110 protein-coding genes and 1 pseudogene (2 of these 111 cut by a window edge) are annotated in these 112403 nt (G+C 70.2%); 50 read left to right on the top strand and 61 right to left on the bottom strand.

Annotation, left to right across the window (positions count from 1 at the left end):
- Positions 1-373, top strand: the final stretch of a protein-coding gene (locus tag CLV71_RS17305; protein ID WP_133903765.1) for a class I SAM-dependent methyltransferase. 860 nt of this gene lie to the left of the window's left edge; only the last 373 of its 1233 coding nucleotides appear in the window; its start codon lies off the left edge, out of view; it ends in the stop codon at positions 371-373.
- Between the two features lie 53 nt (positions 374-426).
- Here CLV71_RS17305 and CLV71_RS17300 read toward each other — a convergent pair whose 3' ends face one another.
- Positions 427-1215: an SAM-dependent methyltransferase gene (locus CLV71_RS17300; protein WP_133903764.1), complete on the bottom strand. Its 789-nt coding sequence runs from the start codon at positions 1213-1215 to the stop codon at positions 427-429.
- Between the two features lie 49 nt (positions 1216-1264).
- Here CLV71_RS17300 and CLV71_RS17295 point away from each other — a divergent pair, with 49 nt between their 5' ends.
- Entirely contained in the window at positions 1265-2320 is a 1056-nt protein-coding gene (locus CLV71_RS17295) for an alpha/beta fold hydrolase (RefSeq protein WP_133903763.1), read from the top strand.
- Here CLV71_RS17295 and CLV71_RS17290 read toward each other — a convergent pair.
- From CLV71_RS17290 to CLV71_RS17260, 8 genes are read right to left on the bottom strand one after another with little or no spacing between them, the layout of a single operon-like run.
- Complete coding sequence (locus CLV71_RS17290) at positions 2300-2776, bottom strand: nuclear transport factor 2 family protein (RefSeq protein ID WP_133903762.1); 477 nt, start codon at positions 2774-2776, stop codon at positions 2300-2302. The genes CLV71_RS17295 and CLV71_RS17290 overlap by 21 nt on opposite strands.
- Complete coding sequence (locus tag CLV71_RS17285; RefSeq protein WP_133903761.1) at positions 2766-3398, bottom strand: TetR/AcrR family transcriptional regulator; 633 nt, start codon at positions 3396-3398, stop codon at positions 2766-2768. The genes CLV71_RS17290 and CLV71_RS17285 overlap by 11 nt, the downstream gene beginning before the upstream one ends.
- Positions 3399-3432: 34 nt before the next feature.
- The gene (locus CLV71_RS17280; protein ID WP_133903760.1) at positions 3433-4590 is read right to left on the bottom strand and encodes a lipid-transfer protein; all 1158 of its coding nucleotides are present in this window, start codon (positions 4588-4590) and stop codon (positions 3433-3435) included.
- On the bottom strand, positions 4590-4973 hold the full coding sequence (locus CLV71_RS47690) for a MaoC family dehydratase (protein WP_166664127.1): 384 nt from the start codon (positions 4971-4973) through the stop codon (positions 4590-4592). Before CLV71_RS47690 ends, CLV71_RS17280 begins: the two co-directional genes overlap by 1 nt.
- On the bottom strand, positions 4970-5845 hold the full coding sequence (locus CLV71_RS47685; RefSeq protein ID WP_166664126.1) for a bifunctional MaoC family dehydratase N-terminal/OB-fold nucleic acid binding domain-containing protein: 876 nt from the start codon (positions 5843-5845) through the stop codon (positions 4970-4972). The genes CLV71_RS47690 and CLV71_RS47685 overlap by 4 nt, the downstream gene beginning before the upstream one ends.
- Positions 5842-6990, bottom strand: a complete 1149-nt coding sequence (locus CLV71_RS17270; RefSeq protein WP_133903758.1) for an acyl-CoA dehydrogenase family protein — start codon at positions 6988-6990, stop codon at positions 5842-5844. Before CLV71_RS17270 ends, CLV71_RS47685 begins: the two co-directional genes overlap by 4 nt.
- Before the next feature lies 1 nt (position 6991).
- On the bottom strand, positions 6992-7918 hold the full coding sequence (locus tag CLV71_RS17265) for an acyl-CoA dehydrogenase family protein (RefSeq protein WP_133903757.1): 927 nt from the start codon (positions 7916-7918) through the stop codon (positions 6992-6994).
- Entirely contained in the window at positions 7918-9852 is a 1935-nt protein-coding gene (locus CLV71_RS17260; protein WP_133903917.1) for an acyl-CoA dehydrogenase family protein, read from the bottom strand. The genes CLV71_RS17265 and CLV71_RS17260 overlap by 1 nt, the downstream gene beginning before the upstream one ends.
- Before the next feature lie 187 nt (positions 9853-10039).
- Here CLV71_RS17260 and kstR point away from each other — a divergent pair, with 187 nt between their 5' ends.
- Both kstR and CLV71_RS17250 read left to right on the top strand, forming a co-directional pair.
- Complete coding sequence (kstR, locus tag CLV71_RS17255) at positions 10040-10666, top strand: cholesterol catabolism transcriptional regulator KstR (protein WP_133903756.1); 627 nt, start codon at positions 10040-10042, stop codon at positions 10664-10666.
- A 37-nt stretch (positions 10667-10703) separates the two neighbouring features.
- A complete protein-coding gene (locus tag CLV71_RS17250) occupies positions 10704-11309 on the top strand; it encodes a class I SAM-dependent methyltransferase (protein WP_133903755.1) in 606 nt (201 codons plus the stop codon).
- 4 nt (positions 11310-11313) lie between these two features.
- Here the strand turns inward: CLV71_RS17250 and shbA are convergent, their stop codons facing one another.
- Complete coding sequence (gene shbA / locus CLV71_RS17245; protein ID WP_133903916.1) at positions 11314-11913, bottom strand: RNA polymerase sigma factor ShbA; 600 nt, start codon at positions 11911-11913, stop codon at positions 11314-11316.
- 311 nt (positions 11914-12224) lie between these two features.
- Between shbA and CLV71_RS17240 the strand changes: the two genes are divergently transcribed.
- The 4 genes from CLV71_RS17240 to CLV71_RS17225 all read left to right on the top strand — a co-directional run bounded on the left by CLV71_RS17240 (position 12225) and on the right by CLV71_RS17225 (position 17129).
- Complete coding sequence (locus CLV71_RS17240) at positions 12225-12950, top strand: GAF and ANTAR domain-containing protein (RefSeq protein ID WP_133903754.1); 726 nt, start codon at positions 12225-12227, stop codon at positions 12948-12950.
- A gap of 205 nt (positions 12951-13155) precedes the next feature.
- Positions 13156-14529 carry an amidase gene (locus tag CLV71_RS17235; RefSeq protein ID WP_208297593.1) on the top strand — a complete coding sequence of 458 codons (1374 nt, stop codon included), beginning with the start codon at positions 13156-13158 and terminating at the stop codon, positions 14527-14529.
- 135 nt (positions 14530-14664) lie between these two features.
- Positions 14665-15942, top strand: a complete 1278-nt coding sequence (locus CLV71_RS17230) for an acyl-CoA dehydrogenase family protein (RefSeq protein WP_133903915.1) — start codon at positions 14665-14667, stop codon at positions 15940-15942.
- The gene (locus CLV71_RS17225) at positions 15939-17129 is read left to right on the top strand and encodes an acyl-CoA dehydrogenase family protein (RefSeq protein ID WP_133903752.1); all 1191 of its coding nucleotides are present in this window, start codon (positions 15939-15941) and stop codon (positions 17127-17129) included. The genes CLV71_RS17230 and CLV71_RS17225 overlap by 4 nt, the downstream gene beginning before the upstream one ends.
- Before the next feature lie 29 nt (positions 17130-17158).
- On the opposite strand, the gene CLV71_RS17220 is transcribed toward CLV71_RS17225, so the two are convergent.
- On the bottom strand, positions 17159-18601 hold the full coding sequence (locus CLV71_RS17220) for an ATP-binding protein (protein ID WP_133903751.1): 1443 nt from the start codon (positions 18599-18601) through the stop codon (positions 17159-17161).
- A 188-nt stretch (positions 18602-18789) separates the two neighbouring features.
- On the opposite strand from CLV71_RS17220, the gene CLV71_RS17215 reads away from it, so the two are divergent.
- Positions 18790-19998, top strand: a complete 1209-nt coding sequence (locus CLV71_RS17215; RefSeq protein WP_166664125.1) for a glycosyltransferase — start codon at positions 18790-18792, stop codon at positions 19996-19998.
- Here CLV71_RS17215 and CLV71_RS17210 read toward each other — a convergent pair.
- Genes CLV71_RS17210 through kstD form a run of 6 tightly spaced genes read right to left on the bottom strand, consistent with a single transcriptional unit; the run spans position 19993 to position 25433 of the window.
- Positions 19993-20478 carry a GNAT family N-acetyltransferase gene (locus tag CLV71_RS17210; protein ID WP_133903749.1) on the bottom strand — a complete coding sequence of 162 codons (486 nt, stop codon included), beginning with the start codon at positions 20476-20478 and terminating at the stop codon, positions 19993-19995. The genes CLV71_RS17215 and CLV71_RS17210 overlap by 6 nt on opposite strands.
- On the bottom strand, positions 20478-21338 hold the full coding sequence (locus CLV71_RS17205; protein ID WP_133903748.1) for a MaoC/PaaZ C-terminal domain-containing protein: 861 nt from the start codon (positions 21336-21338) through the stop codon (positions 20478-20480). The genes CLV71_RS17210 and CLV71_RS17205 overlap by 1 nt, the downstream gene beginning before the upstream one ends.
- Positions 21339-21345: 7 nt before the next feature.
- Positions 21346-22365: a ferredoxin--NADP reductase gene (locus tag CLV71_RS17200; RefSeq protein ID WP_133903747.1), complete on the bottom strand. Its 1020-nt coding sequence runs from the start codon at positions 22363-22365 to the stop codon at positions 21346-21348.
- Positions 22358-22666, bottom strand: coding sequence for a hypothetical protein (locus CLV71_RS17195; RefSeq protein WP_133903746.1), 309 nt, complete (start codon positions 22664-22666; stop codon positions 22358-22360). The genes CLV71_RS17200 and CLV71_RS17195 overlap by 8 nt, the downstream gene beginning before the upstream one ends.
- Positions 22663-23790 carry a 3-ketosteroid-9-alpha-monooxygenase, oxygenase component gene (locus tag CLV71_RS17190; protein ID WP_133903745.1) on the bottom strand — a complete coding sequence of 376 codons (1128 nt, stop codon included), beginning with the start codon at positions 23788-23790 and terminating at the stop codon, positions 22663-22665. Before CLV71_RS17190 ends, CLV71_RS17195 begins: the two co-directional genes overlap by 4 nt.
- Positions 23790-25433, bottom strand: coding sequence for a 3-oxosteroid 1-dehydrogenase (gene kstD / locus CLV71_RS17185; RefSeq protein ID WP_424923882.1), 1644 nt, complete (start codon positions 25431-25433; stop codon positions 23790-23792). The genes CLV71_RS17190 and kstD overlap by 1 nt, the downstream gene beginning before the upstream one ends.
- A gap of 25 nt (positions 25434-25458) precedes the next feature.
- Here kstD and CLV71_RS17180 point away from each other — a divergent pair, with 25 nt between their 5' ends.
- A complete protein-coding gene (locus CLV71_RS17180; protein ID WP_133903743.1) occupies positions 25459-27030 on the top strand; it encodes an FAD-binding protein in 1572 nt (523 codons plus the stop codon).
- A 186-nt stretch (positions 27031-27216) separates the two neighbouring features.
- On the opposite strand, the gene CLV71_RS17175 is transcribed toward CLV71_RS17180, so the two are convergent.
- Complete coding sequence (locus CLV71_RS17175) at positions 27217-27612, bottom strand: hypothetical protein (RefSeq protein ID WP_133903742.1); 396 nt, start codon at positions 27610-27612, stop codon at positions 27217-27219.
- 180 nt (positions 27613-27792) lie between these two features.
- Here CLV71_RS17175 and hsaA point away from each other — a divergent pair, with 180 nt between their 5' ends.
- The 5 genes from hsaA (at position 27793) to CLV71_RS17150 (ending at position 32202) form a co-directional block, all read left to right on the top strand.
- Positions 27793-28956 (top strand): 3-hydroxy-9,10-secoandrosta-1,3,5(10)-triene-9,17-dione monooxygenase oxygenase subunit, encoded by a 1164-nt coding sequence (gene hsaA, locus CLV71_RS17170; RefSeq protein ID WP_133903741.1) that lies wholly within the window; start codon positions 27793-27795, stop codon positions 28954-28956.
- A gap of 100 nt (positions 28957-29056) precedes the next feature.
- Positions 29057-29893 carry a 4,5:9,10-diseco-3-hydroxy-5,9,17-trioxoandrosta-1(10),2-diene-4-oate hydrolase gene (gene hsaD / locus CLV71_RS17165; RefSeq protein ID WP_133903740.1) on the top strand — a complete coding sequence of 279 codons (837 nt, stop codon included), beginning with the start codon at positions 29057-29059 and terminating at the stop codon, positions 29891-29893.
- A 3-nt stretch (positions 29894-29896) separates the two neighbouring features.
- Positions 29897-30802, top strand: a complete 906-nt coding sequence (hsaC, locus tag CLV71_RS17160; RefSeq protein ID WP_133903739.1) for an iron-dependent extradiol dioxygenase HsaC — start codon at positions 29897-29899, stop codon at positions 30800-30802.
- Positions 30799-31335, top strand: coding sequence for a 3-hydroxy-9,10-secoandrosta-1,3,5(10)-triene-9,17-dione monooxygenase reductase subunit (gene hsaB, locus CLV71_RS17155; RefSeq protein ID WP_243866525.1), 537 nt, complete (start codon positions 30799-30801; stop codon positions 31333-31335). Before hsaC ends, hsaB begins: the two co-directional genes overlap by 4 nt.
- 9 nt (positions 31336-31344) lie before the next feature.
- A complete protein-coding gene (locus CLV71_RS17150; RefSeq protein ID WP_133903738.1) occupies positions 31345-32202 on the top strand; it encodes an alpha/beta fold hydrolase in 858 nt (285 codons plus the stop codon).
- Here the strand turns inward: CLV71_RS17150 and CLV71_RS17145 are convergent.
- A complete protein-coding gene (locus CLV71_RS17145) occupies positions 32196-33437 on the bottom strand; it encodes a hypothetical protein (protein ID WP_133903737.1) in 1242 nt (413 codons plus the stop codon). The genes CLV71_RS17150 and CLV71_RS17145 overlap by 7 nt on opposite strands.
- The gene (locus CLV71_RS17140) at positions 33434-33958 is read right to left on the bottom strand and encodes a SigE family RNA polymerase sigma factor (RefSeq protein ID WP_133903736.1); all 525 of its coding nucleotides are present in this window, start codon (positions 33956-33958) and stop codon (positions 33434-33436) included. Before CLV71_RS17140 ends, CLV71_RS17145 begins: the two co-directional genes overlap by 4 nt.
- A gap of 55 nt (positions 33959-34013) precedes the next feature.
- Between CLV71_RS17140 and CLV71_RS17135 the strand changes: the two genes are divergently transcribed.
- Positions 34014-34352: an MmcQ/YjbR family DNA-binding protein gene (locus tag CLV71_RS17135; protein ID WP_133903735.1), complete on the top strand. Its 339-nt coding sequence runs from the start codon at positions 34014-34016 to the stop codon at positions 34350-34352.
- Here CLV71_RS17135 and CLV71_RS17130 read toward each other — a convergent pair.
- A complete protein-coding gene (locus tag CLV71_RS17130; protein WP_133903734.1) occupies positions 34332-35282 on the bottom strand; it encodes an acyl-CoA dehydrogenase family protein in 951 nt (316 codons plus the stop codon). The genes CLV71_RS17135 and CLV71_RS17130 overlap by 21 nt on opposite strands.
- A gap of 114 nt (positions 35283-35396) precedes the next feature.
- Here CLV71_RS17130 and CLV71_RS17125 point away from each other — a divergent pair, with 114 nt between their 5' ends.
- Positions 35397-36956: a serine/threonine-protein kinase gene (locus tag CLV71_RS17125; protein ID WP_243866524.1), complete on the top strand. Its 1560-nt coding sequence runs from the start codon at positions 35397-35399 to the stop codon at positions 36954-36956.
- Here the strand turns inward: CLV71_RS17125 and CLV71_RS17120 are convergent.
- Genes CLV71_RS17120 through CLV71_RS17110 form a run of 3 tightly spaced genes read right to left on the bottom strand, consistent with a single transcriptional unit; the run spans position 36934 to position 39771 of the window.
- Complete coding sequence (locus CLV71_RS17120) at positions 36934-37821, bottom strand: acyl-CoA dehydrogenase family protein (RefSeq protein ID WP_133903733.1); 888 nt, start codon at positions 37819-37821, stop codon at positions 36934-36936. The two genes, CLV71_RS17125 and CLV71_RS17120, sit on opposite strands and share 23 nt — an antisense overlap.
- On the bottom strand, positions 37818-38948 hold the full coding sequence (locus CLV71_RS17115) for an acyl-CoA dehydrogenase family protein (protein WP_133903732.1): 1131 nt from the start codon (positions 38946-38948) through the stop codon (positions 37818-37820). Before CLV71_RS17115 ends, CLV71_RS17120 begins: the two co-directional genes overlap by 4 nt.
- Positions 38938-39771 carry an enoyl-CoA hydratase gene (locus CLV71_RS17110; protein WP_133903731.1) on the bottom strand — a complete coding sequence of 278 codons (834 nt, stop codon included), beginning with the start codon at positions 39769-39771 and terminating at the stop codon, positions 38938-38940. The genes CLV71_RS17115 and CLV71_RS17110 overlap by 11 nt, the downstream gene beginning before the upstream one ends.
- Positions 39772-39813: 42 nt before the next feature.
- Between CLV71_RS17110 and CLV71_RS17105 the strand changes: the two genes are divergently transcribed.
- Genes CLV71_RS17105 through CLV71_RS17095 form a run of 3 tightly spaced genes read left to right on the top strand, consistent with a single transcriptional unit; the run spans position 39814 to position 43120 of the window.
- The gene (locus CLV71_RS17105) at positions 39814-40971 is read left to right on the top strand and encodes an acyl-CoA dehydrogenase family protein (RefSeq protein ID WP_133903730.1); all 1158 of its coding nucleotides are present in this window, start codon (positions 39814-39816) and stop codon (positions 40969-40971) included.
- A complete protein-coding gene (locus CLV71_RS17100) occupies positions 40968-41705 on the top strand; it encodes an SDR family oxidoreductase (protein WP_133903729.1) in 738 nt (245 codons plus the stop codon). The genes CLV71_RS17105 and CLV71_RS17100 overlap by 4 nt, the downstream gene beginning before the upstream one ends.
- Positions 41706-41746: 41 nt before the next feature.
- Positions 41747-43120: a WS/DGAT/MGAT family O-acyltransferase gene (locus CLV71_RS17095; RefSeq protein ID WP_133903728.1), complete on the top strand. Its 1374-nt coding sequence runs from the start codon at positions 41747-41749 to the stop codon at positions 43118-43120.
- Here the strand turns inward: CLV71_RS17095 and CLV71_RS17090 are convergent.
- The 7 genes from CLV71_RS17090 to CLV71_RS17060 form a co-directional block, all read right to left on the bottom strand.
- Positions 43115-45613 carry a poly(A) polymerase gene (locus CLV71_RS17090; protein WP_133903727.1) on the bottom strand — a complete coding sequence of 833 codons (2499 nt, stop codon included), beginning with the start codon at positions 45611-45613 and terminating at the stop codon, positions 43115-43117. The two genes, CLV71_RS17095 and CLV71_RS17090, sit on opposite strands and share 6 nt — an antisense overlap.
- Positions 45600-47243: an RNA ligase family protein gene (locus CLV71_RS17085; RefSeq protein WP_133903726.1), complete on the bottom strand. Its 1644-nt coding sequence runs from the start codon at positions 47241-47243 to the stop codon at positions 45600-45602. Before CLV71_RS17085 ends, CLV71_RS17090 begins: the two co-directional genes overlap by 14 nt.
- A 63-nt stretch (positions 47244-47306) precedes the next feature.
- Positions 47307-48350: an NAD(P)H-dependent flavin oxidoreductase gene (locus tag CLV71_RS17080; RefSeq protein ID WP_133903725.1), complete on the bottom strand. Its 1044-nt coding sequence runs from the start codon at positions 48348-48350 to the stop codon at positions 47307-47309.
- Positions 48350-49030 (bottom strand): CoA-transferase subunit beta, encoded by a 681-nt coding sequence (locus CLV71_RS17075; protein ID WP_133903912.1) that lies wholly within the window; start codon positions 49028-49030, stop codon positions 48350-48352. Before CLV71_RS17075 ends, CLV71_RS17080 begins: the two co-directional genes overlap by 1 nt.
- Positions 49031-49398: 368 nt before the next feature.
- Complete coding sequence (locus CLV71_RS17070; protein WP_208297592.1) at positions 49399-50211, bottom strand: CoA transferase subunit A; 813 nt, start codon at positions 50209-50211, stop codon at positions 49399-49401.
- A 146-nt stretch (positions 50212-50357) separates the two neighbouring features.
- On the bottom strand, positions 50358-51095 hold the full coding sequence (locus CLV71_RS17065) for an enoyl-CoA hydratase family protein (protein ID WP_133903723.1): 738 nt from the start codon (positions 51093-51095) through the stop codon (positions 50358-50360).
- A complete protein-coding gene (locus CLV71_RS17060) occupies positions 51095-52213 on the bottom strand; it encodes a steroid 3-ketoacyl-CoA thiolase (protein WP_133903722.1) in 1119 nt (372 codons plus the stop codon). Before CLV71_RS17060 ends, CLV71_RS17065 begins: the two co-directional genes overlap by 1 nt.
- 109 nt (positions 52214-52322) lie before the next feature.
- Here CLV71_RS17060 and CLV71_RS17055 point away from each other — a divergent pair, with 109 nt between their 5' ends.
- Positions 52323-53549, top strand: coding sequence for a cytochrome P450 (locus CLV71_RS17055; protein ID WP_133903721.1), 1227 nt, complete (start codon positions 52323-52325; stop codon positions 53547-53549).
- 814 nt (positions 53550-54363) lie between these two features.
- Here the strand turns inward: CLV71_RS17055 and CLV71_RS17050 are convergent.
- Complete coding sequence (locus CLV71_RS17050; RefSeq protein WP_133903720.1) at positions 54364-54837, bottom strand: MarR family transcriptional regulator; 474 nt, start codon at positions 54835-54837, stop codon at positions 54364-54366.
- A gap of 58 nt (positions 54838-54895) precedes the next feature.
- Here CLV71_RS17050 and CLV71_RS17045 point away from each other — a divergent pair, with 58 nt between their 5' ends.
- Positions 54896-55534 (top strand): NAD(P)-dependent oxidoreductase, encoded by a 639-nt coding sequence (locus CLV71_RS17045; RefSeq protein ID WP_133903719.1) that lies wholly within the window; start codon positions 54896-54898, stop codon positions 55532-55534.
- Between the two features lie 108 nt (positions 55535-55642).
- Positions 55643-56026, top strand: coding sequence for a hypothetical protein (locus tag CLV71_RS17040; protein ID WP_133903718.1), 384 nt, complete (start codon positions 55643-55645; stop codon positions 56024-56026).
- Here the strand turns inward: CLV71_RS17040 and CLV71_RS17035 are convergent.
- The 6 genes and pseudogenes from CLV71_RS17035 to CLV71_RS50660 all read right to left on the bottom strand — a co-directional run.
- Positions 56007-56444: a nuclear transport factor 2 family protein gene (locus CLV71_RS17035; RefSeq protein ID WP_133903717.1), complete on the bottom strand. Its 438-nt coding sequence runs from the start codon at positions 56442-56444 to the stop codon at positions 56007-56009. The genes CLV71_RS17040 and CLV71_RS17035 overlap by 20 nt on opposite strands.
- Complete coding sequence (locus CLV71_RS17030) at positions 56441-57307, bottom strand: TIGR03619 family F420-dependent LLM class oxidoreductase (RefSeq protein ID WP_133903716.1); 867 nt, start codon at positions 57305-57307, stop codon at positions 56441-56443. Before CLV71_RS17030 ends, CLV71_RS17035 begins: the two co-directional genes overlap by 4 nt.
- On the bottom strand, positions 57304-58458 hold the full coding sequence (locus CLV71_RS17025; protein WP_133903715.1) for a thiolase domain-containing protein: 1155 nt from the start codon (positions 58456-58458) through the stop codon (positions 57304-57306). Before CLV71_RS17025 ends, CLV71_RS17030 begins: the two co-directional genes overlap by 4 nt.
- Positions 58458-59501 (bottom strand): thiolase domain-containing protein, encoded by a 1044-nt coding sequence (locus tag CLV71_RS17020; protein WP_133903714.1) that lies wholly within the window; start codon positions 59499-59501, stop codon positions 58458-58460. Before CLV71_RS17020 ends, CLV71_RS17025 begins: the two co-directional genes overlap by 1 nt.
- Positions 59498-60439: a Zn-ribbon domain-containing OB-fold protein gene (locus CLV71_RS17015; protein WP_133903713.1), complete on the bottom strand. Its 942-nt coding sequence runs from the start codon at positions 60437-60439 to the stop codon at positions 59498-59500. The genes CLV71_RS17020 and CLV71_RS17015 overlap by 4 nt, the downstream gene beginning before the upstream one ends.
- Before the next feature lie 19 nt (positions 60440-60458).
- A pseudogene (locus CLV71_RS50660) lies at positions 60459-60740 on the bottom strand (hypothetical protein); the annotation flags it as partial.
- 43 nt (positions 60741-60783) lie between these two features.
- Between CLV71_RS50660 and CLV71_RS17010 the strand changes: the two are divergent.
- Positions 60784-61824 carry an LLM class F420-dependent oxidoreductase gene (locus CLV71_RS17010; RefSeq protein ID WP_133903712.1) on the top strand — a complete coding sequence of 347 codons (1041 nt, stop codon included), beginning with the start codon at positions 60784-60786 and terminating at the stop codon, positions 61822-61824.
- Positions 61825-61845: 21 nt separating this feature from the next.
- Positions 61846-63384, top strand: a complete 1539-nt coding sequence (locus CLV71_RS17005; RefSeq protein ID WP_133903711.1) for an acyl-CoA synthetase — start codon at positions 61846-61848, stop codon at positions 63382-63384.
- 47 nt (positions 63385-63431) lie between these two features.
- Here CLV71_RS17005 and CLV71_RS17000 read toward each other — a convergent pair whose 3' ends face one another.
- Entirely contained in the window at positions 63432-64202 is a 771-nt protein-coding gene (locus CLV71_RS17000) for a crotonase/enoyl-CoA hydratase family protein (protein ID WP_133903710.1), read from the bottom strand.
- A gap of 54 nt (positions 64203-64256) precedes the next feature.
- Here CLV71_RS17000 and CLV71_RS16995 point away from each other — a divergent pair, with 54 nt between their 5' ends.
- The 4 genes from CLV71_RS16995 to CLV71_RS48445 all read left to right on the top strand — a co-directional run bounded on the left by CLV71_RS16995 (position 64257) and on the right by CLV71_RS48445 (position 67760).
- Positions 64257-65879 (top strand): acyl-CoA synthetase, encoded by a 1623-nt coding sequence (locus tag CLV71_RS16995; protein ID WP_133903709.1) that lies wholly within the window; start codon positions 64257-64259, stop codon positions 65877-65879.
- A gap of 20 nt (positions 65880-65899) precedes the next feature.
- Positions 65900-67000: an NAD(P)H-dependent flavin oxidoreductase gene (locus tag CLV71_RS16990; RefSeq protein ID WP_133903708.1), complete on the top strand. Its 1101-nt coding sequence runs from the start codon at positions 65900-65902 to the stop codon at positions 66998-67000.
- A gap of 68 nt (positions 67001-67068) precedes the next feature.
- Entirely contained in the window at positions 67069-67557 is a 489-nt protein-coding gene (locus tag CLV71_RS16985; protein WP_133903911.1) for an NUDIX domain-containing protein, read from the top strand.
- Positions 67554-67760 (top strand): NUDIX hydrolase, encoded by a 207-nt coding sequence (locus CLV71_RS48445; protein WP_208297591.1) that lies wholly within the window; start codon positions 67554-67556, stop codon positions 67758-67760. Before CLV71_RS16985 ends, CLV71_RS48445 begins: the two co-directional genes overlap by 4 nt.
- A 97-nt stretch (positions 67761-67857) precedes the next feature.
- Here the strand turns inward: CLV71_RS48445 and CLV71_RS16975 are convergent, their stop codons facing one another.
- Genes CLV71_RS16975 through CLV71_RS16960 form a run of 4 tightly spaced genes read right to left on the bottom strand, consistent with a single transcriptional unit; the run spans position 67858 to position 71988 of the window.
- Positions 67858-68061: a DUF5302 domain-containing protein gene (locus CLV71_RS16975; RefSeq protein ID WP_133903707.1), complete on the bottom strand. Its 204-nt coding sequence runs from the start codon at positions 68059-68061 to the stop codon at positions 67858-67860.
- A gap of 4 nt (positions 68062-68065) precedes the next feature.
- Positions 68066-69664: a long-chain-fatty-acid--CoA ligase gene (locus tag CLV71_RS16970; RefSeq protein ID WP_133903706.1), complete on the bottom strand. Its 1599-nt coding sequence runs from the start codon at positions 69662-69664 to the stop codon at positions 68066-68068.
- Positions 69665-69678: 14 nt separating this feature from the next.
- The gene (locus CLV71_RS16965) at positions 69679-70806 is read right to left on the bottom strand and encodes an acyl-CoA dehydrogenase family protein (RefSeq protein ID WP_133903705.1); all 1128 of its coding nucleotides are present in this window, start codon (positions 70804-70806) and stop codon (positions 69679-69681) included.
- Positions 70807-70809: 3 nt separating this feature from the next.
- Positions 70810-71988, bottom strand: coding sequence for an acyl-CoA dehydrogenase family protein (locus CLV71_RS16960; protein ID WP_133903704.1), 1179 nt, complete (start codon positions 71986-71988; stop codon positions 70810-70812).
- A 125-nt stretch (positions 71989-72113) separates the two neighbouring features.
- Between CLV71_RS16960 and CLV71_RS16955 the strand changes: the two genes are divergently transcribed.
- The 12 genes from CLV71_RS16955 (at position 72114) to CLV71_RS16900 (ending at position 83921) form a co-directional block, all read left to right on the top strand.
- Complete coding sequence (locus CLV71_RS16955; RefSeq protein ID WP_133903703.1) at positions 72114-73196, top strand: Zn-dependent alcohol dehydrogenase; 1083 nt, start codon at positions 72114-72116, stop codon at positions 73194-73196.
- Positions 73197-73205: 9 nt separating this feature from the next.
- Positions 73206-74087, top strand: coding sequence for a 3-oxoacyl-ACP reductase (locus tag CLV71_RS16950; RefSeq protein ID WP_133903910.1), 882 nt, complete (start codon positions 73206-73208; stop codon positions 74085-74087).
- On the top strand, positions 74084-74377 hold the full coding sequence (locus tag CLV71_RS16945) for an aldehyde dehydrogenase family protein (RefSeq protein ID WP_424923881.1): 294 nt from the start codon (positions 74084-74086) through the stop codon (positions 74375-74377). The genes CLV71_RS16950 and CLV71_RS16945 overlap by 4 nt, the downstream gene beginning before the upstream one ends.
- A gap of 8 nt (positions 74378-74385) precedes the next feature.
- Complete coding sequence (locus tag CLV71_RS16940; protein WP_133903909.1) at positions 74386-75147, top strand: glucose 1-dehydrogenase; 762 nt, start codon at positions 74386-74388, stop codon at positions 75145-75147.
- A 34-nt stretch (positions 75148-75181) separates the two neighbouring features.
- On the top strand, positions 75182-75979 hold the full coding sequence (locus CLV71_RS16935; RefSeq protein ID WP_133903702.1) for an MlaE family ABC transporter permease: 798 nt from the start codon (positions 75182-75184) through the stop codon (positions 75977-75979).
- Between the two features lie 5 nt (positions 75980-75984).
- The gene (locus CLV71_RS16930; protein WP_133903701.1) at positions 75985-76842 is read left to right on the top strand and encodes an MlaE family ABC transporter permease; all 858 of its coding nucleotides are present in this window, start codon (positions 75985-75987) and stop codon (positions 76840-76842) included.
- Positions 76839-78155 (top strand): MCE family protein, encoded by a 1317-nt coding sequence (locus CLV71_RS16925; protein ID WP_133903700.1) that lies wholly within the window; start codon positions 76839-76841, stop codon positions 78153-78155. The genes CLV71_RS16930 and CLV71_RS16925 overlap by 4 nt, the downstream gene beginning before the upstream one ends.
- A complete protein-coding gene (locus tag CLV71_RS16920; RefSeq protein ID WP_133903699.1) occupies positions 78152-79189 on the top strand; it encodes an MCE family protein in 1038 nt (345 codons plus the stop codon). The genes CLV71_RS16925 and CLV71_RS16920 overlap by 4 nt, the downstream gene beginning before the upstream one ends.
- A gap of 118 nt (positions 79190-79307) precedes the next feature.
- Complete coding sequence (locus CLV71_RS16915) at positions 79308-80330, top strand: MCE family protein (protein WP_133903698.1); 1023 nt, start codon at positions 79308-79310, stop codon at positions 80328-80330.
- Between the two features lie 11 nt (positions 80331-80341).
- A complete protein-coding gene (locus CLV71_RS16910; RefSeq protein WP_133903908.1) occupies positions 80342-81538 on the top strand; it encodes an MCE family protein in 1197 nt (398 codons plus the stop codon).
- Positions 81535-82692, top strand: coding sequence for an MCE family protein (locus tag CLV71_RS16905; protein ID WP_133903697.1), 1158 nt, complete (start codon positions 81535-81537; stop codon positions 82690-82692). The genes CLV71_RS16910 and CLV71_RS16905 overlap by 4 nt, the downstream gene beginning before the upstream one ends.
- The gene (locus CLV71_RS16900) at positions 82692-83921 is read left to right on the top strand and encodes an MCE family protein (RefSeq protein ID WP_133903696.1); all 1230 of its coding nucleotides are present in this window, start codon (positions 82692-82694) and stop codon (positions 83919-83921) included. The genes CLV71_RS16905 and CLV71_RS16900 overlap by 1 nt, the downstream gene beginning before the upstream one ends.
- Here the strand turns inward: CLV71_RS16900 and CLV71_RS16895 are convergent.
- On the bottom strand, positions 83910-84938 hold the full coding sequence (locus tag CLV71_RS16895) for a dihydrofolate reductase family protein (RefSeq protein WP_133903695.1): 1029 nt from the start codon (positions 84936-84938) through the stop codon (positions 83910-83912). The genes CLV71_RS16900 and CLV71_RS16895 overlap by 12 nt on opposite strands.
- Positions 84939-84959: 21 nt before the next feature.
- Between CLV71_RS16895 and CLV71_RS16890 the strand changes: the two genes are divergently transcribed.
- The gene (locus tag CLV71_RS16890) at positions 84960-85424 is read left to right on the top strand and encodes a cupin domain-containing protein (protein WP_133903694.1); all 465 of its coding nucleotides are present in this window, start codon (positions 84960-84962) and stop codon (positions 85422-85424) included.
- A 9-nt stretch (positions 85425-85433) separates the two neighbouring features.
- Here CLV71_RS16890 and CLV71_RS16885 read toward each other — a convergent pair whose 3' ends face one another.
- From CLV71_RS16885 to CLV71_RS16875, 3 genes are all read right to left on the bottom strand, one after another.
- Positions 85434-86180 (bottom strand): sugar isomerase domain-containing protein, encoded by a 747-nt coding sequence (locus CLV71_RS16885; RefSeq protein ID WP_133903693.1) that lies wholly within the window; start codon positions 86178-86180, stop codon positions 85434-85436.
- The gene (locus CLV71_RS16880; RefSeq protein WP_133903692.1) at positions 86177-86815 is read right to left on the bottom strand and encodes a TetR/AcrR family transcriptional regulator; all 639 of its coding nucleotides are present in this window, start codon (positions 86813-86815) and stop codon (positions 86177-86179) included. Before CLV71_RS16880 ends, CLV71_RS16885 begins: the two co-directional genes overlap by 4 nt.
- 118 nt (positions 86816-86933) lie before the next feature.
- The gene (locus CLV71_RS16875; RefSeq protein WP_133903691.1) at positions 86934-87368 is read right to left on the bottom strand and encodes a MarR family winged helix-turn-helix transcriptional regulator; all 435 of its coding nucleotides are present in this window, start codon (positions 87366-87368) and stop codon (positions 86934-86936) included.
- A 145-nt stretch (positions 87369-87513) separates the two neighbouring features.
- Here CLV71_RS16875 and CLV71_RS16870 point away from each other — a divergent pair, with 145 nt between their 5' ends.
- Positions 87514-88836, top strand: coding sequence for an MFS transporter (locus tag CLV71_RS16870; RefSeq protein ID WP_243866523.1), 1323 nt, complete (start codon positions 87514-87516; stop codon positions 88834-88836).
- Here CLV71_RS16870 and CLV71_RS16865 read toward each other — a convergent pair.
- From CLV71_RS16865 to CLV71_RS16855, 3 genes are read right to left on the bottom strand one after another with little or no spacing between them, the layout of a single operon-like run.
- Positions 88818-89621: a GNAT family N-acetyltransferase gene (locus CLV71_RS16865; protein ID WP_133903690.1), complete on the bottom strand. Its 804-nt coding sequence runs from the start codon at positions 89619-89621 to the stop codon at positions 88818-88820. The genes CLV71_RS16870 and CLV71_RS16865 overlap by 19 nt on opposite strands.
- Entirely contained in the window at positions 89608-91194 is a 1587-nt protein-coding gene (locus CLV71_RS16860; protein ID WP_133903689.1) for an AMP-binding protein, read from the bottom strand. Before CLV71_RS16860 ends, CLV71_RS16865 begins: the two co-directional genes overlap by 14 nt.
- 15 nt (positions 91195-91209) lie before the next feature.
- Positions 91210-91644, bottom strand: coding sequence for a peptidase inhibitor family I36 protein (locus CLV71_RS16855; RefSeq protein WP_133903688.1), 435 nt, complete (start codon positions 91642-91644; stop codon positions 91210-91212).
- 119 nt (positions 91645-91763) lie between these two features.
- Here CLV71_RS16855 and CLV71_RS16850 point away from each other — a divergent pair, with 119 nt between their 5' ends.
- The gene (locus tag CLV71_RS16850; RefSeq protein ID WP_133903687.1) at positions 91764-94415 is read left to right on the top strand and encodes an ATP-binding protein; all 2652 of its coding nucleotides are present in this window, start codon (positions 91764-91766) and stop codon (positions 94413-94415) included.
- Between the two features lie 4 nt (positions 94416-94419).
- Here the strand turns inward: CLV71_RS16850 and CLV71_RS16845 are convergent, their stop codons facing one another.
- The 5 genes from CLV71_RS16845 to CLV71_RS16825 all read right to left on the bottom strand — a co-directional run bounded on the left by CLV71_RS16845 (position 94420) and on the right by CLV71_RS16825 (position 101513).
- Complete coding sequence (locus CLV71_RS16845) at positions 94420-96231, bottom strand: ArnT family glycosyltransferase (RefSeq protein WP_133903686.1); 1812 nt, start codon at positions 96229-96231, stop codon at positions 94420-94422.
- Positions 96228-97457, bottom strand: a complete 1230-nt coding sequence (locus CLV71_RS16840; RefSeq protein ID WP_133903685.1) for a bifunctional glycosyltransferase family 2/GtrA family protein — start codon at positions 97455-97457, stop codon at positions 96228-96230. The genes CLV71_RS16845 and CLV71_RS16840 overlap by 4 nt, the downstream gene beginning before the upstream one ends.
- A 65-nt stretch (positions 97458-97522) precedes the next feature.
- Positions 97523-99298: a glycosyltransferase family 39 protein gene (locus CLV71_RS16835; protein ID WP_133903684.1), complete on the bottom strand. Its 1776-nt coding sequence runs from the start codon at positions 99296-99298 to the stop codon at positions 97523-97525.
- 39 nt (positions 99299-99337) lie between these two features.
- The gene (locus CLV71_RS16830; protein WP_133903683.1) at positions 99338-100804 is read right to left on the bottom strand and encodes a sensor histidine kinase; all 1467 of its coding nucleotides are present in this window, start codon (positions 100802-100804) and stop codon (positions 99338-99340) included.
- Positions 100782-101513 (bottom strand): response regulator transcription factor, encoded by a 732-nt coding sequence (locus tag CLV71_RS16825; RefSeq protein WP_133903682.1) that lies wholly within the window; start codon positions 101511-101513, stop codon positions 100782-100784. The genes CLV71_RS16830 and CLV71_RS16825 overlap by 23 nt, the downstream gene beginning before the upstream one ends.
- A 124-nt stretch (positions 101514-101637) precedes the next feature.
- On the opposite strand from CLV71_RS16825, the gene CLV71_RS16820 reads away from it, so the two are divergent.
- On the top strand, positions 101638-102264 hold the full coding sequence (locus CLV71_RS16820; RefSeq protein ID WP_243866522.1) for a hypothetical protein: 627 nt from the start codon (positions 101638-101640) through the stop codon (positions 102262-102264).
- Between the two features lie 87 nt (positions 102265-102351).
- Here the strand turns inward: CLV71_RS16820 and CLV71_RS16815 are convergent, their stop codons facing one another.
- Complete coding sequence (locus tag CLV71_RS16815; RefSeq protein ID WP_133903681.1) at positions 102352-103512, bottom strand: lytic transglycosylase domain-containing protein; 1161 nt, start codon at positions 103510-103512, stop codon at positions 102352-102354.
- Positions 103513-103732: 220 nt separating this feature from the next.
- Between CLV71_RS16815 and CLV71_RS16810 the strand changes: the two genes are divergently transcribed.
- On the top strand, positions 103733-104848 hold the full coding sequence (locus CLV71_RS16810) for an NAD(P) transhydrogenase subunit alpha (RefSeq protein ID WP_133903680.1): 1116 nt from the start codon (positions 103733-103735) through the stop codon (positions 104846-104848).
- Here CLV71_RS16810 and CLV71_RS16805 read toward each other — a convergent pair.
- Genes CLV71_RS16805 through CLV71_RS16790 form a run of 4 tightly spaced genes read right to left on the bottom strand, consistent with a single transcriptional unit; the run spans position 104843 to position 107962 of the window.
- A complete protein-coding gene (locus CLV71_RS16805; protein WP_208297589.1) occupies positions 104843-106015 on the bottom strand; it encodes an MFS transporter in 1173 nt (390 codons plus the stop codon). The genes CLV71_RS16810 and CLV71_RS16805 overlap by 6 nt on opposite strands.
- Positions 106016-106020: 5 nt before the next feature.
- Positions 106021-106734, bottom strand: coding sequence for a hypothetical protein (locus tag CLV71_RS16800; protein ID WP_133903679.1), 714 nt, complete (start codon positions 106732-106734; stop codon positions 106021-106023).
- Positions 106731-107606, bottom strand: coding sequence for an ATP-binding cassette domain-containing protein (locus CLV71_RS16795; protein ID WP_133903678.1), 876 nt, complete (start codon positions 107604-107606; stop codon positions 106731-106733). Before CLV71_RS16795 ends, CLV71_RS16800 begins: the two co-directional genes overlap by 4 nt.
- Positions 107603-107962 carry a GntR family transcriptional regulator gene (locus CLV71_RS16790; RefSeq protein WP_133903677.1) on the bottom strand — a complete coding sequence of 120 codons (360 nt, stop codon included), beginning with the start codon at positions 107960-107962 and terminating at the stop codon, positions 107603-107605. Before CLV71_RS16790 ends, CLV71_RS16795 begins: the two co-directional genes overlap by 4 nt.
- Positions 107963-108093: 131 nt before the next feature.
- On the opposite strand from CLV71_RS16790, the gene CLV71_RS16785 reads away from it, so the two are divergent.
- Both CLV71_RS16785 and CLV71_RS16780 read left to right on the top strand, forming a co-directional pair.
- Positions 108094-108954, top strand: a complete 861-nt coding sequence (locus tag CLV71_RS16785) for a sugar phosphate isomerase/epimerase family protein (RefSeq protein WP_133903676.1) — start codon at positions 108094-108096, stop codon at positions 108952-108954.
- Positions 108955-108987: 33 nt separating this feature from the next.
- Complete coding sequence (locus CLV71_RS16780; RefSeq protein WP_133903675.1) at positions 108988-110388, top strand: M28 family metallopeptidase; 1401 nt, start codon at positions 108988-108990, stop codon at positions 110386-110388.
- Positions 110389-110541: 153 nt separating this feature from the next.
- On the opposite strand, the gene CLV71_RS16775 is transcribed toward CLV71_RS16780, so the two are convergent.
- Complete coding sequence (locus tag CLV71_RS16775; RefSeq protein WP_166664124.1) at positions 110542-111009, bottom strand: VOC family protein; 468 nt, start codon at positions 111007-111009, stop codon at positions 110542-110544.
- Positions 111010-111027: 18 nt separating this feature from the next.
- Between CLV71_RS16775 and CLV71_RS16770 the strand changes: the two genes are divergently transcribed.
- A complete protein-coding gene (locus CLV71_RS16770) occupies positions 111028-111855 on the top strand; it encodes an AraC family transcriptional regulator (protein ID WP_133903673.1) in 828 nt (275 codons plus the stop codon).
- Between the two features lie 145 nt (positions 111856-112000).
- Positions 112001-112403, top strand: partial view of a hypothetical protein gene (locus CLV71_RS16765; RefSeq protein WP_208297588.1) — the 5' portion only. 140 nt of this gene lie beyond the right edge of the window; the window shows 403 of its 543 coding nt (coding positions 1-403); its start codon is at positions 112001-112003; its stop codon lies off the right edge, out of view.

Here is a 112403-nt window from a genome sequence, read left to right as displayed (position 1 = left end):
CTGCATCACCCGGCCGGACAACCTCCACGGGACCCGCGTGAAGGGCTTCTTCGACCGGTACGTGTTCCCGGACGGCGAGCTGCTCGGTCCGGGCCACATCATCTCGGCCATCCACGACAACGGCTTCGAGGTCCGGCACGAGGAGAACCTCCGCGAGCACTACGCGAAGACCCTCACCGGCTGGTGCAAGAACCTCGACGACCACTGGGCGGAGGCCGTCGAGGAGGTCGGCGAGGAGCGGGCCCGCGTCTGGCGCCTGTACATGGCCGGTTCCCGGCTCGGCTTCGAGATCAACAACATCCAGCTGCACCAGGTGCTCGCGGTGAGGCTGGACGGCACGAACTCCCACATGCCACTTCGCCCGGAGTGGTGACAGGGTCGTGAGAACGAGGCCCGGCCGGTCAACCGGCCGGGCCTCGTCCTGTTCTACGGCTTGCGGGCCACCGCCGCCATCACCAGGGACGACTCCGGGTGGTCGCCGACGTCCTCGGGCAGTTCCGGACGCCACTGCGGCGTCCACACCAGGCCGGGCTCGACCAGGTCGAGGCCGTCGAGGAACGCCATGATCTGGTCGGGGGTCCTGCGGACGCCGGGGTTGGCCGACGTCTCGTACAGGCGGTCCACCTCGACGCGGCCCTGCAGTGAGTCGCGTTCTACCGCGTGGGACAGGACCACGAAGCTGCCGGACGGCAGGGCGGACACGAACCGCGCCACCGCTTCCTGCGGCATCGCCTCGTCGGGGATGAAATGCAGCACGGCCACCATCAGCAGGGCGATCGGCTGGGTGTAGTCGAGCAGTTGCGACGCGAGGACCGGTTCCGGGTTGGTCAGGTCACCCAGCAGAGGCGACGCTTTCGGGTTGTCCGACAGAAGCAGCTCGCTGTGTGTGACCGCGACCGGCTCGTTGTCGACGTACAGGACCCGGGCGTCCGGCGCGATCTCGTGCACGTTGCCCGCGGTGGGCACGCCGGAGCCGATGTCCAGGAACTGGCCGATGCCCTCCGACACGCAGAACCGCACCGCCCTGCGGAGGAACGCCCGGTTCAGCCGGGCCGCGCTCCTCGCCTGGGGCATGACCTCCAGCAGCTTCTCCGCGAACGCGCGGTCCGTCTCGAAGTTCGCGGCGCCACCGAGCAGGTAGTCGTAGACCCTGGCGGCGTTGGGGCGGTCGAGGTCGATCGACTCAGGCGCCCAGCTCGGGCGGTCACTGCTCATGCACAGCATGTTATGCGACAAAGGCGGCGTCACGAGGCAGTATGACGGCATGAGCTCGCCGACCGAACGCATCTCCGCCGCGACGACCAACGCACTGGACATGTTCGTGCGCGGTGGCGTCGCCGACCTGCGGCCCATGCCGAGAGTGCTGATCGACAAGGGCCCCAACCGGTCGGTCTACCGCTTCGCGGCAGGCGAACGCGACCTCGGCGGCGGCCCGGTGCTGCTCGTGCCACCGCTCGCCGTGCCCGCGTTCTGCTTCGACCTCCGTCGCGGGTGCAGCCTCGCCGAGCACCTGGTGGAGCAGGGCAGGCGGACCTACCTCGTCGACTACGGCAACGTCCGGTTCGGCGACCGAGGGCTCGGGCTGGAGCACTGGATCAACGAGGTGCTGCCGCGCACGATCCGCGCGGTGAACAAGGACGCGGCGGGCGCGCCGGTGCACGTCGTCTCGTGGTGCCTCGGCGGGATCCTGTCGCTGCTGACCCACGCCGACCAACCGGACCTGCCGATCGCCTCGATCGCGACGATCGCCGCGCCCATCGACATGACCGCGATTCCGTTGGTGGCGCCCATAAAACCACTCGTCGACGTGACGAAGGGCTGGATCCTCACGCCCGTCTACCGCGTGCTCGGCAGCGCGCCGCGCGCCATCGTCAAGCGGGTGTTCCAGCTGTCGGCCATCGACAAGGTGGTCACCAAGCCGTACGCCATTCTGTCCCATTTGGACGATCGGGAGTTCCTCGCGCAGATCGAGGCCGTGGATCGCTTCACCGACAACATGGTCGCCTACCCCGGTCGCACGTTCGGCCAGATGTACCACCGGTTCTTCCGCTCCAACGACCTGTCCAACGGCGAGGTCGACTTCGGCGGGCGGCGCATCTCCCTGCGTGAGGTGAAGGCGCCCGTGCTGGTCGTCGCGGGCAGGACCGACAGCATCGCGCCGGAACGGGCCGTGCGCAGGCTGGTCGACGTGCTGGACAACGCCGAGAGCGTCCGGTTCGAGACCGCGCCCGGCGGGCACCTCGGGGTGCTGGCCGGCCGTCGCGCCCGCACCACGACCTGGGCGTACCTCGACGAATTCCTAGCCGCGTCGTCTCGGTAGCGCCAACCCGATGCCGACCCGGTCGCCGGACCGGGTCGCGGCGACGAGCGGTGCGGCCATGATTCGCAGCAGTCCGGCCGTGCGGCGGCCGTTCTTGCGCGCGAGCGTCGGGCCGAGTGCGGCAAGCACCGCCGTGAGCCCGGTGAGCGGACGGATGAACAGCGTCAGCTCGGTGATCTTGCCGGCCCCGTTCAGGTCCAGCACCAGCGTCTCCTCGAACGGCTGCCCGCCCGCGGTCGCGCCGCCGATCAGCACGCGGCCGCCGATCACCGTGTGGTAGTCGAGCCCGTCGAACTTCTCGTAGGCGGTCTCGAAGAGCCTGCGCACGTCTTCCCTGCCGTCGAACGTGAACCGATCCGTGAGCGGGGACCTGAGCACGACGTCGTCGGCCAGCGTGCCCATGGCCAGCTCGATGTCCTTGGTTCTCGCGGCTGTCCTGAAGTCCTCAATGGACATTCGGTGTCTCTCCCGTCACCTGGCCGAGTCCGCGCCACAGCAGGTCGGCGGTCAGCTCGACGAGTTGGTCCCTGGTCAGGTCCCTGTTGCTCCACCACCACGCCGCGACGGCGTTGACCGTCCACTTCGCCGCCTCGGCGAGGAAGCCGTCGGCGCGTTCCCGGTCCAGGGCAACGGAAAGGTGCAGTGTCGGCACGCGGGCGAACTGTGCGGCGAGTACGGCGGTGGCGCGTTCCTGTCGCCGCCGGTGTGCCTGTGCGACCGCGGGGTCGCTCGGCGAGTCGAGGAAGATGATGCGCCACCCGGCCTCGTTGGCGGCGACCCAGTCGAAGATCGTCCCGATGGTCCGCCGGAACAGCTGCTCGACCGACCCTTCCGGCACCTCGAGGCCCTCCCGCTCCCAGGTGCCGATGAGCGCGTCGGCCTCCGCCTCGACGAGCGCCGCGTACAGGTCCGCCTTGGACCCGAAGTGGTCGTAGAGCACGGGCGTGGTGATGCCGGCCGCCTTCGCGACGGCCCGCATGGACGTGCGGTCGTACCCGGCGTCGGCGAACACTGTGCGCGCCGCCGCCAGGATCACCGCACGCCTGTTCTCGGGCGTGAGCCTGCGTCTACCTGACATATGTCAGCTAGCGTACGCCATAACCTGACGCCTGTCAGGTAGTGGACAGGACGATGGCGCTCGTTGGCACGCCGGTACCGGCCGTGACCAGCACGTTCTCTGGATTCGACAGCTGGTTGGCGGCCGTGCCGCGGAGCTGGCGGACGCCTTCGGCGATGCCGTTCATGCCGTGGATGTACGCCTCGCCGAGCTGGCCACCGTGGGGGTTGGTCGGCAACCTGCCGTCCAGCTCCAGTGCGCCGTCGGCGATGAAGTGCCGGGCCTCGCCACGGCCGCAGAAGCCCAGCTCCTCCAGCTGGACCAGGACGAACGGGGTGAAGTGGTCGTACAGGACGGCCACGGAGATGTCCGGCGGCCCGAGCCCGGACTGTGCCCACAGCTGGCGCGCGACCAGGCCCATCTCCGGCAGACCCGTGAGGTCCTCCCGGTAGTAGCTGTTCATCGTGAACTGGTCCGTGCCGGAGCCCTGTGCGGCCGCCGCCACGAAGGCGGGACGGTGCGGCAGGTCCGCGGCCCGCTCGCGGGACGTCACGACGAGCGCGACGCCGCCGTCGCTCTCCTGGCAGCAGTCCAGCAACCGCAACGGTTCGGCGATCCACCGCGACGACTGGTGGTCGGCGAGCGTGATGGGACGGTTGTGGAACCAGGCCTTCGGGTTCGTCGCCGCGTGGCGGCGGTCGGCCACCGCGACCGCGCCGAAGTCCTCGCTCGTCGCGCCGTACTCGTGCATGTAGCGGCGGGCGAACATCGCCACCGTCGCGGCAGGTGTGCCGAGACCCATGGGGTAGTGCCAGCTGTTGTCGAGGCCGGAGGAGGTGGGCGCCGCCGCTGCCGCCGTCTGGACGCGGCCGAACCGGCTGCCGGAGCGTTCGTTGAACGCGCGATAGCACACGACCACCGACGCCATCCCGGTCTGTACGGCCATCGCGGCCTGCTGGACGGTCGCACACGCCGCGCCGCCGCCGTAGCCGACGCGGGAGAAGAACGACAGGGAGGGGATGCCCAGCTCGCGGGCGACCGCGGTCTCCGAGTTGGCGTCCATGGTGAACGTGACCAGTCCGTCCACATCGGACGGCTGGAGACCTGCGTCCGCCAGTGCCTCCCGCACGGCCTCGGCCGCCAGCTGCAGCTCGCTGCGGCCCGAGTCCTTGGAGAACTCGGTCGCGCCGATCCCCACGATCGCCGCGTCCATCAGGGCACCTCGATTCGCACGGTACCGGTCAGGTGGTCCCCGAGGCTGTTGGTGGCCACGACCTCGATCACGTACTCGCTTCCCTCGTGGGCCACGACGTGCCCGGTGAACGTCAGCTTCTCGTAGGCGTAGCAGGGAACGCCGAGCCGGATCGAGATGTTCCTCACCAGCGCCGAGGGGCCTGCCCAGTCGGTCACGAAGCGCTGCACCAGACCCGTGTCGGTCAGGATGTTGAGGAAGATGTCCTTCGAACCCCGCGCCACGGCCAGGTCCCGGTCGTGGTGCACGTCCTGGAAGTCACGTGTGGCGATCGCCGTGCTCACCACGAACGTCGGCGTGATGTCCAGCTCCAGCGTCGGGAGCGCCGCGCCGACCGTGATCATCGCCGCCGCCAGACGGGCATCGTCAGCTCGTCGTCGACCTTCGCGAAGTCGATCCGCACGGGCAGGCCGACCTCGACCTCGTCCGGTGCGACGTCGACAAGTTCGGCGAGCAGGCGCACACCCTCCTCCAGTTCCACGAGCGCGATCACGAACGGCAGCGTGTGGCCGGGCACCGGCGGGTGGTGGTGCACCACGTAGCTGTACACCTCGCCGAGCCCGCTCGCGACGACGTGCGTCGGCTTGGTCTCGTTGCAGTGCGGGCACATCGGGCCGGGCGGGTGCCGCAGCTCGCCGCAGCCGCCGCACTTCTGGATGCGCAGCTCGCCCTGTGCCGTGCCCTCCCAGAAGTACGCCGTGTCCCGGTTGACCACGGGCCGGATCAGCGGCGGTGGCGGTGGGGTGGCCGGTTTCGGTGCGAACTTGAGCACCCGGAACAGCATCTCCGCGACCGGCTCCTCGCCGACGTACCAGGTGTTGCGCGTGGTCACGAACCAGCCCTCGCCGAGCGCGGTCCTCTTCGGACCGACCACACTCTCCAAAGTGGACGTCAGTGCGACCTCGTCGCCGTAACGCAGGTAGCGGTGGTAGGTCTGCTCGCAGTTCGTCGCCACGATGGACGTGTAACCCGCGTCGTCGAGCACGTGGATCATCGTGCCGAGCGGGTCGTCGTCCGACCTGGTCCCGTTCAGCCCGAACATGGTCCACACCTGGGCCATCGCGGGCGGCGCGACCTCGGTGTAGGCGGGGCTCGTGTCGCCCATGGCCTCCAGCCAGTTGCGGACCATCGGCAGGTTGACCGGGTCCCGCCCGGCCCGCCTGCCCGACTCGCCGACGGCGATGAGCCGGTTCGCGGCCTCCTCGATGCCGGTCATCGCGGCACCCTCGGCAGGTTCAGGCCGGCCATGGCGATCAGCTCGCGTTGCACCTCGTTCACCCCGCCGCCGAAGGTCAGTACCAGATTGCGTTTCGCCTGCACGTCCAGCCACCGCACGAGCGCGTCGGTGTCCGGGTCGGCCGGGTCGCCGTGCGTGCCGACGACCGCCTCCAGCTCACGGCCGAGCCACTGGATCCGGTCGGACGAGAACACCTTCGTGGCCGAGGCGTCCGCGATGGACACTTCGGCACCTGCCGCGACGACCTGCCAGTTCAGCAGCTCGTTCACCCGCACGTGGGCCCGCGCCCTGGCGAAGGTCCTTCTGACGTCGGGCTGGTCCAACAGGTCCCGCGCCGCGGCCCAGTCCCGCACCCGCTCGTACAGCACGGCGATCCGGCCTGCCGGGCCGAGCATCACACGCTCGTGGTTGAGCTGTGTGGTGATGAGCCGCCAGCCCGCGTTCTCCTCGCCGACGACCATGTCCGCGGGCACGCGGACGTCGTTGTAGTACGTGGCGTTGACGTGGTGGGCGCCGTCGCAGGTGATGATCGGCGTCCACGAGAAGCCGGGATCGCTGGTGTCGACGATGAGGATCGAGATCCCCCGGTGCTTCGGCGCGTTCTGGTCGGTGCGGACCGCGAGCCAGACGTAGTCGGCGTCGTGCGCGCCGGTCGTGAAGATCTTCTGCCCGTTGACGACGTAGGTGTCGCCGTCGCGGACCGCGCTGGTACGCAGCGACGCGAGGTCCGTGCCCGCTTCCGACTCCGTGTAACCGATCGCGAAGTGCAGCTCGCCCGCGAGGATCTTCGGCAGGAAGAAGTCCTTCTGCGCCGGCGTGCCGAAGACCTGCAGCGTCGGGCCGACGGTCTGCAGCGTGACGGCCGGCAGCGGGATGTCGGCGCGGGCGGCCTCGTTCACGAAGATCTGCTGCTCGACCATGCCGAAGCCGCGGCCGCCGTACTCGGCGGGCCAGCCGACGCCGAGCCAGCCGTCGCGGCCCATGCGGCGTACGACAGTGCGGTAGGTCTCGCCGTGCCGGTCGGTCAGCATCGCGTCGCGTTCCGAAGTGGACAGAAGCTCGCGGAAGTACTCGCGCAGCTCCAGTGCGAGCGCGTGCTGGCCGGGGGTGAGCTCGAGGTCCATGTCAGACCGCCGCCATCAGGTGCTCGACGCCGCCGAGCAGCCGGACGAGGTCCTTGGTGGCCCCGTAGTAGCGGTGCATGGCATAGGTGGCGTCCACACCGACGCCACCGTGCAGGTGGTGGCAGGTGTGCAGTGCCGGCATGGCCTCCGCGGCGAGCCAGTACCCGGCGACGGCGAGGTCGCTGTCGGGATCTCGGCCCTCCGTTAGCCGCCAGACGGCCGACCAGGTGGCCAGGTGCAGTGTGCGGGAGGCGACGTAGACGTCGGCGATCTGCTGCGCAACGGCCTGGAAGGTGGCGAGCGGCCTGCCGAACTGCTCACGGGTCCGGATGTACGCCGCGGTCAGGTCGAGCGCGCCTGCCAGCAACCCGTCGCCGTACGCGCAGGCGCAGGCAAGCGCGAACCGTCGCAGCCGCTCGGTGTCGCACACCCGTTCGCCCGGCGTGTTGTCCAGGACCACGGTGTACTCGGGAGTGCCTGCCGAGGAGTAGGTCCCGATCAGCGTCGTGTCCTCCGGCGCGACGAGGAACACCGTGTCCCCGGCCGGCACCAGGAGCCGGTGCGCGGCCGCCGCGTGCGGCACGCCGATCGCTCGGCCGGACAACAGGTTCTCCGCGGAGACGGTCACCGAACCCCGCAGGGCGACGGCGAGCGACGGCTCGGCGGCCACCGTCTCCCGCTGCTCGTCCGATCCACAGTGGACGACTGTGAGCACCCCGACCGCGGCGCCGAGGGCGGGCAGCGGAGCCGCCGCGCGGCCGACCTCGCCGAGCACCAGGGCCGTCTCGAGCACGCCGAGGTCCTCGCCCGCCAGCAAACCGGCCTGCGCGAGGGCCTTCCACGCCGAGTCGGGGTCCGGCTCACGGGCCAGGATGTCCCTCGCCAGGCCCGCGACGGCCTGGTGCGTGTCGTCCAGCGCGAAGTCCATCAGCGTGTCTCCCTTGGCAGGCCGAGAATTCGCTCGCCGACGAGGTTGCGCAGCACCTGCGTGGTGCCGCCGGCGATGCTGAGGCAGCGGGTGAGCAGCAGCTCGTGGATGGCGGGTCCGGTGGTGTCGTCGACGCCTGCCGCGGCAGGCCCGAGCAGCTCGACGGCCGCCTCGGCGACGTCCTGGCGCTGACGCACGCCGACCAGCTTGCACACGCTCGACTCCGGTCCCGGGCCGCGTCCGTCCAGCTGGCGGAGCGTGGCCCGCAGGTCCACGAGTGACACCGAGAGCCCCTGCGCCACCAGGAAACCGACGCGCTCGCGGGCGCCGTCGTCGAGGTCGCCCGCCAACGCGAGCAGCCGTTCGACCCCCTCGCCGAGCGACGAGCCGCCGCCGAGCGCGACCCGTTCGTTGGCCAGCGTCGTGCGTGCCAGGGGCCAGCCGCCGTCGACCTCGCCGACCACGCAGTCGTCCGGCACGAACACGTCGTCGAGGAACACCTCGTTGAACCGCGCCTCGCCGGTGATCTCCCGCAGCGGTCGCAGCGTGATGCCGGGGGAGGCCATGTCGACGAGGAAGTACGTGATGCCGGCGTGCTTGCTCGCGTTCGGGTCGGTGCGGGCGAGGCAGATGCCCCAGTCCGCCTCGACCGCGGACGAGGTCCACACCTTCTGGCCGGACAGCTGCCAACCTCGGTCGACCCTCACTGCCCTGGTGCGCAGCGAGGCCAGGTCCGAACCCGCACCCGGCTCGGAGAACAGCTGGCACCAGCTCAGCTCGCCCCGCAGCGTCGGCGGCACGAACCGGTCCTTCTGCTCGTCGGTGCCGTGCGTGAGGATCGTCGGCGCGGCCCACGCGCCGATCACGAGGTCCGGCCTGCGCACCCCCGCGTTCGTCAGCTCCTCGTCGATCACGAGCTGGGCCCTGGCGTCGGCGGCGAGGCCGTACGGCCTCGGCCAGTGTGGGGTCAGGTACCCGCTGTCCGCCAGGCGTGCCCGCTGCTGCTCGGGAGGCAACCCGGCGACCTCGGCAGCGAGTGCCCGCGCGGCCGCACGGGTCTCGAGGTCGTCGGCCACGATGCCCAGCCCGCGCCGCTCGCCCGCCATGGCCAGCTCGGCCACCCTGCGCCGCCAGCGGGCACTGCCGCCCAGCAGCTGCCGGTTCGCGAGGGCGCGCCGCAGGTACAGGTGGGCGTCGTGCTCCCAGGTGAACCCGATGCCGCCGAGGACCTGCACGCAGTCCTTGGCGTTGTCGACCGCCGCGTCCAGCGCGAGTGCCGCGGCGGCGGGCGCGGAGATGCCGGCCGGCGCGCGGGCCGCGTCCCACGCCAGCGCCGCGGCCTGCTCCGCGCGGCACAGCATCTCGGCGCACAGGTGCTTGACCGCCTGGAACGACCCGATGGGCCTGCCGAACTGCTCGCGGATCCCGGCGTAGGCGACGGCCGTGTCGAGACACCAGCGCGCGACGCCCGCGGCCTCCGCGGCGAAGAGCGTCGCGGCCAGGTGCTCGACGTCGTCGAGGTCGTGCCTGGTCACGGGGGTGTCGTCGAGCGTGAGCCGTCCGAGTGGACGGGAGAAGTCGAGTGGGGTCAGCGGCGAGAGGTCGTGCTCGACCGTGCACCAGACGGTGGCGGTGCCGTCGCGTGCACGGAGGAGGACGACGCCGTCCGCGCCGAGCACGGGGGTGGCGGTGCCGGTGGCGCGGTCGCCGGTCAACGTCACGTCCGTGTCGAGCGCGACGGCCGTGACCTGCGGCAACCCGAGGACACTGCCCAGTGCGGCAGGCAGGACCGGGCCCGGGATCAGGTACTCGGCCGCCGTCGTCAGCGCCGCTGCCTGGTCGGCGAGCGTGCCGCCGTCCTGGGTGATCGTGCACAGCCCCAGCTCGGCGACCATGTCGGCGTGTTTGGTGAAGGTGTGTGGCTCGGTCTCCATCGCGCGGACGGTGGCCAGGGTGTCCGCGCGCCTGGCGGCGTCGCGGATGGCAGCCTCGAAGGACACGAGCCTGAGTATAGAACACGTTCTAGTTTTTGCGGGATGGACGGACGTAACATGTCCGGTACGTGGGTCGAGTAAGCTGGGAGCCGCAGGCAGGAACGCGTTCCGATACAGGGGTCAATTGATGGCGAGACCGCGAACGTCCGGTGCGAACGCGCTGAACGTGCTCTCCGACGAGCTCGGCTCGGCCGCGCAACGGGACCGTCGCAAGAGGATCCTGGACGCGACCATAGCCCTGGCGTCGAAGGGCGGCTTCGAGGCGGTCCAGATGCGGGCGGTCGCGGAGAAGGCCGACGTCGCGCTCGGCACCCTCTACCGGTACTTCCCCTCGAAGATCCACCTGCTGGTGTCGGGTCTGGCGCGCGAGCTGGAGCAGGGGCAGGAACGCACCGAGCGCGCGAACCTGCCGGGGGACACGGCGTATGACCGGATGCTGTTCGTGCTGGGCAGGATCACCCGCGCCATGCAGCGTGACCCGAACCTCACCGAGGCGATGACCAGGGCGTTCATGTTCGCCGACGCCTCGGCCGCCGCCGAGGTCGACGCGGTCGCCAAGCAGATCGAGCGGATGTTCACGCACGCGCTGCACGAGGGCGAGCCGACGGAGGAGGACCGCGCGCTGGCCAGGGTGATCGGCGACGTGTGGCTGTCGAACCTGGTCGCCTGGGTGACCCGGCGGTCGTCCGCCTCGGACGTCGCCGACCGGCTCGAGCTGACGGTTCGCCTGCTGCTGGCGGGCAACGCGAGCTGACTGGACTCCTCACGCCAGGTCGCGGCATGCTGGGACGGTGGCCGACACTCCGCCCTTCGACCAGATCGGCAAGCGCTACGAGGACTCGTTCCAGGAGCGGGATGCGCAAGTTGCGGAAGGCAACTGGCTGATCAGTCGGCTCGACCCCGGGGCGCGGGTGCTCGATCTCGGGTGCGGCGGCGGGCTGCCGACGGCCAAACAGCTACTCGACGCGGGCCTCGACGTCGTCGGCGTCGACGAGTCGTCGGTGATGCTGGACCTGGCCGGGCGGCAGGCGCCCGGCGGCCACTACCTGCACCGCGACATGCGGAACATCGCCGACCTCGGTGAGTTCGACGCCGCCGTCGCGTTCTTCGCGTTCATCATGCTGCCCCGACGGGACATCCCCCCACTGCTCAGCACGCTCCGCGGACAGCTGCGGGGGCCGAAACTCCTCCAGGTCGCCATGGTGCTCGGCGACTTCGACCAGTTCCCGATCAGCTTCATGGGTGTGCCCGCCGCGGCCACCGCGTACCCGCCCGACGAGCTGGCGCAGGTCGTCGAGCGGGCCGGCTTCCGGATCCTCGACGTCGACGAGGTCAAGGCAGAAGCCGAGCGGAACCGCCTGGAGGTGCAGATCTACCTGCGAGCGCAGGGGAACTGAGTCCCTACACCCACTCGGAGTGGGACAGCGAGTTGCGCAGCTTCGCGAGGGCGCGGTGCTGCGTGACTCGTACGGCCGTCGGCGTGAGCCCCACCGCCGTGGCCGTCTCCTGTGCCGACAGGCCGACGATCAGCCTCAGCACGAGGATCTCCCGCTGCCTGGGCGGCAGCGTCCCCAGCAGAGCGGTCAACCTCTCCCGAAGGTCAGCCGCCATGATCAGCTGCTCCGGGCTGGCACCGAGGTCGATCCCGTCCGGCACGTCCGCCGAGGGGTCCGACCGGTCCCGGCCCGCCCGCCGGTAGTGGTCCGCCACCTTGTGCGCGGCGATGCCGTACACGAAAGGAAGGAACGACTCCGGCTCGTCCCCGTAGCGCGACAGCGCGCCGAGGACCGCCATGCAGATCTCCTGGGCCACATCGTCGGCCGATGAGTAGGCCGAACCACTGCGACCAATCCGTGACCGACAGTAGCGAACTATCGCCGGTCTGATCCAGCTGAACAAGGTCGCGACGGCTTCCTGGTCCCCCGCCATCGACGACTTGACAAGCTCATGGAACGCGGCGCTCTTGAGACGAGAGAAGATCTCAGTAGCATCCGATGACATTACCTGCGCACTCACGAGGCCTCCACGCTAACGCGACTCCCGCACGTGAGTGAGTTTCGTAAATTTCAACCGTCAACCAACAGAGTCCAAGGGCCCTGTTCGATTGCTGTTGGACCCTAGGGACAACCACGGAGAGTAGACCTCTGTCGGAGCGTGCCGACTCCACTGCGCTGCGTGACGCGCGGCCTATAAATGATCTTCGTTGGGCGCTATTAGAAAGGGATACGGCTGCGTACGACTTTTCGTCAAATAGTGGGCAGTGACCCGTCGGGCTTGCCCCGAAACTGATCATTCGGCCGTAGTCTTACGTCGTGACCAGCAAGCCGGCGGAGGAACTGGCAGAAACACTCGTCGAGCTCGCGGACACCCTGGCGACAGAGTTCGATCTTGACGACTTTCTGCGGCTGCTGGCGAATCGCTGCGTTCGTCTGCTCGATGTGGACGCTGTGGGCGTGTTCCTGATCGATCACGGTGTCGTCGCGTCGAGCGAGCGTGCCGCCCTGATCGAGTTGGCGGCCCAGCGGAATGATGAGGGACCTTGGCGAGACTGCTGTCGAACTGGTGAAGAAGTAGCGGTGCCGGACCTGGCCGCCGAGCGCGACCGCTGGCCCCGCTACGTGGCGGCGGCCACTCTTGCGGGCTTCGCCGCGGTCCACGCGGTGCCGTTGTGCCGGCGGGAAGACCTGATCGGCACCCTGAGCCTGTTCCGCACGGAGCGCGGACCGCTGGAGAAGTCGGAGACCCGTCTGGCCCGGGCGATGGCCGACGTGGCGACGATCGGCATCCTCGGCACCCGCGCTCTGCGTCGTCAGGAGACGCTGGCCGCGCAGCTGCAGCACGCGCTCAACAGCCGGGTGATCATCGAACAGGCAAAGGGTGTACTCGCCGAGCGCCTCGGCCTGACGACAACAACGGCCTTCGCCACGCTTCGCAGCTACGCGAGGAGCAACAACACGCGGGTGAGCGAACTGGCGTTATCCATAGTGGACGGCAAGTTCAACACGGATCTTCTGAGAACCGAAGGACCCACCTGCTGAGTATCACCCAGGCGGGGGATACCGGGTCGGTAGAATCCCTTGTTAATGGGGAACTAGTGCGCCCGAGCGAGACCACAAAGGATCTATTGATTCGTTCGCCGCCGCGGCTCGGCGCGGGAAGAGCCGGTGTCACTGTCGATGGACACTCTGCCGAGGTACCTGGATCACGCGCCGTCGCGACCAGGTGAACAGTGAGGGAGCAGCCTTGATCAGCGCGACCGAGTTGTTGGCGGACTACCGGGCCGGTCGACGCTCACCGGTCGAGGCGACGAGGGACGCCCTCGCCCGGATCGACGAGCTGAACGGGAAGCTCAACGCGTTCTGCCTGGTCGACGCCCCGCAAGCGCTTGCGCAGGCGGCCGAGTCGGCGGCGCGGTGGCGGCGCGGTGAGCCCCGCGGCCTGCTGGACGGCGTGCCTGTCTCGGTGAAGGACCTGCTCCTCACCAGGGGCCTGCCGACACTGCGTGGCTCGCGGACGATCAGCCCCGACCAGCCCTGGGACGTCGACGCGCCTGCCGTCGCGCGGCTGCGTGAGCACAACGCCGTGATCATCGGCAAGACCACGACACCCGAGCTCGGCTGGAAGGGCGTCACCGACAACCCGCTCACGGGGGTCACCAGGAACCCGTGGGACGCGACGAGGACCTCGGGCGGCTCGAGCGGCGGCGCGGCCGTCGCGGTCGCCACCGGCATGGGCACGATCGCGCTCGGCACCGACGGCGGCGGGTCGATCCGCATCCCGGCGTCGTTCAGCGGCGTGTTCGGCATCAAGGCGACCTACGGGCTCGTGCCGATCTTCCCCGCGAGCCCGTTCGGCACCCTCTCGCACGCCGGTCCGCTGGCGTGGACCGTGCGTGACGCGGCACTCGCACTCGACGTGCTGTCCGGGACGGACAGCCGGGACTGGTCGGCCGGACCACGCCCGCCTGGCTCGTTCGCCGCTGCCGCCGACGCCGGGTCGGTGGCGGGCCTGCGGATCGCGTTCAGCCCGACGCTCGGCCACGTGTCCGTCAACAGCGAGGTCGCCGAGCTGGTCGAGCGTGCGGTCGAGGTGTTCGCCGAGCTGGGCGCGGTCGTCACCACGGCGGACCCCGGCTTCGCGGACCCGATCGACGCGTTCCACACACTGTGGTTCTCCGGTGCCGCCGCGGCGACCGCGGCGCTGACCGACGACCAGCTCGCCGATCTCGACCCCGGCCTGCGCGAGGTCCGCGAGCGTGGCGCGCGATACTCGGCGCTGGAGTACCTCGACGCGACCGCGACCCGTGCCGAGCTGGGTCGGATCATGGGTGAGTTCCACGAGCGCCACGACCTGCTCGTCACGCCGACCATGCCGATCGCGGCGTTCGAGGCAGGCGTCGAGACGCCGTCCGGCGAGGGTCGGTGGACCTCGTGGACGGGGTTCACCTACCCCTTCAACATGACACAGCAGCCTGCCGCGACGCTCCCGTGCGGTTTCACGTCGGCGGGACTGCCCGTGGGGCTGCAGGTGGTGGGGCCTCGGCACGCCGACGCGCGGGTCCTCGCCGCGTGTGCGGCGTTCGAGCGGGCGCGGCCGTGGCAGTCGGTGCGCCCGTGACCGGGGTCACCTCGGGAGGGTGTCCTCGCGTACCCTACTCTAGAGTAGCTACCGTTATTTAACTCACGAGTAGGTAGGGGTGGTTCGGTGTCGGCCAGCGAGGGTCTTGGCGCCAGGCCGCACAGGCGCAACGCCATGGGGACCGTGATGTCCGTCCTCAACAAGGTGGCGGGCGCGCCGGTCGTGGAGCGGTTGAAGCTCAAGAAGTCGGTCGACCGGGCGCTGTACCAGGCGACGAAGACCGGCTTCCAGGCCGCAGGCGCGGCGACCCGCACGTTCTCCGCCGCCAGGAAACTGGGCTCAGCCAAGCGTCTGCCCCCCGTGCCGGACACCGGGGTCTTCGACCTGGCGCCGTCGGAGGACCAGCGGATGATCGTCGAGACGGTCCGCGAGTTCGCCGCCGAGCGCCTCCGCCCGGCCGCCTCGGTCGCCGACGAGAAGTGCGCGGCCCCGCCCGAGCTGGTGTCGACAGCCACGGAGCTGGGCATCACGCTCCTCGGCGTGCCCGAGGAACTGGGCGGCGTGGCAACGGAACGATCGACGGTCACCAACGTGCTGGTCGCGGAAGCCCTTGCCACGGGCGACATGGGGCTCGCGCTGGCCTGCCTCGCACCCGCCGCGGTGTCGAACGCCCTGGTGCTGTGGGGAAACGAGGAGCAGCAGGCGACCTATCTGCCGTCGTTCACCGGCGACGACGTGCCCGCCGCCGCACTGGCGATCCAGGAGCCGCGCCCGCTGTTCGACCCGTTCTCGTTGCAGACCAAGGCGTACCGGACCTCCGGCGGCTTCCGCCTGACGGGCGTGAAGTCGTTGGTACCGCGTGCTTCCGCGGCAGAGCTGTTCATCGTGGCCGCGGATCTCGAAGGTCGGGGCCCCGCGTTGTTCATCGTGGAGTCGTCGTCGGTGACGATCGAGTCCGAACCCGCGATGGGGTTGCGTGCCGCAGGCACCGGCCGGGTGCTGCTCGACCAGGTGTCGGTCCCGGCGGTGGCGCTGCTGGCCGCCGATTACGCGGACTGCGTTCGCCTGGCCAGGCTGGGCTGGTGCGCGCTGGCGGTGGGGACGGGCCGGGCGGTACTGGACTACGTGATCCCGTACGTGAACGACCGGGTCGCGTTCGGTGAGCCGGTGTCGCACCGGCAGGGCGTGGCGTTCCGGGTGGCCGACATCGGCACTGAGCTGGACGGCATGCGCCTGTTGACCTACCGGGCCGCGGCCCGTGCCGCAGCGGGGCTCTCGTTCGCCCGCGAGGTGGCGCTGGCCAGGAAATTGTGCACGGACAAGGGAATGATGATCGGCAGCGACGGTGTGCAGCTGCTCGGCGGGCACGGTTTCGTGAAGGAGCACCCGGTGGAGCGGTGGTACCGCGACCTGCGTGCCGTCGGCGTGATGGAAGGCGCGGTGCTGGTGTGATCAACCTGGAGGTTCCCCGCAAGCTGACCACGCTGGTCGACCAGGCGCGTCAGGCCGCGATGGCGTTCCTGCGCCCGAACTCCCGGAAGTACGACCAGGCGGAACACACGTACCCGAAGGAACTGGACACGCTCGCGTCCCTTTTGGACGGTCTGAGTGCGTCCGGCGGCGGCGCGGGTGCGGGAGGTGTCCGCCGCTCGTCAGGGAAACCGTCGACGGCGAACCTGTCGCTGGTACTCGGCACGATGGAGATGTGTTGGGGCGACGCGGGTCTGCTGTTGTCGATGCCGAGGCAGGGCCTGGGCAACGCGGCCATCGCGTCGGTGGCGTCGGAGGAACAGCTGGCCCGCTACAGGGGAAAATGGGCCGCGATGGCGATCACGGAGCCGGACACGGGCTCGGACTCGGGCGCCATCCGCACCACGGCCGTCCGCGACGGTGACCACTACGTGCTCAACGGTGAGAAGATCTTCGTGACGTCGGGCGAGCGCGCGGACTGCGTGGTCGTCTGGGCAACGCTCGACCGCTCGATGGGCAAGGCGGCGATCAAGTCGTTCGTGGTGGACCGAGGCACACCGGGCTTCGAGCTTGTCCGGTTGGAACACAAACTGGGCATCAGGGCGTCGGACACCGCGCATTTCCGCCTGGACAACTGCATGGTGCCCGCGGAGAACCTGCTGGGCACGCCGGAGATCAACCCGGCACAGGGTTTCGCGGGCGTCATGCAGACGTTCGACAACACGAGGCCACTGGTGGCGGCGATGGCGGTGGGCATCACCCGTGCCGCACTGGAGGAAACCCGGCGGTTGCTGGAGTCCGCGGGCGTGGAGATCGACTACGACCGCCCGGCCAACAACCAACACGCCGCAGCGGCAGCCTTCCTGGAGATGGAGTCCGACTACGAGGCGATGTACCTGCTGACCCTCCAGGCGGCGTGGATGGCCGACAACCGCCAACCGAACTCCCTGCAGGCGTCGTACGCGAAGGCCAAAGCAGGCCGCTCGGCAACGGCGATCACCCTTCGGTGCGTGGAACTGGCCGGCTCGATCGGCTACACGGAACACGAACTACTGGAGAAGTGGTCCCGAGACGCCAAGATCATGGACATCTTCGAGGGCACCCAACAGATCCAGCAACTCATCATCGGCCGCCGACTGCTGGGCAAGACCTCCGCACAGCTCAAGTGACTCACGAAACGAGCGCGTTCACGAGGTGCTCAGCTTCGCCATGCCGCGATGATCTCTTCGGGGCCGAAGGACGCGGCCAGGGGTAGCCCCGTCTCGACGCCGTTGCGGGAAACCGCGACCAGGCGCGTGGTGTGGTCGCGTCCGGGCACCGACATGGAACCGGCGATCAGGCTTTCCACGTCGCGTTGGCCGAAGCGTTCGGTCTCCAGCCATTTGATGGAGCCGGTGAAGGCTATGCGGGTCGCGGCCGGCTGCTCACGATCCGCGCCTACCAGGTCGACCTCGGGATTGTTCTGCCGGTTCCACCAGCCGCCGACGACCTCCGCGTCTGGTAGCCGGTCGTCGGGTAGGAGCCGTTCGAGGCTGGTACGGACAAGTGGCTCGATGGCGCGCCCTCGCCAGGACGGCCAGGATCGTTCGAGTCGGGTGGCGACCAGGTCGCCTCGGCCGCGTTCGACCTCGGCGATGCCGCGCTGCAGGAAGGCGAGCCAGAAACGCAGGTACGGATCCTCGATCCGGTAGCGCTTGTTCCTGGTGTCCGGGCGGTTGGCCAGCGGGGTGTCGACGGCGACGATGCGCTTGGCCGTCAGGGTGTTCAGTATGGGGGCCAGAGTGCCTGCGGGGACTGGGTTTCCGACGCCGATCCGGTTGGCGATCGTGCCGAAGGTGCGTTCACCGGTACCGATCGCTTCAAGGGCGGAGCGGCTGTGTGACGGCTCGGGGACTTCGCCGAGCAGCGACAGCTCACCGGCCATCAGCAGTGGGGACAGTGGGTCGGTGAGCTGTTCACGCAGGAACGTGGTGCGACTGGTGCCGGCGTTCCAGCGCTGGACGATCTCGGGGAAGCCGCCGGTGATCAGGAACGCGTCGATGGCCTCGGCGGGGTCGAGAGCGGTCATTTCCCGCACGTCGGCGGGGTCGAGCGGACGGACGAGCATTCGAGCGGCGCGGCCGTGGAAGGGCCGGCCGTACTCCTGGAGGGATTCCATCATCGACAGGTCGCTGCCAACCAGCAGGAGGAGCACGGGCCTGGCCGACAGGTACCGGTCCCAGACGGTCTGCATGGCGCCTTCGAACTCGCGGTCCTGCTCGACCAGCCAGGGCACCTCGTCGAGGACGATGATGCTGGGTGTCTGTTCGGGCACCGCGATCGACAGGGCGCGGAGGGTTTGGTTCCAGTCGGTACCGACGGCGCCGGCGACCAGGTCCGCACCTGGCAGAGCGGACTGGGCGAGCGCGGCGGTGAGGTCGGCACGTTCGGCGGCCGGATTGCGGCCTCGAGATGCCTGGAAGATCACGTAAGGCGCGCCAGAGCGGTCACAGAACTCCTGGACCAGCCGTGACTTGCCCACCCGCCGACGGCCGGTGACGATCAAGGCTTGCCCCGGGGTCGTGGCGACACCGTCCCGGACCAGGCGAAGCTGTCGGTCCAGCAGTGCGAGATCGTTGGTGCGGCCGTGGAACTGCGTCACGAAGTCATCCCCGATCTAAGTAAGATTGCATCTTACTTAGATCCGATCATACTTCGCCGCACGAAAGAGTCGCGTCCTTGTCCGCCCCCTTCAACGTATAGCTCACCGGGGGGCTTGCGGCAAGACCCGGTTCGTGCTTCATGATTTGCCGGCCAGGACGCCTGACCTGGGGAAACGGGGAATCGGAAGTGCGTGTGCTGCTGACGACGTGGGGATCGCGCGGGGACGTCGAGCCGCTGGCGGGGCTCGCGGTGGCGTTGCGGGGGCTTGGGGTCGAGGCGCTCGTGTGCGCGCCGCCCGACGAGGACTTCGTGCGGCTGCTGGCACGTGCGGACATACCGCACGTGCCGCTGGGGCCGTCGGTGCGTTCGGTGGTCACCGGCCCGAAGCCGACGGCCAGAGACGCGTTCCAGCTCGCTCCCGCGCTGGTCGCCGCGCGGTTCGAGACGCTCGGCGCGGTCGCACCAGGATGTGACGCGCTCCTGGCAACCGGCCTGATGCCCGCCGGCGCTCGGGACGTTGCCGACAAACTGGGCATCCGCTACATCTACGGGTCCTTCCACATCTTCGGGTTGCCGTCGCGGCACTTCGCGCCCGGGATGCGGCCCGGCACGCCTTCCCCTCGGGAGGAAACCGACAAACGGGTGCTGTGGCAGCAGGATGCCCAGCGGGTGAACGACCTGTACGGCCCGGCGCTCAACAGCCACCGGGCCGCGATCGGCCTGCCTCCGGTGGACAACGTCCGCGACCACGTCTTCACCGGCCGACCGTGGCTGGCCGCGGACGCGACGCTGTGCCCCTCGCAGGGCATGACCGACCTCGACCTCGTGCAGACCGGCGCGTGGATCCTGCCCGACGACCGGCCGCTCCCTGACGACCTCGACGCCTTCCTCGACGCCGGTGCGCCTCCGGTCTACGTGGGCTTCGGCAGCATGGCCGCGCACGCCCCGGAGGGCGTCGCCCGCGTGGCCATCGAGGCGGCTCGTGCCCACGGGCGCCGGGTCGTCCTCGCCAGCGGCTGGGCCGGGCTGGCCCCGGTCGACGACGCGGGCGACTGCTTCGTCGTCGGCGAGGTCAACCAGCAGGCGCTGTTCGGCCGCGTCGCCGCTGTTGTCCACCACGGCGGTGCGGGCACCACCACGACGACCGCTCGGGCCGGCGCGCCGCAGGTCGTCGTGCCCCAGATCGCGGACCAGCCGTACTGGGCCGGCCGCGTCGCCGACCTGGGCATCGGTGTGGCGCACGAGGGCTCGACGCCTACCGTCGACTCCCTGTCCGCCGCGCTCGGCACGGCCCTCGCGCCCGAGACCCGAGCGCGGGCCGGGGCCGTCGCGGGCACGATCCGGGACGACGGCGCCACGGTCGCCGCGAAGCTGCTGCTCGACGCCGCCTCATGACCGCGTGGTGAGGTCCAGTACGTAACAGACGCCTGGCTTGTCCCCGAGAACTCTCTCCTCGCCGGTCGGGGTGAAGCCGGTGCGGGTCAGCACGGTTCGCGAGCCGAGGTTGTCGATCCTGGCCGCCGCGCGGAGCCGGGTCAGGCCGTACTTCGTGGCGGCCAGGGTCGACACCGCGCGGACCGCCGCCGTGGCCAGGCCCTGGCCGGTTGCCTTCTTCGCCATGCGGAAGCCCAGTTCCGCCGTGCCGTCCGCCACGTCCACCAGGTTCACCCGGCCCAGGATCTCCCCGTCGACCACCACGACGTGGAAGTGGCAGGCACCGGTCGCCTGTTCGGACAGCAGGGCCTCGTGGCGGTCGGTGAAGTGGGCGAAGTAGTCGTCGCCCCGGTCGGTGACCGCCGCCGCGAAGTAGGCGCGGTTCTCCCGTTCGAAGTCCAGCAGTGCGGGGGCGTGCGCGCGGGTCAGGCGTTCCAGCATCAGTGGACCGTGAGCACTGTTTCGTCCAGGACCGGCACGTCGTCGCGCTCGACCGCCGTCGCCGCGGCCTGGTAGCCGGACTCCGTCCGCCACGCCCGGACCCGCAGCGTCTCGCCGGGGAACAGGACGCCCGCGAACCTCGTGCTGAACGTCTCGACCTTCGTGACGTCGCCGCCCAGCAGGTTGTCCACCAACGCCTTGCACACCACGCCGTACGTGCACAGGCCGTGCAGGATGGGGCGGTCGAAACCGGCCCTCGCCGCGAAGGCCGGGTCCGCGTGCAGTGGGTTCCTGTCGCCGCACAGGCGGTACAGCAACGCCTGCTGGGGCAGTGTGGGAACCTCCACCTCCAGCACGGGGTCACCGGTCGGCGCGGGCAGTCGTTCCGACGGGCCTCGCGAGCCGCCGAAGCCGCCCTCGCCCCTGGCGAAGATGCCGGAGCGGGTCGTCCACAGTGGATCGCCGTCGAGCGTGGTCACCGTGGCTTCCTGGATGATCACCGCCGCCTTGCCCTTGTCCCACACGTCCGCGATCCGCGACTGGGCCATGGCCCGTCCCTCGGCCGGGAGGGGGCCGTGGACCGTGATCGACTGGGTGCCGTGCAGGACCTTGGACAGGTCGACGTCGATGCCGGGGAACGTCACCGCGGGTGGCTCGAACATGCGGAAGTTCGGGGCCACCACGCCGAAGGTCGGCAGGACCTTCAGGCGGTCCTCCAGCACGTACGGCAGCTCGGACTCGGCCAGCGGCGACGCGCCCGCGCCCAGTGCCAGGTGGTACAGCAGCACGTCCGTGCTGCCCCACTCGAACTTCGACACGCCAAGGTCCGCGCCGACCGCCACCGCGGGGTCGATGGGCATCGTCACCTCATTCGTAGCTGATCTCGACCTCGTCGGTCACCGGAAGGGACTGGCACGCGAGGCGGATGCCGTCGGCGAGGTCCTCCTCGTCGAGGACGTCGTTGTTCAGCATCTTCACCTCCCCGGACACCAGCCGGCACGCGCACGCACTACACGCACCCTCCCGGCACGAGTACGGCGCGTCAAGTCCACTCGCCAGCAACAGGTCCAGCAGCTTCGTGTCCGCAGGCCAGTCGTAGCGGTTCGTGGCGCCGTCCAACGCCACCGTCACCGAGGCGGTGCGTGCCTCTGGCGACGGTGCGACGGCCACGGCCTGCTCGAACGGGTTCGCGCCGAGCGACTTGAACCGTTCGATGTGGACGCGGTCGCGTCCGAAGCCCAGCTCCGACAACGCGGCCCGCACGGCCGTCATGAACGGGGCCGGGCCGCAGACGAACGCCTCGTAGGACGCGAAGGGAGTGGCCAGCGCGGCCAGCGTCGACGTGGACGGCAGACCCTGCACCGACTCCAGCCAGTGGATCACCGTGATGCGGTCCGGCTGCCGGTTCACCAGCTCGCGCAGCTCGGCGTCGAAGATCACCGAAGCCTCGTCCCGGTTCGCGTAGACCAGCACCACCCGTCCGGAACCGGCGGCCAGCGCGGACTTCACGATCGACATCACCGGTGTGATGCCGCTGCCCGCCGCGAACAGGAGCAGCTCGGCGTCCAAAGTAGAGGGTGTGAAGATCCCGGCGGGGGCCAGCGACTCGATCTCGTCGCCCGCCCTGACCGAGTCGCAGATCCAGTTCGAGCCGTAGCCGTCGACGGTCCGCTTGACCGTCACCTTCAACGACGAGTCCACGTGCGGCGAGCTGGACAGCGAGTAGCAGCGCGCGACGGAACCGCAGCGGTCGCTGGGGATCCGCAGCGTCAGGAACTGGCCCGGCCGGTAGTCGAAGCCGGGGGAGTCGAACACGATCGAGCACGCGTCCGCCGTCTCGGTCACCACCTCGGCGACCCGCAGCCGGTAGGACCGCGCCTCACTCATCCGGCACCGCCACCGCGCCGGTCACCACCGCGCGTTCGATGGACTCACGCAGCCGAGGGCACGTGTCGATGCGGGCCGACAGCTCGCCGTCGGCGACGCGTGCCGCGAACTCCGGGCACGACGTGGCGGGCGACGACTGGTACTGGACGCTCGTCTGCGCCCGGCTCGCCTTGCGCACCAGCACTTCCGTCGCACACACCGCACAGGACACCGGCACCAGACCGGTGTTCAGGTACTCGTGCTCGTCGGCCAGCGTGCCGATCGGGTCACTGTGTGGCGGCGCCTTGGCCCACGCGGTCATCCGGCCGCCTCCTGGCGTGCGAGGTTGTCCGCGACCTCCTGCTCCCACACCTCGTTCGCGCGGGTCGTGTCGACCTCGAACTCGAACCGCTGCGTCATCTCCTCGGTGACCTCGCCGACGTCCACGTAGAACTGCTCGTACCACCGGCGCAGTTGGTAGACGGGGCCGTCCTCCTCGCACAGCAACGGGTTGTCGACGCGCGTCTTGTTCCGCCAGATCTCGACGTCCTGCAGGAAGCCGATGCCGAAGCTCTTCGCGAGCTTGCCCGCCACCTTGTCCGCCTTCTCCTTCGGCAGGCCGGGCAGCTTCTTGACGCTCACCCCCCACTGCAGCACGAACGAGTCCGCCGAGACGGGGTAGTGGCAGTTGATCAGCACGGTCTCGATGGTCGCGCCGCCGAAGTCCTGCCACAGATCGTTGATCATGTAGGAGGGGCCGTAGTAGGACGCCTCGGACTTCAGCGTCACGCCCTCCGCCGAGTAGCTGGAGCCGAGCTTGACGTCCTGGCGGGCACGCGAGTTCAGGTACTGCGTAGCGATGTGACCCTCGAACACGTTCTTGAAGTACGTCGGGAACGCGAAGTGGATGTAGAAGAAGTGGGCCATGTCGACCATGTTGTCGATGATCTCGCGGCAGTTGGAGCCCTCGATCCGCACCGTGTCCCAGGTCCAGTCGCTCCACTCGTCGCTCGACGCGCCCTTCGTCTCCGGGATCACCACGTCGTCGGGAGGCGGGTTGCCCTCCGGGTCGTGGTAGACGAAGAGCTGCTTGTTGCGTTCGAGCGTCTGCCACGACCTGGTCCGCGCACGCAGCGGGATTCGCTTGGCGTAAGGGATCTGGACACACTTGCCGTTGCCGGCCCAGCGCCAGTCGTGGAAGGGGCACGCGATGGCCTCGCCCTTGACGGTGCCCTGCGTCAGGTCGCCGCCCATGTGCCTGCAGTACGCGTCGAGCACGTTCAGCGTGCCGTCCTCCGTCGCGAACACGACCAGCTTGGTGCCGAACGCCTCGATCGCGTGCGGCTTGCCGTCCCGGAACGGCTCCGCGAGGCCGATGCAGTGCCAGCCGCGCGCGAACCGCGTGCGTGGGGCACCCACGTCGATCGTGCGAAATCCTGATGTCATCACTTCGCTCCCGCCATGTCGAGTGCCGCCAGGTACCCGAACACCATTGCCGGTCCGAGGGTCGCGCCAGGGCCCGCGTACGTGCGGCCCATCACCGGTGCGCTCGCGTTGCCCGCGGCGTACAGCCCGTCGATCACCGAACCGTCCTCCCGCAGCACGCGTGCCGCCGTGTCCGTGCGCAAGCCGCCCTTCGTGCCGAGGTCGCCAGGCACGATCCTGATCGCGTAGAACGGTGCGCGGCGTAGCGGCGCGAGGTTGGGGTTCGGCCGGTTGCGTGGGTCGCCGTAGTACCGGTCGTACGCGCTGTCGCCACGGTGGAAGTCACCGTCCACACCGGACTCCGCGAAGCCGTTGAACGTCTCGACCGTGTTCCGCAGCCGGTCTGCGGGCACGTCGATCTCGTCGGCGAGCGCGTCGAGCGACGGCGCGCGGCGGACCGCGCCGAACTTGTACCAGCGGCCGGGAAAGGGCTGGCGTGGACCGAGACCTGCGAAGATGTACCGGTTGCGGTAGGTCTGGTCGGCGATCAGCCAGGCCGGCACGCTGTCCGTCTCGTACATCGCGTGTACCGCGTCGACGTACGGCGCCGCCTCGTTCACGAACCGCTCGCCGCGCTGGTTGACCATGATGCAGCCCGGCAGGCTGCGCTCCGCGAGGCAGAAGTAGGGGCCGCGGGGCAGCACGATCGACGGGCCCCACCACGCGTCGTCCATGAGCGTGACCGCGGCGCCTAGTCGCATGCCCGCCTCGATGCCGTCGCCGGTGTTCTCGACCGCGCCGACCGTCCACTCCGTACCGATCGGTGCCTGCTGGTACTCCTTGCGCATCCGCTCGTTGTGCTCGAACCCGCCGGAGGCCAGCAGCACGCCTCTCGTCGCGCGGATCGTGTCGGGTCTGCCGTCACGCAGGACCTCCACGCCCGTGACGCGGTCGTCCTCGGTGACCAGGTTGGTGAGCTGGGTGTTCAGCAGCACCGGGACGTTCAGCCGGGTCAGCCCGACGCGGAGCCCGGCGGTCAGTGCCTGGCCCATCGCGAGCAGACGTCTGCGCAGCACGATGGAGAGGAGCCGACGACCCGCGACCCGTGCCGAGCGCAGCATGCCGCGCGGGTGTCTGGCAACGAGGTTCATCCAGCGGTAGTCGGCCTGGGTGACCGTGATGCCCGTCGGTGCCTTCAGGTATGGCGGCGTGAGGTCGGCGAGGTCGTCGCCGAGCAGTGCCGCGTTGAACGGGCGCGGCTCGAGTGAGCGGCCCATCGGCAGGCCGCCGGGGGCCTCGGGGTAGTAGTCGGAGTAGCCGGTGACCCAGCGCAGCCGCAGCGGTGTGTTGGCCAGCACGAGCCGCAGCATGGCGGGGCCGTTGTCGAGGAAGGCGGCACGCAGGTCGTCGTCGACGACGTCGCCGGTGATGTGGGTGAGGTAGTCGCGGGCCTGCTCGGGCGTGTCGGGCACGCCTTCGGCGAGAAGGACGTCGTTGTTGGGAACCCAGACGCCACCGCCCGACCGCGCGGTCGAGCCGCCGAAGGTCGGTGCCTTCTCGATGAGCACGGTGCGAAGGCCGTGGTGGGCGGCGGTGAGAGCGGCGGCCATACCTGCGGCGCCGCTGCCGACCACGATCACGTCGTACTCGTCCATGAGACCCATACTAGAACAGGTTATAGTTTTTGCCATGCCCTTGGTGTGGGACTCGGAAGCGGATGTGGTCGTGGTGGGCTTCGGCGGTGCCGGAGCGTGCGCGGCTCTGGAGGCCGCGCGGGCCGGCGCGTCCGTCGTGGCGGTCGACCGGTTCACCGGCGGCGGCGCGACGGCGATGTCCGGCGGGATCGTGTACGCGGGCGGCGGGACATCGGTGCAGCGTGCCGCCGGGGTGACCGACACGGTCGACGAGATGCTCGCCTACCTGCGGCAGGAGGTCGGCGACGTGGTGTCGCCCGGCCTGCTGGAGGAGTTCTGCCGGTCCAGCGCGTCGATGGTCGACTGGCTGGCCGAGGCAGGGGTGCCGTTCGACTCGTCGGTGTGCCCGTACAAGACGTCGTACCCGTCGAACAGGTACTACCTGTACTACTCGGGGAGCGAGAACGCGTGGCCGTTCCGTTCCGTGGCGACGCCCGCACCTCGCGGTCACCGGGTGCACGGCCGGGGGACGTCCGGCCGGGTGATGTACGCGGCACTGGCCTCAGCGGCTCACGATGCCGGTGTGCACGTGGTGCGCCAGACGACCGCGACGAAGCTGATCATCGAGGGTGGCCGGGTGGTCGGGGTGGAGTGCCGGACGCACCGTTCCCGCCTGCACCGTTTCCTGCATCGCTACGCGACGAAACCGGGGCTCTACCTGCCTGCGTTCGCGCGGCGCTTGTATCGCGGGATCGCCGCGTTGGAGGCGTCGAAGGGGCGGGTGGTCCGCATCCGGGCGCGGCGGGGGGTGATCCTGGCTGCGGGGGGTTTCGTGAACAACCGGGACATGGTTCGGGCCAATGCGCCTGCCTTTCGGGGCGGGTTGCCGTTGGGTACGCAGGGTGACGATGGCAGCGGCATTCAGCTGGGTACGTCAGCCGGTGGTGTGACGGATCGGATGTCGACGATGTCCGCGTGGCGGTTCCTCACGCCGCCGAGTGCGTTGATCCGGGGCATTCTGGTCGACCGGTCGGGTGCTCGTTTCGTGGACGAGTCCAGTTATGGGGCGGCGATTGGCGAGCGGCTCGTGCTGGAGCGGGGTGGTCGCGCGTGGTTGCTGGTCGACGAGGCGATTCTCCGTGACGCCCGGCGTCAGGTTCGTACGGAAACCCTGTGGTTCCAACGTTTGTCGGCTCACTACCTGTTGCGGGTGGCGCGGGTGAGGGGCGCGACTGTCGAGGAGGTGGCGGCGAAGGCGGGTATCGATCCCGAGGGCCTTGCGGCCACGGTGGAGAAGTACGGGGACGGGGAGGACGCGTTCGGCAAGCATCCGGACCTGGTGGCGCCGATGACGGGGCCGTACGCGTTGATCGACTGTTCTTTCGGGCCTCGGCTCGGGTATCCGTGTCCGACGCTGACACTGGGCGGGTTGAAGGTGGACGAGGGCACCGGTCAGGTACGCGGTGCCGACGGCGCCGGGATCCCGGGGCTGTATGCCGCGGGTCGCAACGCCGTCGGCATCTGCTCGAACTCCTACGTGAGTGGGCTTTCGCTGGCCGACTGCGTGTTCTCCGGCCGCAGGGCCGGGAGGTTCGCGGCAGGCGAGGTCAGCAGCGAGATGATCTGACCCATTCCGGCTTCGAGGCCCTTGACGACCTCCTGCCACTCGGACCGGGCCTTGACCAGCTGACGATCGGCCGCCCTGGCCGCTGCCGAGGCCTTCGTCGAAGTGCCCAGATCGACGTCCCTCTGATGTTCGAGGTAAATGACCCGAGTACGTAGATCGTCGAGTTCATCGCGAAGCTGGACGAGTTCACTCACCGCCGCCACCCCCATGAATGTCATCGTCCGGCTCGCCGAGGTGCCGGTTCAGGAGCTGTGTGATCTTCTCCTGGCCTTGGTAGAGCACATCGAACTTCGCTTCTACCTTCGCGAAGTTCTCGTCCACCTTCGCGAAGTTCTCGTCCACCTTCGCGAAGTTCTCGTCCACCTTCATCTCGAGCTTGCCCAATCGCCTTTCGACGAGGTCGAGCTTCTTGCCCTGGTCGACCTGGTCCTCCCGGATGGCGTTCAGCACACCGTTGTGGCCTTTCAGGGTCACCTGGAGGTCGGAGACCTCCCTGTCTGTCCTGCCTGCCATGTAGCGCACCTCCCGCATCTCGCGCTCCAGCTTTGTCACTCGCTCTTCGAGTGGAACCGCCTGTGTCATGTGGGAAAACCCCTCCTCGTGGTGATGCGGTGGGGAGAGACTGCACCACGCTCCGAGGTCCGCGCAAATCGGTTGTCCACAAGTTATCCACAGCGTGTCAGAAGTTATCCACAGGGTGTCAGGGCTGACACGGAGACGTCAGGATCGACAAAAACGAGAACGTGTTCTAGTGTCTGAAGAGTGAGTCAACAGGTGCTTGACAGTGTGCGTGAGCTCCTTCCGGTCTTCCGGGAGCGTGCGCAGGACACCGAGGACGCGCGCCGGATCTCGGAGGAGTCGATCAAGGCTCTGCAGCAGACCGGTTTCTTCAAGCTGCTCCAACCGACCCGCTACGGCGGGCTCGAGTCGCACCCCAACGACTTCTACCGCGCCGTGCGGTCGATCTCCTCCGCCTGCGGCTCCACCGGGTGGGTCTCCGCCGTCCTCGGCTGTCACCCGTGGCAGCTCGGGATCTTCGACGACCGCGCCCAGCGGGAGGTCTGGGGGGAGGACGACGACACCCGCATCTCCTCCAGCTACGCGCCGATGGGCCGGGCCAAGCCGGTCGACGGGGGATTCGAGTTCTCCGGCCGGTGGAGCTTCTCCTCCGGCTGCGACCACGCCACCTGGGTCTTCCTGGGCGGCCTCGTGCTGGGCGACGAGGGCCAGCCGACCGACTTCCGCACGTTCCTGCTCCCCAGGAGCGACTACCGGATCGACGACGTCTGGGACACGATCGGCCTGCGTGGCACGGGTAGCAACGACATCATCGTCGACAAGGTGTTCGTGCCGGAGTACCGGACGCTCAGCTTCATGGAGACCGGCCGCTGCCGGGGGCCGGGCCAGGAGGTCAACACCGGACCGCTCTACAAGCTCCCCTTCGCGTCGGTGTTCTCGTGTTCCATCGCGGTGCCAGTGGTCGGCATGGCCACCGGGGCCTACGAGGCGTACGTCGACCACACCCGCGAGCGCGTGCGTGCGTCCAGCGGCGGCAAGGCCGCCGAGGACTCCTTCAACCAGCTCCGCATCGCCGAGGCGGCCGGCAAGATCGACGCGGCGGTGCTGCAGATCGAGCGGAACCTCGACGAGGAGATGCGGTACGCGACCGCGGGCGAGAAGATCCCGTTCCCGCTTCGGGTTCAGACGCGCCGCGACCAGGTGAACGCCACCAGCTCCGCGATCGCCGCCGTGGACCGCCTCTTCGAGAGCGCGGGTGGTCGGGCGCTCAAGGTCGGCACGCCGATCCAGCGCTTCTGGCGCGACGCGCACGCGGGCCGGGTGCACGCCATCAACGACCCGGAGAAGGCACTCGCCATGTACGGCCAGCAACAGCTCGGGCTGAAGGTGCAGGACGCGTGGATCTGACGCGGGAGCGGAGCGAAGGAGCGGGCGCCGCCTGGACTGAGGAGCGCGCACAGGCGCGCCGGCGCCGAGCACGCGACGAGGGAAGGCGGCGTCATAGCGGATGAGCGCAGCGACCCGGATAACACAGGACACCAGGGCCGGCCTCCACTACTTCGAGGCCGGTGAGGGCGAGGCCGTCGTCATGTTGCACGGCGGCGGCCCCGGCGCCTCCGCGTGGAGCAACTTCGGGCGCAACCTCCCCGTGTTCGCGGAGAAGTACCGGACGTTGATCGTCGACCAGCCCGGCTTCGGTGAGTCCGAGAAGCCCGAGGTCACCAGCCAGTACTTCACGTTCTCCGCCGACGCGCTGCTCAAGCTCCTCGACGAGGTCGGGGTCGAGCGCGCACACCTCGTCGGGAACTCGCTCGGCGGCGGCACGGCGACCAGGTTCGCGCTCCGCTACCCCGACCGGGCGGGCAGGCTCGTGCTCATGGCGCCCGGTGGGTTGGGGCTCAACGTGTTCGCGCCCGACCCGACCGAGGGCATCAAGCGGCTCTACCAGTTCGGCGCGCCGCCAGGGCCGTCGAAGGAGAAGCTCGGGGCCTTCCTGCGCACCCTGGTGTACGACCAGTCGCTCGTCACCGACGAGCTGGTCGACGAGCGGTTCGTGACCGCGAGCGCTCCGGAGTCCCTGCGGGCCATGGCATCCATGGGTGCCTCGTTCGCGAAGGACCCCGAGGAGGGCATGCTCTGGCGCGAGGCACACCGGCTGCGGCAGCGGGTCCTGCTCGTCTGGGGCCGTGAGGACCGGGTGAACCCCGTCGACGGCGCGCTCGTCGCACTCAAGGTGATCCCCCGCGCGCAGCTGCACGTGTTCGGGCGGTGCGGGCACTGGGCACAGCTGGAGAAGTTCGCCGAGTTCAACCGACTTGCCATGGACTTTCTTGGAGGAGACTGAGGTATGGGCATCCGATCCCTTGGCTACCTGCGTATCGAGGCCACCGACATCGAGGCCTGGCGCGTGTTCGGGCTCAAGGTGCTCGGCATGGTCGAAGGCAAGGGCACCCGCGACGACGCGCTCTACCTCCGCATGGACGACTTCCCCGCCCGCCTGGTCATCGTGCCCGGCGAGGCCGACCGGCTCGCCGCGTCGGGCTGGGAGGTCGCGAACGTCGCGGAGCTGGGTGAGGTCTGCGGCCGGCTCGAAGCCGCCGGTGTGCCCTACAAGGAAGCCACGAAGGAAGAACGCGCCGACCGTCGCGTCGACCAGATGATCACGTTCGAGGACCCGTCCGGCAACACGCTGGAGGTCTTCCACGGCGCGGCACTCGAGCACCGGCGCGTGGTGAGCCCCTACGGCCACCGGTTCGTCACCGGCGAGCAGGGTCTCGGGCACGTCGTACTGTCCACACGGGACGATGCGGAGGCGCTGGCCTTCTACCGCGACGTCCTCGGCTTCCGGCTGCGTGACTCGATGCGCCTGCCACCGCAGCTGGTCGGCCGCCCCGCCGACGGGGATCCCGCGTGGCTGCGGTTCTTCGGCTGCAACCCGCGCCACCACAGCCTGGCCTTCCTGCCCATGCCCACACCGTCGGGCATCGTGCACCTGATGGTCGAGGTCGAGCAGACCGACGACGTCGGCCTGTGCCACGACCGCGCGCTGCGCCGCAAGGTCCCCATGTCCGCGACGCTCGGCAGGCACGTCAACGACCTGATGCTGTCCTTCTACATGAAGACACCCGGCGGCTTCGACGTCGAGTTCGGCTGCGAGGGCCGCCAGGTCGAGGACGAGTCGTGGATCGCGCGGGAGAGCACCGCGGTCTCCCTGTGGGGACACGACTTCTCCGTCGGGGCCCGGCAGACGTGATTCCCCAGCAGCGGTTCCGGCAGGCACTCGGCAACTTCTGCACGGGTGTCACGGTCGTGACCGCCATGCGGGACGAGGAGCCGGTCGGGTTCGCGTGCCAGTCGTTCGCCGCGCTGTCGCTCGACCCGCCGCTGGTCCTGTTCTGTCCTGGGAAGAACTCACGCACGTGGCCGCACATCGAGGCATACGGCCACTTCTGCGTGAACGTGCTGAGCCATTCCCAACAGGACGTTTCGGCGGTCTTCGGCAAGGCGGGTGCCGACAAGTTCTCGTGCGTCCCGTGGGCGCCGGCCCCCTCCGGCGCGCCGATCCTCGCGGGCGCGCTGACCTGGCTGGACTGTGCCGTGCAGGACGTCCACGAGGCAGGTGACCACTTCATCGTCACCGGCCTGGTCACCACGCTCGGCGACCAGCGTGACGACCGGCCGCTGCTGTTCCACCGGGGTGCCTACACGGTCACCGAGCCCGCCGAGCCGACGCCGGGCATCCTGGACAACCTGATCACCTGGTCGAGGCACGACGACTGGATCTAGGCTGGCGGCGTGGACTTCGACGAGATCGTCGTGCGGACCGGCCGGCTGGACTTCCCCGCGCTGACCGCGGGCAAGGGCCGGGACGTCGTGTGCTGGCACGGGTTCCCCGACCACCCCATGACGTTCGCGCCGCTCGCCGAGCACCTCGTCGCGGCGGGCAGGCGTGTGGTGCTGCCGTTCCTGCGCGGCTTCCACCCGACGACGTTCGACGCGCTCACGTACTCCGACGGCGTCACGCTCGCCGCCGACGCGGCCGCGGTCGGCGAGGCACTGGGCGGTGTCGACATGATCGGCCACGACATCGGCGCGGGCATGGTCTACCGCGTGGCCGCGGCGTGGCCGGAGCTGACCAACCGGGGCGTCACGATCGCGATCCCGCCGCCCGGCGCCGTGGCGCGGGCCCTGCTCGACCCGTCACAGCAGCAGCGGCTGTTCTACATGTTCATGTTCACGGTCGAGGGTGTCGCGGAGGCGATCCTGCGCAAGGACCGCGCGCTGGTCGACTACCTGTGGGCGACGTGGTCCCCGAGCCTGACACTCGACGACGCGTACCGCACGTGGATCCACGCGATGTACGGCAAGGACGAGTACATCGAGAGCGTCCTGAAGGTCTACCGCGCGAACTTCGACTCGAGCCGCGCCGATCCCGCGCTCGCCGAGTACGCGAAACGGACCGAGGGAGTCGCCGAGAAACCGTTGCTGGTACTGGGCGGCGCCGAGGACGGTTGCCTCGATCCCCGGTACTTCACCGAGGACGGGCTCGCCCCCGGGTCCAAGGTGGAGGTCCTGCCCGGGGTCGGACACTTCCTCCACCTCGAACGACCGGAGGCGGTCGCGAAGCTCGTCCTGGAGTGGTTCGGTCAGTAGGTGAACGCTGTCGAGAACTTCAGCAGGTTCTCGGTGGTGAGGGGTGTCTCGGGTCGCTGTCCGGTCCAGGACACCCGAACCGAGACGCACGTGCCGTCCGGGCGTACCGCCGCCAACTCGTGGTGGTACGCCCCGGTGGAGTCGGGCTGTGTGCGGATCCACACCTTGGTGTCGGTACCGTCCTCCAGGGTCGTCGCGACGCAGTCCGCCGGGTCACAGGCCGCGTTGTACCACAACGGGCTCTTCGAGACCTCGAACGAGATGCCGACACGGCCTGTGCCGTCCCGATAGTTGCTGTAGGTCGAGCAACTCTCGGGCGCGTCGCTGGGGGTCGAGTCGAACTTGGTGCAGCCCATCGTGAGAGGTGGCTGGTCTTCCTCGTCTCCCTCGTGCGACGGTGACCACCCCGCCGGGATCACCTTCGGCAACACGTCGTTCAGCTGTCCCTGGACGCGTTCCGCGCGGTTCGGGTCGTCCGTGACGTACGGGGTCGTGCTGGTGCCGAAGGTGTTGCCGACGGGGAGGGTGGTGTCGTACGTGAACACGGTCGCGAACTTCAGGATCCTTTCCGTGGTCAGCGGGGGCTTCGACCGCTCACCCTTCGGCCAGATCGCGTTCACCGTGATCTGCGTGCCGTCCGGGCGTGACACGAGCAGTTCTTCGATGTCACGTGAGGTCATGGTCTCCGTGTAGACAGTCAGCTTTGTCTCGGTGCGGTCTGGCAGACGCTTCAGAACGGGTGACGTCCAGTCGGTGCAGTACTCGGGAGCGCACCGGTCGTCGAAGTTCTTCGCGCCCATCGCGACGTTCCACACGATGTCGATCCTGCCGGTGCCGTCGCGATAGGTGGCGCTGGCCACGCACCGGTCGACGCCATCGCTGACGCCGAGGACACACAGGAAGGTGAGGAGCGGGGTGTCCGACAACGCGTCGCGTGGCGCGATCGACCAGTCGGAGGGGAGGGTCTCGGGCAGGGACTCCCTCAGCTGCCGGTCGAGGTGGTCCGACAGGGTCGCGTCCTCGGGTCCGGTGGGGGCCGCGGGCTTGCCCAGGGGGTTGCCCACGGTAGTGACGAGGGCGCTGACCAGGGCAAGCGTCGCGACGGCGGCGGCGATCGTGGCGCGACGGTTGCGGGTCTGTGCCTTCGCGCGGGTGATCACGTCGTGTGGGTCGATCTGGGCGGGTTCCGCCTCGTCGGCCAGCATGGCCAGCCTGCGGGTGATGTCTTCTGTCATCGCGTCTGCTCCTCGAGCGCCTCGGCGCCCAGTGCCGCGCGCAGGGCGGCGAGGCCCCGCGCTGACTGGCTCTTCACGGTCCCTTCAGAGCACCTGAGGATGGCCGCCGTCTCGGTCACGGAGTGCTGTGACCAGTAGCGGAGGACCACCGCGGCGCGTTGTCGAGGCGGGAGCCCGTCAAGCGCGACCCGAATCGTCTCCTTGTCGTGCACCGCGCCTGCCGGGTCGTCCGCCGGGACGGCGTGTTCGGGGATCACGCCGTCCCTTGACTCGCGGTTGCGCCACGGGCGCCGGCGCTCGTTCAACCAGCAGCGGAGCAGGACTTTCCTGGCGTACGCGTCGACGGCGTCCTGGTCGCGAATCCTCGGCCACGCCCCGTACAGCCTGATGAGGCAGTTCTGTACCAGGTCGCCCGCGAGGTGCTGGTCGCCGCTGAGCAGGTAGGCCAGGCGCGTCAGTGGCGCTGTCGACCGCGCCACGAACGCGTGGAAGCGTTCGTCGTCGTCGCTTCTCGGGCTCATACCTCTCACACACGCCGTTCTGGCGAAGGGTTGCATCACCGGGGAGACTCGGCTCATGGTGACCGAGCACGATGTCCGGCGGCTGGCGTTGTCGCTGCCCGCGACCACCGAGAAAGCCTCCTACGGGACGCCGGGGTTCCGCGTGAAGGACCGGCTCTTCGCGCGGATCAGGGAGGAGGGTGACGTCCTCGTCGTGTGGGTCGCCGACGAGGGCGAGAAGCGGGGGCTCGTGGAGTCCGAGCCCGACAAGTTCTTCACCACGCCGCACTACGACGGTCACCCGGTCGTGCTCGTCAGGTTCGGCGGCGTCGACATCGAGGAGCTGAAGGAGCTGCTGACCGAGTCCTGGCGGCTCCGCGCGCCGAAGAAGGTGCTAACCCAGCTGGGTGGCTAGCCGCGCCACGTGCTCGCGGGGCGAGCCGAACAGGTGTGCGTTCCCGTGTGCCCGTTTGAAGTACAGGTGTGCGTCGTGCTCCCACGTGATCGCGACGCCGCCGTGCAGCTGGATCATCTCGGCCGCCACCCGGGTGAATGCCTCCGTGCACCACACCGCCGCCGTCGCGGTCGTCGAGGACAGGTCCACCCCGTCGGCTACGGCCGTCGCCGCGGCCAGCGCCGCCGACTCTGCGGTCTCCACCAGGAGGTGCATGTCGGCCATCCGGTGCTTCAACGCCTGGAACGAGCCGATCGGGCGACCGAACTGGGTTCGCTGGCCTGCGTAGGAGACCGTCAGCTCCAGGCAGCGGGCGGCGGCACCCGCCGACTCGGCGGCCAGCGCCGCCAGTGCCACGTCCCGCAGCCGAGACTCGTCGACCGGGCCGAGCGACGTGCCCGCCCCGCGTACGGACACCGTGGCCAGCCTGCGGGTCGGGTCCACGGGCGCGAGCGGTGTGATGTCCACGTCAGCGGGCGGCACCGCGTACAGCTCGCCGTCGCGGACGGCCAGGAACACGTCCGCGACCTGCGCGTTCAGTGCGTATGGCCCCCAGACCAGCGACGGGACCGCCGACCCGTCCGCGATCTCGCGCAGAAGCGGGTCGGCGCCCGCGCGCGGCAGGGCCGACGACGCCAGCACCGAGCCCAGCAGCGGGGAGGGCGTCAGGGACCGGCCCAGCTCGGCCAGCACGACCGCGGTCTCCAGGAAGGACGCACCGGAGCCGCCCAGGTCGTCGGGCACGTGCAGACCGGCGGCACCGAGGGCGCAGAGGCGGGACCACAGCTTCTCGTCATAACCGGATGACGACGTCATCGCCGTCCGGGTGTCCCCTTCTCGAGTGAGTAGCGTGCGGACCGTATCGCGCAACACTTCCCGCTCGTTGGTCACACAAACATTGAACCAAACGATTGCTTGGTTTGCCTAGACGTAGCTCGATCAGGTGAGTTCGATATTCTCAGGGTCCAGGTCGGGGCCTGGTCACGAAGACAACCTAGGGAGTCCTTGGTCATCGAGAAGGATGTACTGGTCGCCGGCCGATATCGCCTGATAGAGCAGGTCGGCAGCGGCGCGATGGGCGTCGTCTGGAAGGCGCACGACGAACGGCTCGGCCGTACCGTCGCGATCAAGCGACTCATCGTCCGCCACGCGTTGTCGGCCCCGATGACGGAGGAGGTGCGCAGACGCGCGATGCGGGAGGCCCGGATCGCGGCTCGCCTGCAGCACCGCAACGCCATCGCCCTGTTCGACGTCGCCGAGGACGAGGGCGACCCGATCCTGGTCATGGAGTTCCTGCCGTCCAAGAGCCTGTCCGTGGTGCTCCAGGAACGCGGGACGTTACCGCCCAACGAGGCCGCGGAGATCGGCGCGCAGGTCGCCGACGCCCTCGCGGCGGCGCATGCCGTCGGCATCGCCCACCGCGACATCAAGCCCGGCAACATCCTGCTCGCGGAGAACGGGACGGTGAAGATCACCGACTTCGGCATCTCCCGCGCGCTCGACGACGGCACGATGACCACGCAGACCGGCATGCTCGCGGGCACGCCCGCCTACCTGGCCCCGGAGATCGCGCGCGGCGGCGACTCGTCGCGTGCCTCGGACGTCTTCTCGCTCGGCTCGACGCTCTACCACGCGATCGAGGGCAGGCCGCCGTTCGGCACCAACACGAACCCGCTGGCCCTGCTGCACGCCGTCGCCTCCGGCAACGTGCCGTCGCCACGCAACGCGGGCCCGCTGGCACCGACGCTGATGAGCCTCATGCGGGTCGACCCCGGCGAGCGGCCGACCATGAAGGAGGCGGCCGAGTCACTGGCCACCGCCGCCACGCAGGTCATGCCGGTGCCCACCCCGGCGGCGACGAAGATCGCGACGCCGCCGCGCCCGGTGCTCCCGGCGCAGGCCCCGCCGACGCCTCCGCAGCCGCTGGAGGCCATGCCGACGGCCGCGTTCCGCAAGCCGGAGGGGCAGCCGACACAGGCGGCGGGCCCGTCGCGGCGGAACGTGGTGATCGTCGGTGTGGTCGCCCTGCTCGTGCTGGTCGGCACGCTCTTCACCGTGCTCATCATCAACGACGACAAGGGCGGCGGGAACAGCGGCAACACCGCCCAGGGCAGCACCTCCGCGACCGAGCAGGCCGGGAACCCGCCCGCGAAGGGCGGCGACACCAGCGACGAGCCGGCGCCGTCCACGGACGACAAGTCCACGTCGCCGAACCCACCCGCGGCCGCGACCCAGGTCGCCCCGCCGCCCGGGACGTTCATCGACTACTCCACGGCAGGCCAGTTCGTGATCGACTACTACGGCACCGGCAGGAGTCCCGAGCAGCGCTGGGCCATGCTCTCGCCGTACGGGCAGGCCCAGTTCGGCAGCCAGGAGGCGTTCAACCAGTACTGGGCCGCGTTCCCGGCCGTCAGCTCCAAGGAAGCGCACATCGACAACGCGAACCCCGACGGCACGCGCGAGGTGTCGTGCACCGTCACCTACGGGGACGGGCAGTCGGCGCGCAAGTCGGTCCGCATCACGATGATCAACGGCGGGCTGGTCATCGACTCCCTGGCGAAGTGACGGCGTCCAGCACCCGGCGCCGGTGGTAGGTCTGGGTGCCCCAGGCCGACCGCAGCGCCCGGACCTTGAGCAGCCACAGCGACAGGTCGTGCTCCTGGGTGAAGCCGATGGCGCCGTGGACCTGCAGTGCCGCGCGTGCGGCCAGGTAGGCGGCGTCGGCGGCGGCCACGCGTGCGGCCGAGACGTCCCGTTCGCTGCCGGTGACGGCCGCCGCGTGCACGAGTGGGCGCGCGAACTCCAGCGCGACCTGCACGTCGGCCAGGTGGTGCTTGACCGCCTGGAACTCCCCGACGGCGCGTCCGAACTGCCTGCGCTGGGTGACGTGGTCGGTCGACTGCTCCAGCAGCCCTCGGCCAAGGCCGACAAGCTGCGCGGCCTGGCACAGCGCACCGAGGTGCAGCACGTCCGTCGCGGTGCCCGCCCACTCGCCCGGCCGGACCTCGAACAGCCTTCGTGCCGGGTCCACCGACGTGAGGGGGGTGCCGACCTCGGCGTGGTGCACCGTGTCGCCGACCACCACGAACGGGGTGGCCACGTCCGCGTCCAGCGCGTACGGCACGTGCGGCGGCACCGCGACGGTCGCCAGCTCGGCGGTGAGCCCGAGTGCGGGCACGACCGCGTAGGACTCGATCAGGGGGCCGGGCACGGCGTGGCGGCCCAGCTCCTCGAACACCACGACCAGCTCGACCGGGTACTCGCTCAGCTCGCCGACACCGACCTTGGCCAGTTTGGCGAGAATCTCCAGGCCAGAGGTGTGCTCGCCGGCTGCCCAGGCTCTGATCGCGGCAGGCACACCGACGTCCGACAACAGCGCATGCACGCTCGCGGCCAGTTCACGCTGCTCAGGGCTGGTTGTGAACCTCATCGGCCACCCCTTGGCAGGCCGAGCACGCGCTCGGCGACGACGTTGCGCTGGATCTCGTTCGTGCCCGCGTAGATCGGGCCTGCCAGCGAGAACAGGTAGCCGTTCTGCCAGCTGCCCGCCAGCTCGCCGTGCGCGCCGAGCAGGTCGAGGGCGGTCTCGTGCAGTGTCACGTCCAGGTCGGACCAGAAGAGCTTGTTCACACTGGACTCCGCACCCAGCGTGCCACCCTCGTCGAGCCTGCTGACCGTGCCGAGCGTGTAGAGGCGGTAGGCCTGCGCGCCGATCCACGCGTCGACCACGCGGTCGGCCATCTTCGGGTCCGGGTTGGACCGCCACAGGTCGACGAGGCGGTCGGCCGCCGCGACGAACCGGCCGGGGCTGCGCAGCGTCAGGCCGCGCTCGTTGCTGGCCGTGCTCATCGCGACGCGCCAGCCGTCGCCCGGTTCGCCGATCACGTCCTCGTCCGGCACGAACACGTCGTCGAGGAAGATCTCCGCGAAGCCGGGGACGCCGTCGAGCTGGGCGATCGGCCGGACCGTGACGCCGTCGGCCCGCAGGTCGAACATGACGTACGTGAGGCCCCGGTGGCGTTCTGCCTCTGGATCACTGCGGAACAACCCGAACGCGCGGTCGGCGAATGAGGCCCGCGAGCTCCACGTCTTCTGTCCGTCGAGGACCCAGCCGCCGTCGACACGGGTCGCGCGGCTGCGGATGCCTGCCAGGTCACTGCCCGCCTCCGGCTCGGACCAGGCCTGCGCCCAGACGTCGTCCGCGCGGGACATGCGGGGGAGCACCCGCTGTTTCTGCTCGTCGGTGCCGTACGCCATCAGCGTCGAGCCGAGCAGCGCGACGCCGTTGGCGGAGACCCGGCCGGGTGCGCCGCAGGCGTAGTACTCGTCCTCGAAGACGATCCACTCCAGCAGCGTCGCGCCCCGGCCGCCGTACTCGTGCGGCCAGGTCACGGTGGACAGCCTGGCGTCGGCGAGCGTGCGCTCCCACGCGCGGTGCGGCTCGAAGCCCTCGGCGGTGTCCATGGGTGGCAGCGGTTCCGGCGGTACGTGCGTGGACAGCCAGTCCCGCACCTCGTGGCGGAAGTCCTCCGTGGCGGCGTCCAGGTCAAGATCCACTGGCGTCCCTCATCGATCGGGCGTCCATCCCGGCGAGCGAGTCCTTCGAGGTCTCGGCGTTGTGGGCGTGGGCGAAGTGGTGCAGGCCGAACACGGAGTCCATGCCGCTGCGCATGCCCATCTGGTCCTCGGCCTGGTTCACGGCCCGCTTGGTGAGCGCCAGCCCGAACCTCGGCATCTCCGCGATCTTCGCCGCGACCTTGCGCGTCTCACTGTGCAACTCGCCGCGTGGCACCACGCGGTTGACCATGCCCAGCTCGTACGCCCTCGCCGCGTCGAAGCGGTCGCCGGTGAACAGGAACTCCTTGGCCGCGCGCGGCCCGAGCATCCACGGGTGCGCGAAGTACTCGACGCCGGGGATGCCCATGCGTACCACCGGGTCGGCGAAGAACGCGTCGTCGGCGGCGATGATCAGGTCGCACACCCAGGCCAGCATGAGGCCGCCGGCGATGCACGCGCCCTGCACCATCGCGATGGTCGGCTTGGGGATCTCCCGCCAGCGGCGGCACATCCCCAGGTAGACCTCCATCTCGCGGGCGTACCGGTTGTCGCCGCCCGCCTTGCCGACGTGGTCCCACCACATGACGGCCCTGCGCTCGAAGGACTGGTCGACGTCCCGTTCCGGCGTGCCGATGTCGTGCCCGGCCGAGAAGTGCTTGCCCGCACCCGCGAGCACGATGACCTTGACCTCGTCGTCGTCGACGGCACGGGTGAACGCCGCGTCGAGCGCGTAGGTCATGGCGGAGTTCTGCGCGTTGCGGTACTCGGGGCGGTTCATGGTCACGGTCGCCACGGCGCCGTCGACCTCGTACTGGACGGTCACGAGCCCTCCCAACAAAGCAATTGCTTGGTAGGCTAACACCCCATGACGGGCCTTGAGGAGTTCCGGGCGACGGTGCGGGAATGGTTGGCCGACAACCTGTCCGGCGACTTCGCCGCGTTGCGTGGGCTCGGTGGGCCCGGTCGTGAGCACGAGGCGTTCGACGAGCGGATCGAGTGGGACCGGCATCTCGCGGCGGCAGGCTGGACGTGTATCGGCTGGCCGGAGGAGCACGGCGGGCGCGGCGCGTCGGTCGAGGAGCGGGTCGTCTTCCACGAGGAGTACGCACGGGCCGCGGCACCGGCGCGGGTGAGCCACTTCGGCGAGGAGCTGCTCGGCCCGACCCTGATCGCGCTCGGCACGGACGCCCAGCGCGCGAGGTTCCTGCCGCCGATAAAACGGGTCGAGGAGCTGTGGTGCCAGGGCTACTCGGAGCCGGGCGCCGGTTCGGACCTCGCGTCGGTGTCGACCTCCGCGGTGCGCGACGGCGACGAGTGGGTCATCACCGGCCAGAAGGTGTGGACCTCGCTCGCGCACGTGGCCCAATGGTGCTTCGCGGTCGTGCGGACCACCCCCCGTGGAGAGGGGCGGGGAGGCGGGCGGGGGCACGACGGACTGTCCTACCTGCTCGTGCCGATGGACCAGTCCGGCGTGACGGTCCGTCCCATTGAGCAACTAACGGGTGGGTCGGAGTTCAACGAGGTCTTCTTCGACGGCGCCCGCACCCCGGCCGACCTGGTCGTCGGCGAGGTCGGCGGTGGCTGGCGGGTCGCGATGGCCACCCTCGGCTTCGAGCGGGGCGCCGCCACGCTCGGCCAGCAGGTCGGCTTCCGGCGTGAGCTGGACGCCCTGGTCACGCTCGCGCGGGACACCGGCGTGCTCGACGACCCGGTCCTGCGCGAGAAGCTGACGCGGGCGCGGATCGGCCTGGACGTCATGCGGTGGCACGCGTTGCGGACGATCGGCACCACTGACGGCGCGTCGGTCACGAAGCTCGTGTGGGCGAACTGGCACCAAGGGCTCGGCGAGCTGGCCATGGAGGTGCTCGGCGCGGCGGGCATGGTGGCGGGCGGCATCGCGGACGAGTGGCAGCGGCTGTGGCTGTTCAGCCGCGCGGACACGATCTACGGCGGCTCCAACGAGATCCAGCGCAACATCATCGCCGAGCGGGTGCTCGGCCTGCCGAGGGAGGCCCGCGCATGACGCACGACCTGCTGCGCGACAAGGTGGTCGTGGTGACAGCCGCGGCAGGCACGGGCATCGGCTCCTCGGTGGCCCGTCGCGCGCTGGAGGAGGGCGCGACGGTCGTGGTGAGCGACTGGCACGAGCGCCGCCTCGCCGCCACGGCGTCCGACCTCGGCGTCAAGGGGATCCCGTGCGACGTGACGGTCGAGGAGCAGGTCCAGGAGCTGGTCGACAGCACGGTGGCCGAGTACGGGAGGCTGGACGTGATGATCAACAACGCCGGTCTCGGCGGCACGGCCTCGGTGCTGGAGATGACGGACGAGGAGTGGCACCGCGTCCTGGACGTCACATTGAACGGCACGTTCCGCTGCACCCGCGCCGCGCTGCGGCAGATGGTGGCCCAGGGCAGCGGCGCGGTGGTCAACAACGCCTCGGTGGTGGGCTGGCGCGCACAGGAGGGGCAGGCGCACTACGCGGCGGCGAAGGCCGGCGTGATGGCGTTGACCCGTTGTGCCGCAATGGATGTGGCCGAACACGGGATCCGGGTGAACGCGGTCGCGCCGAGTCTCGTGATGCACCAGCACCTCGCGAAGGTGACGAGTGAGGAGCTACTGCGCGAACTGACCGCACGCGAGGCCTTCGGTCGCTCGGCCGAGCCGTTCGAGGTCGCCAACGTGATGCTGTTCCTGGCAAGCGACCTCGCGTCCTACTTGACGGGTGAGGTCATCGCGGTGAGTAGCCGGCATCCGTGATGGACGCTTGGGAGCACTAGGGTGCGTGCAGGAGGTACACGATGCCCATCATGCCGGTGACGGATTCGATGTTCCTGCTCGCCGAGTCCCGCGAGCACCCCATGCACGTCGGCGGGCTGCAGCTGTTCGAGCTGCCCGAGGGCGCGGGCCCCGACTACGTCAGCGACTTCCACCGGCAGCTGATGTCGCTTGTGGACGTGCGCCAGCTGTTCCGGCGCAGGCCGCGCGGCCCGGTCGGCACCGTCGGCCAGTTCGCGTGGACGTCCGACGAGCAGCTCGACCTCGAGTACCACGTGCGGCTGTCCGGACTGCCCCGGCCCGGCCGGGTCCGCGAGCTGCTCGAGCTGACCTCCCGCCTGCACGGCTACCTGCTCGACCGCCATCGTCCCCTGTGGGAGTTCACGATGATGGAAGGCTTGCAGGGCAACAGGTTCGCCACCTACACCAAGGTGCACCACTCACTGCTCGACGGCGTGTCCGCGCTGCGGCTCATGCAGTCGTCGCTGTCGGACGACCCGTCGGACATGGACGTCCGGCCGCCGTGGTCGCCACGCGTGCGCACCGACGTGTTCAGCGGCGGCGGCCGCGCCAGGGAGTCGGCGGCCTTCGACCCGGTCCGCGCGGTGCAGGACCTGTTCCAGGAGGTCCGCGGCTTCGGCTCGGCCACGACGAAGGTCATCAACGAGGCGTTCCGCGAGCAGTCCGCGACCCTGTCGTTCCAGGCGCCGAGGTCGATGTTCAACGTCGCGATCACCGGTGCCCGCCGCTTCGCCGCGCAGGGCTGGCCGCTCGACCGGATCAGGGCGGTCGGCAAGGCCGCGGGCGCCACGATGAACGACGTCATGCTCGCCATGTGCTCCGGCGCGCTGCGCAGGTACCTGCTGGACCTCGGCGCCCTGCCGGACAAACCGCTCGTCGCGGCCATCCCGATGTCGCTGCGCACGGACGCCTCCATCGGCGGCAACGCCATCGGCATCATCCTGTGCGACCTCGCCACGACCGAGGCCGAGGCGGGTGACCGGCTGCGGACCATCCACGACTCGATGCTGCGGGGCAAGGCGGTCTACCACGGCATGAGCCGCCTGCAGATCCTCGCGTTGTCTGCGGTGCCGCTGATCCCGCTGGCCGTCGGCATGATCCCCGGGATGGTCAAGGTCGCCCCACCCGCGTTCAACGTCCTGATCTCGAACGTTCCCGGCCCGCGCAAGCCGCTGTACTGGAACGGCGCGCGCATGCAGGGTGTCTACCCGCTGTCCATCCCGTACGAGGGGCAGGCGCTCAACATCACGGTGACGAGCTACGCGGGCAACCTGGAGTTCGGCCTCACCGGCTGCCGCGGCACCGTCCCGCACCTGCAGCGCCTGCTCGGTCTGCTGGAGGACTCGTTGGTGGACCTGGAGAAGGCGTTCTCATAGCGTCGGCACGTCGCCGTTGCCGACAAGCTCGACCCGTACGCCCGGCACGCCGCCCCACCGCCCGACGGCCGTGGCCAGCTCGTCCGCGTCGGGTGGGTTCGCGCCCAGCCCGATGACGAACCGGCCAGGGCCGATGGGTGCGGGCCAGGCGTGGGCGTCGGCCGGCAGGTGGTCGAGGAGTGCCCGGACCCGACCCCGCAACCGCCCCGCGTCGCCCTCGACGGTCAGGACGGCCCAGGCCGCGTGCCGCCGGTGCAGTGGCGTGGCGGGTAGTGGGTCCTCAACCGTCTCCCACGCGGCGTACAGCTCGCTGGTGACGAGGTCCCGCATGCCGGCGCTGACCTGCTCGGTGCAGGACCGGACCGGCGCGGACGGCGTCATGATCGTCATGGCGTCCTCGGTCGCCGGGACGTCGTCGCCCAGCAGCGTCACGGGTTCGCGCCAGTCCCAGGCGGCCCACTGTCCGAAGAAGTCGGCCAGGCTCGCGTCGTCGTTCTCGCGGACGGTCCGTGCGGCGAGCACGGCCCAGGCGAGTCCCGGCAGGCCGCCGTGGGGCGCGGAGTCGAGCCCCCGGGCGGCGGCCCACGCCTTGACCGTCCTTGCCAGGGTGGCAAAAGCGTCGTGCCGGTCGGCTACCGCCGCGAGGACGGCCTCCGCGTCGGTGATCGCGCTCAACGCGACGGGGGAGGCCGGTTCGCCCGCGAGGGTGAGGTCGACCGACAGGCCGAAGAGCCGGAACCGCAGCCCTGGCACCCGCGCGCCCGTCACCCGCCGAACCCGCTCCGCACCGGACACCTGGATCCGCCCGAGATCCACCTCACCAGGCAGCACGGCCACGAGGTCGAGGTCGGCGCCGTCCCGATCGCAGCCCATCCGCCGCGACCCGACGACGTGCACGACCCCGTCCGGCACCGCGGCGCCGACCCGTGCGAGCACACCCGCCACGCTGGCCCGTGTCGTCGCAGGCGGTGGGGGCGCTTCCCGGATGCCGCGCACCGCGCCCGTGCCGAGGTCGACCGTCATGCGGGGGCGCATGGGCTCGGTGCCGCGACGGGACAGCACCACCAGCCGACCGACTGTGGCGGACATGGGCGGCAGGTCCACCGCCGCCACGTCCCGGCCCACGGTCAGGTGGGGCGTGAAGCGGCCAGCGCACTGGGGGAACCGGTCCACCAGGGCCTGCCGCAGCGCGGTCCACGACGTCGGGTCGGCGGCCGGGTCCAGCCACACCGTCCCGTGGTCGAACCGGCGGACCTCGGCCAGCCGGACCGGGAACGGCGGCACCGACGCCGCGGCCGACGCCAGCAGCGGCACCGCCCGCTCGAACGACGACTCCGGCACGAAGCCGAACAGCACGTTGACGTGTGGGGGCCACCGGTCGTGAGCCGGGTCGTGTGCCGCCCTGACCTCGTTCAGCGCGGGCCACAGGTCCTCGGGCGGCAGCCACGCCACCGCCGTCCGCGTGGTCGGGGCCTCGTCCAGCACCTCGGTGTGCGGGGCCAGGTCCACGGTCGCCGCCACGCCGTAGTGGTCCGAGACGAACGGCGGCTCGGTGCCCAGCAGCGCCGCCGCGACCGGGCGTACGCCCCGGACCAGTACGCGGTCGAGCCGGAACGCCCGGCCCGTCAGCGACGACACGGCCGCCAGGGGGTTCCTCGGCGGGTCGAACGTCGGCGTCTCGTCGTCGTGGACCACGGTCCACGCGTCGGCCAGGCCCAGGTCCTCGACCGCGCCGCCGTTGAAGTCACCCACCAGCACCAGCGGGTGGTCGAGGTCCGCGAGGCCCACGGCCAGCTGCCTCAGCTCGTCGACGCGTCGCGCCGGGCCGTACGGGTGGTGGTCGCTCGTCAGGTGCGTGGCCAGCACGGCGACCGGGCCCGCCGCCGTGCGCACCACCATCGCCGCGACGCCCTTGTGCGCGCTCAACGCGTGGTGTCCCGCCGCCAGCACCGGCAGGCGGGACAGCAGCACCAACCCGTGCTCGTCGACATCCGCGCCGCTGGTGATGGTGTAGCCGTCGAGCGCCACCATGTCGTAGAGGGCCGGTTCGACCTCCTGCAGCGCGATGACGTCCGCGTTCGAGCGTGCCAACGCCTCGACGAGCAGGGGCCTGCGGCTCGCGGTGTCAATGAGGTCGCTGTCGAAGCGGTCCCACAACGTGTTCCACGTCAGTACTCGCAGCTGGAAGCCTGGCACTCCCGAGGCGTCGCCGTGCACTTGCCGCGTGGTGAAGAAGGACGGCAACACGGCCGAACCGCGTCCGGCGTGCGTCTCGTCGAGGCGGTCCACCCCGGTGGCCCGGTCCCACACCACCTCGCCGTCGGCCTCGATGAACAGCACTCGGTGCCACGGAACGTCGCCGCCCGGCACGAACGAGGGCAGCGGCAGCCGCTTCGGCGGTGCGCCACGCACGAGGATGCCCAGCGTGAACCGCGCCGGGTCGAAGCGCGGGTCCCAGCGGACGCGGTGGTAGATCTCCTCACTCGTGCGCATCGTCGACATCCTCGACCGTGCCCGCGGCGCCGACGTACCAGGTCCGGTGGGCCTCACCGGGGTAGGGCGGGACGAACCGGGCGAACTGCGCGGACAGGACCGCAGGCGGCACCGGGTGGGACCTGGCGGCGTTGCGGCGCGCGGCCTCCTCTTCCTCGACGACCACGACGGCATGCGTGACCAGGGCGTTCCGGCCGGCGGCCACCGTCGCGACGGTCGAGCGCTGGTGCCGGTTGAGCGCGGTCGCGTCCCACACGACGGTGCCGCCGCGTGCCAGTGCCCTGTCGAGCCGGCCGAGCGCCTCCCGCAGCACGGCGGGGTTGGCCCGCTGGTCGCCCGAGTCCCGCAACGCGTCCATCGACACCACGTCATCGACCTCCTGACCTGTGACGAACGTGCTCTTGCCGCTGCCTGCCGGGCCGACCAGGACGATGAGCCGGGGGAAGTCGCCTGCCCGCCACCGCCAGGTGGCAGCGGGTACCTCCTCCGGGCTGTGGAGGCGCCCGTCCGCCAGGGCCGTGCGCGCCTCGGCGAAGCACCGGTCGCGGACGTCACCCGGCGCAAGGTCGGTCAGCGCGTCCCGCAGTGGCCGCCACGGGTCCGGCCCGAGCAACCCGGCCTCCTCGGCGTGCATCCGGGACCACTCGACGGCCTGGGTGTCGCCGACGGCCGCCGCCACCGCGTGCAGCACCCCCAGGTCCGTCGCCATCGCCAGCCGGGTCAGTCCGGCGCGGCGTGCCTCGTCCGGGAAGTCCCGGTACAGCAACGGATGCAGTCCGACGAGATCGGCGACGCGGCGGGCCAGCGGCAGTCCGAGTCGTGCCAGCCGGGCCATGACCCTCGGCCGGGGGCAGGCGTGGAGGAGCGTGGCGAGCACGCCGGCCAGCCGCGCGTCGCCCGTGCGGCCGAGCAGGTCGAGCCGCGTGAGGTCGTTCGTGGACCGCATGTCGACTGCGGCCAGCAGCGCAGGCACATCGACCGGGAAACCCGCCCGCACGTCCCACAGCGCCGCGGCGGCACCGCGCCCGTTGACCACGACCGGCGCCTGCATCCAGTGCTGATCGGTCTGGACGTGCCCGCGCCGCACCCACTTCGCGACCCGCGCCGAGAACTCGTCACGCGTGAACCCCGCGACTGCCCGCACCACGAAGCCTTCCTGCCGGGTGAGGTCCAACCGCAGGCCACGCAACGCCTTCTCGTCGAACACCCCGCGCCACAGCACGGGCGGCGTCGGCAGACCGCGGTCCGCGCAGAACCGCACGGTCGCGTCCCAGTCGAGGCAGAAGTCGCCGTCCCACACCGAGAACGCGGAGAACCAGCTGTCGAGGTCGTGGTAGGCCAGGGAATGCCGTGCGTAGAGGTTCTCCCCGCACACCCGCCAGCCTGCCGGGATCGACGGTCCGACGAGGCCCTGCAACGACTTCACCCACGCACGGGACGGGTGGTGCGCCGAGTCGAGCGACCGGGCGTGCAGTCCGTCCGCGTACAGGGTGGTGTTCTCGCCGTCGAGCTTCTCGGTGACCACGACCTCGCGCCCGGCGAGGCCGGACAGGTCGGTCGTCCGCACGTCGTCCGACGACGCACCGGGTGACCAGGGCAGGTGCGACGTACGGGGATAGTGCACCCGCATGATCCGCTCCTCCGCTCGCCGCCGGGATCACGGTAGATCGTCCGGCGGCAGGCGGCACCCGGTTTACCGGGGCAGGCCGCCGATGATCTCGCCTGCCTCACGGACGACGCGGGTGATCAGCTCCTCGCACGTCGGCAGGTCCCGCAGCGCGCCGACGACCTGACCCGACGCCAGCACGCCCGCCTCGGTACTGCCGTTGACCAGGCCCTCGCGCAGGAGCATCGGCGTGTTGGCGGCCATGACCAGTTGTGACCACGTGAGCTTGTGGTTGCGCCGCATGGCCAGTCCCTCACGCGCCATCGCGGCCCACGACAGGTTCGTCAGGCTCCGGAACCGTGCGGCATTGCGCACCGCACGCAGAAGCCCCCTGGCCGAGCCCGCGTTCTCCAGTGCCGACACCAGGTCCGTGCGCAGGACCCGGTGCGGCATGCCGTCGACGCGGGTCGTCACGACCGTGTCGGTCAGACCGCTCGCCAGGTAGGCGTCCTTGACCGCCCGCGGCACCGTGCTCTCCTCGGTGAGCAGGAACCTCGTGCCCATGCCGATCCCGGCCGCCCCGTACGCGAGCGCGGCGGCGAGACCCCGGCCGTCGAAGAACCCACCCGCCGCGATGACCGGGATGTCCACGGCGTCGACCACCGACGGCAACAGCACGGTCGTCGCGACCTGGCCGGTGTGGCCGCCGCCCTCGCCGCCCTGCACCATCACCGCGTCCGCGCCCCACCCGGCGACCTTCTCCGCGTGCCGGACCGCCCCGATCGACGGGATGACCACGACCCCGGCGTCCTTGAGCGTCGCGATCAGCTCCCGCGACGGCGCCAGCGCGAACGACGCGACCCTGACCCCGGCCGAGATCAGCAGTTCGGCGCGGTCGGCGGCGTCGGCTGCGTCCGCGCGGAGGTTCACACCGAACGGCCTGTCCGTCCTGGCCCTGACCTCCTCGACCGCCGACTTCAGCTCGTCGTAGGTCATCGTCGCCGACGCGAGGATGCCAAGGCCCCCCGCGTTCGCGACCGCCGACACGAGCCGCGGCCCGGCGACCCAGCCCATCCCGGTCTGCACCACGGGGTGGCGGACCCCGACGAGCCTCGTCAGCGCGGTCTCCATCAGGCGTTCCGCGCGCCGGTCGGGTCCAGTGTGGACAGCAGGGCCAGCTCGTCGTCGGTCGGGGTCCGTGTCACGCCAGGGTCCTCGACGACGAGCGGGAACCCGGTCTGCTCGACGACGTCGTCGACCGAGACACCGGGATGCACGGACAGCAGGCGCATCGCGTGGGACGGGCCGCCGAAGTCCAGTACGCACAGGTCGGTCACGACCCGGTACACGTCGTGGAACGCGCCGCCGCCCCGGTGGTAGCCGACGCCGGCCACGAAGTCCACGGTCGGCACGAACACCCGGGGCGAGTGCCTCGGCACCCAGTAGCTGGTCCGGTGGTTGACGGTGTTGCCCGGCGCGCCCCGGACCCCGAGGAGCTGCCGCTTCGGCGCGGCGTGGGGGCCGATGCACGAGATGTTCTGGTTGCCGTAGCGGTCGATCTGGTTGGCACCCATCACGACGTGCCTGCGCCCGTGCGCGACCACGTCGAACACCGCGCGGTAGGGCAGCCAGCCTTCCGCGACGCCGTCGCCGGTCAGCAGGGTGGCCTCGCCGTCGGACAGCAGGAGGTCCGGCTCGAAGCTCAGCCTGGCGAGCCGCGCGCCGAGTGCGGGGACCAAACCCATGGGGCTGGCCAGGATCTCACCGTCGCCGCGGAACAGCTCGGCGCAGGCGACGACGCAGACGTCCATGTTCGTCACGCCGCCGCCTCCCCCGCTGCGTGCCGCCGGAACGCTCCGCAGGCTCCGCTACACCGCCGCCCTCCGCGGTCTCGGCGGTGGCGTGAGTATCGATGAATCGCTGCGCAAGCTCCGCTCATGCGGCCGCCGCCTCCCCCGCTGCGTGCCGCCGGAACGCTCCGCAGGCTCCGCTACACCGCCGCCCTCCGCGGTCTCGGCGGTGGCGTGAGTATGGATGAATCGCTGCGCAAGCTCCGCTCATGCGGCCGCCGCCTCCCCCGCTGCGTGGCGCCGGAACGCTCCGCAGGCTCCGCTACACCGCCGCCCTCCGCGGTCTCGGCGGCGGCGTGAGTATGGATGAATCGCTGCGCAAGCTCCGCTCATGCGGCCACCGCCTTCTGGTAGGAGGCTTCGTCGCCGCTGAGGTACTTGTCGGCGAAGGACTCCCAGGGGGCCGTGGCGTACTCCTTCTGGAAGGCCTCGTCGCGGCCGTAGTCCGGTGAGCAGCTCGTGAAGTGGGCGCCGTTCGGTGTCTCCACGACGCCGTCGACCATCATCCGGTTGAGCAGCAGCGTCTGTGGCGGGCCTTCCGCGAGGTCGGCGGTGTCCACAACGGACTCGCAGGACACGAACCGTTTTCCCGCGGCGAGGCAGAAGAGGTCGTCGAAGTACGGGTCCGGGCCGAGGTAGCGGGCGTTGCCGTGCCGGTCGGCGCGGTTGAGGTGCACCAGGGCCACGTCGAGGTGCAGGGCAGGTACCGCGAGCAGCTCCTCGCCGTCGTCGTAGGGGGAGCGGACCGTCTTCAGCGACCGGTCGGACTCCAGGACGTCCGAGCCGAGGCCGGCCCGCATCGGCAGGAACGGCAACCGGTGTGCGGCGGCGCGGAGCCCGGTCTGGAACATGCCCTCGTCCCACTCCCGCACGGCGATCGCCCCGGACTCGCGGGCCTTGCGGAAGTACGGGTCGTAGGGGATCGAGTCCAGCGTCACGAACCCGAACACGGCCGTGCGCACCTTGCCTGCCGCGCACAGGAGCCCGAGATCGGGCCCGCCGTAGGACACGACCGCCAGGTCACGCAGCGAGGAGCGCAGGATCGCCCGCACCAAGGCCATCGGCTTGCGCCGCGACCCCCAGCCCCCGATACCGACGGTCATCCCGTCGGACAGTGTGGAGACCACCTCGTCGGCAGTCATCCGTTTGTCCCTCTGTGACATTGGTCGCTCCGCTCCTCCGCCAGGACGCCGTCTTCCCTCCTGCGCGCGAAGGCCCAGGGCTCGTGCCTCGCCGGGCCTTCGTGCTCGTCAGTCCAGACGGCGCCCGCCCCGTCGCTCCCGCTCCACTAATCCTCCAGGAACCGTTGTCTGGCCTCGTCTGCGGCACCGGTCAGGTTCAGCTCGAACGTGAAACCCTGCTCGTATCGGTAGCTGCGGTGCACGTCAACCGGGTCGATCCCGTTGATCGCCTTCTTGGCCGCGCGGATCACGCGGGTGTCCTTGGCGGCGATCCGCTTGGCGACCTCCAGCGCGGCACCCTCCAGCTCCGCGGCAGGCACCACCCGGTACACCGACCCGAAGTGGTGCAGCTGCTGGGCCGTGACCGTCGACGCCGTGTAGTACATGGCCCGCATGAGGTGCTGCGGCACCAGCCGGGAGAGGTGCGTGGCCGCACCGAGCGCCCCTCTGTCCACTTCGGGCAGTCCGAACGACGCGTCGTCACTGGCCACCACGACATCAGCGTTGCCGACCAACCCGATGCCGCCACCGAGGCAGAACCCCTGCACGGCCGCGATCACCGGCACCTCGCAGTCGTACACCGCACCGAAAGCCGCGTGACAGCCCTGGTTCGCACCGACCAGCGCGCTGTGCCCCCTCGCCTGGATCTCCTTGATGTCCACGCCCGCGTTGAACCCGCGCCCAGCGGCCCGCAGCACGACGACGTGAGTGCTCGGGTCACGGCCCGCTTTCGTGACGGCGTCGGCGAGGGCGAACCAGCCTGCCACGGGCAGCGCGTTGACCGGCGGGTAGTCCACCGTCACCACGACGACCCCCGGCTCGGCCTCGTTCACCTCGACGGCCATCAGGCGCGCTCGATGATCGTGCCCGTCGACAGCGCACCGCCCGCGCACATGGTGATCAGCGCGGTCGACGCGTCCCGGCGCTCCAGCTCGTGCAGTGCGGTCGTGACCAGCCGCGTACCCGTGCTGCCGACGGGGTGCCCGATCGCGATGGCACCGCCGTTCACGTTGACGCGGTCCGGGTCCGGCTCGTGCACCGCCATCCAGGACAGCGCGACCGACGCGAAGGCCTCGTTCACCTCGAACAGGTCCAGGTCGCCGATCTTCATGCCCGTGCGGCCCAAGAGCCGCTCGGTCGCCTGGACCGGGCCGTCGAGGTGGTAGTAGGGCTCGCTGCCGACCAGGCACTGCGCGACGATCCGCGCACGCGGCGTCAGTCCGAGGGACCGTGCCTTCTCCTCGTCGACCAGCAGGACCGCGGACGCGCCGTCCGAGATCTGCGACGACGTGCCCGCCGTGTGCACACCGTCCTCCAGCACGGGCTTGAGCTTCGCCAATGCCTCGATGCTGGTCTCCCGAAGACCCTCGTCGCGGGTCACGTTCCCGACGGGCACGACCTCCCGGTCGAAGTGACCGGCGTCCCAGGCCTTGCGGGCCTTCTGCTGGGACAGCGCGCCGAACCGGTCGACGTCCTCGCGGGACAGTCCCCGCCGGACCGCGATCCGCTCCGCGCCGCCGAACTGGTTGGGCAGGTCGATGTCCCACGAGTCGGGCCGCGGCGTGCCGACGTCCACGCCCATGTTCGAGCGCAGCGGCACACGGCTCATGGCCTCGACCCCGCACGCGATGCCCACATCGATGGCGCCTGCCGTGATCTGCGCCGCCACGAGGTGCATGGCCTGCTGCGCCGAGCCGCACTGGGCGTCGAGCGTGAGACAGCCCGTCTGGTACGGCAGGCCGGCGTGCAGCCACGCGGTGCGGGTGACGTTGTTGGACTGCTCGCCTGCCTGCGTGACGCAGCCGCCGAACACCTGCTCGACCAGCTCGGGGGCGACGCCGGCACGGTCGAGCACGGCGAGCTGGGCGAAGCCGAGCAGCTCGGCCGGGTGCCAGCCGGACAGCGTGCCCCCGCGCCTGCCGATCGGCGTGCGCGCGGCCGCCACGATCACCGGGTTTCCCATGGAGACCAAACTAGAACGTGTTACTAGACGAAGCAAGCAGGCGCTTGGTTTGTCTGAGCCCGTGTGTTTGAATCGAGTAGAACGTGTTCCATGTTTCGGGAGGGTTGCAATGGCCGCACCTCGGATCCCGGCCGGTTTCGACTTCACCGACCCAGACCTCTACCAGCAGCGCATCCCCGTCGAGGAGTTCGCCGAGCTACGTGCCACGGCGCCTGTCTGGTGGAACGAACAGCCGCACAACACCGCGGGGTTCGGCGACGACGGGTACTGGGTGGTGAGCCGCCACGCCGAGGTCAAGGAGGTCTCGCGCAACAGCGACGTCTACTCGTCCGAGGAGAACACCGCGATCATCCGGTTCAACTCCGAGATGACCCGCGACAAGATCGAGATGCAGCGCCTGATCATGCTGAACATCGACCCGCCGCACCACTCGAAGGTCCGCGGCATCGTGTCCCGCGGCTTCACGCCGAAGTCGGTGAACAAGCTGCGTGAGGCGCTGGCGTCACGCGCGGAACGCATCGTGGCCGACGCCCGTGAGGCAGGCAGCGGTGACTTCGTGACACAGGTGGCGTGTGAGCTGCCGCTGCAGGCGATCGCCGAGCTGCTGGGTATCCCGCAGGACGACCGGCACAAGGTCTTCCACTGGTCGAACCAGATGGTGGGCTCCGAGGACCCGGAGTACTCGGTCGACCCGATGAACGCCTCGGCGGAGCTGCTGGGCTACGCGTGGGCGATGTCGGAGGAACGCAAGAAGTGCCCGGCGGACGACCTGGTGACGAAACTGGTCAACGCGGACATCGACGGCACTTCGCTCACGTCGGAGGAGTTCGGCTTCTTCGTGCTGCTGCTGGCGGTGGCGGGCAACGAGACCACCCGCAACGCGATCACCCACGGCATGCACCTGCTGCTGGCGAACCCCGAGCAGTGGGAGGAGTACAAGTCGACCCGCCCGCCGACCGCGGCAGACGAGATCGTCCGCTACTCCACCCCGGTGATGTCCTTCCAACGCACCGCGAAGGAGGACACGACCCTGGGCGGCGCGAACATCAGGAAGGGCGACCGGGTCGGGATGTTCTACAGCTCGGCCAACTTCGACGCGGACGTCTTCGAGGACCCGCGGAAGTTCGACATCCTCCGCGACCCCAACCCACACCTGGGCTTCGGCGGCACGGGCGCCCACTACTGCGTAGGCGCGAACCTGGCCAGACTGGAAATAGACCTGATCTTCAACGCGATCGCCGACCACATGCCGAACATCCGCAAGGCAGGCGAACCACGCCGCCTACGCTCCGGCTGGCTGAACGGCATCAAGGAACTACAGGTCACTTATACATAAGGGCGGGTCGCCCCGCCCAGGCCACACAACGGCGTAGACCGCTCAAGAGCGAACAAACGGTGCAACCAGGCCCGCGCTCGCCAGCGAGCCCCTGTCACAGATAGGACCACCAGCGCCAGGGCGAACCGATCAGCGAGGGCGCCAAAGCGAACGACCCGCCCCGGCGAAGGAACCGACGGCTCCGGTGAAGCCCCCGCTGCAAAGCGAAGAGACCGTGCAACCACGCTGCGCGTGAGCGGGCCGCCGGTGTCTGGACTGACGAGCACGGAAGTTCCTGCGCGAGCGAAGCGAGCCCAGGGACTTGCGCGCGCAGGAGGGAAGACGCCGGATGAAGGCCCGCTCACCCGCGAGCGGAGCGAGCCAAACCAACACCGTGAGTGGGCCGCCGGTGTCTGGACTGACGAGCACGGAAGTTCCTGCGCGAGCGGAGCGAGCCCAGGGGCTTGCGCGCGCAGGAGGGAAGACGCCGGGTGGAGGCCCGGTCACCAGCGAGCGGAGCGAGCCAAACCAACACCGTGAGTGGGCCGCCGGTGTCTGGACTGACGAGCACGGAAGTTCCTGCGCGAGCGGAGCGAGCCCAGGGGCTTGCGCGCGCAGGAGGGAAGACGCCGGGTGGAGGCCCGGTCACCAGCGAGCGGAGCGAGCCAAACCAACACCGTGAGCGGGCCGCCGGTGTCTGGACTGACGAGCACGGAAGTTCCTGCGCGAGCGGAGCGAGCCCAGGGGCTTGCGCGCGCAGGAGGGAAGACGCCGGGTGGAGGCCCGGTCACCAGCGAGCGGAGCGAGCCAAACCAACACCGCCAGCGAGCCAATGTCACCGTTCCAGCGACTTTGTCTCCTTCTGGCCTGCGGTGGCCGCGCGGCTCAGGAAGTCCGCTATCACCAGGAGTTCCTCGTCGGTGTAGCCGGCGCAGATGTCGTCCAGTGCCTGGTTCATACCGCTGTACAGGGTGAAGATCTCGCCGACCCGCTCGCGGCGGATGCGTAGGGTCACGCTGCGTCGGTCCTGCGGGTCGCGCTCGCGGGTCAGCCAGCCGCCTTTCTCGAGGCGGTCGAGCACGCCCGTCATCGTCGCGGGGTGCAGGCCTGCGTGCCGGGCCAGCGCGGACGGGCCGAGCGGGCCCAGTCTGGCGATCAGCTCCAGCAGGTCCAGGTCGCCGTCGCGGAGGTCCAGGCGCCCGCTGATGCGCCGGTTGAGGAGCGCCAGATCGGTCCTCAGCCCGCGGATCGCGTCCTTGACGGTGTTGACGACCCGGCGTCGGCCCCGCCCCTGTGCTACGTTTGTCATATAGTACGAATTCCGTATCGTATGTTGAGCGTATGGAAATACTACGTGGGAGGTACCGATGAAGCTCGCTGTCTTCGGGGCGACCGGCGGGGTTGGGACCCAACTGGTGAAGCTCGGACTGGCGCAGGGGCACACGGTAACGGCGATCGTGCGAAACCCGGCGAAGTTCACACTGACGGACGATCCACAACTACAACTGGTCACGGTTCCGGACCTAGGAGACACGAAACGCGTCCGGGCCGCGATCGCCGGCTGCGACGCCGCACTGTCCGGTGTGGGCCCGAGCGGCACGAAGGACGTGACGGCCGCGTCCGTCCCGACACGACACATCCTCGCCGCACTCGAGGCCGAGGGCATCAACCGGTTCGTCGCGGTGAGCGCCGCCCCGGTGGGCCCGCTGCCCGAGGGCGACGGCTTCCTGAACCGGCGCATCGTGTTCCCCTTCACCCGCAAGGTCTTCGGCGAGATGTACGGCGACCTCGCGGTCATGGAGCGGGAGATCGCCGCGAGCGGGCTGGACTGGACGGTCGTCCGGCCGCCGAAGCTGACCAACAAGCCGGTCGGCGACTACCGCGTCGAGATCGGCGGCAACGTCCCGCGCGGCATCTTCGCCTCCCGCGCCGAGGTCGCGCACGCGATGCTGGCCCTGCTGACCGACGAACGTGCCGTACGGCAGGCGGTCGGTGTCGCACGGTGACGACAGCCGCCGCTTTCGGGCACATTGCCCGTTCGGGCGACCCCGGCGGCCCCTTCTGCCGTCCGCGCGTGGTGGGTGGACCCCCGGGCCCCGGAGCAGGCTGTTGGCGTGGTTCGCCGTCTCCCCACCCTCGTCGCCGTCGCACTGACCGGTGCGCTGGTGGCGTGCGGCGGACCCAACCCGGCCGCCCACTTCTGCGACGACTACGGCAAGGCGGTGAGCAAGCTCTACGCGGCGGCAGGCGACTACGCCGCCGCGCCGGGTGAGTTCGCCTCGGTCGTCGACGTCACGATGGACGAGCTGTCGCGGATCCGCGCGGGCGCGCCGGACGAGGACCTGCGCCGGGCGTTCGACTCCGCGTACTTCGCGCTCACGGTGTTCAGCGAGGACGCCGCGCTCGCGGACTTCCTTGCCCGCACGGACTTCAACCAGGACGACGTCGTGAAGGCCTGTCTCGACTACGGGATCGAGCTCACACCTTCCGCAGGGTAGCCATCGCGCGTTCGGTCTCCCAGAACGCCCGCAGCGACACGACCAACCCGTCGTCGTTCACCCGGTAGACGAAGACGCCCTCGGTGTCGATCCTGGACCCGCCGGGCAGGAACGTCGTGATCGTGCCGACGTTCGCCACCTCGTCGCCCGCGGCGAACGAGTCCCTGATGTCGAACTCGAACCGCTCGACGTTGCCGATCGTCATGTCCCAGAAGGCGGAGATGGCCTCGGGACCGCGGTGGCCGTCGCCGGTCGGGTCGAACATCGACTTGCCGACCGGGTCCTCGACGACCGCGTCCTCGGCGAACAACGCGAGCCACTCGTCCTTGGCACCACGGGTAACGGCGTCCATCGACCGGCGCGACGCCGTCCGTGCCGGGTGCGTGGTGTCCGGGCCGCTCCAGGTGATCGCGGTCATAGCTTCCCCATGATCTCGTCGGCGAACCGTTTCATGCCGTCCTGCTTGTCCCGCAGGGGACCGTCGAAGCCGACGCCGTAGAACACCCACGGCATCACGATCGCGTCCGTGACGCCGATGTCGGCCTGCTGCCGGTAGCCGTCGAGGCCGAACCGGTCCAGGCACACGGCCTGGATCTCGAACGGCCCCGTGCGGTCGTACTCGGCGCGGAGCTTGCCGAGCCGGTCGATGACCTCGCGCAGCTCGTCGAACTTGATCATCGCGGACGTCCAGCCGTCGCTGACCCGCGCCGCGCGCCGCAGTGCCGCCTCCGTGTGCCCGCCGACGTAGAACGGCACCGGCTCGGTCGGTTCCGGGCTCATCCGCAGCTTGCCGAAGTCGTAGTGCTTTCCGTGGTACTCGACCATCCCGCCGCCGAGGATCAGCTTGAGGATGTCGATGGCCTCGTCCGCGCGGGCGCCCCGGTGGTCGAACTCCCCGCCGCACCACCGCGTCTCCTCCGGCGACCAGCCGAGCCCGACCCCCAGCCCGAACCGGTTGCCGGTGAGCACGGCCACCGAGCCGACCTGACGGGCGAGCAGCACGGGGTTGCGCGGGTTGAGCTTGAGCACCTGCGTGTAGAAGCGGATCCGTGACGTCACCGCACCCATGGCCGCCGCGGCGGCGAACGGGTCGACCCACGGCGTGTCCTCGGCCCAGAACCTGTTGCCGTCCACGGTGTAGGGGTATTTTGCGGACACCTGCTCGGAGTAGAACAGGGAGTCCGGCAACGCGATCGACGCGTACCCGCACTCCTCGGCCGTCTTCGCGAGCCCGGCGAGCTGGTCGAGCGGACTCAACGCGACGCCAACAGAGAACTTCATGGTTTCTCAGCTCCCACGACCCACATCGAGAAGTACTGCGAACCACCGCCGTACGCGTGGCCCAGCGCGATACGCGCGCCGTCGACCTGGTGCTCGCCGGCGCGGCCCATGACCTGCATGGCGGCTTCACCGAAACGCAACATCCCCGACGCCCCAATGGGGTTGGACGACAGCACACCGCCGGACGGGTTGATCGGCAGCCGCCCACCCAGCTCGGTCTCGCCTGCCTCGGTGAGCTTCCAGCCCTGGCCCTCCTCGGTGAAGCCGAGGTTCTCCAACCACATCGGCTCGAACCAGGAGAACGGCACGTAGATCTCCGCGGCGTCCACCTGGGACAGTGGGTCGGTGATCCCGGCCTGCTGCCACAGCGCCGCCGCGGCGTCCTTGCCTGCCTGCGGGTTGACCTGGTCACGGCCGGCGAACGTCGTCGGCTCGGTCCGCATCGCGGTCGCGTGGATCCACGCCGCCGTCCTGCCCTTCGCGGCGTTCTCGTCACCGAGGACGATCGCGCACGCGCCGTCCGAGGACGGACACGTCTCGTCGTAGCGGATCGGGTCCCACAGCATGGCCGACGCCTGCACCGACTCCAGCGTGATGTCGGCCTGTTTGAGGTGCGCGTACTGGTTCTTGGCCCCGTTGCGCCGGTCCTTGACCGCGACGAGTGAGCCGATGTGCTGCGGCGCACCGGACCGGCGGATGTAGGACCGCACGTGCGGCGCGAAGTACCCGCCCGCACCCGCGCCGACGGGCATGTTGAACGGGATCCCGATCGACAGTGCCCACATGGCGTTGGACTCGGACTGCTTCTCGAACGCCACGGCCAGCACGCGGGAGTGCTCACCGCCGTGCACGAGGCTGGCGGCGACGTTGGCCGTCGAACCACCCACAGAGCCCGCGGTGTGCACGCGCAGCAGGGGTTTTCCTGTGGCGCCGATGGCGTCCGCGAGCATCAGCTCGGGCATCATGACGCCCTCGAACAGGTCCGGTGCCTTGCCGAGCACGACCGCGTCGACGTCGGCGAACGTGAGGTCGGCGTCCGCGAGCGCCCGGTCGATCGCCTCGCGGCACAGACCGCCGATGGTCACGTCGAGCCGCTTGCTGCGGTGGTGGGTCTGACCGACACCGAGGACCGCGGCGCGTTGTTTCGCCATCAGGATCCTCCTTCGAGCACGCACACCAGATTCTGCTGGAGCGCGGGACCGGCCGTGGCGTGCGCGATGGCGCGCTCGCCGGGCCGCAGGCGGGACGCGGCCTCGCCGATGCGGGCCAGTCCGGCCGCGAACATCGGGTTCCCGGTCAGTGGTCCCCCGGAGGGGTTGACCACGACCTCGTCACCGAGCCCGAGTGCCTGGCGCAGCAGGATCTCCTGGTGTGTGAACGGCGCGTGCAGCTCGGCGAGCGTGACCCCGTCGACGTTCACGGCCTTGGCAGCGGCCACTGTGGACGGTGAGGTGGTGAGGTCCCGCGCGCCGAGCTGGGCCGACTCGACCCGGTGCTGGATACCGGCGATGCGTGCGGGCCGCTCGCACAGGTCCCGGGCCTTGTCCTGCGCCGCGAGGATGACGACGGCAGCGCCGTCGGTGACGGGCGCGCAGTCGTGCTTGCGCAACGGGTCCGCGAGGTAGGGCCGTTCGAGCAGCTCGTCCGCCGTGACCTGCTCGTGGACCTGGGCGTTGGCGTTGGCGGCCCGGCTGCGCACGGCGACGTTGGCCATGTCCCGTTCGGTCCAGAGGCCCTTCTCGAGTCCGAGTCGTGCCTGGAGCCCCGCGATGCTGACCGCGTCAGGCCACAGTGGACCGACCGTGTAGGGGTCGAGCTGGAGCGCGAGCACTCGCCGCAGCTGGCCCGCGGAGGACTTCCCGAAGCCGTAGACGAGCGCGGTGTCGACCTCACCGGTCCGGATCTTCACCCAGGCCTCGTAGAGCGCCCAGGCGGCGTCCATCTCCACGTGTGACTCGTGGATCGGTGGGAACGCGCCGATGGCGTCCACGGCGGCGATGAAGGAGAACGCGCGTCCGGCCAGGTAGTCGGACGACCCGGAGCACCAGAAGCCGATGTCCTTCTTGGACAGTCCGACGTTGTCGAGTGCCTCTTTCATGATGGGCACGAGCATTTCGACACCGTTGGTGGTGCCGTGGGTCGCACGCACGTTGGGCGCCTGCGCGAAGGAGACAATGGAGACGTCCGTGCTCATAGGTGCCCCGCGTAGCTGTCGTACGGCGCGTCCGGTTCGCCGGTGGGCCGGAAGTGGTCGATGTTCTCGAGCGTGGTGCCCCACTGGTCGCGGGGCTTCCAGGCGGCCTCGACCCGCATGCCCATGCGGACGTCCTTGGCGTCGCAACCCAGGACGAGATGCAGGAAGGCGATGTCGGCGCCGTCGAGGAGGATGTAGGCGGCCACGTAAGGAGGCTTGATCCGCTGTCCGAGGAACGGCACGTTCACGATGCAGAACGTGGTGACGATTCCCCGGTCGGGCAGTTCGATCTCGTCCTCGGTGGGCACGCCGTCGGTGGGGCAGGCGCCACGCGGTGGGATGTAGACCTTCTGGCAGGCGGGACATCGTTGTCCGAGCAGCTTGCCTTCCGCGAGGCCGCGCAGGTAGAGGCTTTCCTCAGGTGAGGCGGAGTGCGTGTAGTTCAGGTTCACGGGCGTCGTGATCATGGTGATCTCGTCGGCGGGTGCCGGGCCGACCTCCGGCACGTCGGCCTCGGGCGCGAAACAGGCGATGTCCCGGATCCCGTTGCCGCGTTCCTCGGCCCACCGCGCCCGCACCCGCATGCCGGTGTGCACGTCCTGTGCGTCGACGGCGTGCAGCATGGGTGTGTCCGCCCCGTCGAGCAGTACGAACGCCCAGGCGAAGGGCTGCTGGAGTGGCTGCCCGGCAAGGGGTTCCGGCTGCCAACACCAGGTGGTGACGGTTCCGGTGTGGCCGACCTCGACCAGCTCGCCGAGTGGCTCCGAGGTGACGGGGTCGTACTCGGGTGGGGGTACGTGCACCCGCCCGTCGGCCCCGCGAGCCCCGAGGATCCGCCGCTGGGCGAGCCCGGTGACAAACCGGCTCAGCGTCGGTCCCAGCGACCGGGTGTAGTCGAACCCAATGTCGAGTGGCGCTGACAACGGTGCCTGGGTCACACCCAGAGTGAAACACGTTCTACTTTGCCGGGCAAGTGCCCCAGGTCAGCCAAGCCACTGTACCGACAGCGCATCTACTCGACGTTGGTCGTTGAGGATCAGGTAGGTCACGAGGTCTTCGTGGTGTGTGCCGAAGGCATGAGTCCGCACGGCGCCGTCGGGATTCCGGCTGTTGACGGGGTCGCCGACCCACGGGGAAGTCCACCGGGTTGCTCTGCACCAGGGCTACGCGGCGCCAGTGTTCGAGGGTCTTGAACAAGTGGGCGAGGTCGCGGTTCTTCCGCGCGTGTGCGAGCGCCTGCTCGTACTCCGTGGTCGGCCGGAACTCGTTCTACGATGCCGGCATGAAGCTTGGACTGCAGCTCGGGTACTGGGGTGCCGGCATGCCGGCCAACGCGGCCGAGATGGTCGTTGCCGCGGACGACGCCGGATATGACGCCGTGTTCACGGCCGAGTCGTGGGGGTCGGACGTGTTCACGCCGCTCGCCTGGTGGGGCTCGGCGACGCGGAACGTGCGGCTCGGCACGGCCGTCGCGCAGCTCTCCGCGCGTACGCCGACCGCCGCCGCCATGGCCGCGCTCACCCTCGACCACCTCTCCGGCGGCCGGGCGATCCTGGGGCTCGGCGTCTCGGGGCCGCAGGTCGTCGAGGGCTGGTACGGCGCCCCGTTCGGCAAGCCCCTCGCCAGGACCCGCGAGTACGTCGGCATCGTCCGGCAGGTGCTCGCACGCGAGGCGCCCGTCGCCAGCCCCGGGCCGCACTACCCCCTGCCCTACACCGGCGCAGGCGCCGACGGGTTCGGCAAGTCGCTCCGGCCGATCACCCACCCCCTGCGCGCCGACCTGCCCATCTGGCTCGGCGCCGAGGGCCCCAAGAACGTCGCGCTCGCCGCCGAGATCGCCGACGGCTGGCTCGCCGTCTACTACTCCGACAAGCTCGCCGACCAGTACAACTCCTGGCTCGACGACGGCTTCAGGCGGCCCGGCGCGCGCCGCTCGCGGGCCGACTTCGAGGTCGCGGCCAGCGTCACCGTCACCGTCACCGGCGACCCCGCCGCCGAGTTCGACAAGCACCGCCCCGTGATCGCCCTCTACGCGGGCGGGATGGGTGCGGAGCAGAAGAACTTCCATGCGGACCTGTTCCGGCGCATGGGTTACGGCGAGGTCGTCGACGAGGTGACCGCCCTGTTCCGCGCGGGCCGCAAGGCCGACGCCGCCGCTGCCGTGCCGGACGAGCTGATCGCCGAGACGGCCATGATCGGCACCGCCGAGCAGGTTCGCGCGCAGGTCAAGCAGTGGGCGGACCGGGGCGTGACCATGCTGATGGTGGGCTGCCGGGACGCCGCGCAGGTGCGCACAGTGGCCGAGGTCCTTGCCGAGAACTGAAACACGTTCTAGATTGGGTCCGTGGCCTCGATCGGACTGTGGAACATCGCCCGTGAGCAACCCGACCTGACCGCGGTGGTCGATCCGGACGGCAGGCAGGTGACCTACGCCGAGCTGGCCGCCGCGGCCGACCGCTACGGCCGCGGGTTCCAGGCGATGGGCCTCGAACCTGGTGACGCCGTCGTCCTGTTGCTGCCCAACGGGATCGACCTGGTGTCCGTCTACTTCGGTGCGTTCCAGACCGGCCTCTACGTCGTGATGGCCAACTGGCACCTGGTCGGCGCGGAGGTCGCGTACCTCATCGAGGACAGTGGCGCCAAGGCGTTCATCGCCCACGAGCGGTTCGCCGAGACGGCGACGGATGCGCTGGCACGCACGGACGTCCGCGGTTTCGCGGTCGGCGACCTCCCCGGCTTCGAACCGCTGTCGTCACTGGGGGCCGGGGAGACCGGCCGCCCTGACGTGCGGACAGCCGGCTCGCCGATGCTGTACACGTCCGGCACGACCGGCCGCCCCAAGGGGGTTCGCCGTCCGCTGACGGGTGCCGACCCCGACGACGTGCCCGTCGCCGCGACGTGGTTCTTCGGCATCTTCGGCCTGGCGCCGTTCGACGGCCACGTACACGTCTGCGGCTCGCCGCTCTACCACACGGCCGTGCTGAACTTCGTGGCGAACTCCGTCCAACTGGGACACACGGCGGTGCTGATGGACCGCTGGCGCCCCGAGGAGATGCTGCGCCTGATCGAGAAGTACCACGTCACCCACAGCCACATGGTGCCGACGCAGTTCCACCGCCTGCTGGACCTCCCGGCCGAGGCGCGCGAGAAGTACGACGTCTCCTCGCTGCGCTGCATGATCCACGGCGCCGCCCCGTGCCCCAACGAGGTCAAGCGCCGGATGCTGGACTGGTGGGGCCCGGTGGTGGTCGAGTACTACGCCGCGACCGAGGGCGGCGGCACGACGATCATGGCGGACGAGTGGCTCCGCAAGCCCGGCTCCGTCGGCCGTCCGTGGCCCAACTCGGTCGTGAAGGTCCTCGACGACGCGGGCGAGGAGGTGCCCTCTGGCACGACCGGGCTCGTGTACATGCGCATGGGCACGTCGTCGTTCCAGTACCACAAGGACGAGGAGAAGACGAAGGCCGCGCGTGTCGGCGACCTCTTCACCCTGGGCGACATCGGGTACATGGACGAGGACGGCTACCTCTACCTGTGCGACCGCAAGGCCGACATGATCATCTCCGGCGGCGTGAACATCTACCCCGCGGAGATAGAGAACGAGCTGGCGGTCCACCCGAAGGTCGCGGACGTCGCGGTGTTCGGCGTCCCGAACCCGGACTGGGGCGAGGAGATCAAGGCGGTCGTGCGGCCCGCGGAAGGCGCCGCGCCGAGCGAGGCCCTGACCGAGGAACTGCTGTCCTTCGCGGCCGGACGCCTGGCGAAGTTCAAGCTCCCCAGGTCGATCGACTACGTCGACGAGCTGCCGCGCGACCCGAACGGCAAGCTGTACAAGCGAAAGCTCCGGGACCCGTACTGGGCGGACCGCGACCGGGCGATCTGACCGGCCGATGGGCGATACCTCGGGGTCGCCCATCGGCGGGAAAAGCCCTACCTGCCCTGGAAGTCCGGCTTTCGCTTCTCCGCGAAGGCTTTCGGACCCTCCTTCGCGTCCGCGCTGCGGAAGACCGCCATGCCGTTCCTGGCATCGGCCGCGAAGGCCTCGTTCTCGGGCATGCCCTCCGTCTCGCGGATCGTGCGGAGCATGGCGCGCACCGCGAGCGGCCCGTTCGCCGCGATCGCCGCCGCGATCTCCAGCGCTTTCGGCAGGGCCTCGCCGTCGGGGACCACGTGGCCGATCAGGCCCATCTGACGGGCCTCCTCCGCTCGGATGTGACGGCCCGTCAACAGCAGGTCCGCCGCGAGCGTGTACGGGAGCTGGCGGGGGAGGCGCACCGCGGAACCACCGAGCGGGTACAGGCCCCAGCGTGCCTCCGACACCCCGAAGCGCGCACTCTCGCCCGCGACGCGGATGTCCGTCGCCTGCAGGATCTCCGTGCCGCCCGCGATGGCCGGGCCCTCCACCGCCGCGATCAGTGGTTTCGTCAGTCGGCGGCCCTTGAGCAGCGGTTCGATGCGTGCCGCGTCGAAGGACGTCTCGCCGGGGTGGGAGCGGGTCATCGCCTTGAGGTCGGCGCCCGCGCAGAACGCACCGCCCGCGCCGGTGAGCACACAGCAGCGGACCGAGTCGTCCTCGTCGACGCGGTCCCACGCCTCGAGCATGATCTTGAGCATCTCCCCGGACAGGGCGTTGCGTGCCTCGGGGCGGTTCATCGTCACGACCAGTACATGGTCGGTCTGCTCGACAAGGCAGTCCGGCATCGCACCTCCAAGGAAAGGATTGCCAGAAACGATAACACGTTCTAGTTTGGTCACGTGGCCCTCAACATCGCGGACCTCTTCGAGCACGCAGTCGACGCCTTTCCGGACCGAGTCGCGATCGCCTGCGGCGACCGCTCGGCGACGTTCGCGGAACTGGAGGGGCGTGCCAACCAACTGGCCCACCACCTGGCCGAACAGGGCATCGGGCGCGGCGATCACATCGGGTTCTACAGCCGCAACTCCATCGAGGCCGTCGAGACGCTGCTCGCCGTGTACAAGCTGCGTGCCGTACCGGTCAACGTGAACTTCCGGTATGTCGAGAACGAGTTGCGATACTTGTTCGACAACGCCGACCTCGTCGCGGTCGTCCACGAACGGCGGTACTCCGACAAGGTAGCCGCGGTGCTGCCGGACACGCCGCGTGTCCGCCACACGGTCGTCATCGAGGACGGGACGGACGCGCCGCACAGCGGGACCGAGTACGAGCCCGCGCTGGCCGCCCAGAGCCCGGACCGCGACTTCGGCGAACGCAGCGCCGACGACCTCTACATCCTGTTCACCGGCGGCACCACGGGCTTCCCGAAGGGCGTCATGTGGCGTCACGAGGACGTCTGGCGCGTGCTCGGTGGCGGCATCGACGTCTACTCCGGCGAGCACCTGGCCGACGAGTGGACCCAGTCGCAGCGCGGCGTCGAGTCCAGCGGCATGACCCGTCTCCCGTGCGCGCCGCTGATCCACGGCGCCGCGCAGTGGGCGACCCTGCCCGCGCTCTTCGCGGGCGACACCGTGGTCCTGCTGCCGCAGTTCGACCCGCACGAGGTGTGGCGGGCCGTACAGCGCCACCAGGTCAGGGTCATGACGATCGTCGGCGACGCCATGGCACGACCGCTGCTCGCCGCCTACGAGGAGGGCGACTACGACGCGTCGTCGCTGATGGCGATCTCCAGCCACGCGGCGCTCTTCTCGCCTTCGGTGAAGGAGCAGTTCCTCGAGACCGTGCCGAACGTGGTGCTCACCGACGCCATCGGCTCGTCCGAGTCGGGCTTCCAGGGCATCGGCATCATCATGAAGGGCGGCGAGCAGGGCAGCGGCGGCCCGCGTGTGGCGGGCGGCCCGAAGACGATCGTGATCGACGACGACGACAACCCCGTGGGGCCCGGCGAGACCGGCAGGCTCGCACGCGGCGGTTTCGTGCCGCTCGGCTACTACAAGGACCCGGAGAAGAGCGCGACGATCTTCGCGGAGGTCGGCGGCGAACGGTACGTGGTGCCCGGCGACTACGCGCGCCTGGAGGAGGACGGCACGATCACGTTGCTGGGCCGGGGAAACGTCTCGATCAACACCGGTGGCGAGAAGGTGTTCCCCGAGGAGGTCGAGGCCGTGCTCAAGTCCCACGAGGACGTTTTCGACGCGCTGGTCGTCGGTGTTCCGGACGAGCGGCTCGGGCAGCGGGTCGCGGCGCTGCTGGCGCCGTGGGAGGGCCGGGAGATCGACTTCGCGGCACTCGACGCGCACGTGCGGGCACGGCTCGCCGCCTACAAGACGCCACGCAGCGTCTGGGTCGTGGACGAGGTCGGCCGCGCGCCGAGCGGGAAGCCGGACTACCGCTGGGCGAAGGGGCACACCGAGGAGCACGAGCCTGCCTGGAAGGCGGCCAATGTCACCGCAGGAGCGTAGTGAAGGAGGCGGCTGGGCGGATGAACGAAGCGACCATATCAGCGCTGTCTGAGCGATTCGGTATCCAGCATCCGATCTTCGGGTTCACGCCGTCCGAGCACGTTGCCGCGGCCATCAGCCGGGCCGGGGGGATGGGTGTGCTCGGCTGCGTGCGGTTCAACGACGCCGCCGACCTCGACGCGGCACTGTCCTTCATGGACGAGAACACCGACGGGAAGCCCTACGGCGTCGACATCGTGATGCCCGCGACGATCCCGAAGGAGGGCACGTCGAAGGACCTGTCCGAGCTGGTGCCCGAGGGGCACAAGGAGTTCGTCGAGCGAACACTCCTGAAGCTCGGCGTACCACCGCTTTCGGGCGACGACACCAGCGCCGGTGTCCTCGGCTGGCTGCACTCCGTCGCACGGGCGCACGTCGACGTCGCGATGGAGCACAACATCTCGTTGATAGCCAACGCGCTCGGCTCGCCGCCGGTCGACGTGATCGAGCGGGCACACGAGCACGGCGTGCCGGTCGCGGCACTGGCGGGCACCGCGGCGCACGCACGCAGGCACGTCGAGAACGGTGTCGACATCGTGGTGGCGCAGGGCTACGAGGCGGGCGGGCACACCGGTGAGATCGCCTCGATGGTGCTCATCCCCGAGGTGGTCGACGCGGTCGGCGACCGGGTGCCGGTGCTCGCCGCGGGCGGGATCGGCAGCGGCCGTCAGGTGCTCGCGGCGCACGCACTCGGTGCGGCAGGCGTGTGGATGGGCTCGTACTGGCTCACCACGGCCGAGTACCAGCTCGGCGACAGTCCTGTTCAGACAGCGTTGGTGCGGGCCACCTCCAGCGACACCGTCCGGGCCAGGATCTACACCGGCAAGCCCGCGCGGCTGCTGAAGAACAAGTGGACACAGGCGTGGGCCGAACCGGACGCGCCGGAACCGCTGCCGATGCCGCTGCAGAACCTGCTGGTCAGCGAGGCACACCACCGCATGATGCGTGGCGGCGACCCGGAGGTCGTCGCGATGCCGGTCGGCCAGATCGTCGGCAGGATGAACGAGATCCGCCCGGTGGCGGAGGTCATGGCGAGCCTGCTGGCCGAGGTCGAGGAGGCTCGCGCCAGACTCAAGGCGTGAGCGACAGCGACGAACCCACCACCGCGATCAGGACACTCTCCTCGAAGGTCGTCTACGAGAACCCTTGGATGACGCTGAGGGAGGACGCGATCGAGCGCGAGGACGGGTCGCGCGGGATCTACTCCGTGATCGACAAACCGGACTTCGCGCTGGTCCTGCCCCTGGAGAACGACGGCTTCCACCTGGTCGAGGAGTACCGCTACCCGCTGCGGGCGCGGCGGTGGCAGTTCCCGCAGGGCGGGTTCCCCCAGGGGGTGACGGGCACGCCGGAGGAGCTGGCCACGGCGGAGCTGGTCGAGGAGACCGGCTTCACGGCCGCGACCTGGGCACGCCTCGGCTACCTCAACACCGCGCACGGCATCACCAACCAGTGCTTCCACGTCTTCCTGGCCACCGACCTGACCCCCGGCGAGCCGCACCGCGAGCTGACCGAGCAGGACATGCGCCAGCGGTGGTTCCCCCGCACCGAGGTCGAACGGATGATCCGCGAAGGCGTCATCACGGACGACTCCTCACTGGCCGCCTACCTGCTGTTCACGATGCGTGTGCATAAGTGAGAGCCGGGGGCGCGGAAGCTGCGGGAGGAGACCGGCCGCACGGCCAGGAACTGGCGGTTGGTGGGCACGTCCACCCGGCGAACCGCACCGCCGGCCAGCGCTGCCACGTCTTCCTCGCCACCGGTCTGACCCCCGGCGAGCCGCACCGCGAGCTGACCGAGCAGTGGTTCCCCCGCGTCGAGGTCGAACGCATGATCCCGTGACGGTGCCCTCACCGACGGGGCGCCTACCTGCTCCACGGCCTGACCGCGACATGAGAAAGGGGCCGACCTCACCGGTCGGCCCCCGTCTCGAGGTAGATCAGCCGCTCTTGCGGCGGAAGGTGCGCTTCGCGCTGGCCGGGCCGTGGGCGTTGTCCACCTTCGAGCGGGCGTCGGCGTGCTCCTGGCCCGCGCGGTTGTTCGCCTGCTTGCGCTCCAGTGCCGCTCGGAACGCGGCCTTCACATCCTCCTGCTCGGCTGGGGTCTCTGTCTCGGCGGATGCGGGTTCCGGTGTGTCAGGCATGGACTCAGGGTCGCACGGAGCGGGCGCCCCAGTCGAGCCGGATCGGATCGCTCGACGGGGTCAGCGGCTCGTACGCCAGCTCCGCACCCGGTCGCCACCACACGGGGTCCGGGGTGCGCCAGCGCTGGGCCGACAGCGTGCGTTTGAGCACCTTGTACGTCGCCGTGCGGGGCAGTCGCGCGGTCACCCGGACGAACCGGGGCGCCTGCTTCGGGCCGAGGTCGGACTGCTCGCGCAGGAACTCCGCGAAGGCCACCGGGTCGAACTCGCCCCGGTACACCAGCGCGGCCATGACCTGGTCGCCCGACGACGGGTCCGGCACCGCGTACACCGCGGCCTCGGCCACCGAGGGATGGCGCAGCAGCAGCCGCTCGATCGGGGCGGAACCCAGGTTCTCGCCGTCGACCCGCAGCCACTCGCTGGTCCGGCCCTCGAACCACAGGAAATCGTCCTCGTCGCGGTAGACGAGGTCGCCGCTCCAGAACCTGCCGTCCCGCAGGCGGTCGCCGTCGGCGGCCGAGTCCTTGTAGTAGCCGGCGAACATACCCGCGCCGGACTTGTTCACCAGCTCGCCGACCTGCCCTCGCCCGCACTCCGCGCCCGTGTCCGGGTCGAGGACCGCCAGGGGCTCGTCCAGCCTGCCGAGCGAGCCCGCGGGGGTGTCGGGTGGCCGGACCACCGAGATGCCGCCCTCGGTCGAACCGTACGCGTCGACCACGACACAGCCGAAGCGCTGCGAGAACGCGGCCACGTCGCGTGGGTTCGCCTCGTTGCCGAACATCACCTTGAGCGGGTTGGTCGCGTCGTCCGGCGCCTCGGGCGTGCTCAGGATGTAGGAGAGCGGTTTCCCCACGTAGTTCGCGTACGTCACGCCGTAGGTCCGCACGTCGGGGAGGAAGCCGCTGGCCGAGAACCTGCGGCGCAGCGCCACCTGGGCACCCGCTGCCAGGCCGACGGCCCACCCGGCCATGACCGCGTTCGAGTGGAACATCGGCATCGCCACGTAGCACGTGTCGCCGGGGCCGAGCCCGTAGCGTTCCGCGAGCATGACGCCCGGCCAGGTGACCTTCCCGTGTGTGATGCGCACGGCCTTGGGGTCACCGCTGGTGCCGGACGTGAAGATCAGCATCAGCAGGTCGTCCGGGGCGGCGGGGGCGGCCTCGAGCGGCGAGTACTGGTGCCGGTAGGCCATCACGTGCCAGGCGGGCGAGTCGATGTCCAGCACGCGGGCACCGATGTCCAGGCCCTGTAACAGTTCGACGTACCGGCTGTCGGTGATCACGAGCTGGCAGTCGGCCAGCCTGATGTCCTGCACCAGCGCGGCACCGCGCCGGGTCGTGTTCAGCCCGACGAACACCGCGCCCGCGAGCGCCGCGCCGCCGAGGAGGAACGAGACGTCCGGCACGTTGTCGAGCAGCACGCCGACGTGGAACGGGCCCGGCCTGCGCAGGGACCGGAGCAGCGCGGCCCGGTCGGCGCACTCCCGTACGTGCTCCTTCCAGGACCACCGCTGGTCCTCGAACGCGAGGCCCGGGTTCGCATCGTCCGCGCGCGCGAGCAACAGCTCGGTGACGGTGGGGACCGGATCCCCAGGCGCGGTCATGCGAACCTCCTTCTCTAGGCCGGCTCCGCGGCCAGTGTGGCGCCGATGCGGCGCAGTTGTGTGGTCGCGCCGCCGAGGCTGAACTCGATGCGTTTCGAGGCAACAAAATATCGATGGAGTGGGTAGTCCACGTCAATACCCATGCCGCCGTGAATGTGCACCGCCGTATGCGCTATGCGGTGCCCGCCGTCGGCCGCCCAGAACTTCGCGGTGGCGACCTCGGTCTGGGCAGCGAGATTTTTGGACACTCGCCAAGCGGCCTGCCACAGGGTCAAACGGATTGCCTCGGCGTCGATGTAACAGTCCGCGAGGCGCTGTCCCACCGCCTGAAATGTCGCTATCGGACGTTCAAATTGCACTCTGCTGGTTGCATACTTTGCCGTCAGCTGCAAACTCTCCGAGGAAACACCGGCCTGAAGCGCGCAAAGGCCGACCGTGCCCCGTGTCGCGAGCCATTCGACAACCGACGTTCCGTTGCCGGCCGTGCCGAGAACACGGTCCTCGCCAAGTGACACATTGTATAATTCCAGCAATGCCTCACTGTCGCGGTCGACGATCTCCTGCCTGTGTACGGCCACGCCGAAGTCGTTGGGCGTGACGAGAAACACAGTGAGGCCGGCGGCGGTTTCGGCGGGCACAAGGAAAAGATCCGCCACCGGACCCGCCTGGACGGCGACTTTTGTTCCGTGCAGACGCCAGGGTGCGGATGCACCTGCACGCTCCGCGAAGGCAGCCGGTCCGGTCGGGTCGTCACCGACCTCTTCGGACAGTGCGGCCGTCAGGACGACCCTCCCGTCCGCGGCGGGTGCCGCCCACTCGGCCCGCTGGGCGTCCGTGCCGAACTCGGCGATGGCCGAGGCCGCCTGGACGATGGAGCACAGGTACGGCACCGGCGCCACCGTTCGTCCCAGCTCGACGAGCACCGCGCACTGTTCGAGCAGTCCGAGCCCGCTGCCGCCGACCGACTCCGGCAGGGCCGCGGACAGCACGCCCGCCTTCGCCAGGTCCGTCCACAGTGCACGGTCGAAACGGTCGCCGGTCGCCTCCACCTCGGTGAGCCGCGCGGGCGTCACGTGGTCGGTGACGATCGTGCGGGTCAGCTCCGCGAGGTCGGTGAGGTCGTCGTCGAAGGAGAAGTCCATCACTCACCTCTTCGCCGGTGGCATGCCGAGACCGACGGCCGCCACGATGTCGCGTTGCACTTCGTTCGTCCCGCCGCCGAAGGTGAGGATCAGCGACGCACGGTGCATGCGCTCGATCCGCCCGCGCAGCAACGCACCCGGCGACCCGGTTCGCACGTACGCCTGCGGCCCCAGCACCTCCATCAGCAGGCGGTAGGCCTCGGTCGCGAACTCGGTGCCGAACACCTTCGTCGCCGACGCGTCCGCCGGGCTGAGGCCCTTGTCCACACCCCAGGCGATCTTCCAGTTGACGAGCTTGAGGAACTCCGCCTTCGCGTGCACGCGGGCGAGGTGCACCTGCACCCACTCCTGGTCGATCACCCGGCGTCCGTCCGGCAGCTTGGTCTGCTGCGCCCACTCCCGCACGGCGCGCAGTGCCTCGCGGACCGGCGCCGACGACGTCAGTGCGACACGCTCGTGGTTGAGCTGGTTGGTGATCAGCGGCCAGCCGCGGTTCAGCTCGCCCACCACGTTGCCGACCGGCACCCGCACGTCCTCGTAGTAGGTGGCGCTCGTGGTCGGCCCGGACATCGTCCGCACCGGCGTCCAGGAGAAGCCGGGTGCGTCGGTCGGCACGATGATCATCGAGAGACCCTTGTGCCTGGGCGCGTCCGGGTCGGTCCGGCACGCGAGCCACACGTAGTCCGCGTACTGGATCAGCGACGTCCACATCTTCTGTCCGTTGATGACGAACTCGTCCCCGTCACGGACGGCCCTGGTCCGCAGCGACGCGAGATCCGTGCCCGCCTCCGGCTCGGAGTAGCCGATCGAGAAGTGCAGCTCGCCCGCCGCGATGCGCGGCAGGTAGAACCGCTTCTGGTTCTCGGTCCCGAACTTCATGATCGTCGGGCCGACCGTGTTGATCGTCAGGAAGGGCACCGGCGCCCCCGCGACGGCCGCCTCGTCGGTGAAGACGAGCTGGTCGAGCATCGGACGGGCCTGGCCGCCGTACTCCTCCGGCCAGCCGATCGCGAGCCAGCCGTCGGCGCCCATCTGGCGCACGACCTCCTTGTACACGTCGCCGTCGCCGTAGTCCCCTCCGCTGGCCAGCGCGTCGAGCCGCTCAGGGGTCATCAACTGGGCGAAGTACGCCCGCAGCTCGCGTCGCAGCGCCTCCTGCTCGGGCGTGTAGGCGATGTGCATCCAACCTCCTGTGTCATCGGCTCGCTCCGCTCGCCCGCTCGCGGTGCCTGCCGGCTTGCTCCGCTCGCGACTAGAACACGTTCTAGGAATGTACTAGAGTCCGAGCCAACTGAGGAGGTCCGGCAATGAAGGCGGCGGTTCTCAACCAGATCGGCGACACGGAGCTCGAGCTGCGTGACGACGTCACCACCGCCGCCGTCGGCCCTCGTGAGGTCCGCATCCGGGTCAGGGCGACCGGCGTCTGCCACAGCGACGTGTCGGCCATGGACGGCACGCTCCCCGCACTGGCGCCGGGCATCATCGGCCACGAGGGCGCGGGCGAGATCGCCGAGATCGGCTCACACGTCACCGAGTTCGCGGTCGGCGACCACGCCGTCCTCACGTTCGTCCCGCCCTGCGGCACGTGCGTGAACTGCGTCGGCGGCAGGCGTCACCTCTGCGCGGTCCACACGGTCGCCGCGTTCGTGAACCCGCGTTTCGCGATGGGCGACACACCCGTGTTCGGTTACGCGGGCACCGGGACGTTCGCCGAGGAGCTGGTCGTGCCCGTCGAGGGCGCGGTCAGGATCGCGGACGACGTGCCGTTCGAGATCGCCGCGCTGGTCGCGTGCGGGGTCATGACCGGCGTCGGTGCCGTCGTCAACACGGCGAGGGTCGAGCCGGGATCGACAGTCCTCGTGTTCGGCTGCGGCGGCGTGGGCATCTCCGTCATCCAGGGCGCCCGGCTCGCGGGCGCGGCCCAGATCGTGGCCGTGGACCCCGTCGTCGAGAAACACGAGACGGCCAGGCACTTCGGCGCCACACATGCCGTCACCCCCGACGAGGTCGCCGGGCTGCGGGTGTCGCTGACCGAGTCACAGGGCTGGGACTACGCCTTCGACGTGGTCGGCGCGCCCGCGACCATTCGCGCGGCGTGGGACAACAGCCGTCGCGGCGGCACGGTCGTCGTGGTCGGCGCCGGGCGCGGTGACGCCATGGTCGAGTTCAGTGCGCAGGAGCTGTTCCTGCACGACAAGCGGCTGCTCGGCTCGTTCTACGGCGGCGCGGACGTGCGTCGCGACTACCCGCGCCTGATCTCCCTGTGGCGGGCGGGCCGGCTCGACCTCGAGGGCATGATCAGCAGGCGGATCACGCTCGACGAGGTCAACGACGCCCTGCAGGCGCTCAGACAGGGAGCCAACGTGATCCGCCAGATTGTGGTGTTCTGACCAATGTCCCTGAGCCTCGAAGGAAAAGTCGCCGTCGTCACCGGAGCCGGCGCGGGTCTCGGCCGGGCCGAGGCGCTCGCGCTGGGCCGTGCGGGTGCCGACCTCGTGATCAACGACATCGCCGACACCGGCGTGGTCGACGAGCTGGCGGCGATCGGCGCCAAGGCGGTGTTCGTCCGGGGTGACGTGTCCGACTCGGCCGTCGCGCGGGAGATCACCGCGACCGCGGTCGAGCGCTTCGGCGGGCTGCACGTCCTCGTGAACAACGCCGGCGTGCTGCGGGACCGGATGCTCTTCAACATGTCCGACGACGAGTGGGACCTCGTGCTGCGCGTACACCTGCGTGGCCACTTCCTGTTGTCCCGCAACGCCGCCGCGTACTGGCGTGCCCAGGCGAAGGCGGCGGGCGGGACGACGTACGGGCGTGTGGTCAACACCTCGTCGGAGGCGTTCCTGTTCGGGTCGGAAGGCCAGCCGAACTACGCGGCCGCCAAGGCCGGCATCGTCGCGCTGACCGTCGCGACGGCACGGGGGCTCGCGCGATACGGCGTGCGGGCCAACGCCATCTGCCCACGGGCGCGGACCGCCATGACGGCGGCCGTGTTCGGGGTGGCGCCCCCCGGCGACGTGGATCCCCTGTCCCCGGACCACGTCGCGCCACTCGTCGCCTACCTCGCCACCCCTGCCGCGGGCACCATCAGCGGCCAGGTGTTCGTGGTGTACGGCGGGATGGTCGCCCTGCTGGCGCCACCGACCGTCGAGGCCCGCTTCGACGATCCACAGTGGACTCCGCAGTCGCTGGACACCGCGGTCGGCGCGTACTTCGCCGGGCGCGACGCCGGCAGGACCTTCGCCGCCACCGACCTGATGTCGCTCGAGGAGGAACAGTGACGCTGAGTCTGCGTTCCCGTCGCGACGAGGTCGGACTCCGGGACGGACTGCTGCTGGTCGGCGGCAAGTGGCGTCCCTCGGCGTACACCACGGACGGTCGCCGGGCGTTCCGGCTGGCCAGGCGGCTGCGGGCAGGCACGGTCGGCATCAACGGCTTCCAGATCGAGCCGCACCTGCCGTTCGGCGGGTTCAAGGAGTCGGGTCTCGGACGCGAGGGCGGGCAGAGCGCGTTCGAGGCGTACACGGAACTGAAGACGGTACTGATGCCGCTCGGCGACGAGTTGATGTGAGGGCTGACGTGGGACGGTTGTCGGGGAAGATCGCACTGGTCACGGGTGCCGCGGGCGGGCAGGGTGCCGCAGCGGCGCGGCGGTTCGTGGCGGAGGGCGCGCAGGTCGTCGTCGGCGACGTGAATGACGACGACGGCAAGGCGCTCGCCGAAGAGCTGGGCGCGCACTACCGCCACCTCGACGTGTCCGACGAGGACGAGTGGGCCGCCGCGGTCGACGAGGTGCGTGAGGTCTACGGGCCGCCGAACGTGCTGGTCAACAACGCGGGCGTGCTGCACTTCTCGCCACTGCGGGATATGAAGCTGTCCGACTACCAGCGCGTCATCCAGATCAACCAGGTCGGCACGTTCCTCGGCATGCGTGCCGTCGTGCCGGGGATGGTCGAGGCAGGTGGCGGGTCGATCATCAATGTGTCCTCTGTGGATGGACTGAACGCGACGCCGATGCTGACCGCGTACGCGGCGAGCAAGTTCGCCGTCCGCGGCATGACGAAGGTCGCCGCGCTGGAGCTGGCGGACAAGGGCGTGCGGGTGAACTCCGTGCACCCGGGCTGCATCGAGACCGGGATGCTGCCAGCGGCACTCGGCGGCCAACCGGTCGATCTCACCTACATCGGCAAGCGGGTGCCCATGAAACGGGTGGGGCAGCCGGACGAGGTCGCGCAGCTGGTGCTGTTCCTCGCGAGTGACGAGAGCAGCTACTGCACCGGCGCGGAGTTCGTCGCGGACGGCGGCGTGACCGCGGCACATTCGCTGTCGAGTTTCGGGTAACCCCAGCGGTTCCTACTCGTTAGACCACAGGGTGATGGCATTGAGCACTGGAGCCGGCGGACGCGTCGCGCCTGTGCGTGCCCTCGCCCAGGTGGGTCGGATGTCGACGCTCGCGTGGGAGATAGCCAGGAACACGCCGCGGCGCCCTTTCCAGTGGCGTGAGCTGATCCAGCAGTGCTGGTTCTTCGCGAGCGTCACGATCCTGCCCACCGCCCTCGTGTCCATCCCGTTCGGCGCGGTCATCGCGCTGCAGCTCGGGTCGCTGACCCAGCAGATCGGCGCGCAGTCGTTCACCGGCGCCGCCTCGGCCCTCGCGATCATCCAGCAGGCGAGCCCGCTGATCACGGCGTTGCTCGTCGCGGGTGCCGGCGGCTCCGCCATGTGCGCGGACATCGGCTCCCGCACGATCCGCGAGGAGATCGACGCGCTCGAGGTCCTCGGGGTGTCGCCGGTCCAGCGGCTGATCGTGCCGCGCGTGCTCGGTATGACCATTGTGGCGGTGCTGCTCAACGGGCTCGTCAGCGTCGTCGGCGTGGTCGGCGGCTACTACTTCAACGTCGTGATGCAGGGCGGGACACCGGGCGCGTACCTGGCGTCGTTCAACGCACTGGCCCAGTTGTCCGACCTGTGGGTGTCCGAGTTCAAGGCGGTCCTGTACGGGTTCGTCGCGGGCACGGTCGCGGCCTACCGCGGGCTGAATCCCGGTCGCGGCCCCAAGGGAGTCGGGGACGCGGTGAACCAGACGGTGGTCGTCACGTTCCTGCTCCTGTTCCTGATCAACGTGGTGATCACGGGGATCTACCTGCAGATCGTTCCCCCGAAGGGAATGTGACGTAGATGGCCACAGTGGACATACCGGAGAAAGCGCCGTCGCGGATAGTGGCGGTCGCGAACCAGCCGCTGGACGGTCTCGCCACGCTGGGCCAGCAGCTCGCCTTCTACGCCCGCGTGCTCGCGTGGGTGCCCCGCACGCTCGCGCACTACCCGCGCGAGATCCTCCGGCTGCTGTCGGACGTGTTCTTCGGGTCGGGCGCGCTCGCGGTCATCGGCGGCACGCTCGGGGTGATGATCGGCATGACCGTGTTCACCGGTCTGATCGTCGGTCTGCAGGGTTACTCGGCACTCAACCAGCTCGGCACGTCCGCGCTGACCGGCTTCATCGCCGCCTACTTCGACACCCGTGAGGTCGCGCCGCTCGCGGCCGGGCTCGCGCTGTCGGCGACGGTCGGGTGCGGGTTCACCGCGCAGCTCGGCGCGATGCGGATCTCGGAGGAGATCGACGCGCTCGAGGTGATGGCGGTGCCGAGCCTGCCTTACCTCGTCACCACGCGGGTGATCGCCGCGGTGGCCGCCGTGGTTCCCCTGTACCTGGTGGGGCTCCTGGCCTCGTACGTGGCGTCGCGGCAGGTGACCGTGTGGTTCTACGGCCAGTCGTCTGGCACCTACGACCACTACTTCCATCTCTTCCTACCGCCGGAGGACGTGCTGTGGTCGTTCCTCAAGGTGATGGTGTTCAGCGTCGTCGTGATCCTCGTCCACTGCTACTACGGCTACACCGCGAGTGGTGGTCCCGCCGGAGTGGGGGTCGCCGTGGGTAGGGCGGTGCGCGCGGCGATCGTCGTGCAGATGCTGCTGGACTTCTTCCTCTCGCTGGCGATCTGGGGCGCCACGACGACAGTGCGGATAGCCGGATGAGCCAACGACTCCGCTACCAGCTGTACGGGTTGGTCTTCCTCGTCATCGCCGCGTTGTTCGTCGCGGGGTCGATCGCCTTCTACCGCAAGACGTTCACCCCGGTCGTGCCGGTGACGCTGGAGACCGACCACGTCGGCAACCAGCTGCGCACCGGCGCGGACGTCAAGCTGCGCGGGATTATCGTCGGCGAGGTGCGGAGCATCCGGCCCGACGGCGACCACGCGATCCTCGACCTCGCCATGGATCCCGACCAGATCGGACAGATCCCCGGCAACGTCACCGCCAGGCTGCTGCCGAAGACGTTGTTCGGCGAACGTTACGTGGCACTGCAGTTCCCGTCCGCTCCTGACGGACGCCTGCGTGAGCACGACGTGATCGGGCAGGACCGCACCAGCTCGGCCGTGGAGATCGAGCAGGTGCTCGACAACCTCATGCCCGTTCTCCAGGCCGTCCAGCCGGAGAAGCTGTCGGCGACGCTCACCGCCATGTCGACCGCGTTGTCGGGACAGGGCAAGGACTTCGGGGACACGCTCGTGCAGCTCGGCCAGTACCTCGGACAGTTGGAGCCGTCGCTGCCGGACGTCCAGGCGGACATCCAGCGGCTCGCGCAGGTCGCCGACACGTACGCGCAGGCGGGTCCCGAGCTGCTGACGGCGTTGCGGGACCTGACCGTCACGACCCAGACCGTGGTCGAGCAACGGGGTCGGCTCCAGGACCTGTACGCCGACCTGACCAACGCGTCGATCGACCTCGGCAACTTCCTGGCCGCCAACAAGGACAACATCATCGGCCTGACCAGCACCTCGAAGTCCACTCTGGACGTGCTGGCCAAGTACGCACCCGAGTATCCCTGCCTGCTCAAGCAGCTCGTCGACGCGATCCCGAACGCGGACGCGGCCTTCGGCAAGGGCACCGACCACCCGAACGTCACCCGCGTGACGATCGAGATCACCGCGAGCCGGGGCAAGTACGTGCCCGGCGTCGACACCCCGCGCTACGACGACAAACGCGGGCCGCGGTGTTATCCGGTCGCGCACCCGCCCGCGGTGTTCCCCCAGTACCCGGAGGGCGGTGGGCTGGCGGACGGCTCGTCGAAGCCGCCCGCACCGCACAACGACCGGCCGCAGGACTTCCCGAACACGCTGCCGCAGTCGGCGGGGAGCGAGCCGAGGATCGCCAACAGCCCCGCAGAGCAGCAGCTGATCGCCGTACTCGTCGCGCCTGGCCTCGGGGTTCAGCCGTCGCAGGTGCCCGGCTGGAGTTCCCTGCTGGTGGGGCCTTTGTTCCGTGGGACCGAGGTGAGCGTCCAATGAGGAACTTCGTCGGGCCGCTGGTCAAGATGATCGTGTTCGCGGTCGTCACCGTCACGCTGACCGCGTTGCTGGGCCTCACGATCGCCAACACCACGCTCGGCCCGACCACCGGCTACACCGCACGGTTCAGTGACGCGACCGGTCTGAACGTGGGCGACGACATCCGCATGTCCGGCGTGCGCATCGGTCAGGTCAGTGACATCTCGGTGGCGGAGAACAAGTACGCGGACGTGCGGTTCGAGGTCGAGTCGGGACGCGAGCTGCCGCGCACGGTCACCGCGACCATCAAGTACCGCAACCTGATCGGCCAGCGGTACGTGTCGCTCGGCCTCGGCAGCGGTGACACGAACGCGGTGCTGCGGGCAGGGGACACCATCCCCCTCGACCGCACGCAGCCCGCACTCAACCTGACCCAGCTGTTCAACGGCTTCCAGCCCCTGTTCCAGGCGTTGAACCCGGAGGACGTGAACAAGCTCGCGGGTGAGCTGATCCAGGTGCTGCAGGGCGAGGGCGGCACGATCGACAGCGTGCTCGCGCACACCGCGTCGCTCACGTCGACCGTGGCGAGCAAGGACCAGGTGATCGGCCAGGTCATCGACAACCTCAACACCGTGCTCACCACGGTGAACGAGCGCACGACCGAGGTCGGCGGGCTCATCGACCAGCTCCAGCAGCTCGCCACCGGCCTCGCCCAGCAGCGGGGTTCGATCGGCACCGCGATCAGCGCGCTCGGTGATCTCACCTCGGCGACCTCGGGGCTGCTGTCGTCGGTGCGGCCACCGCTCAAGGACGACATCGCGGCACTCGGCACCCTGGCGGGCACCCTCGCCGACCACGGGGACACGGTGGACACGTTCCTCGCCGGCCTGCCACACAAGGTCGAGACGATCAACCGCGTCTCCAGCTACGGCGGTTGGTACAACTACTACCTCTGCAGCATGTCCGGCCGGGTCGGCGTGTCCGACCTGGGGATCTCGGTGGACCTGCCGCTGATCCCCATACCTGGCACACCGATGGCGGAGAGGTGCCAGTAGTGAGCGGAGCTTGCGGAGCAAACCATCAGCACTCTCGGCAGCACCGAACCCGCGGAGGGTGCCGGTGTAGCGGAGCCTGCGGAGCGTTCCGGCACCACGGAGCGGGTGAGGAGCGGCCGTGAAACGACTGAAGGACAGGGACCAGGCGGCCGTCGGTGCGGTCACGCTCGTGCTGGTCGTGCTGGGGCTCCTGGTCGCGTTCAACTCCGACGACCTGCCGATCATCGGCGGTGGCACCACGTACACGGCCGAGTTCCGCGAGTCGGCCGGACTGCGGCCCGGCAACGAGGTGCGGCTCGCCGGGGTGAAGGTCGGCGCGGTGCGCAGTGTCGAGCTGGCCCGCAACAAGGTGGTCGTCGACTTCCGGGTGAAGGACGTCAGCATGGGCGACCGGAGCACGGTGTCGATCGAGATCAAGACGTTGTTGGGGGACAAGTACCTCGCGGTCTCCTCGGCAGGCAGCCAACCGCAGAGCGCCAACACCGCGATCCCCGTCAGCAGGACACGCACGCCGTTCGACATCGTGCCGGCGGTCGGCAAGCTCTCCCAGACCGTCGACCAGATCGACACGACCCAGCTGGCACAGGGCTTCCAGGTGCTGTCCGACACGTTCGCCAACAGCCCGCAGCACATCAGGGACACGCTCACCGGACTGTCGCAGATCTCGTCCGTGCTGTCCACCCGGGACGAACAGCTGCGCACGTTGCTGGCCAACACCGCCGGGTTCAGCCAGACGCTCGCCGACCGCGACGAGCAGCTGAAGAAGCTGTTCAGCGACGCGTCGCTCCTGTTGGGGGAGCTGCAGTTCCGCAGGGAGGCCGTGCACGCGCTGCTGACCGGCACGACCAGCCTCGCCAACGAGCTGCACGGCCTGGTCGCGGACAACCAGGAGCTGCTGCGGCCGACGCTGGACGATCTGGACAAGGTCACGACGATCCTGTCCGACAACCAGGAGAACCTGAGCAAGAGCCTGCACTCGCTCGCGCCGTACGTGCGGATGTTCAACAACGTCGTCGGCAACGGGCGCTGGTTCGAGGGCTACATCTGCGGCCTGCTGCCACCCACGACGGATCTCGGGATCTTCGACATCAACCCGCAGGGCTGCGAGCCCCCGCTCGCCTACACGGGGGGTGGCCGGTGAACGTGCGGGCCATGCTGTCGGAGAGCCGGTCGAGCCGCAGGGCCGCGCTCGCCGTCACCTGTGCGCTGGCGTTGGCGCTGATCGTCGCCTTCGCGCTGTGGTGGGTCACGACGGGCCAGAGCGGCACGAAGATCACCGCCTACTTCGCGAAGACCGTGGGCGTGTACTCGGGTTCCGAGGTGAAGGTGCTCGGCATCGGAGTCGGGCGGATCACGTCCGTCACGCCGCAGGGCGACCGGGTGCGGGTCGAGATGGCCGTCGACGACGGCATCGAGATCCCGGCGGGCGCGCAGGCGGTCGTGGTGGCGCCGTCACTGGTCAGCGACCGGTACGTGCAGCTGACACCCGCGTACGAGTCGGGCCCGCTGATGAAGAGCGGCACCGTGATCCCGCTCGACGACACGGCGACGCCCGTCGAGCTGGACGACCTGACCAACAGCGTCAACGACCTCGCGACCGCGCTGGGTCCCAACGGCGCCAACAAGGACGGCGCGCTGTCGAACGTGCTCGACACGGCCGCGGCGAACCTGGCGGGCAACGGCGAGCTGTTCAACCAGACGATGAAGCAGCTGTCCGACGCGTCCTCGGTCCTCGCCGACTCGCGTGGTGACCTGTTCACGACCGTGGACAACCTCAACACGTTCACCACGGCACTCGCCGAGAGCGACGCGCAGGTCCGGGACTTCAACGACAGGCTCGCGGACGTGAGCGGCTACCTGGCCGACGACCGCGACGACCTCGGCACCGTGTTGAGTTCGCTCGGCACCTCGCTCACCGAGGTGCAGGCCTTCATCGCCGACAACAAGGACCTCCTGTCGTCCAATGTGGACAAGCTGACCGGTGTGACGCAGGCACTCGTCGACCAGCGCGCGGCCGTCGCGGAGATCCTCGACGTGGCGCCGCTCGCCATGTCGAACTTCCTGAACACCTACGACGCCGCGTCCGCGTCGTTCGCGATCCGGGGCAACCTCAACGAGCTGACCTACCCACCGGTCATGCTGCTGTGCCGCACGATCAAGTCCGCGACCCCCGTGCAGCTGCCGAAGACCCTGAGCGACCTGTGCACGCAACTGGCCCCGTACCTGGACGGCACCCTCAAGCTGCCGACCCCGGCGGAGGCGCTCGGTGCGTTGACCTCCGGACAGCTCCCGCCGCTGCCGATCCCGCTCGTCGACCTCGGCGCCGCAGCACCGGCAGGTGGCCGATGAGACGCTTCCTCGTACTGGCCATGGTTTTCCTGCTCGCGGGCTGCAGCAGCTCCGGCGGGTTCTCCGGCATGTACCAGCTGCCGCTGCCCGGCGGCGCGGACCTCGGCGACCACCCGTACCGGGTCGTCGCGCACTTCGGGGACGTGTTGGACCTCGTGCCACACGCGGGGGTCAAGGTCCACGACGTCGCCGTGGGACGGGTCGACGAGATCGAGCTGGCGCGGGACAACCGGACCGCGGTCGTGACCATGCTGGTGAACGGCGACGTGCACCTGCCGGCCAACGCCAGCGCCGAGCTGCGGCAGTCGTCGCTGCTCGGCGAGAAGTTCGTGGAGCTGCGGACGCCGAACGCGGCCGAGGGCACGCTGGAGGACGGCGCGGTCATCCCGCTGGAGCGCACGAACCGCAACCCGGAGATCGAGGAGGTCCTCGGCGCGTTGTCGCTGCTGCTCAACGGCGGCGGCATCGGACAGCTGTCGTCCATCGTGGACGAGGTCAACCAGGCGCTGAACGGCAACGAGCCGGAGCTGCGCGCCACGCTGTCCAACATAGACACCGTGGTGAGGACGTTGGACGGCGAGAAGGACGACATCGCCAAGGCGATCGACGCGCTCGGCCGCCTCTCGACGAACCTCGCCGCGCAGACCGACGACATCAGGGTCGCGCTCGACCAGCTCGGCCCGGGCCTCGCGGTGGTGAACGAGCAGCGGGACCAGCTCGTGACCATGCTGAACGCGCTGGAGAACCTGTCGAACGTGGCGGTCGACACGGTGAACCGCAGCCGCGACGACCTCGCCGACGACCTGCGACTGCTGGCCCCGATCCTCCAGCAGCTCGCGAAGTCCGGCGCGGACCTGCCGAACTCGTTGCAGTTCCTGGTGACCTACCCGTTCACCGACTACTTCCTCAACACGGTCAAGGGCGACTACGTGAACGTGGACGTCAAGTTCGACCTCGACCTCTCCGGGCTGCTGCGGACCATCCAGAACGCGAGCACGCCACTGATCCCGCTGCCCGGCCTCACACCGACGCCGGGACCGACCCAGCAGGACCAGCCGCTGCTGCCACTGCCGACACTGCCCGCGCCGCCTGCGGACACGTCCCCGGGCGGACTGACCGGGCTGCTGGGGTCGCTGCTGGGTGGTGGGCACTGATGTTGTTGCGCGGCACGAAGATCCGACTGTTCGTCTTCGCGTTGATCGCGGTGATGGGCATCGTGTACGTCGGCGGCACGTACGCGGGGCTGGACCGGCTGTTCGGCGCGCGGGGCTACCGCGTGGTGGTGCAGCTGGCCGAGTCCGGCGGCATCTTCCCGAACGCCGAGGCCACCTACCGAGGTGTGACGGTCGGCCGGGTCGAGCGGCTCGTCCTGTCGGACACCGGCGTCGACGTGATCCTGGACATCGAGGACGAAGCCCCACCCATCCCCGCCTCGGCACGCGCCGTGGTCGCGAACCGCTCCGCCGTGGGTGAGCAGTACGTCGACCTCCAACCCGACCACGACAAGGGGCCCTACCTGGCCGACGGTTCGGTCATCCCGGTGGCCCGCACCAGAACCCCGTCCGGCCCGGAGGTCCTGCTGTCCAATCTGGACGGTCTGGTGCAGAGCGTCCCGGCGGACTCGTTGCGCACCACGGTCGACGAGCTGTACCTCGCATTCCAGAACTCCGGCCCGGCACTGCAGGTGCTGCTGGACAGCGCGGGCAGGCTGACGTCGACGGCGAGCGCGCACCTGCCGCAGACGACGTCGCTGCTGGCGAACGGCCGGGTGGTGCTGGACACGCAGGCCGAGCAGTCGCAACAGATCCTCGACTACAGCACGAACCTGCGGCTGATCACCGACCAGCTCAAGACGTCGAACCCGGACCTGCGCCGCCTGATCGACGTGACCCCGATGGTCGCCGTACAGGTCAACGACCTCCTTCGCGACTCGGGCCAGGATCTCGGCGTGATCATCGCGAACCTGCTGACCACCATGCAGATCACCTCCACCCGTACGGACGCGATCGAGAACCTGCTGGTGGCGTTCCCGATGATCACCGCGACGGCACCCGGCGCGAACCCGGACGGCACCGGTCACCTCGGCCTGGTGCTGACGTTCTTCGACCCGCTGTCCTGCACGAAGGGCTACGAGGGCACACAACAGCGCGGTGCCAACGAGACCACGGACGTGCCGGTGAACGAGCAGGCGTACTGCGCGGAGCCGCCGGGCAGCCCGATCGGCGTCCGCGGCTCGCAGAACGCCCCGTACGGCGGCAAACCGGTGGAGGTGCCGACGCGGACCCCGGCGCCGCAACAGGCTCAGCCCGGACTGCCCGGCATCCTCTCGTGGCCGGGTGGCGGCCCCACCACGCTGGCCGGCCTGCTGTCCCTACCCGCCTAGCTGAAGGCGGTTCGCGTCGCGGACCTGGTCGGCCAGGTCGGGGTACTCGACGACGGTCACCCCGGCGGCCGTCAGCTCCTCGGCGCCCTCGCCGTCGACGAACGTGGACGGCTCGCGGTAGGCGAAGACCACGCGGGGGATGGCGGCGTCCCGGATCAGCGTGCTGCACGTCCTCGGCCGGGACTTGCGCCCACTGCAGGGTTCCATCGAGCTGTAGATCGTGGCGGTCGGCAGCCGGGGGTCGTCCGGGGCGAGCTTGGCGAGCGCGGACTCCTCGGCGTGGACGAGGTCGTCGGTCTCCCGGGAGTAGCCCCAGGCGATCTCGTCGCCCGAGGCGTCGACGACGACCGCCCCGACACTGAACGCCGTGGTGGAGGGGGGACAACGGAGGGACAGCTCGATCGTGCGGGCCAGCCAGTGCCGGTCGACGGCCCCGACGCTCAGCAGGTACCGGTGCAGCACCACGTTCCCGATCGCCGACGCGGTGGCCAGCGTCGCGCGGTGGTCGGCGTGCCACGGGAACCGTCCGTCGTGGACGAAACGGGGCGCCGCCGAGTCACCGACGAAGAACGGGGCGACGACCAGCTGCAGCTCGTCGGCCAGACCCGAGGTGAGGAACTCGGTGAGCACCCGCCCGCCGCCCTCGACCATGAGCCGGTCGACGCCCCGCGCGTGGAGCTGCCCGACCACCGACTCGACCGTCCCGGAGGTCACCAGGGACTCGCCGTCCGCGCGGAAGGCCGCGCCCGAGGGCAGGTCCCCAGTGGACAGGATCACCTTGAGCGGGGTGGCGGCCTTGCCCATCGCCTCCCGGGCCGCGCGCCGCGCAGGCGACCGGACCGACAGCCGGGGGTCGTCGCGGCGGATCGTGTTGGCCCCCACCAGGATCGCGTCCACCCCGGCGCGTTCGGCGTCCACCCGGTCGAGATCGGCGGCGTTGGAGAGCACGAGCCGCTCGTCGGTGGCGTCGTCGAGGTACCCGTCGAGCGAGACCGCGCAGCTCAGAAGGATGTACATGGTGAAGTTACTATCGCAGACATGACCTTCACAGGTGAGATCAACGCCACGTACCGCCCGGTGGCGACCCCACCCGAGCTGGACGGTCCGAGGACCAGGACCAGGTTCCTGGCCACGGGTGACCTGACCGACGGCCACTTCGGACTCTTCCAGTGGGACATGGTCCCCGAGGCGGGCGGCCCCGCCGCGCACTACCACAAGACGTTCTCGGAGAGCTTCTACGTGCTCGACGGCACCGTCAGCCTGTTCGACGGGGCGAACTGGGTCACCGCGGTCAGGGGCGACTACCTGTACGTCCCGCCAAACGGGATCCACGCGTTCCGCAACGAGAGCGACGAGCCCGCCTCGATGTTGATCCTCTTCGCCCCGGGCGCCCCGAGGGAGAAGTACTTCACCGAGCTGGCGGAGATCGTCAGGACGGGTCGCCAGCTCGGCGACGAGGAGTACACCGAGTTCCTCGCGGAGCACGACCAGTACATGGTCTGACGTGCCGCACTAGCTGGCCGTGCGGCGGATCCGGCCCGCGTACAGCGCCTCGATCCTGCTGTTGCGCTCGTGGCCGCCCGGCACGTTGTTCGACACGTACACCGGCGGCTCGTGCCCCGACTCCAGCAGGAGCCGGACCGTCTCCGCGACCAGCATCTGCACGAGCAGCCCGGCCGTCAGCGACGACACCCCGCCGACGAAAATGCCGTCCGGTAAGGGGAGCAGCGTGTCACCGAAGGGTGCGCCGTTGTCGAGGGTCACGTCGGCGAGGTCGGACAGGCGCTTCCCGGACTCGTGCCGGGCAGGCACCTGGCTGCTGTGCGCCAACGACGTGATGGCGATCAGCTTGTGCCCGTTCGACGTGACGACGTGCGCCATCTCGACGACCGAGGAGTTCACGCCGGAGCTGGACGCGATCACGAACACGTCCTGCGGCCGGGGTGCGGCGAGCTCGTACAGGCGCGAGACCACGTCGCCCCTGCGCTCGAGCATCGGGTCGGCCAGCACCGACGGGTCCGCGCCGCCGAACTGCACGAGGTCGGTCAGCGCGATGCGGTTCGACGGGACCAGGCCGCCGGCCCGCCCGGCGATCTCCAGCGCGGTGCCCTGCGAGTGGCCGGTGCCGAATGCCTGGATGACGCCGTCGGCCCGCACGGAGTCGGCGAGGAGAGCGGCCGCCGGGCCCACGTCGGTGGTCGCGATGGCGTTGAGGTGCTCGAGGAGGGCGGCGGAGGAGGCGGCGGCTGAGACGGTCATGGCGCCGTCACCGCCGCGACCGCGAACCGTACGACTTCGGCGATGACCTCGTCCAACGTGATCCTTCCCCGGTTCAGTGAGTAGTGGTGCACCAGCTCGTTGACCGACGCGATCACCGCGAGCGCGGGAAGGCGGAAGTCACGTGCCTGTGCCTCGCCGCGCAGCACCGCGCGGTCGGCCTCGGCGACCATCATGTCCCACCACCTCGCTCGCCACGCCATCCGGTGCTTCTCCACGGAGTTGCTCACGCCGATCATCTCGACGTAGGCGATCCGCGCGAGGCGGGCGTCGCTGGCCATGGTGTGGATGAACGTGCGTACGGCCAGCTCGAACCGCTCGGCGAGGCCCGCGTCCGCGTTGTCGGCGAACGCCGCGAGCACCGCGCGGAAGGACCGCTCGTTGGCCCGCGCGTGCAACGCGATGAGCAGGTCCTCGCGGGAGTTGAACTCCTCGTAGAAGTTGCGCGTGGACACGCCCGCGTGCGTGCACAGCTTCTCGATGGACGACGTCGCGTAGCCCTCGTTGCCGAACAGGTGCAGTCCGGCCTCCAGCAACCTCTCCCGCCGCTCGGCCTTGCGGTCGGCCGCTGACCGGCCGCCGTACGTGCGCCGAGCTACCGCCTCCGTTCGCGGCATGCGCTGTCCTTCCCCGTCGCGAAAGTCGTGCGAAGAGAAAGGCTACTGGCTCGTGACCAGGCAGGACAACGAGGTCGTCATCCCCGACAAACGTACAATCAGGCCGGTATCGCACCTGTCAGGGCTTCTTGGTACGGAGGCCCTCCGCCAGGGCTTCCAGGGCCGGGAGCGCGTCAAGGAGCGCCTTGGTCACATCGGGGGACAGCCCGTCCAGGATCTTGCCGACGGTCGCGGTGCGTGAGGCGATGATGCGGCCGTGCACCTCGTGGCCGTGGTCGGTCGCCTCCAACTGCACCGCGCGCTGGTCAGCGGGGTTGGGCAGGCGCCTGACCAGGTCCTCGTCGACCAGCTTGCCGACCACGCGCGAGAGCATGGTCGGGTTGAGGCCCTCGATCTCGGCGAGCTCCGTCATGCCGATCGGGCCTCGGTAGGCGACCAGGCCGAGCACGGAGGCCTGGGTCGGCGTCAGGTTCTCGCTCACCGGGGCGGCGTTCAGCAGCCGCGCGAGGCGGCCGATGACCCGCCGCAGGCGGGTCACGTTGTCGGCGTCCACTTGCTCGTCTCCAGCATGACTGGTTAGTCACACGTGCTTGGTTGCTTGCTGGCAAGCAACTTACTCTGTGTCCATGGGGATGCGAAGCATAGGAGTTACTGCGCCGGTCGCAATCCCAGCGCAGCCCCTGCCGCGCCGTCACCTGGTGTTCGCCGTCGTCGCTATGGCGTTGTTCATGGCGTCGATGGACCAGACGATCGTCGCGACGGCCCTGAACGCCATCCAGGGCGACCTCCACGCCGAGCTCAACTGGAGCGGCTGGACGATCACGATCTACTCGCTCGGCCAGATCATCGCCATGCCGCTCGCGGGCAAGCTCGGTGATCACTTCGGCCGCAAGAAGGTCTTCCTCTTCGCGGTCGTCGTGTTCACGACGTCGTCGCTGCTGTGCGGGCTCGCGGGCAACATCTACGTCCTCGTCGCGCTCCGCGCCGTCCAGGCCATCGGCGGCGGCGGGTTCGTCCCCTCCGCGACGGGCATCATCGCCGACCACTACGGCCCCGGCCGCGACCGCGCGGTCGGCATGTTCACGTCGATCTTCCCCATCGGCGGCATCCTCGGCCCGATCCTCGGCGGCGTCATCGTCACCTACGCGTCGTGGCGGGCGATCTTCTTCGTCAACGTGCCGATTGGCGTGGTCCTGCTGTTCCTCGGCTGGCGGTTGATCGGTGAGACGAAGCTCAAACCGCTCGCCCCCATGGACATCCGCGGCCTGGCCCTGCTCGCCGGGCTGATGCTGACGGCCATGTTCGGCATGACGAACCTCGAGCACGGGGTCACCAGTGTCTGGTTCCTCGTGCCGATCGTGGTCGCCGGCCTGCTCGCCTGGCTGTTCGTCCGCCACACGGTCCGCGCCCGCGCCCCGTTCATCCCCATGCGGCTGCTGCGCGGCAAGGGCTTCGGTTCGATGAACGTGCTCAACATGCTCTTCGGCGGCGCCGCGATCGGGTTCGGCGCGCTCGTCCCCCTCTACGCCGAGGAACGCTTCCACCTCGACCCACTGGCGGCAGGCACCGTCCTGACCGCCCGCGGCGCGGGCGTCATCTGCGTGGCCGCGCTCGCGGTCATGACACTGCGGCGGCTGGGCTGCCGCATCCCGATGACGGTCGGCTTCGTGCTCATCGTCACGGGGTTCGGGCTCATGGCGTTCCCGCCGCCGGACGTCAACGGCTACCTGTGGCTCCTGGTGGCGGGCGGCGTCACCGGGGTCGGCATGGGGGTCGCCGTGCCCGCGTCGAACAACGCGGGCCTGCACCTGGCCCCCGACCAGATCTCGTCGATCGCGGGGCTGCGCGGCATGTTCCGCCAGAGCGGCTCGATCATCTCGGTGTCCGTGATGACCGCGGTGGCCACCAACAGCACCAACCCCGCGATGTCACAGGCACACGGCTTCGTGATCCTGTCGGTGCTGCTGCTGGCGTCCGTCCCGCTGATCTACACGATCCCCGATCACCGCGGCAGCTGGTAGACCGCGCAGACGTACTTGTCCCAGTAGCGGCCCGCGTAGAAGTCGTGCTCCTTCAACACGCCCTCGACCTCGAACAGCGTCCCCGCACCGCTTTCGACCTGCGGCCAGTTGAAGCCGGGGACCTCCAGGTACACCTTGTGCAGCCGGAACGTGTGGAACAGGTACCGGATGAACACGGCCGTGATCTCCGCGGCCTGACCGGTGCCCGCGTGGCCCGGCGCGAACACCGCGCCGACCGAGGCGTGGCCCTGCGCGATGTCGTGGTCGTACGCGACGACGTGGCCGGCCGGTTCCCCGCTCGCGGTCCCGCGCGCCACGAACTGGACCAGCTCCTGCCCGAACAGGTCGGCCGCGAACTGTTGCTGTGACGGGGGATTCCCCCGGTACCGCCACCGGTAGCCCGTCTCCGCGCCCGCGGCCAGCAGGTACAGGAAGTCGAGGTCGGCCTGCTGGATCGGGGTCAGCCGGTACACGGCGTTGCCCAGCACCGGCGTCAGCGGCGACCGGGGGCGGGGCGGCAGGAGCCCGGCCGTCGACGCGGCGCCGCGTTCACCGTCGGTCACGACGACGGACAGCCGGATCCCGTCCAGCGCCTGGAGAACGTCGCCGACGGTCCTCGGCCGGGCCGACACGCCCCTGGCCACCAGCCAGCCGGACAGCGTCATCATCGCGAGGCTGTCCAGGCCGAGGTCGTCGGTCAGGCGCGCGTCGTCGGTCAGTGCCGACGGGTCCAGCTCCAGCAGCTCCGCCAGCTCGTGGCGCGTGGTCTGTTCAGTCGTGGTCATGGGAGGTCCTCCAACCCGTGAGATACAGCCGCCGCGACTCGGCGCGGCGGACCTTGCCCGAGGTGGTCTTCGGCAGCGCACCGGGTGGCAGCACCGCGACGGCCCTCGGCGTGAGCCCGACCTCGGCGACGACGGCCGTCCGGACGGCCGACCGCAACGCCTCGGTGTCGGTCGCCCTGGACTCGACCGCGACCACCAGTCGCCCGTCGACCCCGAACGCCGCCGCGTTGCCCACACGCACCCCCGGCACGGTGTTCGCGGCCGCCTCGACGTCCTGGGGGTACACGTTGCGCCCCGCCGCGAACAGGACGTCGGACTCGCGGCCGCAGACGACGAGGTCCCCGTCGGCGAGGTAGCCCAGATCGCCCGTGTCCAGCCAGCCCGTCCTCTCCGGCCTGCCCCAGTACCCCCGCATCACGCTCGGGCCGGCGACCTCGATGCGACCCACCCTGCGTTCACGCGTCTCGCGGCCGTCACGGTCCACGATCCGCAGCCGGACACCCGGCACCGGGCCGCCCAACCGCGTCAGGGACCGTCCGCCAGGGACCGGCACGGCCTCGCTCCTGGTCTCCAGCGCAACGGGGTCGACGGTGTCCGTCCGCAGACCGGGGGCCGAGATCGTGACCGCGAGCGTGGCCTCGGCCAGGCCGTAGGCGCAGGTGATGACCGACGGGTCCAGCCCGTGGCGCCGTCCGGCCTCGGCGAAGCGGGACATCGCCGCCGGGTCGATGGGCTCGGCGCCGGTGAGGACGAGGCGGAGCGAGTCCAGCCGGACGGCCGGGGCGTCGTCCAGGAGGCGTGCCATCAGGCCCCAGGCGAAGTTCGGCGCGGCGGTCGCGGTGGCGCGGTGGGAGGTGATCGCCTCGAACCAGCTCATCGGGCGGGCCGCGAAGGCGGCTGGGGACTGGAGCACCAGCGGGCAGCCGCACGACATCGGCAGGATGAGGCCGCCGACCAGGCCGAGGTCGTGGCACAGCGGCAGCCAGCTCAGCAGGCAGCCGTGCACCTGGTCGTGTCGTGTGGCGGTGCCGATGGCGGCCACGTTCGCGGCCAGTTGCCCGTGTGTCACGGGAACGCCGCGCGGGTGCCGGGTGGAGCCGCTCGTGTACTGGAGGATCGCGAGGTCGTCCTGAGCCGGCCGGACCGGTGTGGCCGGCTCGGTGGTGGCGTGGGCGAGGAACGTCGCGAGGTCGGTGGCGGCGAGCGGCTCGGTGAGCCCGGTCAGCGGGTCGCCGACGAGGACGAGGCTCGGACGTGCGTCGGTGATCATGCGCCGCAGGTGGTCCACGTAGACGTCGGCGGGTTGTCTCGTCGGCAGCGGGAGGATGGTGACGGCCGCGCCCGCGAGCCACACCGCCTGGATCGTGGTCACGAGGTCCACGCTGGTGTCGGCGAGCAGCGCGACCCGCGAGCCGGGACCGATGCCCTGCCGCGTGAGAAGTGTGGCGAGCCTGCGCGCTCGTTGGTGGATCGCGGCCCAGGAGGCCGTGTGCTCGGCGCCGTCGGCGCCGAGCACACGCAGTGAGCCCGGTCCACCCAGCCGGCTGATGATGGTGTCGACGACCGTGCTCACCCTCGACCCCCTCGATCAGCAGGAAGCGGCAGAGTTGCCCGTCGTCCATCTGTGGGACAGCACCTTGAACTCGGTCGATGCGATGTTCCCTGCCTGGCCCCTGGGGACGAACGTCCAGGCGCCCTCCTTGGAGTAGTCGGGACGGTTGTAGGCGCACAGCCCGCCATAGGCCGCGTTCGTCCCGTGGTTGTAGACCGACCGAACGGGCTCCTCCGCCGCCCACGAGCACTCAGCGTGGTCGGTGTCCGCGGACTGGTACTGGCACTTCTTCCCGGTACCGTCGACACCGGTGTAGAAGCACGCGTACCCGGCTGGGCAGTTGGAGAAGTCCCGCGTTTCGGCAGGCGACATCCCGGAACCCGGCTCCGCTGTGGCGGTGCCCGCGAACACACCCCCAAGCAAAGCCGGCACAGCCAGTGCCATCGCGGCTTTTCTGGTCGCAGCAGCCATGATCTTCCTTTCTCTCGGTTGGAACTCACGGCCATACCGAGTAGAGAAGAAGTAGGCCTGGTCTGGTGCCGTGCGGGAAAATCCTGGATATTCCTGGACGATCTCGCTGGGGGGAGCGCGTGGAAGGACCGGAGCCGCGGCGGATACAGACTCTCGCCGAGCTGTCGCTCGAGCTGGAGCTGCTGCGGGCACGTGCCGCACCGGGCTCCCGCAAGACGAAGGTCAGCCTCGCTGAGCTGGCCAAACGGGTCGGCGAACCGCGTTCGACGATCCACTCCTACGTCACCGGCCGGTACCTCGCGCCGCCGGAGGTGCTCGACCGGATGGTCGCCGCACTCGGTGCCACGCCCGCCGAGCTGCGGGAGTGGGGCGAGGCGTGGTTCCGGGTCTCCGCCGACCTGGAGGTCAGGAAGCACCCCAGCGAGACCGTGCCCCGCGAGCTGCCCGCCGACGTGCCCGCGTTCACCGGCCGCGCCGTCGAGCTGGCCGCACTCGACCGCCTGCTCGACGACTCCGGGCGGGACACGCGGGCGGTCGTGCTCTCGGCCGTGGCGGGGATGGCAGGCGTCGGCAAGACTGCACTGGCAGTGCACTGGGGGCGTGCCGTCACCGACGCGTTCCCGGACGGCAGCCTGTACATCGACCTGCGCGGCTACGACCCGGACGAGCCCGTCCGGCCGGGTGACGCGCTCGCCAGGTTCCTGCGCACGCTCGGGCCGCACGGCGCCGACATCCCGTACGACCCGGCCGAACGCGCGGCCAGGTACCGCACGCTGCTCGACGGTCGCCGCATGCTGATCATCCTCGACAACGCCAGGAACACCGAGCAGGTCCGCCCGCTGCTGCCGGGTGCGGCGTCCTGCTTCGTCATCGTCACCAGCCGCGACCGCCTCTCCGGGCTGGTCTCCCGGCACGGCGCCCGCCGCATCGACCTGGACCTCCTCCCCGCCACGGACGCCACCGCCCTGCTGCGCAGGCTCGTCGGCCGCCGCATCGACGCCGACCCCGCCTCGGCCGACCGGCTGGCCGCCTACTGCGCCCGCCTGCCCCTGGCGTTGCGGGTCGCGGCCGAGTCGGCGGTCGCCCGGCCGGGCATGGCACTGGCCTCGCTGGCGGGCGAGCTCGCCGACGAACACCGCAGGCTGGAGCTGCTCCAGGCGGGTGACGACCCGAGGACAGCGATCCGCACGGTCTTCTCCTGGTCCTACGACCACCTCCCCGCGCAGGCCGCACGCATGTTCCGGCTGCTCGGGCTGCACCCCGGCACCGCGATCACGGTCACCGCCGCCGCCCGCCTGTGCGCGACCGGCGCCACGGAGGCCGAGCGCATGCTCGACACGCTCGCCGACGCCCACCTCGTCCAGCCGACGCGGCACGGCTACCGCATGCACGACCTGGTCCGCGCCTGGGCCCGCGAGCGCGCCACCACCGGCGAGGCCGAGACCGACCGCCGCGCCGCGCTGACCCGGCTGCTCGACTACTACCTGCACACCGCGGCGGTCGCGGTGAAGCTGCTGTACCCGCACGAGCGAAGCCCCCAGCTCGCGATCACCGCACCCGTCCCCGTCGCCGACGAGCCGACCGCACGCCACTGGCTGGCGACCGAACGCGCGAACCTGGCGGCCATCACCGTCCACGCGGCCCGGCACGGCTGGCCCCGCCACGCCATCCAGCTCTCGGCCGTCCTGCACCGGCACCTCTACCTCGCCGCGGACTTCACCACCGCGCAGACGCTGCACGAACACGCGCTGGCCGCCGCCCGCCGCCACGGCGCCCCCGAGGAGCAGGCCCGCGCACTGCACGACCTCGGCTCGACCCTCGCGTCGGTCGCGGAGTACGACCAGGCAGTCGACCTGCTCGAACGGGCGCTCGCACTGCACAGGGAGGCCGGGGACCGGGCGCGTGAGGCCCGCGCGCTGTCGAACCTCGGCACCACCTACTGGCGTTCCGCCCGCTACGACCGGGCCGCGACGCACCTGGAACGGGCGGTCGCGATCTACCACGACGTCAACGACCCCGCGGGTGAGGTGCGTGCCCGGCTCAACCTCGCCGCCACGTTCTGGCGGTCCGGCAGGTACCCGAGGGCCGTGGACCACCTCCATTGGGTGCTGGCCCTGTCCGACCGGCTCGGGATCCGGGAGGGACAGGTCCTCGCGCTCGGCGGCCTCGGCGCGGTCGGATGGCGCCAGGGCCGGTACGCGGAGGCCGTCGCCCTGCTCTCCAGGGCGTGCGTGCTGGCCGTCGAGGCGGGCGACCGGTTCGGCGAGTCGATCGCACGGATGCAGCTGGGGGCCGCCCGCGGCCGGACCGGCGCCCATGACGAGGCGGTCGAGCACCTGGAGCGGGCGGTGACGCTCTGGCGCGAGTCCGGCGACCGCGACGGGCACGCCGACGCCCTCACCAACCTCGGCGACGTCCACAACCTGGCCGGCAGGCACGAGACGGCCGCCACCTGTCACTATGAGGCCCTGCGGTTGTTCCGGGCCTGCGGCGACCGCACGGGCCTCGCCATGGCGTGGAACGGGCTGGGGGAGACCGCGAGTGCCACGGCGGCGCCGGCCCGCGCGCTGGGGGCCCACGAGCAGGCCAGGACGTTCGCGGTGGAGGCCGACGACCTCGTGCAGCTGGCCAGGGCCCACCACGGCACCGGGCACGTCCACCTGGCGCTCGGCGACGTGGCCGGGTGCCGCACGCAGTGGCGTCTCGCCGTGGCCCTGTACGACGAGCAGGGCGCCCCGGAAGCCGAGCGGATCCGGGGCGCCATGCCGTGACGGCTCAGCCGCGCAGGTCGTACACCGTCTGGCCGCCGACGGTCCGCGAGCTGAAGTTGTCGCTCACCCACTGTTCGATGTCGGAGCTGCCACCTGCCCGCATGCCGCCGCCCATCGAGACGTAGTAGCCGATCCTGCCCTCGGCCACGTACTGCTGGAACTCGGCGAGGGTCGGCGCCGGGTCACCGCCGCTGAAGCCGCCGATCGCGATGACCGACCTGCCGGTCGCCAGCTCCAGCTCGCCTGCCGACTGGGCGCTCATCGTCGCCGCGGCCCACTCCGTGTCGGTGTCGGACAACAGCGTCGTCAGCGCGCTGGAGGCGGACCCGCCCATCATGCCGCCGCCGGGGCCGCCGCCCATCTCGCCGTCGCTCGTCGGGCCGGACGTGGGGATCGAGCCGGAGTGCGCCACCGAGGCGGTCGCGACCGAGAACGTACCCGTGCCGAGCAACGCGGTCACGATCCCGGCCACCGCGAGGGCCCGAGCCCGCACCCCCACCGCGATCGCCGCCGACACCACGACCGTCAGCGCGAGGATCAGCCAGCGCAGCCACGGCAGCCAGTCCGGCCACCGGTCCAGCAGGATGAACGTCCACACTCCGGTGACCGCCATCATCCCCGTGAGCACGTACCGGACCGGCGGGTGCGCACGGCCACGCCACAGCTCCCGCGCGCTGATCGCGGTCACCCCGGCGATTCCCGGCGCGAGGGCCACGGAGTAGTACGGGTGGATGATCCCGCTCATGAAGCTGAACACCAGTGCGGTCACCACGAGCCAGCCGCCCCACAGCAACAGCGCGGCGCGGGTGCGGTCCGTCCTCGGCGCGTGCCGCGAGAACCACAGCCCGGCGACCAGCCCGACCAACGCGGCGGGCAGCAGCCACGAGACCTCGGTGCCGAAGGAGGCGCCGAACATGCGCCCGAGACCCGACGCACCGCCGAACCCGACGTTGCCGAACCCGCCGCCGCCCCCGCCGCCCGGGTTGCCCTCCCCGCCGAAGATCCGGCCGAGCCCGTTGTAGCCGAGCGCCAGCTCCAGGAACGAGTCGTTCGTCGAGCCCCCGATGTACGGCCTCGACGCGGCAGGCCACAGCTCCACGAGCGCGACGTACCAGCCCGAGGACACGACCACCGCACCAGCCGCGGCCGCCAGGTGCGCGATCCGCCTGCCCAGCGTGGTCGGCGCGGCCACCAGGTAGACGAGCGCCATCGCGGGCAGCGTCAGGAAACCCTGCAACATCTTGGTGAGGAACGCGAAGCCGATCGCCGTGCCTGCCAGCACCAGCCATCCGACGCTCGCCTTCTCGACGGCCCGGATCGTCGCGTACGCCGCCGCGATGAGCAGGAGCACGAGCAGCGGGTCCGGCAGGTTGAAGCGGAACATGAGCGTGGCCACCGGGGTCAGCGCGAGGCCGACACCCGCCAGCAGTCCCGCGGCCAGACCGGAGGTCCGCCGCACCGCCGCGTACAGCAGCCAGACCGACGCGACACCCGCGAGCGCCTGCGGCGCGAGGACCGACCAGCTGGAGAATCCGAAGACGCGGCCGAACAGGCCGGAGAGCCACAGCGACGCTGGTGGTTTGTCGACGGTGATGACGTTCCCCGCGTCGAGCGACCCGAACAGCAACGCCTTCCAGCTCTGCGTGCCCGCCTGTGTCGCCGCCGCGTAGTAGCTGTTGCCCCAGCCGCTCGCGGTGAGGTTCCACAGGTACAGGACGGCGGCTCCGGCGACGAGCAGCAGCCCCCAGGGTTTCTGCCTGCGTGGCGCGGGTTCCGCGGGCGCCGGTGCCGTCCTCGGCTTCTCGATGGCGATCAACGTGGGCTCGTTTCGGTCTGGCGGCGCGGGTGGAACACCCAGCCGCGGAGGAGGAGGAACCGCAGCACGGTGGCCGCGAGGTTGGCGAGGACCAGCACGGCCAGCTCGAGCCCGCGGCCGGGCGCGGTGAGCGCGTGCAGGACCGCGAGCGACCCGGACGTCAGCGCCAGTCCCAGTCCGAACACGATCAGGCCCTCGAACTGGTGGCGTGCCGCGCGTTTCCTGCCGCGCACGCCGAACGTGTACCGCCGGTTGGCCGCCGTGTTGCCGATCGCGGTGAGCCCCAGTGCGACGAAGTTCGCCCCCTGCGCGCCCAACCCGTCGCGCATCAGCGAGTACAGCACCAGGTACGCGAGCGTGGAGATCACGCCGACGGCCGAGAACCGGACGAGTTGGCGCAGCAGCCCCGTTCTCGGCGCGTCCCGGCCCAGTTGTTCGCGGAGCTCAGCCACGGGGATCCGCCCACTCGCGAAGCCGCGCACCAACCGCGCGATGCCCTTCAGGTCGGCGATGGCCGTGACCACGATGTCCACGCGGCTGTCCGGGTCGTCCACCCAGTCGACGGGCACCTCGTGGATGCGCAGGCCACTGCGCTCGGCGAGCACGAGCAGTTCGGTGTCGAAGAACCAGCCGGTGTCGGTCACGTGCGGCAGCAGCTTCGACGCCACGTCCGCGCGGATCGCCTTGAACCCGCACTGCGCGTCGGAGAACCGCGTCGCGAGCGCGCCGCGCAGGATCAGGTTGTAGCAGCGGGAGATGAACTCCCGCTTCGGTCCGCGCACGACCCGGGAGCCGCGCGCGAGCCTGCTGCCGATCGCGAGGTCCGAGTGCCCCGACAGCAGCGGCGCGATCAGCGGTGACAACGCGTTGAGGTCGGTGGAGAGGTCGACGTCCAGGTACGCCAGCACGGCGGCGGGGCTGTGCGTCCACACCGCGTGCAACGCCCGTCCCCGGCCCTTCTCCGGCAGGTGCACGGAGACCACCTCGGGGATCTCCTCGGCGAGCGCGTCGGCGATCGACGGGGTCCCGTCCGTGCTCGCGTTGTCCGCCACGGTGATCCGGAACCGGTAGGGGAAGCTCTCGACCAGGTGCTCGTGCAGCCGCCGGACACAGGGTGCGAGGTCCCGCTCCTCGTTGAACACGGGCACGACGACGTCGAGCACCGGGAGATCGCCCTCGGGGACGATGGCCTCCCGGTCGGTGGGGTTGGGCACGGTGAGCGTCATGTCCTCCACGCTCGGGCACCCCGCTTGGTCGCCCGTGTGGCTCGCCTGTGCGTGCGCTGTGCGTGTCATGACGTGAGGTCGTAGACGGTGACGCCGGACACGGTCGACGAGGTGAAGCTCGCCGCGACCCACTCGGCGATCTGCGCGCCCGCGTCGCTGCCGCCGGTCGCGGTGCCGGACATGCCACCGTCGCCCACGAAGTACCTGATCTGTCCACTTCGGACCATCTCCTGGAACTCGGCCAGTGTCGGATACGGGTCGGTGCCGTTGAAACCACCCACCGCGAGCACGGGTCTGCCGCTCGCCAGCTGGTAGCCCGCCGCGTTGTTCGAGCCGACGGTCGCCGCGGCCCACGTGTGGTCGCCGCTGTCCGCCAGCAGGTTCGCCAGGTCCGCGCCGACACTCGGCGCGTCGAGCAGGCCGCCCATGCCGCCGCCACGCGCACCGGTCGGACCACCACCGCCGCCGGGACCACCGAAGGCCTGGTTCGCCGGACCGGCACTGGGGATCGCGCCGGTGTGGGCCGCCGCGGCCGTCTCGAACGAGTACACCCCCGGCCCGGCCAGCGCGACGACCACGGCGAGCCCCACCACGGCCAGGTTGCGTTCGACCAGCAGCACCAGCCCGGCCGCGACGAGCCCGATCACGAGCAGCACCACCGAGTCCAGCAGCAGGTACGTCTCGAGCGCGGTCAGCGCCACCGCGCCGGACACCACCGCACACCCGACGAAACCCCTGCGCCACAACACGACTCCGCCGATGCCGACGACCGCCGCCAGCGCGGGTGCCAGTGCCACCGTGTAGTACGGGTGGATGATCCCGTTCATGTAGCTGAAGACCGCGCCGGTGACCACGAACCAGCCGCCCCACAGGACCAGCGAGTGGAACGCCGGGTCCCTGCGCCACGTCGCCCACAGGCCTCCGCCCAGCAGCACGACCGCCGCGGGCAGGAGCCACGCGATGCCGCCCGCCATCTCGCCGCTGAGCAGTCGGCCCCAGCCGGTCGATCCCCAGGTGCCGCCCGCGCCGCCGCCGACACTGCCGACCTCGTCGCCGGTGAGCCGCCCGAACCCGTTGTAGCCGAAGGTCAGCTCCAGCACGGAGTTGTCCTGCGAGCCGCCGATGTAGGGCCGGTCGGCGGCAGGCCAGAGCGAGACCAGCAGCACCCACCAGCCGCCCGCGACGACCATCGAGCCGAGAGCCGTTGCCAGACCGAGGATCCGTCTGCGCTTCGCACCCACGACGTAGGCGATCCCGAAGCCCGGCAGCACCAGGAACGCCTGCAGCATCTTGGTGAGGAAGCCGAACCCGACACACGCGCCCGCGAGCACGAGCCAGCGCGTCCTGCCGTCCTCGATGGCCCGCACCGTCGCGTAGGCGCCTGCCGTGAGCAGCAGGACGAGCAACGCGTCCGGGTTGTTGAAGCGGAACATCAGCACCGCCACCGGGGTCAGCGCCAGCACGACCCCGGCGACCAGTGCGGCCCACTCGCCCGCGACCCGTCTCACCGCCGCGTACAGCAGCCAGACCGTGGCGACGCCCATGAGCGCCTGCGGCACGAGGATGCTCCAGGTGTTGACGCCGAACAGCCGCGCCGACAGCCCCATCACCCACACCGAGGCGGGTGTCTTGTCGATGGTGATCCCGCCCGCCGCGTCGGTCGCACCGAACAGCAGCGCCTTCCAGCTCGCGGCACCCGCCTGCGCGGCGGCCGAGTAGTAGGCGTTCGCCCAGCCCGACGCGCCGAGTCCCCAGACGTACAGCACTCCGGTGGCGGTCAGCAGCAGGGGGAGCGCGGGCCGGACCCGCGTGCGGCGCACGGCGGGGGCGAGTGTCGTCATACTCCCAAACCTGGCCACCTGGCCTGAGTGGCGGCTTGGTCAATCCTGTGCGTGCGCTGTGACGAGTGATTCGCGCGGCAACGTCACCGTGAAGCGGGTCCACCCCCGCCTGCTCCCGACGTGGACGCTGCCGTGGTGTGCCTGCACGACGGCGGCCACGATGGCGAGGCCGAGCCCCGTGCTGCCCGCGGCCCGGGAGCGGGACGAGTCGCCTCTGGCGAACCGTTCGAACACCGCGGGCAGCAGGTCCTGCGGGATGCCGGGGCCGTCGTCGGTGACCGTCATGGTCGCTCCACTGTCGTCTGTGGACAGTCCAATGGTGACGGTCGTGCCAGGTGGGGTGTGCGTGCGTGCGTTGGACAGCAGGTTCGCGAGCACCTGGTGCAGCCTCGGCTCGTCGCCCGGCACGGTGACCGGGTCCGGTGGCACGTCGAGCCGCCACACGTGGTCCTGGCCCGCCACCTGCGCGTCGCTCACCGCGTCGACGACCAGGCGGGACAGGTCGACCCTGCCGTGGTCGAGCGGGCGGCCGGAGTCGAGGCGGGCCAGTAGGAGCAGGTCCTCGACCAGCGTGGTCATCCGCGCGGCCTCGGACTCGACGCGGCCGAGCGCGTGCGCCACCTCCGGCGTGACATCGTCGTCGCGGCGCCGGATCAGCTCGGTGTACCCGCGGACGGCGGCGAGCGGCGTGCGCAGCTCGTGGCTGGCGTCGGCGACGAACTGCCGCACCCGCAGCTCGCTCTCGTGCCGGGCGACGAGCGCGTCACCCACGTTGCCCAGCATGTGGTTGAGGGCGAGCCCGACCCGTCCGACCTCGGTGTTCGGGTCGGTGTACCGCCTGGGCACCCGTTCGGCCAGCTCCACCTCGCCTTGGTCGAGCGGCAGCTCGGCGACCCTGGCCGCCGTGGCCGCCACCCGCTCCAGCGGCTGCAGCGCCCTGCGCACGATGAACGCCCCCGCCCCCGCGGCGACGAGCAGACCGAGGAGCGCGACGGCCCCGATGATCAGTCCGGCGGTCAGCAGGATGCTGTTGACCTCGGACATGGGCAGCCCGGTGACGATCACCTCGCCCATCGGGGTCTGAGTGGCGACCAGCCGGTACTCGCCGAACGTGCCGAGGTCACGCAGGTAGATGTGGCCGTCGGCCGACAGGTCGAGCAGGGTCGCGTACTCGCCCGCAGGCAGGCTCTCGCGGTCGCCTGCCTCGGTGACCCGGTTGGCCTGCAGCACGTCACTGCCGTCGAGTAGCGCGTTGAAGGTCCCCGGGCCCTGTCCCTGGGTCTGGATTCCCACGGTCGGCCTGCCTGCCGCGTCCGGCGGTCGGGCACGGCCCTGCGCTCCGGCGAGCCGGTCGTCGAGCTGGCCGACGAGGAAGGCCCGCAGCGCCACCTCGGAGACCAGCACGATGATCACACAGACGAGTGCGAGCAGGACGATCTGCTCGAAGATCAGCCGTCGCCGCAGTGACCACGACTCGACGCCCCTACGCTCCCGGTTTGAGGACATACCCGGCGCCCCGCATCGTGTGGATCATCGGCGACCGACCCGCGTCGATCTTCTTGCGCAGGTAGGAGATGTACAGCTCGACGATGTTGGCCTGGCCGCCGAAGTCGTAGTTCCACACCCGGTCGAGGATCTGCGCCTTGGACAGCACCCGGCGCGGGTTGCGCATGAGGTAACGCAGCAGCTCGAACTCGGTGGCGGTCAGCTCGACCAGCTCGCCGCCCCTGGTGACCTCCCGGCTGTCCTCGTCGAGCGTGAGGTCCCCGACGACGAGCGACGCCCCGGCGGTCGCCTCGGTGACGCCGGTCCTGCGCAGCAGCGCCCGCAGCCGGAGGGTGACCTCCTCGAGGCTGAACGGCTTGGTGACGTAGTCGTCCCCGCCCGCGGTCAGCCCGGCGATCCGGTCCTCGACGCTGTCCTTGGCCGTGAGGAACAGGACGGGGAGGTTGGGCAGGTCGCCCCGCATGCGCCGCAGGACCTCGAGCCCGTCGATGTCCGGCAGCATCACGTCGAGCACGACGGCGTCCGGCCGGAACTCACGCGCGGTGCGGACGGCGGTCAGCCCGTCGAGGGCACTCCTGATCTCCCACCCCTCGAGCCGCAACGCCATCGAGACGAGCTCGGCCAGCGTGGCCTCGTCGTCGATGACGAGTACCCGGACGGGTTGCCCGTCGGGTCGCCGTAGCTCACTCCGCTCCACCATGGCTGTCATGTTCTCGCACGTCCGTGTGGGTCCGCTGAGTGAATCCTGTGAGCTTCCTGTGCCGGGGGAGGTCACAGCGGTTGCCCACAGCGAACACAGGACATCCACAGGTTGAACCCCGATCGTGGCCCTCATGAGTACCGAACAGACGTCGACATCGCCCGGTCCCGCCGGCCCTGCCGGCCCTGCCGCTCCCGCCGGTGGTGGCGTGGGTGGCCCCCCGGCCGTCCCGCCCCCTGCCGAATGGGGCGCCCCACCACCCCCGGCTGCCCCGAAGTCGAGGTGGACGGCGAAGCGCACGATCATCGCCGTCGCGGTGGCGGTGGGCATCGCCGCTGCGGGTGGCGTGGCGATCTACGCGGCGAGTGGCTCGGTGGACAACCAGGCAGGCCCTGGCGGCGGTCCAGGCGGCGGCCGTGCGGGCGGTCCGATGATCATGGGTGGTCCCTTCGGCGGCGCGGACGGCACCCAACACGGTGAGTTCCAGACGGGCGACGTGACCGCGATATCGGATGACTCGATAACCCTGAAGAGCGAGGACGGTTACGAGAAGACCTACGTGATAAACGGTGACACCCAAAAGAACGGTGACATAGCCAAGGGTGACGCCGTCACCGTGATCGCCAGCACCGAGAACGGCACCACGGAGGCGGACTCCATCCTGGAGTTCACGAACCGGGGGCCTGGCGGCAACCGGGGGAACGGCAACTTCGGCCCGCAGAACGGCGGCGGCAACGCCAACCCGAACGGCGGCAACTGACCTCGGGTAGCCGATCGACCGTGCGGTCGGCTCACGCGAAACGGCGAGCCGACCCGCAGGTCGACTCGCCGTTCCGTCCTCTGTCGACTATGGCGCCTCTGGCGGTGTCGGAGCCTGCGGAACGGAAGGTTCCGACGTCACGACGCAGTCCGGCAGGTCCCCGAGCAGGTCACCCAGCAGACCGCCGATCACGCCTGGCAGCTCGCACTCTTCGCCCGGCTCGTCCTCGCCCTGGCCGGGAGCTGGGGTACCCGGGTCCGGGGTACCGGGGTCGGGGTCCGGTACGGGATCGGTGGGCGGCGGTGTGGTCGGATCCGTCGGCGGGGTCGTGGGCGGGGTGACCGGGGGGGTGCCCGGCGGCGGGGTCGCCGGTGGGCTCGTCGGCGGCGCGGGCGGCCCGGCGGGCGGCGGGGTGACCTGGGTCGGTTCGGTGAAGGTCGGGTAGGTGCCCGCGTCGAGGATGTCGTCCACCGACACCGTGCCCTCGCGGTAGACCGCCATCCACGAGTGGACCAGCGACAGGTAGCTCGTCGAGTGGTTGTAGCTCAGGATCGCCTCGTCGAGACCGGCGGGTGTCCCCAGGTCGCGGTTCGCCGCGCACAGGTACCTGGCCGCGGCCAGCGAGGCGTCGTAGACGTTGTGCGGGTCGAGTTGCCCGTCGAGGTTCCCGTCCGACTGCCAGCTCGTCCACGTACCCGGGATGAACTGCATCGGACCGACGGCCCGGTCCCACGTCCGGTCCTCGTCCAGCGTCCCCTGGTCGGTGTCGGGGATCGCGGCGAAGGCGCCGCCGTTGAGCACCGGCCCGAGGATCGGCGTCAGCGTCCGACCTGTCTCGTCCACCGCGCCGCCACGCGCGTGTCCTGACTCCACCTTCCCGATGGCCGCGAGCAGCTCCAGCGGGATGTGGCAGTTCGGCTGCACCATGTTCGTCCGGTCGGTCGCCTGCTGGTAGGCGGCCAGCACGGTCGCCGGGATGGACCCCGATGCGGCGCCTCCCAACGGCAGCGGCGCGCCGACGAACCGCCCGCTCGCCAGGTGGCTCTCCACCGAGGGAAAGGCACGCGTCGGCGAGGTGCCGCCGTCGGCCGTCGTGGCCGGGTGCGCCTCGGGAAGCGGCGGTGGTGACTGCGCCGCCTGCACTGTCGACGACGCGGCCGACGCCGCGAGCACCACCGCGCTCATCGCGATCAACCTCGACGAAGGCTGCCGCATCCGGCGGCGTGCCCTGCTGTCCTTGCTCGCCAAGCCATCCACCCCTTCGACCCACCCGTTCGGAGGTGGACCCAGGTCAGTAGAGCACCGGTGCGCGACACGAGCAGGGGCGAGAAGGCAGGCATACCCGATCGGGCAGCCAAGCCAGCCTCATCGGTGACAGCCGCGTGCCCGGAGCGTCATGACCAGGGGAAAAAGGATCAACCCACTCAGCCCCTGACAAGACCGCCGTCGCCAATTAGGGTCCAGACCTGTGAAGATCGCCATAGCTGCTGAGACGAGATCCGGCGAGCGGCGGGTGGCACTGGTACCTGGCCTCGTCTCGCGCCTGACCGGCGCGGGCTTCGAGGTCGCGGTCGAGCCGGGGGCCGGCGCAGCGGCCCACCACACCGACGACGACTACCGCGCGGCCGGGGCCGAGGTCACCGAGGACGCGGCGCAGGACGCCGCCGCCCTGCTCGGTGTCGCGCCCCCGACGGACAAGCAGGTCGATGCGCTCGCCGCGCACGCGGTGGTGGTCAGCTTCCTGCCCGCGACGCAGGAGCTGGCGCTGGTCGCCCGCCTGCGGGACGCCAACCTGTCGGCGTTCGCGATGGAGCTGGTGCCACGCACCTCACGCGCGCAGTCGATGGACGCCCTGTCCTCGCAGGCACTCGTCTCCGGCTACCGCTGCGCACTGGTCGCGGCCGAACGCCTGCCGAGGTTCTTCCCGCTGCTCATGACCGCCGCGGGCACGGTCGCCCCCGCGAAGGTCCTGGTCCTCGGTGCCGGGGTCGCCGGTCTGCAGGCCACCGCCACCGCGCGGCGGCTGGGCGCGGTCGTGAAGGCGTACGACGTGCGTGCCGCCGCGGCGGAGGAGGTCCGCAGCGTCGGCGCGGAGTTCGTCGAGCTGGACCTGCCGCCGCTGGAGGGCGCAGGCGGGTACGCGAGGGAGATGACCGAGGAGCGGGCGGCCAGGCAGCTGGAACTGCTCGCCCCGTACGTCGCCGAGGCCGACGCGCTGATCACCACGGCCGCGGTCCCCGGCCGCACCGCCCCGATGCTGGTGACGAGCGAGATGGTCGCGGCCATGCGTGCGGGCTCGGTCGTGGTCGACCTCGCGGCGGAACAGGGCGGCAACGTCGAGGGCGCGGTGGCGGGCGAGGAGGTCACGATCGGTGGCGCCCGCGTGTGGGGTGGCCGCAACGTGCCCAGCCAGATGCCGGCGCAGGCGAGCCAGCTCTACGCGTCCAACGTCGTGAACCTGTTGCTGCACCTGGCTTCCGACGGCAAGCTGGCCCCCGACCTCGACGACGACATCGTCTCGGGCAGCTGCGTCACCCACGAGGGCGAAGTCCACCACGCGCCGACGCGTGCGCTGCTGTCATAGCCTTCGCCGCAACGCCACCGCGGTCGCGACGGTCGCGAGGGTGCCGAGGCCGCCCGCCACCACGAGGGTCACCGGCGCGGAGGTGAGGTCGAGCAGCACGCTCCCGGCAACGTACGACAGCGCGGCGGCGACACCGATCGCACCGTAGAGGTTGCCGAACACCCGGCCGAGCATGGCAGGCGGCACGAGTCGGGGGAGCAGCGTGTTCGTCGCGACGTCCATCGCAGCGACGCCGAGTCCCCGCACCGTCTGCACGGTGAACGCCGCCGCGACCGCCCACGCCAGGCCCGTCAACAGGTTTCCGACGCTGCTCACCGCGAACCCCGTGACCAGCAGTACGCCCATCGGCACCCGCACCGAGGACAGCAGCGCGTAGCCCACCAGCAACCCGATCCCCACCGCCGCGAGGAGCAGGGCGACCGCCGCGTCACCGGCGCCGAAGGTGTCGTGCGCGAGGAACACCAGCGCCACGTCGTCCACCCCGTTGCACGCCACCACCGCGCAGAACCCCAGCGCGATCGCCCGCACCACCCTGTGCGACCGGATGAACCGCAACCCGTCGAGCGCGGAACCCAGCAACCCGGCCGAACCCGCGGCAGGCAGCCGCGGCACGAGCAGCAACAGCAGGGCGGACAGGGCGAAACTGCCCGCGTCCACCAGCAGCACGCCCGGCACCCCGATCACCCCGACGAGCGCGGCGGCGAGCAGCGGCCCCAACACCTCGCCGCCCGATCCGAAGCCGAGCAACGCATTGGCCGAGGGAAGGTCCTCGTCGGACACGAGCGCTGGCATCGCCGACCGGGACGCGGGCAGGAACACCTGGCCCGCGACGGAACGCAACCCCACCAACGCCAGCAACACCGGCAGCGGCGGCAGGAAGAACGCGATCGCGAGCACGAGAAGGCCCTGCACCAGCTCCGAGGCGACCATCACGCGCCGCAGGTCGAACCGGTCGCTGACCGCCCCCGTCAGCGGCCCGAGCAGGGACGGCGCGAAGTCGCCGACCAGCAACAGCAACGCCACCGCCAGCGCGTCGCCCGCCCTGCCCGCGACCAGCAGCACCAACGCGACCAGGCTCAGCGAGTCCCCGGTCGACGACACGATCCGCGCGGCGGCCAGCGCGCCGAACGCTCGGTTGGTCCGGACCAGCCGGATCACGTCGTTCACGTTCCTCAGTTGACTTTCGGTCGCAGCGGCAGGTCACGCACGAGTGTCCACAGCACCAGGCATCCTCCCACCAGCTCCGCGACGGCGAGCGCGACGGCCGGTCCCGTCCGGAGCAGCAGCCCGTCGTCCAGCAGGCGGAAGATCGGGAACGACGTGAACCCCACCAGAGCCTCGCCGGGCAACGTGAGGAGGATCGCGGCCGGGGACAGGACGAGTCCCAACAGGAAGTTGCGGCTGAACGCGGCCGCCACCATGGAACTACCGGCAGTCCACAGTAGAAACGTCAGGTAGTAGCCGCAGAAGATCCCGACGACGTTGCCACCGTCGTGGACGAGTGCCGCCTGCGGCACCTGGTGCTGCCAACCGGCCGACGAGTAGAGGCCGCCCTCGACCACGTAGCCGAGCGTCACCAGCAGGGCGAGAACCCCTGCCAGGCAGAAGAAGTACGGCACGAGCTGCCGCATGAAGTCGCCGCGCGTGCGGCCGTGCGCGATGTGCAGTCGCAGGTAGCTGTTCACCGCGTCGATGCCGAGGCCCAGTGCGACCCACGGTGCGCCCTGTGTGGCGACGAAATGCCAGACGCTCACGTCTATGTCTTGCCAGATCGAGGTGACGAACGTGATCCCGACCGAGGCGACCAGCAGGACGAACCACGCGATCATCGCGAACGTCACGTGCGAGGTCACCAGGACTCGCAGCGTCGGCCAGCGGGTGCTCATCGGGTACTCCCGGAGGTCAGGTGTACGAACAGGTCCTGCAGCGCGACCGGCCCGAGGTCGAGACCGACCTGGCGGGCCTGCGCCAGCCGTCTCTCGTCCAGTGGCCCGTAGACGGTCGCGGACTTGGTGCGCCCCAACGTCTTCTCGCCGAGCACCTCGAGTCCGAGCGTGAACGAGTCGACCAGCGCGGCGTCCCCGGTGACGGCGGCACCCGCCGCGCGCAGCGTGTCGGCCTCCTCGTGCAGCAACACCCGACCGCGGTCAAGGATCAGCACCTCCTCGAACAGGCTGCCGACCTCCTCGATCAGGTGCGTCGAGATGATCACCGCGCGCGGGTGCTCGAGCACCTCGGCCAGCAGCACGTCGTAGAACTCGTACCGGGACGGGGCGTCCATGCCGAGATAGGACTCGTCGAAGATCGTCACCGGTGCGCGGGACGCCAGGCCGAGGGCGACACCGAGTGCGCAGCGCTTGCCGTGCGACAGCTGTCTGGTCGTTTTGCGGACCGGCACCTCGAACCTCTCGAGCAACTGCTTCGCGAAGTCGAGGTCCATGTCCGGCCGCAGCAGCTTCGCGAACTGGAGCAGGTCGCGCACGCTCGTCCTGAGCACCGTCGCGTCACCGGTGCCGCGCACGAGGCACACCTTCGCGGTCGCGGCGGCGTTCTCGAACACCGGCTCGCCGTCCACCGTTACCGTGCCCGAGGTCTGCCGCTCGAAGCCGGCGAGGATCGACAACAGCGTGGTCTTCCCGGCTCCGTTGCGGCCCAGAAGCCCGTAGATCTTGTTGCCGGACAAGGAGAAGCTCACGTCGGTGAGCGCGTCGGCCGCGCCGAAGCGCCTGCCGAGGCCGCGAACCTCGATCTCGGTCATCGCTTCCCCAGCTCGTCGATGCGTGCGACCAGCTCGGGCAGGTCGATGCCGATCGCCTTCGCCTGGGCCACCATGGGCTCGACGACGTCGGTGAAGAAGCTCTTGCGCCGCCGCTCACGCAGTTCCTCGCGAGCCTGCGGACTCACGAACATGCCGATGCCCCTTCGTTTGTAGAGGATGCCGTCGTCGACCAGCTGCTGGAACGCCTTGTTCACGGTCGCCGGGTTGATCCGGTGGAACGCGGCGTACTTGTTGGTCGACATCACCTGCTCGTCCCCGGCGAGCAGGCCGCTCAGCACCTCGTCCTCGATCCGGTCGGCGATCTGCCGGTAGATCGGGCTTCGGTCGTCGAACACCACGCGCACCGCCTGGTCCGTCGGTTAGTTACTCCACTAATGAACCATGTAGGTATCGCCCTCGTCAAGCACGGTGTCGCCGCTCGTTTGATCCCTAGCGGGAAAGCGCTTTCTCAAGTACTTTCCGAAGCATGGACAACGGAGTCACCAGGCGAAGAGTCCTGACCCTGCTCGGTGCCGGGGCGGCCACCCTCGGCATGGCGGCCGGTGTCGCACAGGCGGACGTCGACACGGCCGGCCGGTGCCGGCGCATCCCCCGAAGCGGCATCGGCATGCACCTCTACACCGTCCGCGACATCCTCAACGCCGACCCGCTCGGCACCCTGACCGCGCTGGCCGACATCGGCTACCGCTGCGTCGGGGTCAGCTCGTTCAACCGGCCCGCGGCCGAGATCCGGGACCTGTGCGCGGAAACCCGGCTGAACCCGGTGATCCTGCACGTGGGCCACGGCGACATCACCGGTAACTGGGCCGCGAAACTGGCCGAGGCCAGGACGATCGGCGTCAGGTGGGTCGTCCTGTCGTCGTTCCCCAACGAGATGTACACCGTCGAGGGCATGCGGCTGGGGGTGCGGCAGCTCAACGAGGCGGGCGCCGCGGCCCGTGAGCTGGGCATGGGCATGCTGCACCACAACCACGACAGCGAGTTCTCGGTCGTCGACGGCATCCGCCTGTCCGACATCCTCTTCGGCGAGTCCGACCCCCGGCTCGTCGGCTTCGAGCTGGACCTCGGGTGGGCCACGCGGGCGGGCATGGACGGGCGGCGGCTGTTCGTCGAGAACCCCGGCCGGTTCCCGGTCCTGCACGTCAAGGACCACGACGGCCAGGGCGCGTGGACCGACGTCGGCTCCGGCGTGGTCGACTGGGCCCGCATCTTCGAGAAGTACGACCGGGCGGGCGTCCGGTACTGGCTGGTGGAACGGGACGACCAGCCGGCGCCGCTCGACACGTCGCGGAACAGCTTCGACTACCTTGCGGCACTGAGGTTCTAGCGATCAAGAGCGGTCGCGGTGTAGGCAGAGAGGATGACTGGGAACTCTCGTAGGACGTTTCTCACCGCGACCGTGGCGGCAGGCGGCGCGGCTCTCGCGGGGGCGCCCGCGGTCGGGGCGGCGGAGGCGGCGGGCCTGCCCGAGCCTCCGCTGGCCCAGCGGCCGGACAGGGAGCTGCGTGCCATCCTGCGGGAGGTCGACCCGAGGCGCATCGAGGCGATCGTGCGCAAGCTGGTGTCCTTCGGGACGAGGCACACACTGTCCACACAGGACGACCCGAACCGCGGCATCGGCGCGGCACGGGACTGGATCCACGAGGAGCTGCAGAAGTACGCGGCGGCGTCCGGCGGCCGGATGACCGTCGAGCTCCAGTCCTACGTCCAGCCGCCGGCCGACCGGATCCCGGTGCCGACCAGGATCACGAACATCGTGGCCACACTGCGTGGATCCGTTACGCCCGAACGGGTCCACGTCGTGTCCGGCCACTACGACTCACGCGTCACCGACGTGATGAACGCGACGGCCGACGCCCCGGGTGCCGACGACGACGCGTCCGGCGTGGCCGTCTCGATGGAGCTGGCCCGCGTGATGGCCACCCGCAGCCCGAAGGCGACGATCGTGTTCGCCGCGGTGGCCGGCGAGGAACAGGGCCTCTACGGCGCGCGATACCTGGCGGCACAGTACAAGGCGGCAGGCACGGACGTGCAGGCCATGTTCACCAACGACATCGTGGGCAGCAGCCGTGCCGACGACGGCGAGGTCGACGCACACACCGTCCGCCTGTTCGCGGAAGGCGTACCGACGGCCGAAACCCCGGCGCAGGCGTCGATCCGGCGCTCGGTGGGCGGCGAGAACGACTCCCCGTCGAGGCAGCTGGGCAGGTTCGTCCGCGAGGTCGCCGTCAACCACGACACGGACATGAACGTGCGCGTCATCTACCGTCGCGACCGCTACCTGCGCGGTGGTGACCACATCGGCTTCCTGGAACAGGGTTACCCGGCCGCCCGGTTCACCGAGGTGAACGAGGACTACGCGCACCAGCACCAGGATGTCCGCGTGGAGAACGGGAAGCAGTTCGGCGACCTGCCGGAGTTCTGCGACTTCCCCTACATCGCACGGGTGGCGCGGGTGAACGCGGCCGCGCTGTGGACGCTCGCGACGGCACCGGGCACCCCGAGGAACGTGCGCGTGGTGACGAGCAACCTCACCAACGACACGGAGCTGGTGTGGGCGCGGGGCACCGAGCCGGACCTCGCCGGATACGAGATCGTGTGGCGCGAGACGACCGCGCCGGAGTGGACGAACGTCCGCCGCGTCGGCGACGTCACCACGGCGACCGTCGACCTGTCGAAGGACAACGTGTTCTTCGGCGTCCGCGCGGTCGACACGGCCGATCACCGCAGCCCGGTGGCGTTCCCGACGCCGCAGAGCTGAGCCCCTGATCGCCGCGCCCGGTCGACCCGGGCCCGTCGCCTCGGGCACCGGACGCGGCGAAGGGCGACCCTTCAGCACGTCACCCGCACTCGCGACCAGCGGCCCGTCGCGAGGTGCCCGCGAGGTCGCGGCGGGGTGCCGCCGGGGCAGGTGTCAGGCGTCCTGTTCCGCCATCCACTTCGCGGCGGCGTCCGCGATCTCCTGCGGAGACACGTCCCGGTCGTGGCGGGAGAGGCACCAGCGGATGCCGGCCGGGTCGCGGATCACGCCCATCCGGTCACCGGAGAAGACGTCGTCGACCTCGGACACGGCCGTGGCACCGGCCGCCACCGCGCGGGCGAACACGGCGTCCGGGTCGGACGTCCAGAACGTCAGCGTGAAGTTGTTGCCCTCTTCGGGCGGCCCCACGATCGCCAGATCGGGTGATGCCTCGCCGAGCTGGAACGGAGAGTCGCCGAGACGCATCTCGGCGTGCGCGACCCGGCCGTCCGGACCGTCGAACCGGGCGACCAGCTCGGCGCCGAACACGTCGACGTAGAAGTCGATGGCCGCCGCCGCGTCGTTGGCGGTGAAGAACGTCGTGAGCTGTGGGCTCCCCTTCGGAGCGGGACTGTCGGTCATGTGGGCCATCCTGGAACCATGACCGACGCGCCGCTTGTACAAACGCGACAGACGACCAGCGAGTACGGCATCCTGTCCGGCCCGCGTGCGCTTCGCCTCGACCGCGTCCCCGCCTCGCCGGACCTGGCCACGCTGGTCGAACGCCACTGGCTCGTGTCGTGGGACCTGCCGCCGGGCCGCCGCGACCCGGTCACGCTCCTGCCGCACCCGTGCGTCAACCTCGTCCACGACCGGGGCATGGTCGCCGTCGCGGGTGTCGGCAGCGAACGCTTCACCTACCTGCAGGAAGGCGCTGGTCGCGTCTTCGGCGTGAAGTTCCGCCCCGGCGGCTTCCACCCGTTCCTGCGCGGCCCCGTCTCGGCGCTGACCGACCAGACCGTCCCCCTGCGCTGGCCCGGCGCGGCCCAGCTCGCCGCCGAGCTGACCTCGGCGCCCGACCTCCCCGCCCTCGTCGAGGTCGCCGAGCGGTACCTGCGCGCCAACTGGCCCGAGGAGGACCTGGAGGTCGAGCGCGTCGGCAAGATCGTGCACGCCCTCCTGTACGACCGCACGATCACCCGTGTCGACGAGATCTGCGCGAGGTTCGACCTCGCCCCGCGAACCCTCCAGCGCCTGTTCCAGCGTTACGTCGGAGTGACCCCCAAGTGGGTGCTGCGCCGCTACCGCCTGCACGAGGCCGCTGCCCGTCTCGCCGAGGGCACCACCGGCACCTGGGCGGAGGTCGCCGTGGACCTCGGCTACTTCGACCAGCCCCACTTCATCCGCGACTTCACCCGCGCGGTCGGCATGACCCCGGCCGCCTACGCAGAGGCATGCACGCGCCACGAAGCGCCGCTGAGCACGTAAACCACTGCTTCCGGTCCAGAGGTCTCACCCGAATGGCTTACATCGTGTGACGGGGCTCACCTACTGAGCGTGGTCGTCCGTGTTTGCATCCGTGATCATTCGCGCATCCTTCGGGGGTTAGTTCCCCACCGAAAGGAGCAAAAGGGTGAGAGCAATTCGGCCCACGGCCTTCCTCGCACTCCTCGTTGCCGCAATGGTGGCGTTGTTCGTCACGCCGACGGCGAGTGCTGCGCCTGCGGCCCCGGTCGCGGCACCGAGCGTGCCGCTCGCCGGCACCTTCACCGACGCCACCGGTGGTGTCGGCACCGCGACCGGCACCTTCACGCCGAGCCAGTTCGTCGCCAACGGTGACCAGCTGCTGGCTCAGGGCGTCGCGGACGTCACGCTGGTCGACAGCGCCGGCCAGGTGGTCGGCAGCCAGCAGCAGGACGTGAGCGTTCCTGTCGACACCACGGCCATCGCCGTGTCCTGTGAGATTCTCGACCTGGTGCTCGGGCCGCTGGACCTCGACCTTCTCGGTCTTGTCGTCCACCTCGACCGCGTGCACC

Source organism: Actinophytocola oryzae (genome assembly GCF_004364325.1).
GTDB lineage: Bacteria > Actinomycetota > Actinomycetes > Mycobacteriales > Pseudonocardiaceae > Actinophytocola > Actinophytocola oryzae.
This window is presented reverse-complemented; position numbering and strand designations above follow the sequence as displayed.

Bases quoted from the DNA above. Each gene is read 5' to 3' on its own strand.
- CLV71_RS17095 (WP_133903728.1), top strand. From the start codon at position 41,747: ATGCCCATCATGCCGGTGACGGATTCGATGTTCCTGCTCGCCGAGTCC.
- CLV71_RS16930 (WP_133903701.1), top strand. From the start codon at position 75,985: ATGGCCACAGTGGACATACCGGAGAAAGCGCCGTCGCGGATAGTGGCG.
- CLV71_RS17260 (WP_133903917.1), bottom strand. From the start codon at position 9,852: ATGGAGACCGAGCCACACACCTTCACCAAACACGCCGACATGGTCGCC.
- CLV71_RS16775 (WP_166664124.1), bottom strand. From the start codon at position 111,009: ATGACCGACAGTCCCGCTCCGAAGGGGAGCCCACAGCTCACGACGTTC.
- CLV71_RS47690 (WP_166664127.1), bottom strand. From the start codon at position 4,973: ATGATCACGGTCGGCGCGGCGCTCCCGACGCTGGAGCTGGACATCACG.
- CLV71_RS16890 (WP_133903694.1), top strand. From the start codon at position 84,960: ATGACCTTCACAGGTGAGATCAACGCCACGTACCGCCCGGTGGCGACC.
- kstD (WP_424923882.1), bottom strand. From the start codon at position 25,433: ATGGGTCTCATGGACGAGTACGACGTGATCGTGGTCGGCAGCGGCGCC.
- CLV71_RS16780 (WP_133903675.1), top strand. From the start codon at position 108,988: ATGACTGGGAACTCTCGTAGGACGTTTCTCACCGCGACCGTGGCGGCA.
- CLV71_RS17200 (WP_133903747.1), bottom strand. From the start codon at position 22,365: ATGAGTGAGGCGCGGTCCTACCGGCTGCGGGTCGCCGAGGTGGTGACC.
- CLV71_RS16985 (WP_133903911.1), top strand. From the start codon at position 67,069: ATGACGCTGAGGGAGGACGCGATCGAGCGCGAGGACGGGTCGCGCGGG.
- CLV71_RS16840 (WP_133903685.1), bottom strand. From the start codon at position 97,457: ATGACGCTCACCGTGCCCAACCCCACCGACCGGGAGGCCATCGTCCCC.
- CLV71_RS17295 (WP_133903763.1), top strand. From the start codon at position 1,265: ATGAGCTCGCCGACCGAACGCATCTCCGCCGCGACGACCAACGCACTG.
- CLV71_RS16785 (WP_133903676.1), top strand. From the start codon at position 108,094: ATGGACAACGGAGTCACCAGGCGAAGAGTCCTGACCCTGCTCGGTGCC.
- CLV71_RS17000 (WP_133903710.1), bottom strand. From the start codon at position 64,202: ATGCCGGACTGCCTTGTCGAGCAGACCGACCATGTACTGGTCGTGACG.
- CLV71_RS16800 (WP_133903679.1), bottom strand. From the start codon at position 106,734: ATGAGCACCCGCTGGCCGACGCTGCGAGTCCTGGTGACCTCGCACGTG.
- CLV71_RS17100 (WP_133903729.1), top strand. From the start codon at position 40,968: ATGACGCACGACCTGCTGCGCGACAAGGTGGTCGTGGTGACAGCCGCG.
- CLV71_RS16795 (WP_133903678.1), bottom strand. From the start codon at position 107,606: ATGACCGAGATCGAGGTTCGCGGCCTCGGCAGGCGCTTCGGCGCGGCC.
- CLV71_RS16855 (WP_133903688.1), bottom strand. From the start codon at position 91,644: ATGGCTGCTGCGACCAGAAAAGCCGCGATGGCACTGGCTGTGCCGGCT.
- CLV71_RS17010 (WP_133903712.1), top strand. From the start codon at position 60,784: ATGAAGCTTGGACTGCAGCTCGGGTACTGGGGTGCCGGCATGCCGGCC.
- CLV71_RS16905 (WP_133903697.1), top strand. From the start codon at position 81,535: ATGAGACGCTTCCTCGTACTGGCCATGGTTTTCCTGCTCGCGGGCTGC.
- CLV71_RS16960 (WP_133903704.1), bottom strand. From the start codon at position 71,988: ATGCACATCGCCTACACGCCCGAGCAGGAGGCGCTGCGACGCGAGCTG.
- CLV71_RS16935 (WP_133903702.1), top strand. From the start codon at position 75,182: ATGGCATTGAGCACTGGAGCCGGCGGACGCGTCGCGCCTGTGCGTGCC.
- CLV71_RS17020 (WP_133903714.1), bottom strand. From the start codon at position 59,501: ATGAGCACGGACGTCTCCATTGTCTCCTTCGCGCAGGCGCCCAACGTG.
- CLV71_RS16900 (WP_133903696.1), top strand. From the start codon at position 82,692: ATGTTGTTGCGCGGCACGAAGATCCGACTGTTCGTCTTCGCGTTGATC.
- CLV71_RS17135 (WP_133903735.1), top strand. From the start codon at position 34,014: ATGGTGACCGAGCACGATGTCCGGCGGCTGGCGTTGTCGCTGCCCGCG.
- CLV71_RS17075 (WP_133903912.1), bottom strand. From the start codon at position 49,030: ATGGACGTCTGCGTCGTCGCCTGCGCCGAGCTGTTCCGCGGCGACGGT.
- CLV71_RS17210 (WP_133903749.1), bottom strand. From the start codon at position 20,478: ATGCTGGAACGCCTGACCCGCGCGCACGCCCCCGCACTGCTGGACTTC.
- CLV71_RS17035 (WP_133903717.1), bottom strand. From the start codon at position 56,444: ATGACCGCGATCACCTGGAGCGGCCCGGACACCACGCACCCGGCACGG.
- CLV71_RS17055 (WP_133903721.1), top strand. From the start codon at position 52,323: ATGGCCGCACCTCGGATCCCGGCCGGTTTCGACTTCACCGACCCAGAC.
- CLV71_RS16770 (WP_133903673.1), top strand. From the start codon at position 111,028: ATGACCGACGCGCCGCTTGTACAAACGCGACAGACGACCAGCGAGTAC.
- CLV71_RS17195 (WP_133903746.1), bottom strand. From the start codon at position 22,666: ATGACCGCGTGGGCCAAGGCGCCGCCACACAGTGACCCGATCGGCACG.
- CLV71_RS17145 (WP_133903737.1), bottom strand. From the start codon at position 33,437: ATGACAGAAGACATCACCCGCAGGCTGGCCATGCTGGCCGACGAGGCG.
- CLV71_RS16820 (WP_243866522.1), top strand. From the start codon at position 101,638: ATGAGTACCGAACAGACGTCGACATCGCCCGGTCCCGCCGGCCCTGCC.
- CLV71_RS16920 (WP_133903699.1), top strand. From the start codon at position 78,152: ATGAGGAACTTCGTCGGGCCGCTGGTCAAGATGATCGTGTTCGCGGTC.
- kstR (WP_133903756.1), top strand. From the start codon at position 10,040: ATGGCGAGACCGCGAACGTCCGGTGCGAACGCGCTGAACGTGCTCTCC.
- CLV71_RS16975 (WP_133903707.1), bottom strand. From the start codon at position 68,061: ATGCCTGACACACCGGAACCCGCATCCGCCGAGACAGAGACCCCAGCC.
- CLV71_RS16880 (WP_133903692.1), bottom strand. From the start codon at position 86,815: ATGCCGCGAACGGAGGCGGTAGCTCGGCGCACGTACGGCGGCCGGTCA.
- CLV71_RS47685 (WP_166664126.1), bottom strand. From the start codon at position 5,845: ATGACCGGCATCGAGGAGGCCGCGAACCGGCTCATCGCCGTCGGCGAG.
- hsaC (WP_133903739.1), top strand. From the start codon at position 29,897: ATGGGCATCCGATCCCTTGGCTACCTGCGTATCGAGGCCACCGACATC.
- CLV71_RS16965 (WP_133903705.1), bottom strand. From the start codon at position 70,806: ATGGACTTCTCCTTCGACGACGACCTCACCGACCTCGCGGAGCTGACC.
- CLV71_RS17190 (WP_133903745.1), bottom strand. From the start codon at position 23,790: ATGACATCAGGATTTCGCACGATCGACGTGGGTGCCCCACGCACGCGG.
- CLV71_RS17265 (WP_133903757.1), bottom strand. From the start codon at position 7,918: ATGGACTTCGCGCTGGACGACACGCACCAGGCCGTCGCGGGCCTGGCG.
- CLV71_RS16990 (WP_133903708.1), top strand. From the start codon at position 65,900: ATGAACGAAGCGACCATATCAGCGCTGTCTGAGCGATTCGGTATCCAG.
- CLV71_RS17205 (WP_133903748.1), bottom strand. From the start codon at position 21,338: ATGCCCATCGACCCCGCGGTGGCGGTCGGCGCGGACCTTGGCGTGTCG.
- CLV71_RS17285 (WP_133903761.1), bottom strand. From the start codon at position 3,398: ATGTCAGGTAGACGCAGGCTCACGCCCGAGAACAGGCGTGCGGTGATC.
- CLV71_RS17090 (WP_133903727.1), bottom strand. From the start codon at position 45,613: ATGCGCACGAGTGAGGAGATCTACCACCGCGTCCGCTGGGACCCGCGC.
- shbA (WP_133903916.1), bottom strand. From the start codon at position 11,913: ATGTCATCGGATGCTACTGAGATCTTCTCTCGTCTCAAGAGCGCCGCG.
- CLV71_RS17230 (WP_133903915.1), top strand. From the start codon at position 14,665: ATGGGGACCGTGATGTCCGTCCTCAACAAGGTGGCGGGCGCGCCGGTC.
- CLV71_RS16825 (WP_133903682.1), bottom strand. From the start codon at position 101,513: ATGACAGCCATGGTGGAGCGGAGTGAGCTACGGCGACCCGACGGGCAA.
- CLV71_RS17060 (WP_133903722.1), bottom strand. From the start codon at position 52,213: ATGGGAAACCCGGTGATCGTGGCGGCCGCGCGCACGCCGATCGGCAGG.
- CLV71_RS17280 (WP_133903760.1), bottom strand. From the start codon at position 4,590: ATGGACGCGGCGATCGTGGGGATCGGCGCGACCGAGTTCTCCAAGGAC.
- CLV71_RS17085 (WP_133903726.1), bottom strand. From the start codon at position 47,243: ATGCGGGTGCACTATCCCCGTACGTCGCACCTGCCCTGGTCACCCGGT.
- CLV71_RS17025 (WP_133903715.1), bottom strand. From the start codon at position 58,458: ATGGCGAAACAACGCGCCGCGGTCCTCGGTGTCGGTCAGACCCACCAC.
- CLV71_RS16830 (WP_133903683.1), bottom strand. From the start codon at position 100,804: ATGTCCTCAAACCGGGAGCGTAGGGGCGTCGAGTCGTGGTCACTGCGG.
- CLV71_RS16895 (WP_133903695.1), bottom strand. From the start codon at position 84,938: ATGTACATCCTTCTGAGCTGCGCGGTCTCGCTCGACGGGTACCTCGAC.
- CLV71_RS17290 (WP_133903762.1), bottom strand. From the start codon at position 2,776: ATGTCCATTGAGGACTTCAGGACAGCCGCGAGAACCAAGGACATCGAG.
- CLV71_RS17270 (WP_133903758.1), bottom strand. From the start codon at position 6,990: ATGGACCTCGAGCTCACCCCCGGCCAGCACGCGCTCGCACTGGAGCTG.
- CLV71_RS17030 (WP_133903716.1), bottom strand. From the start codon at position 57,307: ATGAAGTTCTCTGTTGGCGTCGCGTTGAGTCCGCTCGACCAGCTCGCC.
- CLV71_RS17105 (WP_133903730.1), top strand. From the start codon at position 39,814: ATGACGGGCCTTGAGGAGTTCCGGGCGACGGTGCGGGAATGGTTGGCC.
- CLV71_RS16955 (WP_133903703.1), top strand. From the start codon at position 72,114: ATGAAGGCGGCGGTTCTCAACCAGATCGGCGACACGGAGCTCGAGCTG.
- CLV71_RS17120 (WP_133903733.1), bottom strand. From the start codon at position 37,821: ATGAGGTTCACAACCAGCCCTGAGCAGCGTGAACTGGCCGCGAGCGTG.
- CLV71_RS16910 (WP_133903908.1), top strand. From the start codon at position 80,342: ATGCTGTCGGAGAGCCGGTCGAGCCGCAGGGCCGCGCTCGCCGTCACC.
- CLV71_RS17080 (WP_133903725.1), bottom strand. From the start codon at position 48,350: ATGGAGACCGCGCTGACGAGGCTCGTCGGGGTCCGCCACCCCGTGGTG.
- CLV71_RS17065 (WP_133903723.1), bottom strand. From the start codon at position 51,095: ATGGCCGTCGAGGTGAACGAGGCCGAGCCGGGGGTCGTCGTGGTGACG.
- CLV71_RS17300 (WP_133903764.1), bottom strand. From the start codon at position 1,215: ATGAGCAGTGACCGCCCGAGCTGGGCGCCTGAGTCGATCGACCTCGAC.
- CLV71_RS16970 (WP_133903706.1), bottom strand. From the start codon at position 69,664: ATGACCGCGCCTGGGGATCCGGTCCCCACCGTCACCGAGCTGTTGCTC.
- CLV71_RS17070 (WP_208297592.1), bottom strand. From the start codon at position 50,211: ATGACTGCCGACGAGGTGGTCTCCACACTGTCCGACGGGATGACCGTC.
- CLV71_RS16885 (WP_133903693.1), bottom strand. From the start codon at position 86,180: ATGACCGTCTCAGCCGCCGCCTCCTCCGCCGCCCTCCTCGAGCACCTC.
- CLV71_RS17045 (WP_133903719.1), top strand. From the start codon at position 54,896: ATGAAGCTCGCTGTCTTCGGGGCGACCGGCGGGGTTGGGACCCAACTG.
- hsaD (WP_133903740.1), top strand. From the start codon at position 29,057: ATGAGCGCAGCGACCCGGATAACACAGGACACCAGGGCCGGCCTCCAC.
- CLV71_RS17175 (WP_133903742.1), bottom strand. From the start codon at position 27,612: ATGACACAGGCGGTTCCACTCGAAGAGCGAGTGACAAAGCTGGAGCGC.
- CLV71_RS16865 (WP_133903690.1), bottom strand. From the start codon at position 89,621: ATGACCACGACTGAACAGACCACGCGCCACGAGCTGGCGGAGCTGCTG.
- CLV71_RS16835 (WP_133903684.1), bottom strand. From the start codon at position 99,298: ATGACGACACTCGCCCCCGCCGTGCGCCGCACGCGGGTCCGGCCCGCG.
- CLV71_RS17050 (WP_133903720.1), bottom strand. From the start codon at position 54,837: ATGACAAACGTAGCACAGGGGCGGGGCCGACGCCGGGTCGTCAACACC.
- CLV71_RS16925 (WP_133903700.1), top strand. From the start codon at position 76,839: ATGAGCCAACGACTCCGCTACCAGCTGTACGGGTTGGTCTTCCTCGTC.
- CLV71_RS17140 (WP_133903736.1), bottom strand. From the start codon at position 33,958: ATGAGCCCGAGAAGCGACGACGACGAACGCTTCCACGCGTTCGTGGCG.
- CLV71_RS17180 (WP_133903743.1), top strand. From the start codon at position 25,459: ATGCCCTTGGTGTGGGACTCGGAAGCGGATGTGGTCGTGGTGGGCTTC.